This is a genomic window from Natroniella acetigena (genome assembly GCF_023227745.1).
GTDB classification, from domain to species: Bacteria; Bacillota; Halanaerobiia; order Halobacteroidales; family Halobacteroidaceae; genus Natroniella; species Natroniella acetigena.
This window is the reverse complement of the sequence record NZ_JALKBX010000001.1, coordinates 1-110246: the sequence shown is the minus strand read 5'-3', so window position 1 is coordinate 110246 and position 110246 is coordinate 1. Positions and strand designations below refer to the sequence as shown.

At 35.5% G+C, this 110246-nt stretch carries 114 protein-coding genes, 2 pseudogenes, 3 riboswitches and 1 other annotated feature; of the genes and pseudogenes, 111 read left to right on the top strand and 5 right to left on the bottom strand.

The window, feature by feature from the left end:
• The 39 genes from MWH25_RS00580 to amrS all read left to right on the top strand — a co-directional run.
• On the top strand, positions 1 to 87 hold an 87-nt coding region (locus MWH25_RS00580), incomplete at its 5' end, for an EF-Tu C-terminal domain-related protein (RefSeq protein ID WP_248624696.1).
• An 83-nt stretch (positions 88 to 170) separates the two neighbouring features.
• Entirely contained in the window at positions 171 to 488 is a 318-nt protein-coding gene (gene rpsJ, locus MWH25_RS00575) for a 30S ribosomal protein S10 (RefSeq protein WP_248624694.1), read from the top strand.
• 26 nt (positions 489 to 514) lie between these two features.
• On the top strand, positions 515 to 1141 hold the full coding sequence (gene rplC, locus MWH25_RS00570) for a 50S ribosomal protein L3 (protein WP_248624686.1): 627 nt from the start codon (positions 515 to 517) through the stop codon (positions 1139 to 1141).
• A 23-nt stretch (positions 1142 to 1164) separates the two neighbouring features.
• Positions 1165 to 1791, top strand: a complete 627-nt coding sequence (gene rplD, locus MWH25_RS00565) for a 50S ribosomal protein L4 (protein ID WP_248624684.1) — start codon at positions 1165 to 1167, stop codon at positions 1789 to 1791.
• The gene (rplW, locus tag MWH25_RS00560; protein WP_248624681.1) at positions 1791 to 2081 is read left to right on the top strand and encodes a 50S ribosomal protein L23; all 291 of its coding nucleotides are present in this window, start codon (positions 1791 to 1793) and stop codon (positions 2079 to 2081) included. Before rplD ends, rplW begins: the two co-directional genes overlap by 1 nt.
• Positions 2082 to 2106: 25 nt before the next feature.
• Positions 2107 to 2949 carry a 50S ribosomal protein L2 gene (rplB, locus tag MWH25_RS00555; protein ID WP_248624679.1) on the top strand — a complete coding sequence of 281 codons (843 nt, stop codon included), beginning with the start codon at positions 2107 to 2109 and terminating at the stop codon, positions 2947 to 2949.
• A 22-nt stretch (positions 2950 to 2971) separates the two neighbouring features.
• On the top strand, positions 2972 to 3256 hold the full coding sequence (gene rpsS / locus MWH25_RS00550; protein ID WP_248624676.1) for a 30S ribosomal protein S19: 285 nt from the start codon (positions 2972 to 2974) through the stop codon (positions 3254 to 3256).
• A gap of 33 nt (positions 3257 to 3289) precedes the next feature.
• Positions 3290 to 3631, top strand: a complete 342-nt coding sequence (rplV, locus tag MWH25_RS00545; protein WP_248624674.1) for a 50S ribosomal protein L22 — start codon at positions 3290 to 3292, stop codon at positions 3629 to 3631.
• A gap of 4 nt (positions 3632 to 3635) precedes the next feature.
• Positions 3636 to 4283 (top strand): 30S ribosomal protein S3, encoded by a 648-nt coding sequence (gene rpsC, locus MWH25_RS00540; protein WP_248624672.1) that lies wholly within the window; start codon positions 3636 to 3638, stop codon positions 4281 to 4283.
• Positions 4284 to 4302: 19 nt separating this feature from the next.
• Positions 4303 to 4737, top strand: a complete 435-nt coding sequence (gene rplP / locus MWH25_RS00535; protein ID WP_248624670.1) for a 50S ribosomal protein L16 — start codon at positions 4303 to 4305, stop codon at positions 4735 to 4737.
• Entirely contained in the window at positions 4727 to 4930 is a 204-nt protein-coding gene (gene rpmC, locus MWH25_RS00530) for a 50S ribosomal protein L29 (RefSeq protein WP_248624668.1), read from the top strand. The genes rplP and rpmC overlap by 11 nt, the downstream gene beginning before the upstream one ends.
• 17 nt (positions 4931 to 4947) lie before the next feature.
• On the top strand, positions 4948 to 5208 hold the full coding sequence (rpsQ, locus tag MWH25_RS00525) for a 30S ribosomal protein S17 (protein WP_248624666.1): 261 nt from the start codon (positions 4948 to 4950) through the stop codon (positions 5206 to 5208).
• Between the two features lie 25 nt (positions 5209 to 5233).
• Complete coding sequence (gene rplN / locus MWH25_RS00520) at positions 5234 to 5602, top strand: 50S ribosomal protein L14 (RefSeq protein WP_248624663.1); 369 nt, start codon at positions 5234 to 5236, stop codon at positions 5600 to 5602.
• Between the two features lie 31 nt (positions 5603 to 5633).
• Positions 5634 to 5960, top strand: coding sequence for a 50S ribosomal protein L24 (gene rplX / locus MWH25_RS00515; protein ID WP_248624661.1), 327 nt, complete (start codon positions 5634 to 5636; stop codon positions 5958 to 5960).
• A 22-nt stretch (positions 5961 to 5982) separates the two neighbouring features.
• On the top strand, positions 5983 to 6522 hold the full coding sequence (gene rplE / locus MWH25_RS00510; RefSeq protein ID WP_248624659.1) for a 50S ribosomal protein L5: 540 nt from the start codon (positions 5983 to 5985) through the stop codon (positions 6520 to 6522).
• Positions 6523 to 6538: 16 nt separating this feature from the next.
• Positions 6539 to 6724: a type Z 30S ribosomal protein S14 gene (locus MWH25_RS00505; RefSeq protein WP_248624657.1), complete on the top strand. Its 186-nt coding sequence runs from the start codon at positions 6539 to 6541 to the stop codon at positions 6722 to 6724.
• Between the two features lie 35 nt (positions 6725 to 6759).
• A complete protein-coding gene (gene rpsH / locus MWH25_RS00500) occupies positions 6760 to 7152 on the top strand; it encodes a 30S ribosomal protein S8 (protein WP_248624654.1) in 393 nt (130 codons plus the stop codon).
• Positions 7153 to 7182: 30 nt separating this feature from the next.
• Complete coding sequence (rplF, locus tag MWH25_RS00495) at positions 7183 to 7713, top strand: 50S ribosomal protein L6 (protein ID WP_248624652.1); 531 nt, start codon at positions 7183 to 7185, stop codon at positions 7711 to 7713.
• 64 nt (positions 7714 to 7777) lie between these two features.
• Positions 7778 to 8143: a 50S ribosomal protein L18 gene (rplR, locus tag MWH25_RS00490; protein ID WP_248624650.1), complete on the top strand. Its 366-nt coding sequence runs from the start codon at positions 7778 to 7780 to the stop codon at positions 8141 to 8143.
• Positions 8144 to 8171: 28 nt separating this feature from the next.
• On the top strand, positions 8172 to 8675 hold the full coding sequence (gene rpsE, locus MWH25_RS00485; protein ID WP_248624648.1) for a 30S ribosomal protein S5: 504 nt from the start codon (positions 8172 to 8174) through the stop codon (positions 8673 to 8675).
• Between the two features lie 37 nt (positions 8676 to 8712).
• Entirely contained in the window at positions 8713 to 9156 is a 444-nt protein-coding gene (gene rplO, locus MWH25_RS00480) for a 50S ribosomal protein L15 (RefSeq protein WP_248624692.1), read from the top strand.
• A 3-nt stretch (positions 9157 to 9159) separates the two neighbouring features.
• Complete coding sequence (gene secY / locus MWH25_RS00475; RefSeq protein ID WP_248624646.1) at positions 9160 to 10419, top strand: preprotein translocase subunit SecY; 1260 nt, start codon at positions 9160 to 9162, stop codon at positions 10417 to 10419.
• 19 nt (positions 10420 to 10438) lie between these two features.
• Complete coding sequence (locus MWH25_RS00470) at positions 10439 to 11089, top strand: adenylate kinase (protein ID WP_248624644.1); 651 nt, start codon at positions 10439 to 10441, stop codon at positions 11087 to 11089.
• Positions 11090 to 11836: a type I methionyl aminopeptidase gene (gene map, locus MWH25_RS00465; protein ID WP_248624642.1), complete on the top strand. Its 747-nt coding sequence runs from the start codon at positions 11090 to 11092 to the stop codon at positions 11834 to 11836.
• A 92-nt stretch (positions 11837 to 11928) separates the two neighbouring features.
• On the top strand, positions 11929 to 12150 hold the full coding sequence (infA, locus tag MWH25_RS00460; protein WP_248624639.1) for a translation initiation factor IF-1: 222 nt from the start codon (positions 11929 to 11931) through the stop codon (positions 12148 to 12150).
• Positions 12151 to 12184: 34 nt separating this feature from the next.
• Positions 12185 to 12298, top strand: a complete 114-nt coding sequence (gene rpmJ / locus MWH25_RS00455) for a 50S ribosomal protein L36 (RefSeq protein WP_013277182.1) — start codon at positions 12185 to 12187, stop codon at positions 12296 to 12298.
• 33 nt (positions 12299 to 12331) lie between these two features.
• A complete protein-coding gene (rpsM, locus tag MWH25_RS00450; protein WP_248624637.1) occupies positions 12332 to 12703 on the top strand; it encodes a 30S ribosomal protein S13 in 372 nt (123 codons plus the stop codon).
• A 32-nt stretch (positions 12704 to 12735) separates the two neighbouring features.
• Positions 12736 to 13116: a 30S ribosomal protein S11 gene (rpsK, locus tag MWH25_RS00445; RefSeq protein ID WP_248624635.1), complete on the top strand. Its 381-nt coding sequence runs from the start codon at positions 12736 to 12738 to the stop codon at positions 13114 to 13116.
• A 39-nt stretch (positions 13117 to 13155) separates the two neighbouring features.
• Positions 13156 to 13785, top strand: a complete 630-nt coding sequence (gene rpsD, locus MWH25_RS00440; protein ID WP_248624633.1) for a 30S ribosomal protein S4 — start codon at positions 13156 to 13158, stop codon at positions 13783 to 13785.
• 91 nt (positions 13786 to 13876) lie between these two features.
• Positions 13877 to 14818: a DNA-directed RNA polymerase subunit alpha gene (locus MWH25_RS00435; protein ID WP_248624631.1), complete on the top strand. Its 942-nt coding sequence runs from the start codon at positions 13877 to 13879 to the stop codon at positions 14816 to 14818.
• Between the two features lie 28 nt (positions 14819 to 14846).
• The gene (rplQ, locus tag MWH25_RS00430) at positions 14847 to 15188 is read left to right on the top strand and encodes a 50S ribosomal protein L17 (protein WP_248624629.1); all 342 of its coding nucleotides are present in this window, start codon (positions 14847 to 14849) and stop codon (positions 15186 to 15188) included.
• 115 nt (positions 15189 to 15303) lie between these two features.
• A complete protein-coding gene (locus MWH25_RS00425; RefSeq protein ID WP_248624627.1) occupies positions 15304 to 16140 on the top strand; it encodes an energy-coupling factor transporter ATPase in 837 nt (278 codons plus the stop codon).
• The gene (locus MWH25_RS00420; protein ID WP_248624624.1) at positions 16116 to 16964 is read left to right on the top strand and encodes an energy-coupling factor transporter ATPase; all 849 of its coding nucleotides are present in this window, start codon (positions 16116 to 16118) and stop codon (positions 16962 to 16964) included. Before MWH25_RS00425 ends, MWH25_RS00420 begins: the two co-directional genes overlap by 25 nt.
• Before the next feature lie 4 nt (positions 16965 to 16968).
• On the top strand, positions 16969 to 17763 hold the full coding sequence (locus MWH25_RS00415; protein ID WP_248624622.1) for an energy-coupling factor transporter transmembrane component T family protein: 795 nt from the start codon (positions 16969 to 16971) through the stop codon (positions 17761 to 17763).
• Positions 17764 to 17776: 13 nt separating this feature from the next.
• Positions 17777 to 18517, top strand: coding sequence for a tRNA pseudouridine(38-40) synthase TruA (truA, locus tag MWH25_RS00410; RefSeq protein ID WP_248624620.1), 741 nt, complete (start codon positions 17777 to 17779; stop codon positions 18515 to 18517).
• A gap of 130 nt (positions 18518 to 18647) precedes the next feature.
• Positions 18648 to 19076 (top strand): 50S ribosomal protein L13, encoded by a 429-nt coding sequence (rplM, locus tag MWH25_RS00405; protein ID WP_248624618.1) that lies wholly within the window; start codon positions 18648 to 18650, stop codon positions 19074 to 19076.
• A gap of 21 nt (positions 19077 to 19097) precedes the next feature.
• Positions 19098 to 19493, top strand: coding sequence for a 30S ribosomal protein S9 (gene rpsI, locus MWH25_RS00400; RefSeq protein WP_248624616.1), 396 nt, complete (start codon positions 19098 to 19100; stop codon positions 19491 to 19493).
• Between the two features lie 227 nt (positions 19494 to 19720).
• A complete protein-coding gene (gene amrA, locus MWH25_RS00395; RefSeq protein ID WP_248624614.1) occupies positions 19721 to 21130 on the top strand; it encodes an AmmeMemoRadiSam system protein A in 1410 nt (469 codons plus the stop codon).
• A gap of 210 nt (positions 21131 to 21340) precedes the next feature.
• A complete protein-coding gene (amrS, locus tag MWH25_RS00390; protein WP_248624612.1) occupies positions 21341 to 22321 on the top strand; it encodes an AmmeMemoRadiSam system radical SAM enzyme in 981 nt (326 codons plus the stop codon).
• A gap of 1 nt (position 22322) precedes the next feature.
• Here the strand turns inward: amrS and MWH25_RS00385 are convergent, their stop codons facing one another.
• The gene (locus tag MWH25_RS00385) at positions 22323 to 23030 is read right to left on the bottom strand and encodes a CPBP family intramembrane glutamic endopeptidase (protein ID WP_248624610.1); all 708 of its coding nucleotides are present in this window, start codon (positions 23028 to 23030) and stop codon (positions 22323 to 22325) included.
• A 205-nt stretch (positions 23031 to 23235) separates the two neighbouring features.
• On the opposite strand from MWH25_RS00385, the gene ilvD reads away from it, so the two are divergent.
• Positions 23236 to 24894 carry a dihydroxy-acid dehydratase gene (gene ilvD / locus MWH25_RS00380; RefSeq protein WP_248624608.1) on the top strand — a complete coding sequence of 553 codons (1659 nt, stop codon included), beginning with the start codon at positions 23236 to 23238 and terminating at the stop codon, positions 24892 to 24894.
• Positions 24895 to 25007: 113 nt separating this feature from the next.
• On the opposite strand, the gene MWH25_RS00375 is transcribed toward ilvD, so the two are convergent.
• Complete coding sequence (locus tag MWH25_RS00375; protein WP_248624606.1) at positions 25008 to 25550, bottom strand: biotin transporter BioY; 543 nt, start codon at positions 25548 to 25550, stop codon at positions 25008 to 25010.
• 450 nt (positions 25551 to 26000) lie between these two features.
• Positions 26001 to 26295: a binding site (T-box leader), on the top strand.
• A gap of 265 nt (positions 26296 to 26560) precedes the next feature.
• Between MWH25_RS00375 and ilvB the strand changes: the two genes are divergently transcribed.
• The 21 genes from ilvB to glmS all read left to right on the top strand — a co-directional run bounded on the left by ilvB (position 26561) and on the right by glmS (position 54038).
• A complete protein-coding gene (gene ilvB / locus MWH25_RS00370; protein WP_248624604.1) occupies positions 26561 to 28300 on the top strand; it encodes a biosynthetic-type acetolactate synthase large subunit in 1740 nt (579 codons plus the stop codon).
• Complete coding sequence (gene ilvN / locus MWH25_RS00365) at positions 28297 to 28776, top strand: acetolactate synthase small subunit (RefSeq protein ID WP_248624602.1); 480 nt, start codon at positions 28297 to 28299, stop codon at positions 28774 to 28776. The genes ilvB and ilvN overlap by 4 nt, the downstream gene beginning before the upstream one ends.
• Before the next feature lie 228 nt (positions 28777 to 29004).
• Positions 29005 to 29997, top strand: a complete 993-nt coding sequence (ilvC, locus tag MWH25_RS00360; RefSeq protein WP_248624600.1) for a ketol-acid reductoisomerase — start codon at positions 29005 to 29007, stop codon at positions 29995 to 29997.
• 18 nt (positions 29998 to 30015) lie between these two features.
• The gene (locus tag MWH25_RS00355) at positions 30016 to 31521 is read left to right on the top strand and encodes a 2-isopropylmalate synthase (protein ID WP_248624598.1); all 1506 of its coding nucleotides are present in this window, start codon (positions 30016 to 30018) and stop codon (positions 31519 to 31521) included.
• A gap of 77 nt (positions 31522 to 31598) precedes the next feature.
• Positions 31599 to 32861 (top strand): 3-isopropylmalate dehydratase large subunit, encoded by a 1263-nt coding sequence (gene leuC, locus MWH25_RS00350; RefSeq protein WP_248624596.1) that lies wholly within the window; start codon positions 31599 to 31601, stop codon positions 32859 to 32861.
• A gap of 1 nt (position 32862) precedes the next feature.
• On the top strand, positions 32863 to 33363 hold the full coding sequence (gene leuD, locus MWH25_RS00345; protein ID WP_248624594.1) for a 3-isopropylmalate dehydratase small subunit: 501 nt from the start codon (positions 32863 to 32865) through the stop codon (positions 33361 to 33363).
• Complete coding sequence (locus tag MWH25_RS00340) at positions 33356 to 34411, top strand: 3-isopropylmalate dehydrogenase (protein WP_248624592.1); 1056 nt, start codon at positions 33356 to 33358, stop codon at positions 34409 to 34411. The genes leuD and MWH25_RS00340 overlap by 8 nt, the downstream gene beginning before the upstream one ends.
• Positions 34412 to 34427: 16 nt before the next feature.
• Complete coding sequence (gene cimA / locus MWH25_RS00335; protein ID WP_248624590.1) at positions 34428 to 35990, top strand: citramalate synthase; 1563 nt, start codon at positions 34428 to 34430, stop codon at positions 35988 to 35990.
• A 109-nt stretch (positions 35991 to 36099) separates the two neighbouring features.
• Positions 36100 to 36855 carry a fumarylacetoacetate hydrolase family protein gene (locus tag MWH25_RS00330; RefSeq protein ID WP_248624587.1) on the top strand — a complete coding sequence of 252 codons (756 nt, stop codon included), beginning with the start codon at positions 36100 to 36102 and terminating at the stop codon, positions 36853 to 36855.
• A gap of 307 nt (positions 36856 to 37162) precedes the next feature.
• Entirely contained in the window at positions 37163 to 38440 is a 1278-nt protein-coding gene (larA, locus tag MWH25_RS00325; protein WP_248624585.1) for a nickel-dependent lactate racemase, read from the top strand.
• Between the two features lie 641 nt (positions 38441 to 39081).
• Complete coding sequence (locus MWH25_RS00320) at positions 39082 to 40743, top strand: L-lactate permease (RefSeq protein WP_248624583.1); 1662 nt, start codon at positions 39082 to 39084, stop codon at positions 40741 to 40743.
• Positions 40744 to 40764: 21 nt separating this feature from the next.
• Positions 40765 to 42162: an FAD-binding oxidoreductase gene (locus MWH25_RS00315; RefSeq protein WP_248624581.1), complete on the top strand. Its 1398-nt coding sequence runs from the start codon at positions 40765 to 40767 to the stop codon at positions 42160 to 42162.
• The gene (locus MWH25_RS00310; protein ID WP_248624579.1) at positions 42155 to 43444 is read left to right on the top strand and encodes a (Fe-S)-binding protein; all 1290 of its coding nucleotides are present in this window, start codon (positions 42155 to 42157) and stop codon (positions 43442 to 43444) included. The genes MWH25_RS00315 and MWH25_RS00310 overlap by 8 nt, the downstream gene beginning before the upstream one ends.
• A 217-nt stretch (positions 43445 to 43661) precedes the next feature.
• Entirely contained in the window at positions 43662 to 44516 is an 855-nt protein-coding gene (locus tag MWH25_RS12815) for a sugar diacid recognition domain-containing protein (protein WP_282706829.1), read from the top strand.
• Between the two features lie 433 nt (positions 44517 to 44949).
• Positions 44950 to 45666 carry a ubiquinone/menaquinone biosynthesis methyltransferase gene (locus tag MWH25_RS00295; RefSeq protein ID WP_248624577.1) on the top strand — a complete coding sequence of 239 codons (717 nt, stop codon included), beginning with the start codon at positions 44950 to 44952 and terminating at the stop codon, positions 45664 to 45666.
• Between the two features lie 154 nt (positions 45667 to 45820).
• On the top strand, positions 45821 to 46807 hold the full coding sequence (locus MWH25_RS00290; RefSeq protein ID WP_248624575.1) for a polyprenyl synthetase family protein: 987 nt from the start codon (positions 45821 to 45823) through the stop codon (positions 46805 to 46807).
• Between the two features lie 96 nt (positions 46808 to 46903).
• Positions 46904 to 48229 carry an electron transport complex subunit RsxC gene (gene rsxC, locus MWH25_RS00285; RefSeq protein WP_248624573.1) on the top strand — a complete coding sequence of 442 codons (1326 nt, stop codon included), beginning with the start codon at positions 46904 to 46906 and terminating at the stop codon, positions 48227 to 48229.
• Entirely contained in the window at positions 48226 to 49224 is a 999-nt protein-coding gene (locus MWH25_RS00280) for an RnfABCDGE type electron transport complex subunit D (protein ID WP_248624571.1), read from the top strand. The genes rsxC and MWH25_RS00280 overlap by 4 nt, the downstream gene beginning before the upstream one ends.
• Positions 49225 to 49333: 109 nt before the next feature.
• Positions 49334 to 50089, top strand: a complete 756-nt coding sequence (gene cdaA / locus MWH25_RS00275; protein ID WP_248624569.1) for a diadenylate cyclase CdaA — start codon at positions 49334 to 49336, stop codon at positions 50087 to 50089.
• 295 nt (positions 50090 to 50384) lie between these two features.
• Positions 50385 to 51722 carry a phosphoglucosamine mutase gene (gene glmM / locus MWH25_RS00270; protein ID WP_248624567.1) on the top strand — a complete coding sequence of 446 codons (1338 nt, stop codon included), beginning with the start codon at positions 50385 to 50387 and terminating at the stop codon, positions 51720 to 51722.
• Positions 51723 to 52217: 495 nt separating this feature from the next.
• A complete protein-coding gene (gene glmS / locus MWH25_RS00265; protein WP_248624565.1) occupies positions 52218 to 54038 on the top strand; it encodes a glutamine--fructose-6-phosphate transaminase (isomerizing) in 1821 nt (606 codons plus the stop codon).
• 175 nt (positions 54039 to 54213) lie between these two features.
• Here the strand turns inward: glmS and MWH25_RS00260 are convergent, their stop codons facing one another.
• Positions 54214 to 54672, bottom strand: coding sequence for a hypothetical protein (locus MWH25_RS00260; RefSeq protein WP_248624562.1), 459 nt, complete (start codon positions 54670 to 54672; stop codon positions 54214 to 54216).
• A gap of 175 nt (positions 54673 to 54847) precedes the next feature.
• Between MWH25_RS00260 and acpS the strand changes: the two genes are divergently transcribed.
• The 16 genes from acpS to MWH25_RS00185 all read left to right on the top strand — a co-directional run bounded on the left by acpS (position 54848) and on the right by MWH25_RS00185 (position 69304).
• Positions 54848 to 55222 carry a holo-ACP synthase gene (acpS, locus tag MWH25_RS00255; protein ID WP_248624560.1) on the top strand — a complete coding sequence of 125 codons (375 nt, stop codon included), beginning with the start codon at positions 54848 to 54850 and terminating at the stop codon, positions 55220 to 55222.
• A gap of 1 nt (position 55223) precedes the next feature.
• Positions 55224 to 56771 carry an NAD(P)H-hydrate dehydratase gene (locus tag MWH25_RS00250; protein ID WP_248624558.1) on the top strand — a complete coding sequence of 516 codons (1548 nt, stop codon included), beginning with the start codon at positions 55224 to 55226 and terminating at the stop codon, positions 56769 to 56771.
• A 1-nt stretch (position 56772) separates the two neighbouring features.
• Entirely contained in the window at positions 56773 to 57222 is a 450-nt protein-coding gene (locus tag MWH25_RS00245; protein WP_248624556.1) for a CBS domain-containing protein, read from the top strand.
• Between the two features lie 169 nt (positions 57223 to 57391).
• A complete protein-coding gene (locus tag MWH25_RS00240) occupies positions 57392 to 59632 on the top strand; it encodes an IGHMBP2 family helicase (RefSeq protein WP_248624554.1) in 2241 nt (746 codons plus the stop codon).
• A 113-nt stretch (positions 59633 to 59745) separates the two neighbouring features.
• Positions 59746 to 59919: a hypothetical protein gene (locus tag MWH25_RS00235; protein ID WP_248624552.1), complete on the top strand. Its 174-nt coding sequence runs from the start codon at positions 59746 to 59748 to the stop codon at positions 59917 to 59919.
• A gap of 386 nt (positions 59920 to 60305) precedes the next feature.
• Positions 60306 to 60581 (top strand): CopG family ribbon-helix-helix protein, encoded by a 276-nt coding sequence (locus MWH25_RS00230; protein ID WP_248624550.1) that lies wholly within the window; start codon positions 60306 to 60308, stop codon positions 60579 to 60581.
• Between the two features lies 1 nt (position 60582).
• Positions 60583 to 60933, top strand: coding sequence for a type II toxin-antitoxin system PemK/MazF family toxin (locus tag MWH25_RS00225; RefSeq protein WP_248624548.1), 351 nt, complete (start codon positions 60583 to 60585; stop codon positions 60931 to 60933).
• A 284-nt stretch (positions 60934 to 61217) separates the two neighbouring features.
• A complete protein-coding gene (locus MWH25_RS00220) occupies positions 61218 to 62402 on the top strand; it encodes a M20 metallopeptidase family protein (RefSeq protein WP_248624546.1) in 1185 nt (394 codons plus the stop codon).
• 40 nt (positions 62403 to 62442) lie between these two features.
• Positions 62443 to 64767, top strand: coding sequence for a tetratricopeptide repeat protein (locus MWH25_RS00215; protein WP_248624544.1), 2325 nt, complete (start codon positions 62443 to 62445; stop codon positions 64765 to 64767).
• Between the two features lie 27 nt (positions 64768 to 64794).
• Entirely contained in the window at positions 64795 to 64947 is a 153-nt protein-coding gene (locus tag MWH25_RS00210; protein ID WP_248624542.1) for a hypothetical protein, read from the top strand.
• Between the two features lie 18 nt (positions 64948 to 64965).
• The gene (locus MWH25_RS12810) at positions 64966 to 65088 is read left to right on the top strand and encodes a hypothetical protein (protein ID WP_282706828.1); all 123 of its coding nucleotides are present in this window, start codon (positions 64966 to 64968) and stop codon (positions 65086 to 65088) included.
• Positions 65089 to 65154: 66 nt separating this feature from the next.
• Entirely contained in the window at positions 65155 to 65607 is a 453-nt protein-coding gene (gene tsaE, locus MWH25_RS00205) for a tRNA (adenosine(37)-N6)-threonylcarbamoyltransferase complex ATPase subunit type 1 TsaE (RefSeq protein ID WP_248624540.1), read from the top strand.
• A 1-nt stretch (position 65608) separates the two neighbouring features.
• A complete protein-coding gene (gene tsaB, locus MWH25_RS00200) occupies positions 65609 to 66304 on the top strand; it encodes a tRNA (adenosine(37)-N6)-threonylcarbamoyltransferase complex dimerization subunit type 1 TsaB (RefSeq protein WP_248624537.1) in 696 nt (231 codons plus the stop codon).
• A 15-nt stretch (positions 66305 to 66319) separates the two neighbouring features.
• Positions 66320 to 66763 (top strand): ribosomal protein S18-alanine N-acetyltransferase, encoded by a 444-nt coding sequence (gene rimI / locus MWH25_RS00195; protein WP_248624535.1) that lies wholly within the window; start codon positions 66320 to 66322, stop codon positions 66761 to 66763.
• Positions 66764 to 66812: 49 nt separating this feature from the next.
• A complete protein-coding gene (gene tsaD, locus MWH25_RS00190; RefSeq protein ID WP_248624533.1) occupies positions 66813 to 67832 on the top strand; it encodes a tRNA (adenosine(37)-N6)-threonylcarbamoyltransferase complex transferase subunit TsaD in 1020 nt (339 codons plus the stop codon).
• 119 nt (positions 67833 to 67951) lie between these two features.
• Positions 67952 to 69304: a DUF512 domain-containing protein gene (locus tag MWH25_RS00185; protein WP_248624531.1), complete on the top strand. Its 1353-nt coding sequence runs from the start codon at positions 67952 to 67954 to the stop codon at positions 69302 to 69304.
• A gap of 304 nt (positions 69305 to 69608) precedes the next feature.
• Here MWH25_RS00185 and MWH25_RS00180 read toward each other — a convergent pair whose 3' ends face one another.
• Both MWH25_RS00180 and MWH25_RS00175 read right to left on the bottom strand, forming a co-directional pair.
• Positions 69609 to 70970: a PFL family protein gene (locus tag MWH25_RS00180; protein WP_282706827.1), complete on the bottom strand. Its 1362-nt coding sequence runs from the start codon at positions 70968 to 70970 to the stop codon at positions 69609 to 69611.
• Between the two features lie 15 nt (positions 70971 to 70985).
• A complete protein-coding gene (locus tag MWH25_RS00175; RefSeq protein ID WP_345947207.1) occupies positions 70986 to 71282 on the bottom strand; it encodes an ACT domain-containing protein in 297 nt (98 codons plus the stop codon).
• Between the two features lie 516 nt (positions 71283 to 71798).
• On the opposite strand from MWH25_RS00175, the gene groES reads away from it, so the two are divergent.
• The 34 genes and pseudogenes from groES (at position 71799) to MWH25_RS00005 (ending at position 110168) form a co-directional block, all read left to right on the top strand.
• Positions 71799 to 72086, top strand: a complete 288-nt coding sequence (groES, locus tag MWH25_RS00170) for a co-chaperone GroES (protein WP_248624528.1) — start codon at positions 71799 to 71801, stop codon at positions 72084 to 72086.
• Between the two features lie 93 nt (positions 72087 to 72179).
• Positions 72180 to 73838, top strand: a complete 1659-nt coding sequence (groL, locus tag MWH25_RS00165) for a chaperonin GroEL (RefSeq protein ID WP_248624526.1) — start codon at positions 72180 to 72182, stop codon at positions 73836 to 73838.
• Positions 73839 to 74004: 166 nt separating this feature from the next.
• Positions 74005 to 74835: an ATP-dependent sacrificial sulfur transferase LarE gene (gene larE / locus MWH25_RS00160; RefSeq protein WP_248624523.1), complete on the top strand. Its 831-nt coding sequence runs from the start codon at positions 74005 to 74007 to the stop codon at positions 74833 to 74835.
• A gap of 18 nt (positions 74836 to 74853) precedes the next feature.
• Positions 74854 to 75627 carry a nickel pincer cofactor biosynthesis protein LarB gene (larB, locus tag MWH25_RS00155; RefSeq protein WP_248624521.1) on the top strand — a complete coding sequence of 258 codons (774 nt, stop codon included), beginning with the start codon at positions 74854 to 74856 and terminating at the stop codon, positions 75625 to 75627.
• 18 nt (positions 75628 to 75645) lie between these two features.
• Positions 75646 to 76847 (top strand): annotated as a pseudogene (gene larC / locus MWH25_RS12990) (nickel pincer cofactor biosynthesis protein LarC).
• Positions 76848 to 76993: 146 nt separating this feature from the next.
• Positions 76994 to 77095, top strand: a riboswitch (purine riboswitch).
• A 120-nt stretch (positions 77096 to 77215) separates the two neighbouring features.
• A complete protein-coding gene (gene guaA, locus MWH25_RS00145; protein ID WP_248624519.1) occupies positions 77216 to 78760 on the top strand; it encodes a glutamine-hydrolyzing GMP synthase in 1545 nt (514 codons plus the stop codon).
• A 219-nt stretch (positions 78761 to 78979) separates the two neighbouring features.
• Positions 78980 to 79081, top strand: a riboswitch (purine riboswitch).
• 112 nt (positions 79082 to 79193) lie between these two features.
• On the top strand, positions 79194 to 80507 hold the full coding sequence (locus MWH25_RS00140; RefSeq protein WP_248624517.1) for an NCS2 family permease: 1314 nt from the start codon (positions 79194 to 79196) through the stop codon (positions 80505 to 80507).
• A gap of 229 nt (positions 80508 to 80736) precedes the next feature.
• Positions 80737 to 81024, top strand: coding sequence for a YerC/YecD family TrpR-related protein (locus tag MWH25_RS00135; protein ID WP_248624515.1), 288 nt, complete (start codon positions 80737 to 80739; stop codon positions 81022 to 81024).
• Between the two features lie 105 nt (positions 81025 to 81129).
• The gene (locus MWH25_RS00130; protein ID WP_248624512.1) at positions 81130 to 82362 is read left to right on the top strand and encodes a TIGR00341 family protein; all 1233 of its coding nucleotides are present in this window, start codon (positions 81130 to 81132) and stop codon (positions 82360 to 82362) included.
• Positions 82363 to 82452: 90 nt separating this feature from the next.
• Entirely contained in the window at positions 82453 to 83379 is a 927-nt protein-coding gene (gene cysK / locus MWH25_RS00125; protein WP_248624510.1) for a cysteine synthase A, read from the top strand.
• A gap of 87 nt (positions 83380 to 83466) precedes the next feature.
• The gene (locus MWH25_RS00120) at positions 83467 to 84360 is read left to right on the top strand and encodes a selenium metabolism-associated LysR family transcriptional regulator (protein WP_248624508.1); all 894 of its coding nucleotides are present in this window, start codon (positions 83467 to 83469) and stop codon (positions 84358 to 84360) included.
• Positions 84361 to 84631: 271 nt separating this feature from the next.
• Complete coding sequence (locus MWH25_RS00115) at positions 84632 to 85972, top strand: YeiH family protein (protein WP_248624506.1); 1341 nt, start codon at positions 84632 to 84634, stop codon at positions 85970 to 85972.
• Positions 85973 to 86253: 281 nt separating this feature from the next.
• Positions 86254 to 86394 carry a hypothetical protein gene (locus MWH25_RS00110; protein WP_248624504.1) on the top strand — a complete coding sequence of 47 codons (141 nt, stop codon included), beginning with the start codon at positions 86254 to 86256 and terminating at the stop codon, positions 86392 to 86394.
• A 228-nt stretch (positions 86395 to 86622) separates the two neighbouring features.
• Positions 86623 to 86856, top strand: coding sequence for a sulfur carrier protein ThiS (thiS, locus tag MWH25_RS00105; RefSeq protein WP_248624502.1), 234 nt, complete (start codon positions 86623 to 86625; stop codon positions 86854 to 86856).
• On the top strand, positions 86831 to 87637 hold the full coding sequence (locus MWH25_RS00100) for a HesA/MoeB/ThiF family protein (protein ID WP_248624500.1): 807 nt from the start codon (positions 86831 to 86833) through the stop codon (positions 87635 to 87637). Before thiS ends, MWH25_RS00100 begins: the two co-directional genes overlap by 26 nt.
• Positions 87634 to 88044 (top strand): M67 family metallopeptidase, encoded by a 411-nt coding sequence (locus MWH25_RS00095; RefSeq protein ID WP_248624498.1) that lies wholly within the window; start codon positions 87634 to 87636, stop codon positions 88042 to 88044. The genes MWH25_RS00100 and MWH25_RS00095 overlap by 4 nt, the downstream gene beginning before the upstream one ends.
• A gap of 25 nt (positions 88045 to 88069) precedes the next feature.
• Positions 88070 to 90406: a sulfurtransferase TusA family protein gene (locus MWH25_RS00090; protein ID WP_248624496.1), complete on the top strand. Its 2337-nt coding sequence runs from the start codon at positions 88070 to 88072 to the stop codon at positions 90404 to 90406.
• 6 nt (positions 90407 to 90412) lie between these two features.
• Positions 90413 to 90523 (top strand): annotated as a pseudogene (locus MWH25_RS00085) (PLP-dependent transferase); the annotation flags it as partial.
• 72 nt (positions 90524 to 90595) lie between these two features.
• A complete protein-coding gene (gene sat / locus MWH25_RS00080) occupies positions 90596 to 91750 on the top strand; it encodes a sulfate adenylyltransferase (RefSeq protein ID WP_248624494.1) in 1155 nt (384 codons plus the stop codon).
• 269 nt (positions 91751 to 92019) lie between these two features.
• Positions 92020 to 92562 (top strand): adenylyl-sulfate kinase, encoded by a 543-nt coding sequence (gene cysC, locus MWH25_RS00075; RefSeq protein WP_248624492.1) that lies wholly within the window; start codon positions 92020 to 92022, stop codon positions 92560 to 92562.
• A gap of 11 nt (positions 92563 to 92573) precedes the next feature.
• Positions 92574 to 94262 carry an adenylyl-sulfate reductase subunit alpha gene (locus MWH25_RS00070; protein ID WP_248624490.1) on the top strand — a complete coding sequence of 563 codons (1689 nt, stop codon included), beginning with the start codon at positions 92574 to 92576 and terminating at the stop codon, positions 94260 to 94262.
• Positions 94252 to 94569: a 4Fe-4S dicluster domain-containing protein gene (locus MWH25_RS00065; protein WP_248624488.1), complete on the top strand. Its 318-nt coding sequence runs from the start codon at positions 94252 to 94254 to the stop codon at positions 94567 to 94569. Before MWH25_RS00070 ends, MWH25_RS00065 begins: the two co-directional genes overlap by 11 nt.
• A gap of 675 nt (positions 94570 to 95244) precedes the next feature.
• Positions 95245 to 96441: a putative heme d1 biosynthesis radical SAM protein NirJ1 gene (gene nirJ1 / locus MWH25_RS00060; RefSeq protein ID WP_248624486.1), complete on the top strand. Its 1197-nt coding sequence runs from the start codon at positions 95245 to 95247 to the stop codon at positions 96439 to 96441.
• A 463-nt stretch (positions 96442 to 96904) separates the two neighbouring features.
• Positions 96905 to 97918 carry a putative heme d1 biosynthesis radical SAM protein NirJ2 gene (gene nirJ2, locus MWH25_RS00055; RefSeq protein WP_248624484.1) on the top strand — a complete coding sequence of 338 codons (1014 nt, stop codon included), beginning with the start codon at positions 96905 to 96907 and terminating at the stop codon, positions 97916 to 97918.
• Positions 97899 to 98369 carry a siroheme decarboxylase subunit alpha gene (gene ahbA / locus MWH25_RS00050; RefSeq protein WP_248624482.1) on the top strand — a complete coding sequence of 157 codons (471 nt, stop codon included), beginning with the start codon at positions 97899 to 97901 and terminating at the stop codon, positions 98367 to 98369. Before nirJ2 ends, ahbA begins: the two co-directional genes overlap by 20 nt.
• 4 nt (positions 98370 to 98373) lie before the next feature.
• The gene (gene ahbB / locus MWH25_RS00045; protein WP_248624480.1) at positions 98374 to 98856 is read left to right on the top strand and encodes a siroheme decarboxylase subunit beta; all 483 of its coding nucleotides are present in this window, start codon (positions 98374 to 98376) and stop codon (positions 98854 to 98856) included.
• A 561-nt stretch (positions 98857 to 99417) separates the two neighbouring features.
• Positions 99418 to 101187: a TIGR04190 family B12-binding domain/radical SAM domain protein gene (locus tag MWH25_RS00040; protein ID WP_248624478.1), complete on the top strand. Its 1770-nt coding sequence runs from the start codon at positions 99418 to 99420 to the stop codon at positions 101185 to 101187.
• A gap of 243 nt (positions 101188 to 101430) precedes the next feature.
• Positions 101431 to 102801 (top strand): MATE family efflux transporter, encoded by a 1371-nt coding sequence (locus MWH25_RS00035; RefSeq protein WP_248624476.1) that lies wholly within the window; start codon positions 101431 to 101433, stop codon positions 102799 to 102801.
• 375 nt (positions 102802 to 103176) lie between these two features.
• Positions 103177 to 103299, top strand: a riboswitch (molybdenum cofactor riboswitch).
• A 243-nt stretch (positions 103300 to 103542) separates the two neighbouring features.
• On the top strand, positions 103543 to 104142 hold the full coding sequence (gene mobA / locus MWH25_RS00030) for a molybdenum cofactor guanylyltransferase (RefSeq protein WP_248624474.1): 600 nt from the start codon (positions 103543 to 103545) through the stop codon (positions 104140 to 104142).
• A 329-nt stretch (positions 104143 to 104471) separates the two neighbouring features.
• A complete protein-coding gene (locus tag MWH25_RS00025; protein ID WP_248624472.1) occupies positions 104472 to 105707 on the top strand; it encodes a molybdopterin molybdotransferase MoeA in 1236 nt (411 codons plus the stop codon).
• 264 nt (positions 105708 to 105971) lie between these two features.
• Positions 105972 to 107645 carry a molybdopterin-binding protein gene (locus MWH25_RS00020; RefSeq protein WP_248624469.1) on the top strand — a complete coding sequence of 558 codons (1674 nt, stop codon included), beginning with the start codon at positions 105972 to 105974 and terminating at the stop codon, positions 107643 to 107645.
• Between the two features lie 133 nt (positions 107646 to 107778).
• Positions 107779 to 108762, top strand: coding sequence for a GTP 3',8-cyclase MoaA (gene moaA, locus MWH25_RS00015; RefSeq protein WP_248624466.1), 984 nt, complete (start codon positions 107779 to 107781; stop codon positions 108760 to 108762).
• 4 nt (positions 108763 to 108766) lie between these two features.
• Entirely contained in the window at positions 108767 to 109687 is a 921-nt protein-coding gene (moaC, locus tag MWH25_RS12795) for a cyclic pyranopterin monophosphate synthase MoaC (protein ID WP_282706823.1), read from the top strand.
• Positions 109680 to 110168: a MogA/MoaB family molybdenum cofactor biosynthesis protein gene (locus MWH25_RS00005; protein ID WP_248624464.1), complete on the top strand. Its 489-nt coding sequence runs from the start codon at positions 109680 to 109682 to the stop codon at positions 110166 to 110168. The genes moaC and MWH25_RS00005 overlap by 8 nt, the downstream gene beginning before the upstream one ends.
• Positions 110169 to 110246: the final 78 nt, after the last annotated feature.

Sequence of the window (110246 nt, the reverse complement as noted above, 5' to 3'; positions counted from 1 at the left end):
ATTGCGATGGATGAAGGAGTTCGATTTGCAATTAGAGAAGGTGGAAAGACTGTTGGTGCTGGAGTTGTTACTGAAATTATAGAATAAATAAATAGGAAAGGGAATGAGGAGTGACATTTCCTCCTCATCTTTTTTCTGCTTACTAAATGTTATTTGGAGGTGGAATTAATATGGCTGCACAAGCTAGAGAAAAGATTAGAATTAGATTAAAAGCATATGAACATCAATTACTAGATAATTCAGCAAGTAAGATTGTTGAAACTGCTAAGAATACTGGTGCTGAAGTTTCTGGGCCAGTCCCATTGCCTACTAAAAAAGAGGTGTTTACTATTTTGCGTTCACCTCATGTAAATAGTAAATCTAGAGAGCAATTTGAGATGAGAACACATAAACGCTTAATTGATATTAAAGAACCAACACCTAAGACTGTAGACTCTTTAATGAGGTTAGATTTGCCAGCTGGTGTTGATATTGAAATTAAATTATAATTAGATGTTGGGTAAGGAGGTGCAAAATGATGAAAGGTATTTTAGGTAAAAAAGTTGGTATGACTCAAGTGTTTACTGAAGAAGGAGAAATGGTACCAGTTACTGTTGTAGAAGCTGGCCCTTGTGCTATAGTACAAAAGAAGAGTGAAGAGGTTGATGGATATAACTCAGTACAACTTGGATTTGAAGATGCTAAGGAAATAAGAGTGAATAAACCACTCAAAGGACATTTTGAAAAGTATGGAATTAATCCTAAAAGGTATGTAAAAGAGTTCAGGAGCACTGGAGCTAAAGATTTGGAACCAGGAGATGAAGTTACAGTAGATGTATTTTCTGCAGGAGATAAAGTAGATGTAACAGGTACTTCTAAAGGAAAAGGATTTGCTGGAACAGTAAAGCGATGGAATTTTAGAACTGGGCCAAAGACTCACGGTTCACGAAATTATAGATTGCCAGGTGCTATTGGTGCTGGTTCTGATCCAGCACGAGTATTTAAAGGTAAGAAGATGCCAGGTAGAATGGGACGCGAAAAGGTTACTATTCAAAATTTAGATATTGTAAAAGTTGATTCTGAAAAGAACTTATTATTAATTAAAGGTGCTGTACCTGGGCCAAAAAAAGGGTTATTAACTATTAAAGAAACTGTCAAATAAGTTTGTAGGAAGGAGGAAAAAAGATGCCAGAGCTAATGGTGCATAATGTAGAAGGGCAAGAAACAGGTAATGTTGAATTAAATGAACAAATTTTTGATATAGAGATCAATGAGTCTGTAGTTCATCAAGCAGTTACTGCTCAATTAGCTGCTAAGAGAGCTGGAACGGCTAAAACGAAGACACGAGGAGAAGTAAGTGGTGGTGGTCGTAAGCCATGGAGACAGAAAGGAACTGGACGTGCTCGTCATGGAAGTATTCGTTCTCCAATCTGGGTTGGTGGTGGAACTACTTTTGGCCCGCAACCACGTAGCTATAAGAAAAAGATTCCTAAGAAAGTAAAGAAATTAGCAGTTAAATCAGCTTTGACTGCAAAAGTAGCAGAAGATGATTTAATTGTTGTTGATGAATTTGATTTTCCAGTTCCTAAAACTAAGCAGATGGTATCTGTCTTAGATAATTTAGAAGCTAAAGATAAGAAAGTATTGATTGTAATAGAAGGTAGAGATGATAATGTATATAAATCTGCTCGGAATATTCCAGGGGTAAGAGTTGTTACAGCAGATAGGGTAACTGTTTATGATGTTTTAAATAGTGACAAGTTGATAATGACTGAAAAAGCAACTGCCCAAGTTGAGGAGGTGCTGATCTAATGAAAAATCTTAGAGATGTTATTATTGCGCCTCATATTTCTGAAAGAAGTATGATGGATATGGAAGAAAAGAATTGGTATACTTTTAAAGTTCAACTTAAAGCCAATAAGACTGAAGTAAAGAAAGCAATTGAAGAAATTTTTGATGTTAAAGTTGAAAAAGTAACTACTAATCGAATGCCTAGCAAGAAGAGAAGAATGGGTTATCATGAAGGAAGAACAGCTGAATGGAAAAAAGCTAGAGTTAAATTAGCTGAAGATAATAGAATTGATATTTTTGAAGGTATCTAATTTTTAAGAAGAGGAGGGAAATAGAATGGCAATTAAGAAGTTTAAGCCGACTACGCCGGCTCGTAGATATATGACGGTTGATAGTTTTGAAGAAGTTACTACTGATAAACCAGAGAAGTCTTTACTTAAGCCGCTAAAGAAGACTGGTGGGCGAAATGCTAATGGTCGAATTACAGTTCGTCATCGTGGTGGCGGACACAAAAGAATGTATAGAATAATTGATTTCAAAAGAGATAAAGATGGGATTCCAGCAGAGGTAGCTACAATTGAATATGATCCTAATCGTTCTGCCCGAATTGCTTTGTTACATTATGCTGATGGAGAGAAGAAATATATTATTGCTCCGAAAGGTTTAAAAGTAGGAGATCAAGTCCTTTCTGGTTCAGAAGCTGATATTGTAGTAGGGAATGCTTTGCCCTTGGAAAACATTCCAGTTGGTACTGTAGTCCATAATATTGAAATGAAACCTGGAAAAGGAGCTCAGATGGCTCGTTCTGCTGGTGCTCAAGCTCAAATTATGGCTAAAGAAGGTAAGTATGCTCATATTCAACTACCATCAGGAGAAGTAAGATTGATCAATCTTAACTGTAAGGCAACAATTGGTCAAGTAGGAAACATTGAACATGAAAACATTACTATCGGTAAGGCTGGTAGAAGTCGTTGGTTAGGGAGAAGACCTAGTGTTCGAGGTACAGCGATGAACCCACATGACCATCCACACGGTGGTGGAGAAGGTAAAAAACCTGCTGGTCGACAGCCGGTAACGCCTTGGGGACAGCCTACTATTGGTAAGAAGACTCGTAAACCTAAATCATCCGATAAGATGATCATTAAAAGTCGTCATGCTAAGAAGAAAAGGAGAAAGTAATTAGAAAGGGGGACATAATAAATTGGGTCGTTCATTAAAAAAGGGTCCATTCGTAGATAAGAAGTTATTAGCTAAGATTGAGAAGATGAATGAAGCTGGAGAAAAAAAGGTTATTAAGACTTGGTCAAGAAGTTCGACTGTCTTTCCACAGATGTTAGGACACACAATTGCTGTTTATGATGGACGGAAGCATGTTCCGGTATATATTACTGAAGAGATGGTTGGACATAAGTTAGGAGAATTTGCTCCAACAAGGACTTTTAGATCTCATAGCCAACATACTGAGAGATCTACATCGCTTAAGTAGTTAATTAGATTTTAAGATAAAGGGGGTTAAACTATGGAAGCAAGAGCAACTGCTAAACGTGTTCGGATTTCCCCACGAAAAGCTAGATTAGTAGTCGACTTGGTAAGGGGTAAAAAAATTGGTGAAGCAATTGGGATTTTAAGAAATACACCACAGAAAGCATCTAAGATAGTAGAAAAAGTTCTTAATTCTGCTGTTGCTAATGCTGAAAATAATCATGGTATGATTGCTGATGAATTATATATATCTGAAGCATATGTAGATGAAGGACCAACAATGAAGAGATATAAGCCAAGAGCTATGGGACAAGCGAGTCCTATTAATAAGAGAACAAGCCATGTTACACTTAAAGTGGCAGAAAAAAAGGAGGGATAATTAGATGGGACAAAAAATAAATCCACATGGTCTAAGAGTCGGAGTTGTTAAAGACTGGGATGCAAAATGGTATGCAGATAAAGATGAGTATGCTGATTTATTACATGAAGATTTAGAAATTAGAGAACACATTAAGACAAAGATGTATGAAGCTGGGATTGCAAGAATTGTAATAGAAAGAGCTGCTAATAGAATTAAGATAGATGTTCATACTGCTAGACCGGGTATGGTAATTGGAAAAGGTGGTTCTGAAGTAGATCAGCTAAGAGCTGAACTAGAAGATATCACTGGAAAAAAAGTACAAGTTAATGTTGTAGAAGTGAAAAAACCTGATCAAAATGCCCAATTAGTTGCAGAAAATATTGCTCAACAGCTAGAAAATAGAGTTTCTTTTAGAAGAGCAATGAAACAATCAATTAATCGTGGAATGAGACAACGAGGTGTTGAAGGATTTAAAGTTGAGTGTGCTGGAAGATTGGGTGGAGCTGATATGGCTCGAACTGAAGGGTATAGTGAAGGTAGTGTTCCATTGCATACTTTACGTGCTGACATTGATTACGGTTTTACAGAAGCAGATACAACTTATGGACAGATTGGAGTTAAAGTTTGGATCTATAAAGGTGAAATTTTGCCTGAAATTGATGAAGAATAATTAGAAAGGAGGCATTTTGATGTTAATACCAAAGCGTGTTAAGCATAGAAAACAACATCGTGGTCGTTTAAAAGGGAAAGCAAGAAGAGGTAATAAAGTTAATTTTGGAGAATATGGTTTACAAGCTCTAGAGCCAGTTTGGATTACTAATCGTCAAATTGAGGCAGCTAGAATTGCTATTACTCGTTATATTAAACGTGGAGGTAAGGTTTGGGTTAACATTTTCCCCAATAAGCCTGTAACTGCCAAGCCTGCTGAAACTAGAATGGGTAGTGGTAAAGGAGAACCAGAAAAATGGGTTGCTGTTGTAAAACCAGGTCGGGTAATGTTTGAAATTTCTGGTATAGAAGAAGAGGTTGCTCGTGAAGCTATGAGACTAGCGTCACACAAACTGCCTATCGATACTAAATTTGTAAAACGGGAAGAAATGGACGGTGAGGCGAATGAAAGCTAAGGAATTACGAGAGCTGACGGATAAGGAATTGGAGAAAAAACTAGATGAGTCTAAAGAAGAGTTATTTAATTTGAGATTTCAAAATGCTACTGCACAACTTGATAATCCAATTAGAATCCGCAAAGTAAAGAAAACAATTGCTCGAATAAAAACGATTCTAACTGAACGTGAGCTTAAGATTAATCAAGCGTAATTGAGAGGAGGGAGATTATGGCGGAAGAAAAGAGTAACAAAAAGACAAACATTGGAGAAGTAGTTAGTGATAAAATGGATAAGACTATTGTAGTTGCTGTTGAACGAAAGACACAACATTCTTTATATAAACGTGTAATAAAAAGAACTTCTAAATTTAAAGTTCATGATGAAAGCAATGCATGTAATGAAGGAGATATAGTAAAAATCGAAGAAACTCATCCAATTAGTAAACATAAAAGTTGGAAACTAAAAGAAATTATTCGTAAAGCTAAGTAGTTTTTAATTGAAAGGAGGGGTTGGAATGATTCAGTCAGAATCTAGATTAAAGGTAGCAGATAATTCAGGAGCTAGAGAGTTATTATGTGTTAAGGTTTTAGGTGGTTCTAAAAAACGTTATGCTTCTGTAGGAGATATAATTGTTGCTACAGTAAAAGAAGCCATTCCTGATGGTATGGTTAAAAAAGGAGAAGTTGTTAAAGCAGTAATTGTAAGAACTAAACGTGAAGTAAGAAGAGATGATGGTTCTTATATTAGCTTTGATGAAAATGCTGCAGTAATAATTGAGAATGATAATGAGCCAACAGGAACTCGTATTTTTGGGCCAATTGCACGTGAGTTACGGGAAAGAAAATTTACAAGAATTATCTCTTTAGCACCTGAAGTTCTTTAATAGATCGATTGTAGGAAAGGAGGGAATTTAGATGGTTCGAACTAAATTACATGTAAAAAAAGGCGATAAAGTAAAAATTATTAGTGGAAAAGATAGAGGAAAAGAAGGAGAAGTTTTGAAAGTGATTCCCGAAGAAAGTCGTGTTCTTGTTAAAGGGATTAATATAATAAAAAAGCACGCTCAACCGACTCAAGATAATCCGCAAGGAGGAATTGTAGAAAAAGAAGGGCCAATTCATAGCTCTAATGTCCAGTTGGTCTGCCAGTATTGCGGTGAAGCTGCACGAACTGGAAAGAAAGTTTTTGATAATGGAGAAAAAGCACGATATTGTAAAAAATGTGATGAAGTTATTGATTAAAGTGTTAGAAAGGAGGTAAACTATGTCTGTATTACAGAGAGAATATAGAGAAGATATTATACCAGCGTTAATGGAAAAATTCGATTATGATAATGTAATGGAAGTTCCTAAATTAGAAAAAGTTATTATTAATATGGGACTTGGAGAAGCAAGTGAAGATGCTAATTTATTAGATCAAGCTATTGATTCTTTAGAAACTATTACAGGGCAAAAGCCAGTAATTACTCGAGCAAAAAAGTCTGTTGCTAATTTTAAAATTAGAGCAGGTATGCCAGTCGGATGCAAAGTTACTTTACGTGGTGAAGAAATGCATGAGTTTTTATATAAATTACTTAACGTTGCCTTACCACGTGTGCGTGATTTTAGAGGTCTTTCTGCAAAATCATTTGATGGACGGGGAAATTACTCTTTAGGATTGAGCAACAATACTGTTTTTCCAGAAATCAACGTTGATGAAATTGATAAGATTTTAGGGATGGATGTTGTAATTGTAACTACTGCTGAGACAGATGAGGAAGCTAAAGAGTTATTAACCCTAATGAAGTTACCACTTAAAAAATAGTTAAGGAGGGGAAAAAGTGGCTAAAAAGTCAAAAATTGAGAAAGCCAATCGAGAATCTAAGTATTCAACTCGTGAAGAGCAACGCTGTCGTCGCTGTGGAAGACCACATGGAGTACTCAGAAAGTTTGAGTTGTGCCGAATCTGTTTTAGAGAATTGGCCCATGGGGGTAAATTACCTGGTGTTAAAAAAGCTAGTTGGTAAATTAATTGTAAATTTGAAAGGAGGTAAGTAATTTTATGACTGATCCTATTGCTGATATGTTAACGAGAATTAGAAATGCTGTTACTATTACAAATGATCAATTAGATATTCCTGCTTCTAATCTTAAAGAGGAAATTGCACGGGTTTTATCTGAAGAGGGATTTATCAAAGGATATAAAAGAATTAATGCTGGTCCACAAGGTAAATTACGTTTATTCTTAAAGTATGGAGCTAATGGAGAGCAAGTTATTACTGGTTTGAAACGAATTAGTAGACCAGGATTGAGAGTTTATGCTAATAAAGAAGAGGTTCCAAAAGTATTAGGTGGATTAGGTATTGCTGTTATTTCTACTTCTCATGGTGTAATGACTGATAAATCTGCTCGTAAAGAGGGGATTGGCGGAGAAGTAATCTGTTATGTTTGGTAATTTTTAAGAACAAAAGGAGGTGTCAAGAATATGTCTCGGATAGGTCATGTACCAGTAGAGATTCCTGAAGGTGTAGAATTATCTTTAGAAAATAGTGCTTTAACTGTTAAAGGAGCTAAAGCTGAATTAACAGAGAAAATTAGCCCTAGAATGGAAATTAAGATTGAAGAAAAGCAAGTTACTGTAGTAAGATCAACTGATTCTAAATCTGATAAATCATTACATGGATTGACAAGAAGCATGATTATAAATATGATTGAAGGTGTAACAAAAGGGTTCAAAAAAGAATTAGAGTTAAACGGTGTAGGTTATCGAGCAGTCAAAAAGGGTACTAATTTAGAGTTGCAAGTTGGGTATTCTCATCCAGTAACTATTGAACCTAAAGAAGGGATAGCATTTGAGGTTGATGGTAATAAAATCATTGTTAAAGGAAGCGATAAACAGTTAGTTGGACAAGTAGCTTCCAATATTCGAGCAGTTAGAAAACCTGAACCTTATAATGGAAAAGGAATTAAGTATGTTGATGAGCATATTAGAAGAAAAGAAGGTAAAACTGGTTAATAGTTGTTATTGATTTGAGATTAACGCCAGTGCTAGTAATTAGTTGAATAAAGGAGGGGAAATAATGGGGAAGTTAAGCAAGCGTGAAGCTAAAAGAAGACGACATCAGCGAGTGCGTAATAAAGTAAAAGGTAGACCAGATCGACCTCGGTTGAGTGTATATAGAAGTTTGAATAATATCTATGCTCAGGTGATTGATGATTTTGCTGGTGAAACATTAGCTTCTGCCTCCACTGTTGATACTGAAATTAAAGTTGAAATTGAAAATGGTGGTAATAAAGAAGCAGCTAAAATTGTTGGAGAATATATTGCTGAGCGAGCTTTAGATAAAGGAATTAATAAGGTTATTTTTGATCGTGGCGGAAATGATTATCATGGTCGAGTTAAAGCTTTAGCAGAAGCAGCAAGAGAAAACGGACTAAAATTCTAGTAGTCTATGATGAAAAGGAGGGAAAATGATGAATAAAAATATTGATCCTGAAAAATTAGATTTAAGTGAACGTGTTGTTAATATTAGCCGCGTATCTAAAGTAGTTAAAGGTGGGCGCCGATTTAGTTTTAGTGCTTTAGTAGTTGTTGGTGATGGTAATGGACATGTTGGCGCTGCTATTGGAAAAGCAAATGAGGTTCCTGACTCTATTCATAAAGGAATTGATACTGCTAAGAAGAATTTAGTTAAGGTAACTTTAAAAGATACTACAATTCCTCATGAGATCACTGGAGTTTTTGGTGCTGGAAGAGTTTTACTAAAACCAGCAGCAGAAGGTACTGGAGTAATTGCAGGAGGAGCTGTTCGTGCTGTAATTGAATTAGCAGGAATTAAGGATATTTTAACTAAATCATTAGGAACAGATAACCCAATCAATATGGTTAAAGCAACGATTCAAGGGTTAAATAGTTTAAAAGATGCCGAAAAAGTTGCTCAGTTAAGAGGAAAAACTGTAGAAGAATTATTAGGTTAATTAAAAGATAGGAGTTAATGATAAGGGGGTGAAGATGATGAAATTACATGAATTAAAGCCAGCTGAAGGATCTAAAAGTAAGAAAAAGAGAGTAGGAAGAGGTATTGGTTCAGGTAAAGGAAAGACTTCTGGTCGAGGTCATAAAGGACAAAATGCTCGTTCAGGTGGTGGAGTAAGAGTTGCTTTTGAAGGAGGTCAGACTCCTTTATTTAAGAGACTTCCCAAACATGGTTTCTCTAATGCTAAATTCAAGAAGGAATTTGCAATTGTAAATGTTGAGGAACTTAATAAATTTGATGATGGTTCTGAAGTTACAATTGAGAAATTACAGGAAGTAGGACTAATTGACAAGGTAAAAGATGGAGTTAAAATCTTGGGTGGCGGTAAGTTGGAGAAAAGCCTGACTGTTAAAGCTAATAAGTTCAGTAAATCCGCAGTTGAGAAGATAGAGGCTGCTGAAGGAAAGGCAGAGGTGATATAATAAATGTTATCAGCTCTAGGTAGTGCATTTGAAGTTAAAGAATTGAGAGGCAAAATTCTATTTATGTTAGCAATGGTTGCTGTTTATCGAATTGGAGCCCAAATTCCAGTTCCAGGCATTGATCCCCAGGTATTACAAAATTTATTTCGTGGTGAAGGGGTATTAGGATTTCTTGATATGTTTGCTGGAGGGGCTCTATCTAATTTCACTATTTTTGCTTTAAGTATCAGCCCTTATATTACTGCGTCTATCATTATGCAATTATTAACTGTTGTTATTCCTAAGTTAGAAGAGCTTTCTAAGCAAGGTCAAGAAGGTCAAAAGATAATTATGCAATATACGCGATATGCTACCGTTGTATTAGGAATAATCCAGAGTATTGGTATTACATTCATGATTAGAAATGCAGATGCTATAGCTAATCCTAATTTTTTCAATTTATTTACAATAGTTATTACTTTAACAGCCGGAACTGTATTTTTGATGTGGCTTGGAGAACAGATAACAGAGTATGGAATTGGGAATGGGATTTCAATTTTGATTACTGTTTCAATATTATCTAGATTTCCTGGAGGAGTTGCTACTACATTTAGGGAGTTAAGAGCAGGAACGATTAATATTTTCAATCTAGCACTATTTTTAGTGATTGCAGTAATCGTAATTGGAGCGATTGTTTATATTCATGAAGGTCAAAGAAAGATTCCAGTTCAATATTCTAAGCGTGTAGTAGGACGTAAAGTATATGGAGGACAATCAACTCATATCCCAATGAAGATTAATCAAGCTGGGGTAATGCCAGTAATTTTTGCTTCCTCAGTATTACTATTTCCAGCTACTATCGCTCAATTTATTCAACAAGATTGGGCAGGAGCAATAGCAAGGCTTCTAAGTCCAGGTTCTTGGTTATACACTATTATATATGCTGTATTAATTATCTTCTTTACTTACTTTTATACGGCAATCAGTTTTAATCCAATTGAAGTAGCAGATAATATGAAAAAGCGCGGTGGATTTATTCCTGGACGTCGTCCGGGACGACCAACTGCCCAGTATTTAGATAAAGTTTTAACTCGAATTACTTTAGTCGGTGCAATTTTCTTGGCAATAGTTGCTGTCATACCAGATTTCATTATTGTATTAACAGGTATTGAAGCAAGATTTGGTGGAACTGCCTTGTTGATTGTAATTGGTGTTACTCTACAAACAATGAAACAAGTTGAAACTCAGTTGCTAGCAAGGCATTATGAAGGTTTTATGAAATAACTTTAAGGAGTGATAAAGTATGTATTTGTTATTAGTTGGCCCGCCAGGAGCAGGTAAAGGAACACAAGCGAAAAGATTGGCAAAGATGTATTCTATTCCTCATATTGCTACTGGAGACATCTTTCGAGAGGCAATTAAAAATGAAACTCCTTTAGGAAAAAAAGCCAAAGAATATATTGAGCAAGGAAAATTAGTGCCTGATGAAGTAACTATTGGAATGGTTGAAGAAAGACTATCTAGAGATGACTGTCAACAAGGATTTATTCTAGATGGGTTTCCTCGAACTGTAAATCAAGCTAATGCATTGACCGATATTTTAGAGAGTTTAGAACTTGCTTTAGATGCTGCAGTTAACATTGACGTTAGTGATGAAGAAGTTATTAAGCGTTTATCTGGAAGACGAGTTTGTTCTGAATGTGGAGCAAGTTTTCATGTTGAATTTAGCCCACCAGAAGAGGCGGGAGTTTGTGATGAATGTGATGGGGAAGTATATCAACGTGATGATGACAATCCAGAGACGATTAAAGAACGTCTGGTTGTTTATTCAGATCAGACTTCTCCTTTAATTGAATATTATCAAGAACGCGATCTGCTACGTGTAATTGATGGAGAAACAACTCCTGAGCAAGTCTTTGTAAGGATTAAACAAGAGTTAGAGGCAATGGAGTAGATGATTATTAGAAAATCTGCCCGTGAGATAGAAATCATGAGGAAAGCTGGTCAGATTGTAGCTCAAACTCATGCTCTATTGGCTGAAAAGATTGCACCTGGGATTACTACTCAAGAAATTGATCAAATAGCAGAAGAGTTTATTCGTTCTCAAGGAGCTAAACCTGCTTTTAAAGGCTATCAAGGCTTTCCGAGTACTGTTTGTATTGCTATTAATGAACAGGTTGTTCATGGTATTCCAAGTTCACGTGGTCTTGAGACGGGTGATATTATAGGTCTTGATATTGGAGCTATTGTTGATGGATATTATGGGGATGCTGCCCGAACATTGCCAGTTGGTCAAATTTCTGAAGAAGCAGAAAGATTATTGTCTGTAACTGAAGAATCTCTATTTAAGGGAATTGAGCAGGTAAAGGTGGATAATAGAATCTCAGATATTTCTAATGCAGTACAACAGCATGCAGAACAGGCAGGTTATTCTGTAGTACGCAGATTTGTTGGTCATGGGATTGGACGGAACATGCATGAAGATCCTCAAGTTCCTAATTTTGGAAAACCTGGTCGAGGGCCAAGGTTGAAAAAAGGTATGGTTTTAGCAATTGAGCCAATGATTAATGCTGGAGGTTATGAAGTAGAAACTTTAGATGATGGTTGGACTGTTGTAACTTGTGATGGTGAATTATCTGCTCATTTTGAACATACTGTTGCTGTTACTGAGTCAGGGTTTCGAATTTTAACTAAGGCTTAATTGCATAAAATATCTATTGTGTGATATAATAGTATATTGAAGTGATAAAATGAGTTTATGTTAAATTCATTAGAGGGGGTTAAGGATAGTCAATGGCAAAAGAAGAGCCGATTGAAGTAGAAGGTACTGTGGTTGAACCGTTACCTAATGCAAAGTTTAGGGTTGAATTAGAGAATGGTCATAAGGTATTAGCACATGTTTCTGGAAAGATGAGAATGAATTTTATTCGAATTTTACCAGGGGATAAGGTAACAGTTGAGTTATCACCTTATGATTTAAGTCGAGGCCGAATTACTTATCGTCATAAATCTTAAATTATATTTAAGCTAGATAGAAGGAGGGTTAGAATTGAAAGTTCGACCATCAGTAAAACCTATTTGTGATAAATGTAAAGTTGTTCGTCGTAAAGGAAGGGTTTATGTTATTTGTGAAAATCCTAAGCACAAACAACGACAAGGATAAATTATTAATAACTAATTAGGAGGTGTTATAGTTATGGCACGGATTGAAGGTGTTGATTTACCGCGGAATAAACGGGTTGAAATTGGATTGACCTATATTTATGGTATTGGCAGATCAACGGCCCAAAAGATTTTAGATACAGCTGGTATTGATTCTGATACAAGAGTACGTGACTTGACTGAAGGTGAAGTAGCTAAGTTACGTAAAGTGATTGATGAAGAGTATCTTGTAGAGGGAGAATTACGTCGTGAAGTAAGAGGCAATATTAAGCGTTTAAAAGATATCGGTTCTTATAGAGGGTTAAGGCATAAGCGTGGTCTTCCAGTTAGAGGACAAAGAACTCAGACTAATGCACGGACTAGAAAAGGACCTAAAAAGACTGTAGGAGTAAGTAAAGCTAAGTAATTTAGAATTTAATTTATGCAAGGGGGGATAATATGGCACGTCGAAAGAATAAGAAGAAGAAATTAAGAGTAGAAAAAGGTCAAGCACATATTAGATCTACTTTTAATAATACAATTGTTACCTTGACTGATAGAAAAGGAAATACAATTGCATGGTCAAGTGCAGGTAACTTAGGATTTGAAGGTTCAAGAAAGAGTACTCCTTATGCTGCTCAAATGGCTGCTGATAATGCAGCAAAAGAAGCACAAGGATATGGTTTAAAAGAAGTTGAAGTATTTGTTAAAGGGCCTGGTGCTGGTCGTGAAGCGGCTATTCGTGCTTTACAAGCAACTGGAATAGAAGTAACTTTGATTAAAGATGTAACTCCTATTCCGCATAATGGTTGTCGACCACCAAAACGTCGTAGAGTATAATTTATAGTTTTAAATATAATTGTGGAGGTGTATATAAATATGGCAAGATATACTGGTCCAGTTTGTCGACAGTGTCGACAACAAGGGGAAAAGTTATTCTTGAAAGGTGAAAGGTGCTATTCTGACAAATGTGCAATTGAACGTCGTTCTTATGCACCTGGTGAACATGGTAAGAAGCGTCGTAGAAAACCGTCTGAATTTGGTTTGCAATTGCGAGAGAAGCAGAAAGTAAGAAGGGTTTATGGAGTATTAGAAAATCAATTTAATAGATATTTTGAAACTGCAGAGAGAAAACCAGGAATTACTGGTGAAAATTTCTTGAAAATATTAGAGCGTAGATTAGATAATGCTGTATATAGATTAGGGTTTGCTGCTTCAAGAAATGAAGCAAGACAACTTGTAAGGCATGGACATATTGAAGTTAATGGTAGTCGGGTTGATATTCCTTCTTATCAAGTAGAAGAAGGAGATCAAATTGGAGTTAAAGAAGCTAGCAAAGATATGAAACGAATTAAAGAAAATATCGAAATGAATGCTAACTTGGAAACTCCTTCTTGGTTACAAGTTAACTTTGAGAAAAAAGAAGGAAAAGTTTTAACTGAGCCTGTTCGAGAAGAGATTGATATTCCAATTCAAGAACAGTTGATTGTAGAGTTTTATTCTAGATAATAGTTTGAATTTTTATGTTTGCTGCCCAAAAGTTATCACCCTCAGCTAATTGTAGTAAATTTAGTTTATTATAAGGGAGGGTTAAAAATTAATGATTGAAATTCAGAAACCATCAATTGAACGTATTGAATCTACAGATGAGTATGGTAAATTTGTTGTTTCTCCTTTAGAGAGAGGGTATGGTATTACCTTAGGTAATTCTTTAAGGAGAATTATGTTATCATCTTTACCAGGTGTTGCAATAACTTCTATTAAGATAGAAGGTGTTCGTCATGAATTTTCTACTGTTCCAGGAGTTGTAGAAGATGTAACAGATATTATTTTAAATTTAAAAGAAGTAATTATCGATATGGATGAAGAGGAACCTCAGACTCTGCGAGTAGAAGCAAGTGGTGAAGGAGAAGTTATTGCTGGGGATTTTCAAGTAAGTGGTAATTTAGAAGTTTTAAATCCAGAACTTCATATTGCTACTCTATCAGATGAGGCGGATTTCAGGTTAGAAGCTACTGTGGAGCAGGGTCGAGGGTATGTTACTGCAGAAGAAAATAAGGATGATGAACATGTAATAGGAGTAATACCTATTGATTCTTCTTTTTCACCTGTTGAAAGAGTTAATTTTAAAGTAGAGGATGCTCGTGTAGGTAACAGAAGTGACTTTGATAGATTAATGTTGGAAGTTAAAACTGACGGAAGTATCGATCCAGAAGAATCTATTAGTTTAGCTGCTAAAGTTATTGAGGAACATCTAGATCTATTCATTAATTTAAGTGAGGAAATTAATGATACAGATATTATGGTAGAAAAGGAAGAAGAAGAGAAAGATAAAATCTTAGAAACTACAATTGAAGAATTAGAATTATCAGTTCGTTCTTCTAATTGTTTAAAACGAGCTGGAATTAATACTGTTGAGGAATTAACTGATATAACAGAAGATGATTTGATGAAGGTTAGAAATTTAGGTAAAAAATCATTGCAGGAGATAAAGGCTAAATTAGCTGAATTAGATTTATCTTTAAAGCAGCCTGAGTTATAAAATTGAATTGAAGAAGGAGGAATGAGTTATGGCTCAAAGAAAATTAAGTCGTAAAAGTTCATCGCGTAAAGCTCTACTAGTTTCACTAGCGACTGCTTTATTTAAAAATGAACGGATTGAAACTACTGAGCCCAAAGCTAAGGAAGCAAGAAAATTTGCTGAAAAGTTAGTTACTAAAGCTAAAAAGGGTACTCAACATGCTCGTAGACAAGTAATGGGCCAACTTCAGGATAGAGAGGCAGTAGAAGCTTTATTTGATGAAATTGCACCACGATTTGCTGATCGTCAAGGGGGATATACTCGAATTATGAAATTAGGATCAAGAAGAGGCGATGCAGCATCAATGGTTATTTTAGAATTAGTAGAATAAGTTTAATTATTATTAAGCAGCCATCTAAATTGAATAATACTGGACGTTAAGTTCTTCTTTTTTATTCGTCCGGTATCATCAATGGCTGTTTTTCCTATATTAGGTTGGTGAGAAGATGCCATTAATTGAGATTGCGGATCTATGTTATCGTTATAATCAAGATCAGGATTGGATACTAAAAGGAGTCGATTTAAAAGTTGATTCTGGAGAGTTTGTTGTTATTGTAGGTCATAATGGTTCAGGAAAATCTACTTTAGCTAAAATGTTAAATGGACTGTTAGTACCAGATGAGGGAGAAGTTTTAGTCAATGGTAAAGCTACTTCTAGAGAAGAAAATATTTGGGAGATTAGGCGACAGATAGGAATGGTTTTTCAAAATCCTGATAATCAGCTAGTAGCTAATATTGTAGAAGAAGATATAGCTTTTGGCCCAGAAAACCTAGGATTAGAATCAGCAGTGATTAAAAAAAGAGTTGAAGAAGCACTAGAAGTAGTTGGGATGGATAAATTTAGGCGTAATGCTCCACATAATTTATCGGGCGGACAAAAACAGAGGATAGCTATTGCCGGTATCTTAGCAATGCATCCTAAATGTTTAGTACTAGATGAACCAACTGCTATGCTAGATCCAGTTGGTAGAAAAGATGTAATGACAACCGTACAAGAGTTGAATCAAGAGTTAGGGATGGCAGTCGTTCATATTACTCATTTTATGACGGAAGCATTATTAGCAGATAGAATTATTGTGATGGATCAAGGGAAGATTGTTTTAGAAGGTACTCCTCAAGAAATATTTAGCCAAGTAGATGAGATTAAAAAATACCATCTAGATGTTCCGCAATTAACTGAATTGGCTTTTCGGTTATCTCAGGCAGGCTTAGATGTCTCTCCTGATATTTTTAATGTAGATGAGTTGGTGGAAAAGTTATGTTACTTGAAGTCAAAAATTTAAGTCATAATTATGATTTAGAGTCAAGCGTTACTGATTATTCTTTACAGGATATAAATTTCATGATTGAACGTGGGCAATTTGTTGGTTTGATAGGACATACTGGTTCAGGTAAATCGACTCTTGTTCAAACCTTAAATGGCTTGATTAAGCCTACTACAGGTCAAATTATTATTGATGATCAGGATATTACAAAAACCAAGAACTTAAAAGAGGTCAGGCAAAAAGTGGGTCTTGTTTTTCAGTATCCTGAACATCAGTTATTTGAAGAAACAGTCTTTGCTGATATAGCTTTTGGTCCTAAAAATTTAGGGTTAACTGAACAAGAAGTTGAACAGCGGGTAAAAAATGCTTTAGAGGTAGTAAACTTAGATTATGAAACTTTTAAAGATAGATCTCCTTTTAAGTTATCTGGTGGACAACAAAGGAGAGTAGCTATTGCTGGTGTATTAGCTATGGAGCCAGAAGTTTTAATTTTAGATGAACCAACAGCTGGATTGGATCCCAAAACCAGGCAGGAAATAATAGCTGAAATTGTTAATTTACAACAAAAAACTTCGTTGACGATTATTTTAATTTCCCATAGAATGGAAGAGGTTGCACGTTTAGCCGATAGAATTTTAGTTTTAGATGAAGGGAAGTTAGTCCTAGATGGAACGTCAGCAGAAGTATTTCAGCAGCAAGAATTTTTACAAGAGATTGGCTTGGGAGTACCACAAATTACAGAAGTATTAATGAAATTAAAAAATAAAGATAATATGATAGCTACTGATATCTTTACTATTGAAGAAGCTAAACAAGAAATATTAAAGTTAATGCGAGGGTAAAATAATGTTAGATGAGATTATGATTGGTCAGTATATTGAAAGAGATTCAGTAGTTCATAAATCTGATCCAAGAACTAAAATTTTAGTTGTAATGTTCTTTATTACTACGGTATTTTTAATTAATACTTTTAGTGGTTATTTTATTTTGGCTGGTTTTATTTACTTAGCAACTATGATGGCTAAAATTAATTTGAAACGAATTATAAAGAGTATCAAACCTTTGACATTTATTATTTTATTTACCTTAGTAATCCACTTGTTTATGACTAGGGGTGGAGATGTATTATGGCAGTGGAGATTTTTAAGGATTGAAGAAGAAGGGTTGAGGTTGGGATTATTTATGGCCTTACGTTTAATCTTTTTAATTACATTTACTTCATTACTGACTTTAACGACTTCTCCTTTAGAATTAACTGATGGATTGGAAAGGTTATTAAACCCTTTTAAAAGAATTGGAGTGCCTGCTCATGAATTAGCAATGATGATGACTATTGCTTTGAGATTTATTCCTACTTTATTAGAGGAAGCACAAAAAATAATGAATGCTCAAAAAGCTAGAGGAGCTGATTTTGAAAGTGGTAATTTAATTAAAAAGGCTAAAAGTTTAATTCCACTACTTGTTCCTTTATTTATTAATGCTTTTCGAAGGGCTGATGATTTAGCTTTAGCTATGGAATCAAGATGTTATCGTGGGGGAGAAAATAGAACAAGGATGAATGTATTAATGTTAGCTACAAGAGATTATTTGATAATGGCAACCAGCTTGATTTATTTAGGGTTAGTAGCAATCTTATTATAATGGAGTGGAAGGTATGCGAAATTTAAAATGTACTGTTGCTTATGATGGTACAAGTTATCATGGGTTTCAGCGCCAAGATAATGCAGTAACTATTCAAGGAGAGATAGAGAAGGCATTACAACAGTTGATTAAAAAAGAAGTTGAGATTATTGGTGCTAGTAGGACTGATGCTAAAGTTCATGCTCAAAGCCAAGTGTTTAATTGTCAAATTGAATCTTCAATTCCAACTGATCGCTTTGCTTTGGCATTAAATACTAAATTACCTGCTGATATTGTAGTAATCAATGCTCATGAGGTTGGTTCTAAATTTCATGCTAGATATGATAGTATAGGAAAATTATATCATTATCAAATTTATAATCGAGAGTTTCCTTCTCCATTTTTACGGAATTATACCTATCATATTAGTCATAAATTGGATTTAAAGGCAATGAGAGAAGGGGCACAGTACTTAGTAGGGGAATATGATTTTTCTTCTTTTCAAGCTGCAGGCTGTAGTGCTAGAAGTTCAGTTCGTCAAATTTATGAGTTAGAGATTAGTGTTAATTCAACTGAGCCTTTAATAACTATAGCTATTAAAGGAAGTGGATTTTTATATAATATGGTAAGGATTATTGTTGGTACTTTAGTTGAAGTTGCTAAGGGTAAAAAGAAATCAACCTGGGTAGAAGAAGTATTATTAGCTCAAGATCGTAGTTTTGCGGGTCCTACTGCTCCTGCTTGTGGACTATCATTAATTAAAGTAAATTATTAACTATTAAAAATTCTTGACAGTAATCGTTTGGTGTAATAAAATAGATGTGTATATGTCTGAGATTTACCACTGACGCCCCGGTCAGTTCTTAATAATAGATAAATAAATTAAGTTGTAAGGAGGGAAATTTATGAGCACATATATGGCAAAACCAGAAGAAATTGATAGAGAATGGCATATTGTAGATCTTAAGGGTAAGACTTTAGGTCGAGCTGCTTCAGAAATTGCAAAAGTTTTACGAGGGAAGCATAAGCCAATTTATACACCACATGTTGATACTGGAGATTATGTAATTGTAATCAATGCTGAGCAAGTTCATTTGACTGGTAATAAACTAGAACAAAAATTATATCATAAGCATTCTAGATATCCTGGTGGATTGAAGTCTACACCATATGGTGAATTATTAAAAAAGAAACCAGAATTGGTAATAGAGCATGCTGTAAAAGGAATGTTACCTAAAAATAGACTAGGACGTAAAATGTTAAAGAAATTAAAAGTTTATGCTGGAACTGAACATCCACATCAAGCTCAACAACCTAAAGAATTAGAAATATAATACTGGAAGGAGGAATTTTTTATGGCAGCAGAGGTTGAATATTTAGGAACTGGACGAAGAAAGACTTCAACTGCACGTGTTAGATTGATCCCTGGTGATGGTAAAATTATTGTTAACAATAAACCTTTATCTGAATACTTTGGTAGAGATGTATTAGAGCAAATTGTAAAGCAACCATTAGAAGCAACTGGAACTTTAGGTGATTTTGATATAATTGTTAAAGCTGAAGGTGGCGGAACTTCAGGTCAGGCTGGAGCTATTCGTCATGGAATTGCTCGTGCATTGTTAGAAACTGAAGGTGACTATCGTGATGCACTTAAAAAGCATGGTTTCTTAACTAGAGATCCAAGAATGAAAGAACGTAAAAAGTATGGACGTAAGAAAGCACGTAAATCACCACAATTCTCAAAAAGATAATTTTAGTTATATAAGGAAGGGGTCTGCTCTTCCTTTTTCTTATGCCTAGATATATTGGTAGTTAATAAGAGTATTGAATAATGAATAATTAAAAAAAAGGGAAAAATAATAGATGCTAATTTAAGGTGAGAATTAAAATTTTTAAAGTAGTGGTACTCCTCTGTGTTCACCGAAAAACGAATAGGAAGTAATATTAAAGTAATAATTATTAAAGAAGGAGTGATAAGATGACTGGGACTGTTTTGGCTGGATTGGCACCCCATCCTCCAATTTTAGTGCCTGAAATAGGTCTTAATAGTTTAGAAGAGATTGAAGAAACAAAAGAAAGTATGCAGCAATTTGCTCAGCAGGTTAAAGAGTCAGATCCAGATTTGATTATCACTATTAGTCCTCATGGACCAGTTTTTAGGGATGCAATCAGTATCTTGAGTGATCAAGACTTAATAGGTGACTTTGCACAATTTGGTCATCGGGATTTGAAGTTTAATTATTTTTTAGAGGAAGAATTCACAACAGAAATCATTAAAGCAACTAAGAAGACAGGTATTACAGTAGCTAGAATCGATCAGGCTACTGCTGAGAAGCTTGATGTTGATCTAAAGTTAGATCATGGAGTATTAGTTCCGCTCTATTATTTAGAAGAAGCTGGAATTGAATTGCCTTTAGTACCAATTACGATGGGGATGTTATCGTATGAAGAGCTATATAAATTTGGGAAGATAATTCAGATTGTTGCCCAAAAATCTGGTTATAAAGTAGCTGTAATTGCTAGTGGTGATCTATCTCATAGATTAACAGCGGATGCCCCGGCAGGATTTAATCCACATGGCAGAGAATTCGATGAAGCAGTAGTTGAGTACTTAGATGATTTGGAAGTTGAGGAAGTATTTAATCTTGATTCTTCTTTGATTGAAAAAGCAGGGGAATGTGGCTTAAGACCATTAATTATGATGTTAGGTACTATTGATGGATTGAATGTAGAGGGAGGAGTGTTGTCCTATCAAGGGCCCTTTGGGGTTGGCTATGCAGTAGCTAGCTATCGCGTGCAAGGAAAAGAAGAAGGGGGTAGTCTGCTAGAGCAGATTTTTGCTAATAAAAAGGCAAAATTAGACGAAATTAGAGAAAATGAAAGTGAAGTAGTCAGGTTGGCCCGGCAAGCGGTACAAGAGTATGCTAAAAATAAAGAAGTGATTGATCCACCAGTTGATTTAGATCCAAGGTTAGCCAAACAAGCAGGTGTTTTTGTATCAATTAAAAAAGATGGGCAACTGCGGGGATGTATAGGAACTACCAAACCAACTCAAGCTAATATAGCAGAAGAAGTTATTAAAAATGCTTTAAGTGCTGCTTTTAAAGATCCGCGTTTTGAAGTTGTCAATTTAAATGAATTAGAGGAATTGACTTATTCAGTAGATATATTAGGAGAACCAGAAAAGGTAGAGAGTATCCAACAGCTTGACCCTAAAAAGTATGGGGTGATTGTGAAGCAAGGCAATCAAACTGGTCTATTATTGCCTGATTTAGAAGGGGTTGATACTGCTACTAAACAGGTTGAGATTGCTAAGCGAAAGGCTGGAATTTCTCTTAATGAAACTGATATTGAATTGATGCGTTTTACAGTAACAAGAAACACTTAAAGGGCAATTAATAGTAAATAGTGAATAACTAATAGTTAAAAAACTAAAACTTAAAGAATTATAATTTTGAAATTTTGGTTAACAATTATTAATTATGAGGCGGCTATTTTTGAAAAGTTTTGATTTTGAATTATAATTCATTTGTTTTTAAAGTTTTTGGTTTTGGAATTTAACTGTCAATTGTAAATTTTTAAAGGGTGGTGGGCCAAAGTGAAAGAAGCATTATATTATCAGCAGGAAGATGATGAATTTAGGTGCCAACTTTGTCCTCATGCTTGCTTGTTAACAGAAGGGGAACATGGGAAGTGTCAGGTCAGAGAAGTCAAGGAAGGTAAACTAAGAGCCACTACTTATCAGCAGGTTAGTGCTGTGGCTATGGATCCGATTGAGAAAAAGCCATTATTTCATTTTTACCCTGGGAGCCAGATTCTTTCTTTAGGGATGGTAGGTTGTAATTTGAAATGTAAATTTTGTCAAAATTATAGAATTGCACACCAGCCCAATACACCAACTGAACAACTTTCTCCTCGTCAAGCTGTTGAATTGGCTATAGCTAAAGATTCAATCGGGCTGGCTTACACTTATTCAGAGCCATTGGTCTGGTATGAATATGTTCTAGAAACGGCAAAGTTGGCCCATGAAGAAGGGTTAATGAATGTTTTAATTACTAATGGAATGATCAACCCACAGCCTTTACAAAAACTTTTGCCATATATTGATGCTATTAATCTCGATTTAAAGTCTTTTACTGATGAATTTTATCAGCAAATCTGTGCAGGAAAATTAACTCCAATTAAAAAAACAATTGAGTTAGCCTACCAAACTACGTTATTAGAGCTTACTACTTTGTTAATTCCTGAATTAAATGATTCTGAAGAGGAAATTAAGCAATTAGTTGACTGGATAGCAAGCTTTGATCATCAGATTCCTATTCACTTTGCTCGTTATTTTCCTCGTTATCAATTAAATAAGGAACCTACTTCACTAGAAAAACTATTACAAGCAAAAAATATAGCAGAAGAGCAGTTAAATTATGTTTACTTAGGAAATATTTCTAATAATAATTATCAGACTACTTATTGTCCTGACTGCGAATATCCAGTTATTAAACGAAGCTACAGTCAAGTAAAGCTTGATTTAGTAGATAAAGCTTGCCCAAAATGTGAAACAAAAATTAAAATCAAGTTATAGTTCAAAATTGCCAGTTGGAGAATGAAAACAAGTAAAGGGTTAAGCTGGCTTGATATGTAGAGCGAAAGATTACTGCTGCTATTAAAGAATCTGTTTTGTGGCAGAGGTAAGTAGTAATTACTCCCATTATAAAATGGAGTAATAAACTGCTTAATCTAAAATCCAAATAGCTGATTGTATAGTAAATTAGACTAATTATGAAACCCAATCTAAGACCATAAGCCCTTTTAAGTTGATAATAAATAAAACCTCTATAAAATAACTCCTTACTAAAGGCAGGAAATAAATAACCAATAAAAAGCACTAAAAAATAAAGCATACTTAAAGCTAGTTGATCTAAATCGGTGACTATAATTAAGGGAGTAATCTGTTCTGTAGTTAAGATTAAATGAATAATAATTATTCCAATTAAAAATGGATGGCTTACCTTTAATCCAAGTTTTAGGTTGGTCAAAAAGTTTTCAAAGTTAATGCCTAGTTCCATAAAGGATAATTCATAAATCATTGTAGCCCAGTATAATAAACAAGAGACAAATAAACTTTGTCCAATGATGCTAAAGAGCAAAAAATATATTTCTTCCATATAGGGTAATTGATCAGGGGAACTGTAAGTGTGGAAGAATATAATTAAAAAATTAATTAAATACCAGATCGATTGTGCTTTGACTAAGTCTATTAAGGTTAAATTATTACTTTCTATTTTTTGCATAATAAACCTCCATATTATGAGTACTATAATTATTTATTAAACAAATGTAATAAATTTCCTGTATATTTTTAGAAATACTTCTCTTAAAAAAGAATATTGCTTATTAGTTTGATTTTTGTTAGAATATATTTAAAATTAATAACAACTGGACAGTATTAGTTTTATGATTTTATAAATTATAAAGTAGTTACAGAGGAGGAGAAAAATGAGAAGTGAGAAGGTAACTAAAAAAGTTGATAGTGCACCACAGAGATCATTATTTAAAGCAATGGGATTGACAGATGGAGAGTTAGAAAAGCCATTGATTGGAGTCTGTAACTCAGTTAATGAGTTGATTCCTGGTCATGTTCATTTAGATAAGATTGCTCAAGGTGTTAAGGATGGAATTAGGATTGCCGGAGGAACCCCTTTAGAATTTGGTTCGATTGGTGTCTGTGATGGCATAGCGATGGGACATCAAGGGATGCATTATTCATTAGCTAGTAGAGAGTTGATTGCTGATTCTGTAGAAACTATGACCAAAGCTCATGCATTAGATGGATTAGTATTAATTCCTAATTGTGATAAGATTGTGCCAGGTATGTTGATGGCAGCAGCTAGATTGAATATCCCTACAGTAGTTGTTAGTGGCGGGCCAATGCTAGCAGGCTATCATCAAGGAGAAAATATAGATTTAAAGACTGTCTTTGAAGGGGTAGCAGCAGTTAAAACAGATCAAATGTCTGACGAAGAATTATTAGAGATTGAAAATAGTGCCTGTCCAAGCTGTGGATCTTGTGCAGGAATGTTTACTGCTAACTCAATGAACTGTCTAACAGAAGTCTTAGGAATGGGTTTACCAGGTAATGGGACAATCCCTGCTGTCTATGCAGAGCGAGTACGATTAGCTAAACAGGCGGGTCAACAGGTGATGGAACTTTTTGAAAAGAAGATTAAGCCGTTAGATATTTTAACTGAATCAGCTTTTGATAATGCTTTAAAGGTTGATATGGCTTTAGGTTGTTCTACTAATACAGCATTACACCTGCCAGCTATTGCATATGAAGTAGGAATTGATTTAGATATAGAGTTGATTAATCAATTCAAGGAAGAAGTACCACATTTATGTAGTTTGAGCCCAGCTGGGAAGCATCATATTCAAGATTTGGATCGAGCAGGGGGAATTCCAGCTGTAATGAAGGTGTTAAGTGATAATGGCTTGCTTAAGGAAGATTTAATCACAGCTACTGGACAAACAATTGAAGAGAATTTAGCAGGGGTAGAAGTCTTAAATGATGATGTGATTAGAGACTTTACTACTGCTTATCATCAAACAGGTGGCTTAGCTGTGTTGTCTGGAAATATTGCTCCTGATGGAGCTGTTGTTAAGCAGGCAGCAGTAGCAGAGGAGATGTTAGTCCATCAAGGACCAGCTCGAGTCTTCAGTTCTGAAGAAGAATCAGTAGCAGCAATCCATGCAGGTGAGATCAAAGCTGGGGATGTAGTAGTGATCAAGTATGAAGGGCCAAAAGGTGGTCCAGGAATGCGAGAGATGTTAACTCCAACATCTGCTGTAGCAGGTGTTGGCTTAGATAAAGAAGTAGCATTAATTACTGATGGTCGTTTCTCTGGAGCGACACGAGGTGCTTCAATTGGTCATATTTCACCAGAAGCAATGGAAGGTGGGCCAATTGCTGCTGTTGAAGAAGGAGATATCATTGAGATCGATATTCCTCATGGAAAATTGAATGTTAAACTAAGTGCTGCAGAGATTGAAGAGCGATTAGCAAACTGGGAAGCACCAGAACCAAAGATTAAGACTGGTTACTTATCTCGCTATGCCAAATTAGTCAGTTCAGCTAGTACAGGGGCTGTTCTTGAATAATAGTGATTAGTAACTAGTTATTAATTAATTATTAAAGAAAGGAAGGGGTTTAATTAAACCCCTTCCTTTCTTTGGTGTGCTTAACCTTAACCTAAAGTTATCTTTAGAGAATTTTATTTTCTAGCTGCTAAGTGATTATTAATTTTGCGACTGAGCGGAGTAGCCACTGCTGCTTTAATTAGATCTCCAGGAATAAAAGGAAGACTACCAGCAATAACAGCTTCTGTTAAGTTCATCTCTGTAACAAAACTCATCCAAATTACTCCAAACAGATGAATGACTACAACTCCTCCTAAGACCATAGCTAAAGCAGTCTGATAGTAACTATCTTTTTTAGCTAATAAATTAATAAGGATTGCTCCTAAGGGATAGGCAACTAAATAACCACCTGTAGGCTCTGCTAAAACTCCAATTCCTGCACTACCTCCTGAAAAGACTGGTGCGCCACTAAAGCCTATTAATAAAAAGATAAGTATACTTAATCCAGCTTGTTTAGTTGATAGTATAGCTCCAGCCAACATCACAACAAGCGTTTGTAATGTGATCGGAGTAGGACTAAAAGGTAACGGAATGACTAAGTATGCTACACTAGCCAGTAAAGCAGCAAATAGCGCTGAGTAAGTTAAATCTTGAATAGTTAATTTACTATTTTTCATTTAAATTCCTCCTTTATAATTAATTTGAAATAGGTTTGTTGTTTGTTAGGCTTAACTTGTCTCAATCTTTTGGGGTAAGAGTTTAAGTTGTCTTAACTGACAGTGAACAATTTCACAGATTGTTTATTATGATTAGTATTATAATAAATAACCCGGTGATTGTCAATGGGTTTATTTTAAGGTTAACAATAAAACTGCTTAAAATAAAAAAATAATCCTTGACATTGCTTTAAATATTTCGTATACTATTATAAATATAAATAAAGCGAAAAGTGATGATAGGGACTGAAATAATCTGATTGGATTACAGAGAATCGGAATAGCTGAGAACCGAGATCCAGATCCGTTATTTCTCTCACCCTTAAACTGTGTAACCGAAGGAGTCTTTAAAAAGTTCTTGACAAAGTATAGAATATGTTCTATACTTAATAACAGGAATTAAAGATTTATTTAAAGGCGAAGAAAGGGAAGAGTAAATAATTCAATTTTATCAACAGCGAGCTGGAGATGGTGAAAGCCAGCGATGAAATTAATTATTGAAGATCTCCTTAGAGCTGCAGGCTGAAGTTCAAGTAGGTTATGCCGGTCTCCTAAGTGAAGAGCTTAGGAAAATAGCATCCGTTATCATGTGCTAGAGTATAGAGCATACTTTATCTAGGTATGTGAGTACTTAATGAGGCTATTACTGTGAGGTAATAGCAAAAACTAGGGTGGTACCACGTGAGGAAGACCTCTCGTCCCAATTAATGGAGTTAGTCTGTTGATTGAGATGAGAGGTTTTTTTATATTAATTTAATAAGTTAATAATAAAATAATGAGTAGTTGATAAAAGCAGAAGCATAATAGTAAGAGTAGATTAATAGTGGGGAGTAAATAAAATAATGCTCTCAGGATAAGTTATATTTGTTTTGCTGAATCTTAAGGTTTCTTTATTTTAACTCTGAGCTATTATATTTGGAGTTTTTTTATCGCCTAAGTAGTAGAGAAGTAAAGAGAGAGGAGTGATTTAGATGGCAATATTGAGTGGTGCTGAAATTTTTGTGGAGTCACTTTATTGTGAAGATGTTGAAGTTGTTTTTGGTTATCCTGGAGGAGCAGTTTTACCTATTTATGATATATTATATGATGCTGAATTTGAACATATAATGCCACATCATGAACAAGGTGGAATTCATGCTGCTGATGGTTATGCTCGTTCTACTGGAAAGGTTGGAGTTTGTATTGCAACTTCTGGTCCTGGGGGAACGAATTTAGTAACTGGTTTAGCTACAGCATATATGGATTCTGTTCCAGTTATTGCTTTTACAGGGCAAGTTCCAAGGGCGATGCTTGGTACAGATGCTTTTCAAGAGGCAGATATTACCGGCATAACAACACCAATTACTAAACATAATTACTTAGTTCAGGATGTTAAAGATTTACCAAGAATTATTAAAGAAGCTTTTCATATTGCTAAAACAGGTAGACCAGGTCCTGTTTTAATTGATATTCCTAAAGATGTTCTAACTGATAAAACTGAATTTAGTTATCCTAAAGAAGTGAATTTGCCAGGTTATAAACCGAACTATGATGGACACCCTTGTCAAATAAAAGAAGCAGCAAGAGATATTAATAATGCTAAAAAACCTTTGATTTATGCAGGTGGAGGAGTAATTATTTCAGGAGCAAGTAATGAGTTACGCCAATTAGCTAAGGGTGCTACTATTCCTGTAACAACTACCTTAACAGGCTTAGGCTCCTTTGATGAAAGAGATGAGTTAGGTCTAGGAATGTTAGGAATGCATGGAACTACTGAAGCTAATTTAGCAATTTCTAATGCAGATTTAATTATAGCTATTGGAGCTAGATTTGATGATCGCGTTACTGGCAAGTTAGAAAAGTTTGCTCCTAATGCTAAAGTTATACACATTGATATTGATCCTGCTGAAGTTGGTAAGAGAGTAAATGTTGATGTTCCAATTGTAGGTGATGTTAAGAGGATATTAGTTAAATTAAACAAAGTGGTAGAAAAAAATAATCGTGAAGCTTGGTTAAATCAGATTAAAGAATGGAAGTTATTAGATTCTAAGCAAGAAGAGTCGAGGGAAGATAAAAAATTATCTGCTAAGCCAATTATAGAAGAGATATTTAACTTAACTAATGGAGAAGCTTTAATTACTACTGAAGTAGGCCAACATCAAATGTGGGCAGCTCAATTTTATAAATATACTAAGCCTCGCAGTTTTATGACCTCTGGTGGTTTGGGAACAATGGGTTATGGTTTTCCTGCTTCTATAGGGGTTCAAGTTGGAAATAAGGATAGTGCAGTTTTTGCTTTAGCAGGGGATGGTAGCTTCCAAATGAATATTCAAGAATTTGCTACTATAGCTAAAAATAAGATCCCTGTTAATATAGTTATCTTAAATAATCAATATCTAGGAATGGTACGACAATGGCAGGAGATGTTTTATGACAAGAGATATTCCTCAACTTGTTTAAGAAAACGTGAAGAATGTCCTCCTGACTGTTCATCACCAAGCTCAAATTGTCCTGAGATGATTCCTGATTTTGTTAAGGTAGCAGAAGGTTATGGAATTAAAGCAGTTAGAGTAACTGAAGTAGAAGAGGTTAGACCTGCTTTAGAAGAGGCTATTAATAGTTCAGAACCATTCTTGATAGATTGCATCATTGAAGAAGAAGAGAATGTATTTCCAATGGTTCCACCTGGAGGAAGTTTAGATAAGATGATTTTAAAGGGGGATCAATCATGAGGCATACTGTTTCAGTTTTAGTTGCTAATGAAGCTGGAGTATTGGCTAGAATTGCTAGTCTGTTCAGTAGGCGTGGTTTTAATATAGATAGTTTATCTGTTAGTAAGACAGAAAGAGATGATATTTCTCGAATTACGTTAGTTGTAGAAGGAGATAATAAAGTCTTAGAGCAACTTACTAAACAGTTGAATAAATTAATTGTTGTTCATAAAACCAGTAATTTAACTAACGATCCTATTGTTGGTAGAGATCTAGCTTTAATTAAAGTAACATCAACTCAAAATACACGCTCTGAGATTATGCAAATAGTTGATATCTTTAGAGGTAAGATTGTTGATGTAGCGAGTAATTCTATTATGGTTGAGGTTACTGGTGATGAGGATAAGATTAATGCTATTGAAAAACTGCTTGAACCATTTGGGATTAAAGAACTAGTTAGAACAGGTAAAGTTGCTATGGTAAGAGGGCAAAAATAAAATCAATGAATATTTAATATTGAATAATGAATAGAAAAAATCTAAGAGCAGATTTTTTCATCACGAAGGGTTCGAAGAACCTAGAGGAATAGAGAATATTAAAAGTAGTAAATCATTTAAAATAAAAGCTATTGATAATTTACTAATTTAGAATTAAGCAGGGTTTATTTTTTGAAGTTTCTAGTTGTAAATTGTCAATTGTAAATTAAAAAGAGGAGTTGAATACAAATGGTAAAAATGTACTATAATGGAGATGCAGATTTAAATTACTTAGAAGGAAAGAAGATTGCAATTGTTGGTTATGGTAGTCAAGGGCATGCTCAAGCGCAGAATATGAGAGAAGCAGGACTAGATGTTATTGTAGCAGAGTTAGAGGGAACTTCTAATTATGAGCAGGCTGTATCGGATGAATTTGAGCCAGTTACAGCTGCTGAAGCTGCTAAGGAAGCTGATGTAATTCAAATTCTACTTCCTGATGAAGTGCAAAAGAAGGTTTATTATAATGAGATTGAGCCGAATTTGGAAGCAGGAAATGCATTGGTATTTTCTCATGGATTTAATATTCACTATGGTCAAATTGTTCCTCCAGCAGATGTAGATGTTTATATGGTAGCACCAAAAGGGCCAGGGCATCTAGTAAGAAGAGTCTATACTGAAGGAGCAGGAGTACCAGCTTTAATTGCAATTTATCAAGATGCAACTGGAAACGCTAAGGAGATGGCTTTAGCTCATGCTAAAGGTGTGGGTGGAACGAGAGCTGGAGTACTTGAGACTACATTTAAAGAAGAGACTGAAACTGATCTATTTGGAGAACAAGCTGTTTTATGTGGTGGTGCTACAGAGTTAGTGAGAGCTGGTTTTGATATATTAGTAGAGGCAGGTTATAAGCCTGAGATAGCTTACTTTGAATGTCTACATGAGTTAAAATTAATTGTTGATTTGATGTATGAAGGTGGAATTGCTACGATGAGGAATTCTATTTCTGATACTGCAGAGTATGGAGATTTAATTGCAGGTAAAAAAGTTATCAATGATGAGTCAAGAGAAGCAATGAAGGAATTATTAGAGAATGTCCAAAATGGTGAATTTGCTAAGAGTTGGTTATTAGAAAATCAAGTTGGTCGTCCAGCTTACTTGAAGCGAAAAGAGATAGATGCTAATCATCAGATTGAAAAGGTTGGTAAGAAGTTAAGAGATATGATGCAGTGGATTGAGGACTAAGAAAGGAAGGTGAAGTAAATGGGAGTTAGAATTTTTGATACTACCTTGCGTGATGGAGAGCAATCACCAGGAGTCAGTTTGAATATTAAGGAAAAATTGGAGATTGCTAAGCAATTAGCAAAGTTAAATGTTGATGTGATTGAAGCAGGTTTTCCCATTGCTTCCCCAGGCGATTTTGCAGCTGTAAAAAAGATAGCCCAAGAAGTAGTTGGCCCAGCGATTGCTGGGTTGGCTCGGGCTACAAAAGAAGATATTGATCGGGCTTGGGAAGCTGTTCAGGAAGCTGAAAAACCGATGATTCACACCTTTTTAGCAACATCTGAGGTTCATATGAAGCATAAATTACAGCAATCCCCTCAGGAAGTGTTAGAAAGTGCAGTTGAAGCTGTTGCTTATGCTAAAGATTATACAGATAATGTTGAATTTTCTGCTGAGGATGCTTTTCGTAGTGATCCAGACTTTTTATGTCAGATTTTTGAAGGGGTAATTGAAGCTGGGGCAACGACGATTAATATTCCTGATACTGTTGGTTATGCTACTCCAGCTGAGTTTGGTGGACTTATAAAATATATTAAAGATAATGTTCCTAATATAGATCAAGCTGTAATCAGTGTTCATTGTCATAATGATCTGGGGTTGGCTGCCGCTAATTCTTTAGCGGCTATTCAAAATGGGGCAGAGCAAGTTGAGTGTACAATTAATGGTATTGGTGAACGAGCTGGAAATACCGCTTTAGAAGAAGTTGCCTTAACATTTAATACTAGATATAATTATTATGGTTTGAAGACTGATATTAATTTAAAAGAGATTTCCCGGACTAGTAAATTAGTCAGTCGCTTAACGGGGATGGAGATTCAGCCTAACAAAGCGATTGTTGGTAAGAATGCTTTTGCTCATGAATCTGGGATTCATCAGGATGGAGTAATTAAAGAGCGAACAACTTATGAAATTATGGATGCTAGAACGATTGGGCTAGAGGAGAATAAGATTGTTTTGGGTAAGCATTCTGGTCGGCATGCTTTTAAGGATAGATTGGAACAGTTGGGTTATCAGTTAGAACAAGAAGAGCTTAATTCTGCTTTCAGACGGTTTAAAGAATTAGCAGATAAGAAGCAAAAGATTACTAATCTTGATTTAGAAGCAATTATTGAAGATGAGATCAGTCAGGTTCCTGAAGTTTATGAGATCAGCTTATTGCAGGTTACAAGTACTTCTGGATTGGCAACTGCCACTGTCCAAATGGAACGAGATGGTGAAAAGATCAATGAATCGGCTTGTTCTGAAGGCGGGCCAATCGATGCAGTCTACGACGCTATGAATCGAATTACTGATCTAGATTGTAAATTGGTTGAGTATAAGATTGATGCTGTAACGAGTGGGAAAGATGCATTAGGAGAAGTAGTTGTTAAATTAGCATATAATGAAAAAGTTTATATTGGTCGAGGAGTCAGCACAGATGTAATAGAGGCTAGTGCTAAGGCCTATAATAATGCGTTGAATAAGATATTGGTCGTTAGGGATTAGTCACTAGTGATTAGAAAAAACCGAAAAACATTGTTTGAGTAGTGATTTTAATCTAAGATACAGAGAGGGGAATAACGATGGGAATGACGATGGTCGAGAAGATACTAGCAGCTCATGCAGGAGAAGAAGAAGTAAAGCCAGGTCAACTGGTAAATGCTAAGTTAGATTTGGTACTAGGAAATGATGTAACAACACCAGTAGCAATTAAAGAATTTAATAAAATTGGGGTTGAGCAAGTCTTCGATCAGGATCGAATAGCAATTGTACCTGATCATTTTGCTCCTAATAAGGATATTAATTCGGCTGAACAGTGTAAGATGATTAGAGAGTTTGCTCATGATAAGGAGATCACTAACTATTTTGAAATAGGAGAGATGGGGATTGAACATTGTCTATTACCGGAGAAAGGTTTAGTCTTACCTGGAGATATTGTTATCGGAGCTGACTCCCATACTTGTACCTATGGAGCATTAGGAGCTTTGGCAACTGGAGTCGGTAGTACGGATATGGCAGCAGGAATGGCAACCGGTGAAGCTTGGTTTAAAGTACCGGAAACGATTAAGTTTGTGTATAATGGTCAGTTACAAGAGTGGGTCAGCGGTAAAGACTTGATTTTATATACTATCGGAGATATTGGTGTTGATGGTGCTTTATATAAAGCAATGGAATTCACAGGAGAGGTAATTGAGGACTTCTCAATGGCTAATCGAATGACGATGTCTAATATGGCAATTGAGGCAGGAGGAAAGTGTGGTTTGATTGAGCCAGATGAGACTACTTTGGAGTATGTTAAGGATAGAGCACAGAGAGATTATACAGTCTATAAGAGTGATGTAGATGCAGAGTATGCTGAGGTAATTGAATATGATGTCAGTGAGATTGAACCTCAAGTTGCTTTTCCTCACTTACCAGAGAATACAAAAGGGATTAGTGAAGTTGGAGAGATTAAGATAGATCAAGCAGTAATTGGTTCTTGTACTAATGGGCGTTTGGAGGACTTAAGGATAGCAGCTAAGGTTTTAGAAGGACAGAAGAAGGCTGACCATATCCGTTTAATTATCTTCCCTGGAACACAAGAAATTTATCGGCAAGCAATGCATGAAGGATTAATTGATATCTTCTTAGATGCTGGAGCAGCAGTTAGTACTCCTACTTGTGGGCCATGTCTAGGAGGACATATGGGTATCTTGGCTAAAGGTGAAAGAGCAATAGCTACTACTAATCGTAACTTTGTAGGGCGAATGGGGCATCCTGAAAGTGAAGTTTATTTATCCAATCCAGCTGTAGCAGCAGCATCTGCGATTAAAGGTCAGATTGTTGGCCCAAGGGAGGTAAGATAAGATGGAGATTAAAGGTCAAGTATGGAAGTATGGCGATGATGTAGATACAGATGTAATAATTCCAGCTCGTTATTTAAACACATCTAATCCTAAAGAGTTAGCAAAGCATTGTATGGAAGATATAGATGAGAATTTTGTTGATAAGATGAGTAATGGAGATTTAATTGTAGCTGAAGATAACTTTGGTTGTGGAAGTTCACGTGAACATGCTCCATTAGCAATTAAAGCAGCAGGGGTTTCTTGTGTAATTGCTAATTCCTTTGCGAGAATCTTTTATCGAAACTCAATCAATATCGGTTTGCCGATTTTGGAATGTCCAGAAGCGGTAGCAGGAATTGCAGAAGGAGATCAAGTTGAGGTTGATGTCGATTCAGGACTGATTAAGAATTTAACTAAAGAAGAAGAGTATCAAGCAGCAGCCTTTCCAGAGTTTATGCAGGAGTTGATCGATGCTGGTGGGCTGGTAAACTATGTGAGAAGAAGGGTGAAAAATAATGAGTAAGCAAAAGATTGCAATTGTCGGTGGCGATGGAATTGGTCCAGAAGTAACTAAGCAAGGGGTTAAAGTACTAGAGAAGCTGATCCAAATCAGTAACTTGGATTTTGAATTTGAAGAGTTTTCTTTAGGGGCTGACCATTATTTAGATACAGGTGAGTTGGTAACTGATGAAGTTAAAGCAGATTTACAAGAATTTGATGCGATTTATTTAGGAGCTGTAGGTGATCCTCGAGTTAAGCCTGGAGTTTTAGAGCATGGGATCTTGTTAGATTTACGATTTTCTTTTGATCAATATATTAATTTAAGACCGATTAAGTTATTAGATGCTAAATTTACACCATTAAAGAATAAAGGACCACAGGATATTGATTTGATGATTGTACGGGAGAATACAGAAGGTCTATATGCTGGAGTAGGAGGTTTCTTAAAGCAAGGGACTAAAGATGAAGTAGCAACCCAAGAGATGATCAATACCTATAAGGGAGTAGAGCGGGTTACTCGTTATGCTTATGAGTATGCTCAAAAAAGAGATCAAGAAAAGAAGTTAACCTTATGTGATAAGAGTAATGTCTTAACTTATGCCCATGATCTATGGCAGAGAGTTTTTGCTGAGGTTGGTCAAGATTTTGCTGATGTAAAACAGGCTCATATGCTAGTCGATGCAATTACAATGAAGATGGTTAGAAATCCAGAAGTATTTGATGTAGTTGTAACTTGTAATATGTTTGGGGATATTATTACTGATTTAGGTGCTGAAATTCAAGGTGGAATGGGTCTTGCTGTCTCCGGTAATATCAATCCAAAAGGTGTTTCAATGTTTGAACCTGTTCATGGTTCTGCTCCAGATATTGCAGGAGAGAATAAAGCCAATCCAATTGCAGCATTATTAGCAGCAGCAATGATGGTTGAAGTATTAGGGCATCCAGAAGAAGCTGATAAGATTGAGCAGGCAATTAAGTTATCATTAGCAGAAGATCAAACGACTCTAGATATGGGTGGTAATTTAACTACAGATCAAGTTGGAGATTATATTTGTAGTGTTTTAGAATAGGAGGGAGAAGGGACAGATGGTACAAATTTATGATACAACTTTACGTGATGGAACTCAACGAGAAGGAATCTCCTATTCAACGGAAGATAAGTTGAAGATTACTAAAAAGTTAGATCAATTAGGGGTTGATTATATTGAAGGTGGTTGGCCCGGTTCCAATCCTAAAGATATTGAATACTTTAAAAGTGTCAAAGAATTAAACTTGAAATCAGCTAAGATAACTGCTTTTGGTAGTACTCGTCGATCTAAGATCAAACCTGAGGACGATCAGAATTTACAGGCGATCTTGGATTCAGGGGTTGAAGTAGCTACGATATTCGGTAAAACTTGGGATTTACATGTGACTGATGCTTTAAACACTACTTTAGAAGAGAATTTAGAGATGATTGAAAGTTCGGTTAGATATTTAAAAGAGCATGGGTTAGAAGTTCATTTTGATGCAGAACATTTCTTTGACGGTTATCAAGCGAATCCTAAATATGCTCTTAAAGTTTTACAAGCTGCTGAAAAAGGTGGAGCAGATACTTTAGTCTTATGTGATACTAATGGGGGGACTATGCCCTTTGAGGTTGAAGAGATTATTGTCGAGATAAAAGATAAGCTAAAAACTTCTTTAGGAATTCACGCCCATAATGATGCAGGGGTAGCAGTAGCTAATTCTTTAATTGCTTATGAATCAGGAGCAGAGCATATCCAAGGAACGATCAATGGTTTTGGTGAGCGTTGTGGGAATGCTAACTTGTCTTCCACTTTGCCTAATTTGAAGTTGAAATATGGAGTTGACTTTATAAGTGATGGAGAGTTGAAGAGGTTGACTGAAACATCTCGCTATATTAGTGAAGTGGCCAATTTAACTCCTCCTACTCATAAACCTTATGTTGGTGATAGTTCTTTTGCTCATAAGGGTGGAATCCATGTCAGTGCTATTTTAAGAGAACCAAAGACTTATGAACATATTGATCCAGAGTTAGTAGGGAATAAACGGAGAGTTCTGGTATCTGAATTATCTGGTAAGAGTAATTTGATCTATAAAGCTCAGGAGTTAGGGATTGATATTAAAGAAGGTAGTATTGATTTACACCAGGTTTTAAGTAAGATTAAGGAATTAGAACATCAGGGTTATTACTTTGAAGGTGCTGAAGCTTCTTTTAAGTTATTATTAGAGAAGGCAACTGGGAAGTATAACAAGCTATTTGACTTAGAAGGGGTCAGAATTATTACTGAAAAGACTGAGGAGTTAAACCCTAATTCAGAAGCGACTATTAAGGTAAGGGTTAATGGGAAACGGGTTCACACAGCTGCTGAAGGAGAAGGACCAGTTAATGCTTTAGATTATGCTTTAAGAAAGGCACTATGTGAGTTTTATCCTGAATTAGAAGAGATTCACTTGATTGATTATAAGGTAAGGGTCTTAGAAGGAAATGATGGTACAGCAGCAAAGGTTCGAGTTTTGATTGAATCATCTGATGGTCAAGAAACTTGGGGAACTGTTGGTGTTTCTACCAATATAATTGAAGCTAGCTGGCAGGCTTTAGTGGACAGTATTGAATATGGAATAAAGCTAAAAAGGGACAGTTAAGAGGAAGTAATAACATTTGAATAGTTATTTTCATAAAATCTAATAAAATTAATTCTAGTCAGATGCAGAATTGTATCTGACTTTTAATCTATCAAAAAATGGGGTGGCTATGATGAATTACGTTCGATTTAGGAGAGAAGGTCAAGTTAATTATGGGATTTTAAAGGAAGATAAAGTAAGCTTAATTAAGGGAGATGTTTACGGAGATTATAGTATAGTAGATAAGGTTTATGACTTGACAGAGGTTGATCTACTGCCCCCTTGCCAACCCAGTAAGATAGTTTGTGTAGGTTTGAATTATCTAGATCATGCTCAAGAATTGGGAATGGAAATCCCTAAAAAGCCAATCATCTTTTTGAAACCAACTAGTGCATTAGTTGGCCCTGAAGATAAGATCAAACACCCTAGGATGAGCCAGCAGGTAGATTATGAAGCCGAATTGGCTATCGTTATTAAGGAGCGAACTAAAGATGTTTCCTCTGAAGAAGCAAAAGAGCATATTTTAGGTTATACTTGTTTTAATGATGTAACAGCTAGAGATTTGCAAGCTGAGGATGGACAGTGGACCCGAGCTAAATCTTTCGATACTTTTGCTCCTGTTGGCCCGAGTATTGTTAGTGATATTGAAGGTAATAATCTTAAAATTGAGTTACTAAAGAATGGAGAGGTTAAACAGGACTCTAATACAGATCAGATGATCTTCACTGTAGAAGAGATTGTCAGTTTTGTATCACAGATTATGACCTTAGAAGCTGGTGATTTAATTACAACTGGTACTCCACCAGGTGTTGGCCCGGTGGAGAAGGGGGATGAAGTAGTAGTTGAAATTGAGAAGGTTGGTTCTTTAAAGAATATAATTATTTGAAAGTTGGTCTGTAATTAATCCTAACTTTATTACTGAGACTAGGGTTAATTGATTTCAAAGTGGTAATTTTCACAAGTGAGTTTATTAATACTCAGAAAAATTATTGATACACGAATAGATAATTTTTAAATTTTCTGATATAATATTTATGAGACTGAGTTTATTCATTTTTGATTTTTCGGAGGTTAAAAGAAGGATGTTTAAATTTTTGTCTTGAAATAAGTATAGTATGGTTTGGATATCAGATGATAAGACTATAAGAGTTAGATAAGAATAAACTTAATAAATAAACAAGGGGGAGATGTTAGTGTCTAAAATTGAATTGCCTTATGGACATAAGAAATTGAGTCTTGAGGTTCCAGAAGAGAGATTGGAAGGGGTTCTTGTGTCTAAAGCTCATGATTATGTAGCGGATATGTCAGAAGAAGAGTTGGTTAAAGAATCACTAGAAAATCCTATTAATAGCTCTCAATTAAGAGAATTGGCAGCAGGAAAAGATGATATAGTTATAATTTCTAGCGATCATACACGACCTGTACCTAGTCATGTGACGATGCCGATTATCTTAGATGAGATTAGGGCAGGTAATCCAAATGCAGATATTACTATTTTAGTAGCAACAGGTTTTCATCGTGCTTCAACTGAAGAAGAATTACGTGATAAATATGGAGATGAAATTGTAGATAATGAAAGAATAATTAATCATGATTGCCGAGATGAGGATAATCTGGTTCATTTAGGAACTTTGCCTTCTGGAGGAGATTTAATTATAAATAAATTAGCTGTAGAAGCAGATCTGTTAATTGCCGAAGGCTTTATTGAGCCACACTTTTTTGCTGGGTTTTCTGGAGGAAGAAAAAGTGTTTTACCAGGTATAGCAAGTAAAATGACAGTTTTGGCCAATCACTGTGCTGAGTTTGTTGGTCATGAAAAAGCACGAACTGGTATTTTAGATGGTAATCCATTGCATAAAGATATGTTATACGCAGCTGAGCAGGCTGGCGTTGAGTTTATTCTCAATGTAGTTATTAATGAACACAAAGAAGTGATTAATGCTTTTGCTGGTCATCTAGAGGATGCTCACAAAGAAGGTTGCGAATTTGTGGCAGAGTTATCAGGAGTAGAAGCTAACCCTGCTGATATAGCAATTACAACAAATGGAGGTTATCCACTAGATCAGAATATTTATCAGGCCGTCAAGGGAATGACTGCGGCTGAAGCTACTTGTAAGGAAGGTGGAGTAATTATAATTGCCGCTGAATGTTCAGATGGTCATGGTGGAGAAGCTTTCTATAAGACCTTTGCTGAAGCAGATTCTGTTGAACAAATCATGGATGATATAGAAGCAAGAGATCGTAAAGAAACTGTTCCTGATCAGTGGGAATCACAGGTTTTAGCTAGGATACTATTACAGTTTGAAGTAATTATGGTGACTGATGCTCCAAAAGAGATGGTTGAAGATATGTATATGCATTGGGCTTCAGATTTAGACGAAGCATTAGAAATGGCAGAAAAGATGCTTGATGATCCTGAAGCTGAAATCACTGTTGTTCCTGATGGTGTTTCTGTAACGGTTTTGAAATAGATAATTAAAAGAAGGGATCTGCCGTAGTAGACTTTAAGGTAATACGTGGACATCAAACATTTAGTAAATTACCAGTTAATCTTGAGAGTTAAAGAAGATTTTCTAAATCTGAGAGTGAATGTTCCTAGTATAAGAATAGGAAGAAGAATGGGATTAGTTAGAGTATTAAAGCTAATTATATAACTAAATAATATAATTAGCTTTAGATGTTTGCTTATAGAAGTTTAATCTTATAATTTTTTAGTATTGACAATTTTCAATTAGTATTGACAATTTTCAAATGATTTAGTATAATTAGCTTAGCTAATGGTCAGACCACCTGTATTAAATCCAATTAGGCATAGGGTGGGATGTTGGTTTTTATTTAATAAGAAAGTAGCTAGCTATTGAATTAGTAAAGATGAGCAATTAAATTGAAGAATCAGAAATGAATAATTTGGTTACTATAACTTAATAATACAAGTAGAATAACTGTTATAAGATTTTAAGCTAAAAATTAAGTAATTAATGTTACTACTAATGAACTAGTAAATTTAGGCTACTATTCTCTAGCAGTTGCTGAATAATGACCAATATTAGTCATGGTCAATTTGTGTCAAAATAAAGAGTTTTTAGTAGAAATTAGAAAGGAGGATTTATTGGTGAATTTAGCAGTGGCAGCATTTTTGGCTAGTGTACCTATTATAGTAGTTGGGGTTTTGATGGTAGGATTTATGTGGTCTTCAACTAAAGCAATGCCTTTTGGCTATTTAAGTGCAGCTTTGGTTGGGTTGTTTTTTTGGCAGATGCCTTTACGTTGGGTGGGTGCAGCTACGCTCCAGGGAATTATATCTGCAATCTCAATCTTGTTTATCGTTTTTGGAGCAATTTTGATCTTAAAGATTTTGCAGAAGAGTGGTGCAGTGGATGCAATTTCAGCTAGTTTGACAAATGTTACTGATGATCGACGGGTTCAAGTATTAATACTTGCTTTTTTATTAGGAGCTTTCTTTGAAGGAGCTGCTGGTTTTGGAACTCCTGCTGCGGTAGCTGCTCCATTATTGGTAGGTTTGGGTTTTCCGCCGTTGGTAGCAGCAATAGTGGCTTTAGTATCGAATAGTACACCAGTAAGTTTTGGTGCAGTAGGAATCCCTGTTTGGGGTGGACTTGCTCCTTTGGAAGGAGTTGCTCAATTGCCAGGAGCGATGGCATTTGGGGAGTTTGTGCAGAGTGTTGGTTTTTATGCTGCTTTAAATCAAACTATTGTAGGAAGTTTTATTCCTTTAGTTGCTGTTTGTTTAACAACTGCGATTACTAAAGGTTCAATTAAAGATGGGCTTAAACTTTGGCCTCTAGCTTTATTTACTGGATTTATTTTTACAATACCTCATTTATTGATTGCTTACTTTGTAGGTCCAGAATTACCTTCGTTATTAGGTTCTTTAATTGCTATTCCAGCAGTAGTTTTTGTCGTTTCAAAAGGATGGTTAGTTCCTAAGGATAGTTGGGATTTTCCTTCTAGAAAAAGCTGGCCTAAGCATTGGGTTGGTGACATAGAGCCTGGTAGTGGAGAAGAAGTTGAGTTGAAAGTTTCAACCTTCAAAGCTTGGTTACCTTATACTTTAGTTGGCTTAATTTTGTTAGTTACTCGATTGGAGTTCTTTGGATTAACTCCTATACTTCAAGGCTTTGAGATTGGCTGGGATGGGATCTTAGGTACTAGTCTCGGTGATAGTATTGCTGTTTTCTATAATCCAGGTATTTTTCCGTTTATCTTTGTTGCATTGTTAATGCCTTATATTTACGGAATGAGAGGGAGTGAAGTTAAGGGAGCCTGGAATGATGCTATAAAAACTGTTGCTCCAGCCGCTGTTGCTTTGATATTTACGCTAGGTATGGTAGATATTATGATTGAATCTGGGACTGCGGCAGGTATTGATTCTATGTTAGTAACTATGGCTATAGCTGCAGCAGAAGCTGTTGGTCAGTTTTGGATACTATCTGCTTCCTTTATTGGAATTTTAGGTTCCTTTATCTCTGGTAGTGCTACTGTTTCTACTATTATGTTTAGTGGATTTCAATACGCTACGGCTGAACAAGTAGAATTATCACGGACTATAGTATTGTCTCTGCAAGTTTTAGGGGCTGCGGCTGGAAATATGGTCTGTATTCACAATGTGGTAGCTGCTTGTGCTACTGTAGGGATTGTAGGTAAGGAAGGATTAGTTATCAGGAAAAATGCAATTGTGGCTATGGTGTATGGTTTATTAGGAGGAATTGTTAGCTGGATATTAGTGAGTTTCTTTGGATTAGGCTTATTCTAAATTTGAACTAGGGGTGATAATATGTTTAAGCAATCGTTAATCAATCGTTTTAAAGATATTTTGGGTGAGGATAATGTTCTGACTAGTAAAGAGGATTTGTTAAGTTATTCATTTGATTCTACGCCTGATTTCGAGTCAATAGTACCAGAATTAGTAGTTATGCCAGAAAGTACTGAACAAGTATCTGAGGTAGTAAAGATTGCCAACGAAAAGGAGATTAATATTATTCCTAGGGGAGCAGGTACTAATCTTTGTGGTGGAACTATTCCTGTAGAAAATAGTATAGTAGTGGTTTTAACTAAGATGAATAAAATTTTGGAAATTGATGAAGAGAATTTGACAGTAACAGTAGAAGCTGGAGTTATTACTCAGGCTATTAATGAGGCAGTAGAAGCTAGAGAGCTATTTTTCCCACCTGATCCTGGTACTGTAGCTGTCTCTACTATTGGTGGTAATATTGCTGAATGTGCTGGTGGTTTGCGTGGTTTGAAGTATGGAGTAACCAAGGACTATGTTATGGGCGTAGAGGTTGTATTGCCTACTGGTAAAGTCATTAATGCAGGTGGTAAGACTGTTAAGAATGTAACAGGATATGATCTTCCTAGTCTTTATTCAGGCTCAGAAGGAACATTGGGAATTATAACTCAGGCTACCTTAAAGCTACTTCCTCTACCAGATACAAAGAAGAGTATGATGGCAATTTTTGATAAATTGGATGGTGCTGCAGAGACTATTTCTAGCATCATACGTAATAAGGTGATTCCAGTTACTCTAGAGATTATGGACCAAGTAACTATTCAGTCAGTAGAGGAGTTTGCTAATATTGGTTTACCAACTGAAGCAGCGGCTATCTTATTGATAGAGGTGGATGGAATTGAAGAGGTTGTAGAAAGAGATGCTAAGAAAGTAGTTAAGATCTGTAAGGAAAATGGTGCAAGAGAAGTTAAGCTAGCTAAAAACGAGGAAGAGCGGTTTGAGATTTGGGAGGCAAGAAGAGCGTCATTATCGGCTTTAGGGCGGATGAGACCAACGACTATTTTGGAAGATGCTACTGTTCCTAGGAGTAATATTCCAGATATGATCAGAGGAGTGAATAAGATAGCAGAAAAGTATGATCTTCACATTGGAACCTTCGGTCATGCTGGAGATGGGAATTTACACCCAACAATTCTGGCTGATGAACGTAATGAAGAGGAGATGAAAAGAGTTCATAAGGCTGTAGAAGAAATCTTTGATCTTGCTTTGGGGTTAGATGGTACACTGTCAGGAGAACACGGTATTGGGATTGCTAAAGCTAAGTATATGACAAAAGAATTGGGGGAAGATGGTTTACAGGCCTTAAGAGATATTAAGTTTTCATTGGATCCTAAGGGGATTTTAAACCCACACAAAGTGATTGGAGCTGGTGATAATGAGTAATAAAATACTCGCTGAAATTGAAGAAGAAGCCGCTAATTGTATGAAGTGTGGTCTTTGTAGAAAGATTTGCCCTATATTTGATGAATTAGAGAATGAGGCTACTGTTGCTAGAGGCAAAGTAAATTTGATTCAAAATGTAATTGAAGGTAATATAGAGTTGACAGATAAATATGAAAAGCTTATGGAACTCTGTCTTTTATGTAAGGCTTGTGTTGATAACTGCCCAGTAGGGATAGAGGTTGACAAGATGGTTTTCAAAGCTAGAGAGCACCTAGCTAAAGAAAAAGGATTGTCTTGGATGAAGAAAGGCATCTTTAGCTTTGTTAAGAACAAGGGGCTATTTCCACTAGGTATGAAGTTAGGAGCTACATTCCAGGGTTTAGCTTTTTGTAAGAATAAAGGGTCACAACAAGGAAACAACATTAGGGTTGGTATTGGTATGGACCCAAATAGAGTCCTACCTGATTTAGCTAAAGAGCCTTTTCGTGACAGATATCCGGAAATAGTAAAGTTGAATAATTCAGCAGGAAGAGTTGCTTTCTTTACTGGTTGTTCAATTAATTATATGCAACCTGATTTTGGAGAATCAGTGGTTAATGTTTTGCTGGAGAATGATATTGAAGTAGTAATTCCTAAAGAACAGCACTGTTGTGGATTGGCTATAGGAAGTTATGGTGATATTGAGAAGTCTAGAGAATTGGCTGAGCATAATTTAGATGTATTTAGCAAATATGATGTTGATGCTGTAGTGACTGCATGTGCTTCCTGTGGTTCGACTTTAAAAGAGGAGTACGAAGAGTGGTTAGATGATGACTCCTTTAGCTCAAAGGTCTATGATATTAGTGAGTATTTAGTAGATGTAATCGATTTTGATCGTGAAGATCTGGGTAAGCTAAGAAGAAAGGTAACTTATCATGATCCTTGTCACTTAGTTAGAGGAATGAAAGTTTCTGAGCAACCAAGGGAGATAATGAAATCTATCCCAGGGCTTTATTTTGAAGATATGAAGAAGCCAGATCGTTGTTGTGGAGCGGCTGGAACCTTTAATATTAAGAATTATGATTTATCAATGAAGATTAATCGTCATAAGATAGATGATATTAAGCAGACAGGAGCTGGTACCGTAGCTACTGGCTGTGCCGGTTGTAAGATCCAGATTACAGATGGATTAAATCAGGCGGGTATGAGTCAAGAGGTCGTGCATACTGTACAACTTCTGGATGAAGCTTATCAAAAACGGAGGGAAGAAAGGGAAGAAGAAGAAGTTAAAGTCATATCTTAAAATTTGGGTATAGATATAATAAAAATTTGAGAACAGGTATAATAGTAATAGAAAAATTTTAATGAGCCATTGTTTGACTCCAGCGGATGTTATCTTCCCTATCTGCTGGAGATTTTTTTTGATAGATTAAAAGGAAGTGGAAATCATATTTTAAAATTATAGTATAAATATAAAGGAGGTGAACTCTGGTTATAAGTTAACTTATAACCACAGTCCTATGGATTGGAAACATAAAGTTTCGCAAGAGTTGGCTGAAAAAATAGTTGATATTTTGCATAATATAACTAATGGTGATATTCAATTTATGGGGAAAGAAGGAGAAATTATAGCTACTACTCAACCCCATAGGTTGGGAACTATCCACGAAGGTGCTAGAAAAATTATGTTGGGTACTATTGAATATGCATCTATTACAAAGGAAGATGCTGAAGAAATAGAAGGGGTTCTGCCTGGATATAGTGGTCCTATAGAGTATCAAGGGGAAATAATTGCGTGTATTGGAATTACTGGTGATCCTGAAATCGTAAGACCGCTTCAAAAAATGGCTGCTCTGGTGGTTAAAGACGAAATTGAAAAAGAGGAAGAAAGACAGAAAAAGCAGGAGGTAACTAATAAGGTATTTAAGCGACTGCAGGAGGTATCAGCTTTGGCACAAGAACTTTCGGCTGGGAGTCAGGAGATTGCCAGCGGTTGTAAAGAGATGGAAAATGTAACTATACAGGCTAATGAAATTGTTGATGAAATTGAAGAAATGCTAAATACTATTATTAATATAGCACATAAGACTAATTTATTGGGATTGAATGCAAGTATTGAGGCAGCCAGAGCTGGAGAGTATGGGCGGGGGTTTTCTGTTGTAGCTGAAGAAATACAGAAACTAGCTGATAATTCAAAAAAATCTATTACCCATGTCAATAATACTCTTCAGGAAATTTGTGATTTTACAAAAGAAATTACAGAAATGACTTACAGAACAAGTGAGGTTACAGAGCAGCAGGCTCAAGCTTTGGAGGATTTAACTGAAAGTATAGTTAGGATTGAGGAAACGATGGGGTCACTGGTTACTCCTTAAATGTGAAAAGCTATAAGCTCTTTAAAATAACTCGGGGCAATTTTGGTAAAAAATCAAAATAGCTTTTCCTCCTTTTGACAAAGTGTTTATAGTTACACAACAGATTCAAAAGGGGGAATTTCTTATAAAGATAATTAAGATATATATATCTTAATTTGCAATTTATAAAATTCAATATTTTTTAAAAACAATTGACACTCATATCTCATTTATGATAATATGTTAATGAAATCAAGGAGTTATAGTGGTTTAATTTAATGTTAAAATATTCAATGGATTGCTTTTAGTAGTTGCACTTTTTTGAGGATTATTATTTTTATATTATGGAAAAAAGCCTGATGATTACTATTAATCTGGCTGTTTGATTATGTTAATTTTATTTCCAATTAAAAAAATCAAGCATTAACTATAATTATAGAAAAGGTGACAAAATTTGGATAAAAAAGATAATGAATTAGGAACAAAGGGGAAATATGTTAGAGATGTATTTAGTAAATTGGCCCCAAAGTATGAATTAGTTAATAAGATTATTTCTTTTGGTTTAATTTCTAGGTGGAGGAAGAAGCTAGTAAAAATTGTTGATCCTTCAGCTGATGATCTAATATTAGACTTATGTGCTGGAAATGGGAAACTAACTAAAATCCTTGCTGAAAAAACGCCCGAAGGTAAAGTAATTGGAGTAGATTTTTGTCCAGAGATGATTGCTAAAGCTGATGAGAATCTTAAAGAAAAGCACTTAAAAAGAGTTGAATTCCGCTTAGGTGATGCAACAAGTTTAGATTTTCCTGCTAATTATTTTGATTGTGTAACGATAGCTTTTGGGTTGCGTAATACAGAAGATATTCCCCAAGTTATTCGAGAGATGAGAAGGGTAGTTAAGCCTGGGGGGCAGATATTATGCTTGGATTTAGCTAAAAGTCGAATACCGATTTATAAAAGCTTGTTCTATGCCTATTTTAATTACATTCTACCTTTAATTGGAAAATTAGTTTCTGGTCAGAAAGAACCTTATCTATACTTTGCTGAATCTTTACGGGCTTTTCCTAACCAGGAGAAATTGCGTCAGATGTTTATTGAAAATGATCTAAAAAATGTAGAGTATTTTGAGTTTGCAGGTGGAGCAGTTGCTGTTCATAGGGGTATAAAATAGCTAGGAAGTCAATGAATCTAGATTAGCAATATTATAGGGAAGAGGTTGGTTTAGATGGGGGCTTTTAAAAGTTATCAGTACAGAGAGAGGATTACTTTAGTAAGTATGTAGTTAGGGTAGACTTAATAGTTTTTATTATTTTGTTTTTATTATTTTGAAAGTAAAAGGAGTTGAAATTGTGTTTGCCATGGAAACTGAATTCAATGCTTTAATAGAGCAAGTAGATGATTTTATAATTGAATATGCTAATTCCAGGCAGAAATTAATTAATGTGGCAGTTGCTGATTTAGTTAAAGCCGGTGGAAAAAGGTTGCGACCGATAGTGATGATTCTGGCTAGCAAATTCGGTGATTATCAATCTGACAAGTTAATTAAGATTGCTGCTGGCTTAGAATTACTTCATATGGCTACTTTAGTTCATGATGATATAATAGATGAAGCAACTATGCGTCGGGGTGAATTAACTACCCAAAAGAGATTTGGAAAAGATGTTGCAGTCTTTGTAGGAGATTTTTTACTGACAAAAGCTTATAATCTATTTTTAGAGCATTTATCACGTAACTCTGTATTGAAATTTAATAAAGTCGTAAAGTTGATTTGTGAAGGAGAGGTTGATCAATATCAGAGTAAATTTGCTCCTGATTTAACGATTAATGATTATCTACGTCGTATCAGGCGAAAAACAGCTTTGTTATTTGCTTTTAGCACTTATGTTGGTGCCTATGAAAGTGGAATTCGCAATACTACTTTATCTAATCTATATAACTTAGGTTTAGAGATGGGAATGGCCTTTCAAATCCGAGATGATATTTTGGATTTTGTTGGGAAAAAGAGCAAGGTAGGAAAAGCTGTCGGGCAAGATTTACTTGCAGGAATCTATACTCTTCCTATTGTTTATCTTTTAGATTCGAAAGAGGATAGTAAGCAGGTTAAAGAGATTTTAACTAAAGAATCTATTACAGAAGATGATGTTATTTTAATTTCTGAGTTGGTAAAGGATAAGCAAGCTTTTGCAAAAAGTCAGCAATTAGAAGAGAGATTTTTAGATAGAGCACATTATCATTTAGCTCAGCTACCCAAAAATGAAGCTAAGCAGCACTTGAATTATATTTTAGGATATCAGGTAAGTAGAGAAAAATAGGGTTTAAAACTAATTTGGTTTTTAAGAATCAATTTATAGTTCATGATGATTGTTCAGTCAAGTGATTCATAAAATATCAAAAGGGGAGGTTAAAAAATGGCTAAATGCGGTGATTTTCAAGGAGGCGTTCATCTACCTTATAATAAGGAGTTAGCTAAAGGTAAACCTATTACTGAGGTTAGTCTACCACAGGAGATTGTTATCCCGTTGTCACAGCATATCGGTGCACCATGTGAACCTTTGGTAGAGGTTGGTGATAAGGTTAAAGCTGGTCAAAAGATCGGTGATAGTTCTCAGTTTGTAAGTGCACCTGTTCATGCTAGTCTTGCAGGTACTGTGGAGGCCATTGAACCAAGACCAACTTCAAGTGGCAAGGTTGAAAGTATTGTTATTAAAGTTGAGCAAAATCAAGAAGGTATTTCTTATCAACAAAAGAGGGATGTAACTAAGGTAAATAAGGGAGAAATTATTAAGGCTGTTAAAGAAGCAGGAATTGTGGGTATGGGAGGAGCAAGTTTCCCTACTTCTGTAAAGTTAAGCCCACCTGAGGATAAGCCAATTGATACTATACTAATTAATGGTTGCGAATGTGAGCCTTATCTTACCTGTGACCATCGAATGATGCTGGAACAAGGTGAAGAATTAATTGCTGGAGTTAAATTATTATTAAAGGTGGTTGGGGCTAAAAAGTGTTGTATTGGTATTGAGGATAATAAGCCTGATGCTATTAATCACTTAAAAAAGTTAGCTGATGATTCTCGAATTGAGGTTCAAGCAGTACCAACTGAATATCCTCAAGGTTCAGAAAAACAATTGATTAAAACTGCTTTTGATAAGGAAGTACCATCTGGAGCTTTACCTTTTGAAGTTGGAGTTTTAGTTCAGAATATAGGTACTGCAATTGCTGTTTATGAAGCTGTTGCTTATGATAAACCTCTAATGGAAAGAGTGGTAACTGTAACTGGTCAAAACATTAAGAACCCGGCTAATTTGCTGGTGAAAGTCGGAACTTCAGTTCGGCATCTTATTAAAGAGTGTGGAGGTTTTATTGAAAACGAGACTAAGGTTGTTCTTGGTGGGCCAATGACTGGTACTGCTTTGTCTAACTTAAGTGCTCCTATTACTAAAGGTGGTAATGGGGTTATAGCATTGCCTTCAAGAATGGTAAAAGGTAGTGGAGATCTGCCTTGTATGAGATGTGGTTCTTGTGTTGAGAAATGTCCTATGCAACTTTATCCAAATAAGCTTAGTATCTTAGTTGAAGAGAATGATTATAATCAAGTTGAGAACTTAGGTCCTTTAGACTGTGTAGAGTGTGGTATATGTTCTTATGTCTGTCCATCTAAACGACCTGTCGTTCAGCAGATTAAAAAAGCAAAAGTAAAAATTACAGAAAAAAAACGTGAGGCGGGTGATAAATGATGAATACTAAATTATTAGTTGAAGATGGCCCACATTTACATCGAGGTGTTTCAGTTAAGAGTGCTATGTGGGATGTAATTGTTGCTTTGATTCCTATAACTTTAACTTCACTTATTATTTTTGATTTTGAAGCAGTTTTGATTATTGTTTCATGTATAGTTGGTGCATTATTAGGCGAAGTTGTAGCTAGAGTTGTGAAAGGAGAGCAACCTAGATTAAGTGATGGCTCCGCTATGCTTACTGGACTTATACTAGCTCTTACTTTACCTCCGACAGCTTGGTGGATGGCTATTCCAAGTTATTTTATGGGAGGATTTGTTGCTACTGCAATTTTTAGGGAGTTAATGGGGGGGCTAGGTAAAAATCCTCTTAACCCCGCTATTGCGAGCCGTATCTTTTTACTAATATGTCGTATGGCTTCTGTTTATGCAGCTCCATTTTTGGTTGGAATAAGTCCTGCTTTTAAACCTTATTTATATGATATAGGTTCTCTAGATGCTTTTTCTAAGGCGACACCTTTAATGATAATGGCAGGAAAAGTAGAAGAGGCAATGCCTAGTTATAGGGATCTCTTCTTGCTTAACGAAGGGGGTTCCTTGGCAGAAACTTCCATTTTAGCTGTTCTAATAGGTTGTGCTTATTTGGTTTATAAAGGTCATATTAAATTGCATATTCCTTTAACAGCTATTGGTACAACTTTTGTAGTGACGGCTATTTTTGGAGCCGATCCTATCTATCACATCTTATCTGGAGGGCTTATTTTTGGTGCTATTTTTATGGCTACAGATTGGGCTACTAGTCCTATTACCAATAAAGGTAAAGTTATCTTTGGAATTGGAATTGGACTTTTGGTTGCTATCTTGCGGTTGATCTTCTTTAACCAAACTCTCTGGGTTGGTGTTGGAGCAGTTGCTTTTGCTATTTTGATTATGAATGCTTTTGTGCCATTTATTGATCGAGTTACTGCTAGAACGAAATTTGGAGAAAGAGCATAATTGAAAATTCACCCTAGTCAATTTCAAAGTTGGCTAGGGTTTTTACTTATAGGAAATTATTAAAGAAATAAAATTAGGTATACTATAAGTAAAGAGGGGAAGAAGTAAAATGACAGAGCTTAATTTATTGATTATTGTTGACATTGTAGTAACTGGTTTGATTTGTTATAAATTTTTTACCTTAATTAAGGAAACTAGAGCAATTCAACTTTTAAAAGGTGTTTTAGTTTTATTTTTGATTAGTTACATAAGTAGACAGTTAGGGTTACAGATTTTTAATATGCTATTGGAGCAGTTAAGGACAGTTGTCTTGATTGCTTTACCTATTGTTTTTCAACCAGAATTGAGGAGAGCTTTAGAACAAATAGGTAGAGGGAAATTATTTAAGTATTGGACTAATCGTGATGAATTTAAGATTAAAATTGATAAACTAGTGGCTGCTGTAATGAGATTAAGCCAAAATCAAATCGGAGGGTTGATTGTTCTTGAAAGAAGGACAGGCTTAAAAGAAGTTATTGATACAGGAGTTAAGTTAGATGCTATTTTATCGACGGAATTATTAGTAAATATCTTTATTCCTAAAAGTCCTTTACATGATGGAGCAGTTGTTATTGATGAGGGCAGGATTGTAGCAGCTAATTGCTTATTACCTTTAACTAATAATAAAAAGCTAAGTCAAAGTCTGGGGACCAGACATCGAGCAGCAGCTGGGATTAGCGAAGAAACTGATGCTTTAGTGATTATTGTATCAGAAGAAACTGGGGTTATTTCAACTGCATTCGCAGGAAGATTGAAGTATAATCTAGATGAGTTTGATCTAAAGGAGGAAGTATTTGTTAAATTTAGTGAAGATACGGATAATTAATTGACAATTTAGAGTCTAATAACATATAATTAAATGAGTATTAATTATATTTAATTCTAAGGTTGGAGGTAATTAGACTACTCTTAGTTAAAAGGAAATACTGGAAAAGTGAATATTTAGTTTCAGGATGCTTTGCCAATATTGAATCAATTGTTAATTAGATAGGGGTGCAGAGAAACTTAGTTATCTGCGAAGCACTGTAGTGATAGGCTTAAATTTAGTAAATGGTTTTTATTACGGAAAGTCTAATAAGACTTGTAGGGAGAGCACTAAATTAATTACAAGGGGTGAAAAGATGGGAGGATTATTTGGTACTGATGGTGTACGTGGCGAAGTAAATCAATTTTTGACTGCTGAGATGGCATTTAAGTTAGGCAAGGCAGGTGCTGATTATCTGACCCAAGATTGTAGTGAAGCTAAGATATTAGTTGGGAAGGATACTCGTGTTTCTGGTGATCTACTTGAGGCTGCTTTAATAGCAGGAATTAGCTCATTAGGAGTTGATGTACTCAAAGTAGGAGTCGTTCCAACTCCAGCTGTTGCCTATTTGACTGCTCAAGAAGATGTTGTAGCAGGAGTCATGATTTCAGCTTCCCATAATCCTGTCCAAGATAATGGGATTAAATTCTTTAATCAAGCTGGATTTAAATTAACTGATCAGCAAGAAGATGAGATTGAAGAGATTTATTTTAATCAAGTCGATCAGTTGCCATTGGCTGCTGGTGACCAGGTTGGACAAGTAACAGAAGGTGATCATCTTGTAGATAGTTATCTTAATCACTTAAAAGGAACTGTTAACTCTGATTTTTCTAAGTTAAAGGTTGTAGTTGATTGTGCTAATGGAGCAGCTTATCAACTGACACCCCAAGTATTATCTGATTTAGGGGCAGAAGTGATTGCGATTAATGATCAGCCAAGTGGTTATAATATTAATCAAGACTGTGGCTCTACCTATCCTGAGGTAATTAAGGAAGCAGTTATTAAGCATGAAGCAGATTTAGGGATTGCTCATGATGGTGATGCTGATCGCTTAATTGCTGTTGATGAAGAAGGAAAATTGGTTGATGGTGACTATATTTTGACTATCTGTGGGCGGTATTTGTTAGCCCAAGGAGAATTGGCCCATAATACAATAGTAGTTACTAGATATAGTAATCTAGGGTTACATCAAGCAATCAAAGAAGATGATGGTCAAGTTGAAGTGACTAAGAATGGTGATCGTTATGTTCTAGCAAAGATGAGAGAAGCGGGATATAATTTAGGTGGAGAAAAGTCAGGTCATATTATCTTTGCAGATTATAATACTACTGGTGATGGGCTGTTAACAGCATTACAGTTGATTGAGGTGATTGTAGAGAGTGGAAAATCGTTGGCTAAGTTAAGAGAACAGATGACCGCTTTCCCACAGTTATTGGTCAATGTTGAAGTTGAGAATAAAGTTTGGGAAGAGAATCAAAAAATAAAAGAAGCAATTGCAGGGGCTGAGAAAGTTCTAGGCACTGCTGGTAGAATCTTTGTGCGGGCTTCAGGAACTGAATCAGTAATTAGAGTGATGGTCGAAGGACAAGATGAAGAAGAATTAGAAAGACTGGCTAACCAAGTAGTAGAGGTGATAGAGGGAGAGCTTAATTAATGTACAATTGATAATTGATAATTGACAATTAAGATCAACAAATAAAGTGCTCTTGTTTTTAAAAATTTTAATTGTCCATTGTAAATTGTACATTATTAATTATAATTATAGCGCCTGAACTCATGATTGGTAACTAGTAAATAACCAAGAATAAATGATTGAACTGCAAAAACTAACTTTTTAGATTAAGCCCTGCAATATACAGTGGTTGACTAGGTGGCCAAACGCACTATGTTGTGGTGTTTAAGGTGACGATAATCTTTTTGCAGTAGAATCATAAATAGGTAGTGGATCTTCTTTCTTGATTATTATTTATTCTTGAGTTAATCGTGAGTTGACGAGGAAGGGGGAGAATCGAGATGATCGGCGGATGCCCCTGAGGTTATTCTAGCTATAGCCTCATTAAACTAAACCTTTAAACAATCTGAGTGATCAGAGCTACAAAGAGGTTTAGTATAGCTAACTAAATTTAAATTTGATGGAGGTTTAATATATATGTGTGGAATTGTAGGGTATATTGGAACTGAAGAAGCTACACCTATTTTACTGGAAGGATTAAAGAAGTTAGAGTACCGTGGTTATGATTCAGCTGGAATTTCTTTATATGATCAGGGCCAAATTGAAACGGTCAAGACTGTAGGTAAATTAGCTGAATTAGAAGAGTTAGTGCAACAAGAGAAACCAAGTGGTCAACTAGGTATTGGTCATACTAGATGGGCTACTCATGGTAAACCATCTACTCCTAACTCTCATCCTCATACTAGCTCTGATGATCAATTTGTGGTGGTTCATAATGGTATTATAGAAAATTATTCGACTTTAAAATCTGAGTTGAAGGAAAAAGGCTATCAGTTTACTTCTCAAACTGATACTGAAGTCATTCCCCATTTATTAACGGAATATTATGATGGGAATTTAGAACAGACAGTTAGAAAAGTAATTGAGAAATTAGAAGGAGCTTATGCTTTATTGATTTTATCTAAGGGTGAACCTGATAAATTGATTGCTGTCCGTGAAGATAGTCCGTTGATTGTGGGATTAGCTGATGGTGAATATTTTGTGGCATCTGATATCCCAGCTATTTTAAGCCATACCGACCAAATTTATATTTTAGAAGATGGAGAGATGGCCGCAATTAATAGAGATGGTGTTGAACTATCAACTGTAGATGGTAAGCCTGTTGATAAAGAGATCTTTACGGTTGATTGGGATCCTGGTATGGCAGAGAAGGCTGGTTTTGAGCACTTTATGTTAAAAGAGATTCACGAGCAACCAGAAGCATTGCGCAGAGCAGTTGCAGGTAGGTTGAATCAAGCTGATATTCATCTTGATGAAGTAGGATTAACTGCTCAGGAGATTAAAGATTATAACAAGATTTATATTGTTGCGTGTGGAACCGCTTATCATTCGGGATTGGTTGGTAAGTATGCTATAGAAAGCTTGGCTGAAATTCCAGTGGAAGTTGATATTGCTTCTGAATTTAGATATCGAGATCCGTTAGTTGATCAGGATACTTTAGTAATCGTGGTCAGCCAATCTGGTGAAACTGCTGATACTTTAGCAGCTTTACGAGAGGCTCAGAATAAAGGGGCTAGAGTAATTGCAATCTGTAATACTGTAGGCAGTACTATTCCGCGGGAAGCAGATGATGTCGTTTATATTCACGCTGGTCCAGAGATTGCTGTTGCTTCTACGAAGGCGTATTTAACAATGTTGATTGCTTTTTATATGCTAGCGATCTATTTTGCGCGGGCCAAGGATTTGTTAGCTACTGAGCGAAGTGAAGAGTTGATTTCTGCTTTAAAAGAGCTACCAGATCAGGTAGCAGAAATTATCGAAGAGAGTGAAGAGCAGATAGCTCAGCTAGCTAAAGAATATCTAAAGCAAGAAAATGCGTTCTTTATCGGGCGAAGTATCGACTATGCTGTAGCTTTAGAAGGCTCATTAAAATTAAAAGAGATCTCTTATATCCATGCTGAAGCCTATCCAGCAGGGGAATTAAAGCATGGAACCTTGGCGTTGATTGAAGAAGGAATTCCAGTCATTGCTTTAGTCACTCAAGAATCAGTAATCGAGAAGACTTTAAGTAATATTAAAGAGGTTAAAGCTCGCGGAGGAGTTATAACGGGAATTACTGCTAATGGGGTTGATGAGAAGGAATTTGATTATTCAATTAAAATTCCTCAAACTGATCAGTTGTTGACTTCGATATTGACTGCGATACCTTTACAGTTGTTAGCCTACTATGTAGCTGTAGAAAGAGGTTGTGATGTTGATCAACCGAGAAACTTAGCTAAGAGTGTAACGGTAGAGTAAAAGCTTTAGGCTAAGTTTAAGGTTGAGGATAAGTAAAGAATGATTAACAAGCACCCCTAGGGGTGCTTGTTGTTTTTATCATTAATGAACTTATGCTTTTTAGAGGTTGTGGATAATTTTTACTAGTTTGTATTTGTTGGTTTTACTTAAATTTAATCTTAAACTTAGCCTTAACCTAAAGTTGATTAATATCAATTACTAACCATTGATCAACTTCAGAATCAAAGGTCAAGATATATTCTACTTGTTCTTCCCGTTCAAAACTCAATCCGTTAGTATATTCAGTATAGTTTTCTAATTTAGCTGTATAAGTTGCCTTCTCTTCTTTAAGCTCAACTGTAGCTTCTTTTATTTCAATTCTGATCTTTTTTATTCTTTCTGGGTTAGGAAATCTCCCTTCTAGATCATCATAAGTCTCTACAATTTCAGTGTTATGTTCATTAGTTTTCTTGTTTTTATAGTCTTGAGAAAAGAGCTTTAAGTAACTCTCTAGATCACTATTTTCTATAGTTGAAAATAAGTGATTCATTCTTTCTTTAATTTTTTGTTGAGAAGAAATACTATTAGCCAAAGCTATTGAATAAGTATTTACAATAATTATAATAACTAATATTATATATATGATTTTCTTCACTTATATTCACTCCTTTTTAATTCTGTTCTATTATACATTAACTTCTATCTTCTTTTTGAAACTCCTTGTTATTGACTAAAATTGATTATAAAAAAAGATAAGTTAAAAACAGGATTAAAAAGAATTTTATAGAATTTAATAAATATACAAAAGATAAAAGGTAAGGAGAATTAGTATGCAAGGATTAGGGATTGATATAGTAGAGATTGAACGAATTGAGGAGGCAATTAAGAAGAGGGAACGATTCAAGCAGAGAATATTTACCAATGGTGAGATTAATTATTGTGAACAATATAAAGAGTCTTGGGCATATTATGCAGCACGTTTTGCTGCTAAAGAAGCTATCGTTAAGGCTTTAGGAACTGGATTTAGAGGATTTGAATGGAAGGATATAGAGATAGTTAAAGATGAGCTAGGAAAACCTGCAGTTAAGCTTCATAATCAGGCTCACAAGATAGCTGAAGAACGAGAGATTAAAGAATTTTTAATTAGTATCTCTCATAGTCGTGACTATGCAGTTGCTCAAGCAATTGCTATTGGGAGGGATTAGTATGAAGATAGTTACTGGAGTAGAGATGAAAGAGATTGATGGGCAGGCTATTGAGGATGTTGGCATTCCAGGTGTTGTTTTAATGGAACGAGCTGGAATGAAAGTAGTTGCTGAAGTGATTGATCTGTTAGAGCAAGTTGTAGAACCAGAAGTTATCATTTTAGCTGGCTGTGGTAATAATGGTGGAGATGGTTTTGTAGTTAGCCGTCTGTTAGCAGACGAAGGAATCCAAGTTAAGACTAGCGTATTAGGTCAGCGGGAAGAGATTAGTGGAGATGCTAAGGTTAACCTTGATATTTTAGAAAATTTGAACTTATCTGTAACAGAAATAAAAACTGAAGAATTAAGTACTTTAAAAGAGGATTTAGAGCAAGCTGATCTGATAATTGATGCTTTATTAGGAACAGGGATTACAGGAGAGTTGAGAGGATTGTATCCTGAGCTGATTGAATTAATTAATCAAGTAACTACCCCAGTACTTGCAGTTGATATTCCTTCAGGGGTTGAAGCAGGAACTGCTAAGGTTAGGAGTGTAGCAGTTAAAGCTGAGCGAACAGTTACTTTTGGCTTGCCTAAAATAGGGACTCTTTTATATCCTGGTAGGGAGTATGTGGGTGATTTAAAGGTGGTTGATATTGGATTACCTGAGCAAGTAATTGCTGAGCAAGAGTTGACTACTGAGTTAATTACTGCAGAATTAGTTAAGCAAAATTTAGTTTCTCGTAAGCAGAATACCCATAAAGGGGATTATGGAAGGTTATTGATTGTGGCAGGTTCACAAGGAATGACAGGGGCTGCTATGTTGGTTGCTCAAGCTAGTTTGAGGGTAGGAGCAGGATTGGTTACAGTTGGGATTCCAAGTAGTTTGAATCATATTTTAGAGTCGAAGCTAGTAGAAGCAATGACTTATCCATTGGCTGAGACTGAGCAGGTTACTTTGGCTTTAGAAGCAGAGCAACAAATTGAAGAATTGTTAGATGGTAAAGATTTATTGGCAATTGGCCCTGGGTTGGGCCAAGGTGAGCAGTTGACTACTTTGATTTATAACTTATTAAATACTGTAAATATTCCACTAGTGATTGATGCTGATGGTTTAAATGCAATTCAGGATTTAGAGTTACTTGCCCAGCGAGAAGCACCGACTGTTTTGACACCTCATCCAGGAGAGTTGGCTAGACTAGTTGGTTTGACTGTTGAGCAGATAGAAGAAGATAGGATTGGATTGGCCAGTAAGTTGGCCCGACAATATCAGGTGGTTTTAGTTTTGAAAGGGGCTCAAACTATAGTGGCTACTCCTACTGGTCAAGTTTATCTCAATTTGACCGGTAATGCTGGATTGGCTACAGGTGGCAGTGGTGATCTATTAACAGGAATGATCGCCGGCTTGGCTGTGCAAGGTTTAGAGCTAGTAACTGCTACACTGATAGCAGTTTACTTACATGGTTTTGCTGGTGATTTAGCTAAGGATAAGTTAACAGAATATAGTTTAATCCCTAGTGATTTGTTAGATTATTTACCACAGGCAATAAAAAAAATAAGGAGAGGTTAAGGTGACAAAAGCTGCTGATATTATGACTGAAGATTTAATTGTTGTTTCTCCACAGATGACGATTAAGGAAGCTTCCAAGCTGTTTATTGAAGAAGGAATAAGTGGTGCTCCAGTAATAGAAGATGATGAATTAATAGGAATAGTAAGTGGTGGAGATTTAATAGTTAAAAAGCAAAAGGTTAAATTTCCAAACTATGTTTATTTTTTAGATAGTGTTTTTTATTTAGATAGTTTTAAAGAGTTCGAGGATGGCTTCAAGAAGGTTGTGAAGATGAAGATTGAAGATGTGATGACTACTGATGTTATTACGGTTGAACCTGATGATAGTATTGAAATAGTAGCTGATTTATTTGTTAATAAAGGGATTAAAAGAGTACTTGTAACCAAGGGGGAGCAACTTATTGGAATTATTACTAGAACAGATATTATTCGGTATCTGAGTCAAGATTAATAGAATTATTTTATTAAGTATCAGTGTCTGCAAAAAATTAAAGCTCAAAACTCTATGTTCAGTGGATTAAAGGGTCTGATTTTGACTAATTAAATTTATTTTGATATAATTTATTAATGAAAATACACCCTATATAGGGTGTATTTTTTGGATTGAAGGAGGCGATAGAATGATTGATTTAATTGTTAAGAACTTATCTGATCATATTGGCCCAGGAGATATTGTGGGGGCTTTTACTAATGAAGCTAATATTGACGGGGGCCAAATCGGTAAGATTGAATTTAAAGGTAATAATGCAATTGTTGAAATAGAAGATGAAGTAGCTGAACATGTAATGAAGGTGATGAATAGTAATCAAATTGCTGGAGTTGATGTTGGAGTAGAGATTGATAATAATTTTAAAGAAGAGCTAGAGACAGTTGAAAATTATATTAATAAATATAAATTTTTAGTTCAATTGGAACGGGAAGAAGAAATGAAGTATCATGAAGCAGAAATTAAAAACTTATCAGGACAAGAGCGTGAAAAAAAAGGAAGGGCTTTCTTAAATTTACGGGGGCGAGATCAAGGACAAGCCTTTGCTGGTAAATTTGTAGTTAAGTTTATGAAACAACAGCAAGGAAGATCATTGCCAGATACTGAAATTAATATTGGTGATTTAATAATGATCAGCAAAAACGAACCATTAAATCCTGATAATCCTACTGGAACTGTAGTAGAAAAGACGAATTATTCAATTACAGCTGTTTTTGATAATCAACCACCTGGTTTTGTGTATGGTAAAAATCTTCGTTTAGATTTGTATGTTAATGACATTACTTTTCAAAGAATGTTAGATGCTTTAGGAAGATTAGAATCTACTTCAGGGCGATTAAAATCATTAAGAAGTAAGTTGTTAGGGATAGAGGATTTAACATTTGATGCTAAGGAAAATGTTGAATTTAGTAATTTGGCTTTAAATCAATCTCAACGAGAGGCAGTTGAGACAGCTTTAGCTGCTAAAGATTTCTTTTTGATTCATGGACCACCTGGAACAGGAAAGACTGTGACTGCAATTGAGATTTTAGAGCAGGCAGTCCAACGCCAAAAAAAGATTTTGGCAACAGCTGACTCTAATACAGCAGTTGATAATTTAGTAGAGAGATTAATTAAGCGAGGGTTAAATGTTCTCAGGATTGGTCATCCAGTTAGAGTAAATCCTGTTTTAAGGCAACATACTTTAGATTATTTAATAGAGGAACAACCAGAATATAAGAAGGCTGAACAGGTAAGGGAGCAAGCATATAAATTATTAGAGCAACAAAAAGAAAATATTCATCCAAGTGGACGTTGGAGAAGAGGATTGAGCAACAAGCAGATTAAAAAGTTAGCTAATCAAGGAAAAGGTAGCCGAGGCATCTCTAGTAATAAGATCAAAGAAATGGCTGATTGGTTGGAATTACAAGATGAAATAGAGCGATTATTTGCTCAAGTGGAGCATTTAGAAGACGAGACAGTCAAAAGATTAATTAAGGAAGCTGATGTGATCTGTACAACTAACTCTACTGCTGGTTCTGAAGTTTTAGCAGGAGAAGAGTTTGACTTATTAGTATTAGATGAAGCCACTCAAGCAACTGAGCCTTCTGCCTTAATTCCACTAGTTAAAGCGGATAAGGTTGTTTTAGCTGGAGATCATAAACAGCTCCCCCCAACAATCTTAAATAAAGAAGCAGAAAAAGAGGGGCTTTCCAAATCATTGTTCGAGAGGTTATTAGAAGTTCATAGTACTGAAGTTAAACAGATGTTGAAGGTACAGTATCGAATGAATCAACAAATAATGAATTTTATTAACCAGGAGTTTTATGAAGGAGAATTGATCGCAGCAACTGAAGTTAAAGATTGGGATTTAACTGAGCTTGATTTTGAAATTTTCCAAGGTAATTCACCAGCAGAACGAGCTTTAAATTGTAAAGAGGCAATTGCTTTTTTTGATACAGCAGGAATGAATGCTTCTGAACATTTCAAACAAAATTCTACTTCATTACAGAATCGGGTTGAAGCTGAATTATGTACAGAGATAGTCAGTTATGCTATTAATGGTGGAATTAAAGAAGAGCAAATAGCAGTGATTACTCCTTATTATGATCAGGTCGATTTAATTAAGAATTTACTTAAGTTTGATCGTGTTGAAGTCAATACTGTAGATGGTTTTCAAGGGAGAGAGAAAGAAGTAATCGTTCTTTCTTTGGTTAGAAGTAATTCCAAAGGGAATATTGGTTTTTTAAGGGATGTTAGACGATTGAATGTTTCATTATCACGAGCGAAAAAGAAGTTAATTGTTATTGGTGATTCTTCTACTATAGGAGGAGAGCAGATTTATTATCGTTTGATAAGTTATATTCAATCAGTTGGATATTATTATAATTTGTAAATGGTGACTGGTATAAATTGCTTTTTTGAAATTAGTTTATTTGATTGACATGAATAATAAAAATAGTATATAATTAACTAGTAATCATCAATTGTTATGAGGTGATAAAGGCTATGAATCAAGGGCAGTCTTTAAAAAAGAGTATTAATAATTATTATTACTTTGAAGAGAAGAAAGAATTAAAAGAGAAGCTAAAAAAAGGCTATTCTCAAATGGCAGAGTTGAATTTAGAATTGGCCCAAGAGAGTTTTAAAGCTGATAAAAACACTTTGCAGAAATTGTTTTAATAAGTTAGAGACGTTAATAGCGTCTCTTTTGTTCTATTTATTTCACATGTATATTTTGAATGAAATTGCAGAAAATACTATATAGACTATAGGTTATTAAATGAACAGAGTTTAAATTTGAAGCATAAATATATAATAAATTAAACCTTAGCTATAAGAGTCTTCTCAGCTAAAATAAAATATTGGAAAAGTGAATATTTAGTCTCAGGATGTTTTGCAACTATTGATGGTCTAAGGGTTTGTGGTTTTATGATTTTGAATTTCAATTATCACTTGTACATTGTACACTAAAATAGGGGTGCAGAGAAATTTAGTTATCTGCGAACACTGTAGTGATAGGCTTAAATTCAGCTGAGAGTACTGTATAATAAAGTGGGGGTGTTTTTTTGACTAATTTAAAAGAAGTCATAGTTAGCTTACCTAATAATTTATTGAATGAGATTGATGGGTTTATTAATGAAGAATATCAAGATCGGAATGAATTTATAAGCGAGGCCATGGAAGTTTATATTGAACAGTTGAGAAAAAATAGATTTAGAAAGGAAATGAAAGAAGGCTATTTAAAGATGGCTCAAGTGAATATTTATTTGGCTACAGAGAGTTTTTTAGCAGAAAATAAAGCTTTCTTTAACTATGAGGGCCGATTAGCGGAGTGTGATTAAAGTGGAAATTAAAAGAGGTGATATTTATTATGCCGACTTGAATCCGGTTGTTGGTTCAGAACAAGGGGGGGTAAGACCTGTTTTAGTGATTCAAAATGATATTGGCAATAAATATAGCCCTACGGTTATTATAGCAGCTATTACATCTCGAATAGATAAAGCTAAATTACCAACCCATGTAGAGATTGATTCCAACAAATGTAATTTGGAACGGGATTCGGTAATTTTACTAGAACAGATCAGGACTATTGATAAAAAAAGATTACAACGTCGTGTTACTTATCTTGATCAAAAGGTAGTTAAAAAAGTTAATAAAGCATTAGAGATCAGTTTAGGGCTGGTTGATTTATAATCAAGGATACTTTTAGTTAAGTAATTTTAGGCTTAGCTAAGAGTATTTTTTATTATATTTACTATAAATATAAGTATAACTTTAATTAGTAAATAAAGAGAGATAAAGGATATTTTTAGCCAAAGGAAATGTTGGAAGACAAAATATTTAGTCGTAGGATGTTTTGTAAATATTGATGGGTTTAGTGTTTTGTGATAGGCTTGAATTTAGCAAATTGTTTTTATTACGGAGGTCTGATAAGACCTGTAGAGAGAATACTATAAAACTTTTAAAGGGGGATGAGTATGAAACAAGTAGTTGAGCAGATTGAGTTAATAGAAGAAGAGGTTATCGAACTGAGAAGAGAATTTCATCAATATCCTGAGTTAGGATTTGAAGAGGAACGTACTTCACGGCGGGTTAGTGACTATTTATCAAATTTAAACTTGGAAGTAGAACGACTTAGTGGGACTGGAGTAGTAGGATTATTGGATTGTGGAGTAGGGCCAACGATTGGTTTAAGGGCTGATATGGATGCGTTGCCAATTACAGAACAGACAGAAGTTAGTTATAGTTCTAAAATAGATGGTGTAATGCACGCTTGTGGACATGATGGGCATACTGCGATTTTGTTGGGTGTTGCTAAGGTGTTAACCAAGTTACAAGATAAGATTAGAGGTAAGATTAAATTTGTTTTTCAACCTGCAGAAGAAGGTCCAGGAGGAGCTTTACCTCTAATTGAAGCAGGAGCTTTAATTAAACCTCAAGTTGATAATATCTTTGCTTTACATATCACTAATAAATTACCAACTGGAGTAGTAGGATTACAAAAGAAGGTTGTATCGGCAGCAGCAGATGAAATTGATTTAATAGTTAAAGGTAAGAGTGGTCATGCATCTACTCCCCAGGATGGGATAGATGCAATTGTAACTGCTAGCCAAGTAATTAATGCTTTGCAGACAATCAATAGTAGAAAAATTAGTCCGTATCAAAAAGCTGTAATTAATTTAGGAACGATCAAAGGTGGTTATCGTAGAAATGTGATAGCTGATAAAGTTAAAGTTACAGGAACTATACGAACGACAGACCCTGAGTTAAGAGACTCTTTACCAACTATGATCGAACGGATTGTTAGTGGGGTTACTGCTAGCCAGGGAGGAGATTATCAATTGGATTATCGAAAAGGTTATCCAGTTTTAATTAATTCTACCAAATTAGTAGAGGATTTAGAGAATACAATTAGTCAAATCCCTTATTTAGAACAACTAAAATTTTTAGAGCTACCTTCAATGGGAGCAGAAGATTTTGCTTATTATTTACAGCAGGTACCCGGTCTCTTTTTTAGATTAGGAGCAGCTGATATAAATTCTAATTATTATCCAGCTCATCATCCTAAATTCAATTTTGATGAAGATGCTCTTAAAATTGGAGTGGCTCTTTTTATTTATATAACTTTGCAGAGAATAAAGGATAACCCGACAGTTTTCTAGAATATAAAATTAGGTAGTTGAAAGGAGGAATTTTAGAAAGGTGAAAAAAGTTATTGGAATAATAGTTTTACTTATTTGTTTAATATCTAATCAAGTATTAGCAGCTGAAACCTCTGCTTTTGATTTATTAGATGGAATTGTAAATCAAATAGATCAAATTGAAGATTTTAGAGGAACAGTTGTTTCTAGAATTTTTGAAGATGATCAGAGTAAGGATTTTCGGGTTCAAATTATGAAATCGGATACTAGATTAATGACTCAACAGACCCAACAAGATGATTTAACTGGATTAGAAAATATTAGGTCATTGAACTCAATCCCTTGGCTTTATTTGCCTCCTGATTATTCAATCATTAAGAACAGTCTTCCTCTAGAAGGACAACTAGACTATGACCAACCATTAAAGAATTTAGATTCATTATATGAAGTGGAGTTGTTAGGTGAAGCAATTTATGATGAACGAGAAGTTTACATAGTTAATTTGAAAAATTATTTTTCAGTCCAAAGGATATTTATCGATCAAGAGTGGAATACTATTCTAAGAATTGAAATCTTTAATGGGAGTAATATCAAAATAGCTAATATTATTTATGGTCAGTTTGAGCAGGTTGAATTTGAAACTTCTAAGATCTGGATGCCAACTGAGATTAGAGTAGAAGATAATTATGGAAATAAATTATTAGAAATAATCTATCAAGAATGGGAAATGAATATTGGTTTGACTGATTTTGATTTTGCTGAAGGATTTCCTCCTGATTATCAGACTCAAATTGATCAATTGTATGCTCAGTTAGAAGAGAATTCAGAAGATGATTCTTTATACTTTGAAATCAGTAATTTGTATTATAAGAGTGATTATTTAGATGAAGCAATCGAGAATTTACATCAGGCAATTGAGCTTAGTGATCGAACTAGATATCGTAAAAGACTAGCTGAATTTTATCAAGATGTGCGAGATTATGAAGCAGCATTGTCTCAAGTAAGGACTGCTTTACAGGGAGATTATGATAATGCTAGTTTGCATTTTTTAGAAGGAGAAATTAGGTTGCAGTTGGGTGAAACTGATAGAGCACGGCGTTCATTAGAAAGAGCTGTAGAGCGAGATTCACAAAATCAAGCTTATTTAGAGCGGTTATTTAGAATTTATTATAATTTGGCTGATCAGGATAACAATATGCTGGCAAGGGCCAGGAGAATTGCAGAAGATTTAGTCAAATTAGATGATAATAATAAAAATCATAAAATTCATTTAGGCGATATTTATCGAGAAAAAGGAAGGGTAGCTGAAGCATTTGAAATTTATAGTCAAGCTATCGAATTAGCTCCTTATGATACATGGGGTTATATTAAATTAGCTAGGTTACATAAAAAGATGGAGAGATATGAAAGAGCGGAAGAGTTATATCGCTATATTCTTTATTTAGAAGATACAATTGAAAATCATAAACGATTAGCTGGTTTTTATTTTGAGCAAGGTAAATATAATTTGGCTTTACAAGAATATAAATTAATCAATGATAGAGTTGCAGATGATCTAGATTTAGAATTGAAGCTAGCGGAAACTTATTTAGTAACTGGTGATAAAGAAACAGGGATGAAAATTTTTGAAGAGATCTTAGCTACTGAAGAAGAAGGATTACTTTATTTAGAGATAGCAGAGATTATAAGTTATTATCAACTAGATGTTGCTATTGATCTTTATCGCCAAGCTTTAGATACGGAAGGGTTATTAACTACTGAACAGCAGGAAGAAGTTTATAGTAGATTAGGCTATATTTATTTTGAAAGAGAAAAAGAGCGACAGTTCTCTCAAATTCAAGAGCTTTTAAATTTAGATTCACAAGCTAAAGTTTATCGTTTGTTGGGGGAGTATAAGTTTAGAGCAGGTAAGTTAGATCAAGCATTATCCTATTTTAAAGTAGCTAGTGAACGTCAACAAAATATTATAAATCATTATAATTTAGCAGTTAGCTATTTATTAGTAGATCACTTTGAGCTTGCTAGAGCAGAAGGGGAAAAATTAAAAAAAATAGGTTCTGCTAAAGGCGAAGAAATAATTAGGTTAGTAACGGCTTTAAAAGAGTTAGAAGCAGATTACAAGGATAAATATGTCCCAGGTCGAATAAATCGTATCCAAGGTGATAGATTGCGGAGACAAGGGAAATTAAATGAAGCATTAATTAATTATCAACAAGCTATTTTAGAAAATCATGGTTATGGATTACCTTATTTTTATACAGGGGTAATCTATGCTGTGCAGGATAATCACTTTAAGTTAAGGTTAGCTAAAAGTGGTTTGGACCGAGAAGAGAAAGGACTATTAAAGGAGTTAACTTCTCTTTTGCAACAGGTGAATCAATTTTGAATTTATTAGTAATGGAGGAACTAGACAATGTTAGCAATTATAAATGGTCGTATTTTAAACATGACCAATCGAGTTATTGAAGAAGGGACAGTCTTAGTTGAGTCAGGGAAGATTGTTAAAGTTGGCTCTAAAGTTGAAATTCCAGCTGATGCTGATATAATTGATGTTGAGATAAGATAGTAATGCCTGGCTTGATTGATGGTCTTAAATGGAGAAAGTATGGCTCTAAAGACTTATGGTCATATGGCTTTGGAGAGTAGAGTTGAAAAGGTCTTACTTAATGGTTCAGTAGTTGTTGATAATGGCAAAGTAATTGATTAATATCAAGCAAGAGTCAACAGATTATTATTAATCAAAAACAATGAAATTGAGAGGTGGAATCTAATAATGTTAAAGGTGGAGACAAATAATCCAGAAGAGACTTTTGATCTAGGTAAAAAGATCGGAGAAAGTTTAACTCATGGAGGAATTGTTTGTTTGCAAGGGGATTTAGGAGCAGGCAAGACGGTTTTAGCTAAAGGAATCTGCAGAGGACTAGGTGTTGAAGAAGAAATTACAAGTCCTACATATACAGTAGCTAATGAATATCGTGGCAAATTAAAGGTTTATCATATGGATTTATATCGGATTAGAGATGAAGAAGAATTATATGATATAGGTTTTGAAGATTATTTATATCGTGGTGAAGGAGTAACTATTATTGAGTGGCCAGATAAAGCAGGTGCCTTAATGCCTGATAATTATTTAGATATTAATTTAAGAGGAGAAGGAAATTGGCGGGAAATTAGAATTATACCTCAAGCCAATAAGTTTATTGAATTAGTTGCGGAGTTGAAGTGAAATGTTAGTTTTAGCAGTTGATAGTTCAACTAAAGTAGGAAGTGTCAGTTTGGTTTCTACAGAAAGGTTAGTAGCAGAAAGTTTATTACATTTAGACCAGACTCATTCCCAAAGATTGATGCCTCAACTAATTGATTTAGTAGATAGATCTGGTTATGAGTTAGATGATTTGGATGGGATTGCAGTTGCTTTAGGGCCAGGTTCTTTTACTGGAACCCGTATTGGAGTAGTAACGGCTAAGACGTTGGCCCAAAGTTTAGGATTGTCGATTGTCGGTATTTCTACATTGAAGGCTATGGCTTATAGTTTAAAGTATACTTCAGGTTATATTTGTCCTGTAATAGATGCAAGACGCAAACGGGTATTTACTGGTTTATATCGTACAAGCGATGAACAGTTGAGAGCAGAAACAGAAGAGGCATTATTAGCTATTGATGATTTAATAACAGAATTAAGTTCAGTACAAGAAGAAATTTATTTTGTAGGAGAAATAATCCAAGAATATCGAGCTCAAATTAGCGAGCAGATTGAAGGAACTCACTTTATTACTAATAAATTCAGTCTGCCGCAAGCTGGAGCTGTTGGAGAGTTGGGTATAGAGCGATTAGTAGCTGGAGATGAGGATCAATTATTTGAATTGACTCCTAATTATCTAAAACGTTCTCAAGCTGAGATTCAATGGGAAAAGAATAATTAGTGAGGGTGTCTAAACTTGAGACAGCTTGAAATTATTACAATGGAGGAAAAGCATCTGGAGCAGATTTTAAAGATTGAGCGAGAAACATTTACAGTTCCTTGGTCGAAAGCAGCTTTTAAGAGCGAGTTAAATACTAATTATGGTTATTACATAGTAGGAATGTTAGCTGAGCAGGTGATTGCTTATCTTGGAGCATGGGTGATTGCAAATAGAGCCCATCTAACGACTTTAGCAATTAGTAAGAATTATCGACATCGTAAGATAGCTACTGAGTTATTACGGTTCTTATATACTAAACTTGAACAAAGAAAAATTAAGATGATCACATTAGAAGTTAGGATGTCTAATCAAATAGCTCAAAAATTGTATCGTAAAGAGGGATTTGTTAGTATTGGAGTTAGGGAAAATTATTATAGCGATAATCAAGAAGATGCTTTAATTATGTGGAAAAAAATATAAGAGTAATTTAATTTTCACTAATTACTGAACTTATGGGAGGTGATTATTTATGGCGAAGGAATTTTTAGTACTGGGAATTGAGACTTCCTGTGATGAGACTTCAGTAGCAGTTATTAAGGAGGGGACTCAAGTTTTGTCTAACATAATTGCTTCTCAAATCGACTGGCACCGTAAGTTTGGGGGGGTTGTTCCTGAAATTGCTTCTCGCAAGCATGTAGAATTGATCAATCCTGTGATCAGTGAAGCTTTAGCAGAAGCGGGAGTCAGTTATCAAGATTTATCAGCTGTAGCAGTGACTTATGGGCCAGGCTTAGTGGGGGGATTACTGGTTGGTATTTCTGCTGCGAAAGCGATAGCCTATGCTCATAATTTACCCTTAATTGCTGTTAATCATATTGAAGGGCATATCTATGCTAATTTTATCTCTTATCCAAGGTTAGAACCTCCATTAATTTGTTTAACTGTGTCAGGAGGACATACTGATTTGTTGTATTTTGAGCGGCTAGGAAGTTATCAGATTTTAGGGAGGACTAAAGATGATGCTGCAGGAGAAGCTTTTGATAAGGTAGCTCGGGTAATGGAGTTAGGTTATCCAGGTGGTCCAGCAATTGATAAGTTGGCTAAAGAAGGAGATCCAACAGGAGTTGATTTACCACGCCCAATGATTGATAGCCCAGATTATGATTTTAGCTTCAGTGGATTAAAAACGGCTGTCTTAAATTATATTAATCATAAAAAGCAGAAGCAAGAAGAGATTCCTAAAGCTGATTTAGCAGCCAGTTTTCAACAATCTGTCGTTGATATCTTAGTTACTAAGGTAATTAAGGCAGCTAAAGATAAAGAGATTAAGACTGTATTGCTTTCAGGAGGAGTTGCTTCTAATAAACAGTTAAGGAAAGAATTAACGATTAAAGTAGAAGAATTAGGGTTAGAATTGTACTACCCTGAATCACAATTGTGTACAGATAATGCTGCGATGATTGGGAGTGCTGCTTATTTCAAGTGGCAATTAGACCAACAATCAGCCCCTTATTCTTTGAATGCAGAACCTAATTTAAGATTAGGCTAGTTAGATTAAATGAGATCTCCTAATTAGGGGATCTTTGTTATTTTTCTAAGAATTTATGATTAGTTTTTTAAAAGAAATTATTATAAACTGTAAATTGTATTATAAAATGGAGGATTATTATGGAATATACTGAACAGCAGTTAGCTATTTTATCAGCCCAAAAGGAAAATATCTTACCAGTCACATCAGTCTGTAACCTCAGTTGTCTATTTTGTAGCCACCAAGGTAACCCAGCTAATGTAGAAGTTTTTTCTTCTGGACATCGTTCTCTTGCTGAAATTAAGGAGTTGATTTCTTTTTTAAATGCTGAAAGTAAGATTGTGATTGGGGAATCTGCTACTAGAATCTGTGAAGGAGAGCCATTTACTCATCCTCAAATAATAGAGATACTCAATTTAGTACGGAATCAATTTCCTGATACTGTATTACAGTTGACGACTAATGGGATTAATTTAACTGCTGAAGTTTTAACTGAATTGGCTCGATTAGAGTCACTTGAGCTGAATCTGTCAGTTAATAGTATTGGTTCTACAAGCAGAAAGGAATTAATGAATCAACATCAAGAGCAGTCAATTTTAGAGGTAATGAAAGGATTACAAAAATTAGAGATTACTTATCATGGTAGTATAGTGGCTCTGCCGACAGTAACTGGATGGTCAGATTTAGAAGAAACTATTGCTGCCTTGGGCTCTTATGGAGCTCAAACAGTCAGAGTCTTTATGCCAGGTTATACAAGATTAAGTCCTAGTCAAATGGAGTTTAAGCCTAGCTTATGGGAGCAGTTAGTTGATTTTATTAGTGACTGTCGGGCCAAATATCAAATTCCAATTATGTTAGAACCGTTGAAATTATCAAATTTAGAAGCTGAGGTAGTAGGGATAATTAATAATTCTCCAGCCAGTCTCAGTAAAATTGAAGTTGGGGATAGAATTATTGAGGTTGGTGGAGTAGAGGTTATCTCTCGGGTTGATGCTTTTCAGCAATTATTGCAGATAGAAAGCCCTCGGGTTAGGCTAGAAAGGCGAGGAGAAATCAAGGAAGTTGTAATTGATAAATTAGCAGGTGAAAAGTCTGGGTTGGTTTTCAGTTATGATTTGGCCCCTCAATTATTGGATAACTTAGAGCGAGTGATTAATTATCAACAAGCTGAGCAGGTTCTAATTTTGACCTCTGTGCTAGCTACGGAAATTATTAGAGAAGGTTTGCAACTAGTACTTAATAATAATCCGACCTGGCAGATAGAGATAGCCACTGTCAGTAATAATTTCTTTGGTGGTTCTATTTTATGTGCGGGGTTATTAGTTGTAGAGGATTTTAGAAAAATATTGTTAAGTTACAAGGAGCAGTTAGCTGAGTTTGATCTGTTCTTATTGCCAGGGATTGCTTTTGATAATTGGGGGCGGGATTTGACAGGAGAAGAATACCAGAAATTAGAGGAAGAGTTTGGAATAAGAGTGGAGGTAGTCGATTAAGCCTAAGTTTAAGTTTGAGTAAACAATAAAGAGACTTATAATCATTAAAATGAGAAGTATAAAAGATGAAGCCACAGGTTTTAACCTGTGGCAGGATTTTGCTTCAAGCTATCGGGCTACAGGTTAAAACCACCCCAAGAGTACTTCTTCGTTCAGAAAAAGTACTTCACTCAGGGCGCTGTAGCTTGGATTTAATAAAAAATGTTCTTTTAGAATTACTTAAGTGGCGGAATTTAAGATTAGGATTTTACTTAAACTTAAACTCAGTCTTAACCTAAATTTATTTGAGCTTGCTCAAATAAATTTAATTAGTCAGTGCTTGAATAGGCGCAGGGATTCTACCACCGCGTTGTACAAATTTATCAGAGTTGAATTTACTTACCTTCATAATTGGTGTTTCCCCTAATAGACCACCGAATTCAACCTTATCGCCAATCTCTTTATTAGGAGCAGGAATAATTCTGACAGCGGTTGTCTTCTTATTAATCATCCCAATTGCCATTTCATCAGAGATGATAGCTGCAATTGTCTCACCGGATGTAGTTCCTGGAACAGCGATCATATCTAATCCTACTGAACAGACTGAAGTCATTGCTTCTAATTTTTCTAAATTTAATGAACCTACTTCAGCTGCTTTAATCATTCCTTGATCTTCACTGACAGGAATAAAAGCTCCACTTAGACCTCCTACTGATGAGGAAGCCATTGCCCCTCCTTTTTTGACTGCATCATTCAATAAAGCTAAAGCAGCAGTTGTACCATGAGTTCCACAAGATTCTAATCCCATACTTTCCAAGATATTAGCAACACTATCTCCGATTGCAGGAGTAGGTGCTAGTGATAGATCAACGATTCCAAAAGGTACTTTTAACATCTTAGAAGCGGTTTGACCGACCAATTCTCCTACTCGAGTAATTTTAAAGGCTGTTCGTTTAATTGTATCTGCTAAAGTATTAAAATCAACATCTGGAATTTGATCAACTACATTTTTGACTACGCCAGGGCCGCTAATTCCAATATTAATTACTGTTTCAGGTTCACCTGTACCATGGAAGGCTCCAGCCATAAAGGGGTTATCTTCTGGAACATTACAGAATACAACAAGTTTAGCTGCACCTAGTCCGTCTTTATCTGCAGTTAATTGGGCTGTTTTTTTAATGGTTGTCCCCATTTTTAGTACAGCATCCATATTAATTCCAGCCTTAGTAGAGGCAACATTGATAGAAGAGCAGACTTTGTCTGTAGTAGCTAGAGCTTGAGGAATTGAATTGATTAAATTTTTTTCTCCTTTAGTGTAACCTTTATGTACTAGACCAGAAAATCCTCCTATAAAATCAACTCCTACTTGCTTAGCAGCTTTGTCCAAAGTTTGAGCAATAATAGTATAATTAGTTTCATGGCAAGCATCAGCAATGATTGAGATAGGAGTAACAGAAATTCTTTTATTGACGATAGGAACCCCGAATTTTCGTTCTATTTTATTAGCTGCTGTTACTAAATTTTGAGCTTGAGTAGTTACCTTATCATAAATATTAGTCGTTAACTCTTCAATTTTGGGATGAGCACAATCTCGCAAATTAATTCCCATAGTAATTGTCCGAATATCAAAGTTTTCTGTTTTAACCATCTGGATTGTTTCTAAAATTTCTTGATTATCAAATAGCAATTTAGTCACCTCCTATTAGACTCGATGCATATATTTAAAGATGTTTTCATGTTGTAGTTTTATTTCAACATTTATTTCTTCTTCTAACTCGGTCAATTTTTTGTTTAAAGTTTCAAAATCAGTTTTTAATTCACTAATTTCAACCAACATAATCATTGAGAAGATCTCTTCTAATAATGTTTGACTAATATCAACTATGTTAGCATTATGATTGGCCAATACCGTTGTTACTTTAGCGACTATTCCAACTTTATCTGCTCCAAGAACTGTGACTACAGCCCGTTCTCCTGATTTATTAATTTGTTGATTCATCATTTATGATACCTCCTTTGAATTTTTAGATTTACATAGTTAAGTAGATATTTAAATAACATCTTATATTATTTCTTTAATAATGTCAACCGCTAAAGGATTATAATATTGTGGCACTTTTGTGCCACAGGAATCAGGAATCGGGAATGAGGAATCAGTAAAACCATAAGTTCAAGTTCTTTAAGGGCTCTTGAATTAAATGATTTTGAACTTACTGATTACTGGTCACTGATTCCTGATTGCCATTGATATTAAGTGGTTGAAGAATAAAAAAATGGAACTTGGATACAATACAATACTGGTAGTAGGGGAAATAAGATAGTTTATTTGAGAAAATTTGAGTTTTCAGGATATAATAACCTCTAATTGAACTTAATTAAGATTCATAAGTTGAGAAACGATTTGATTTTAAGGGCAGATTTAGTTATTATTAGTTACGTAATCATTAGCACTCGTTAATGGTGAGTGCTAATAAAGGAGTTTATAATAAAAATTATATTATAAGGAGGGTCTTCAATGGGAATTAAACCTTTAGGTGACAGAGTAGTGATTCAAACTGTAGAAAGAGAAGAAAAGACTGAAAGTGGAATTGTATTACCGGATAGTGCTAAAGAGAAGCCACAGGAAGGTAAGGTTGTAGCAGTTGGTGAAGGAAGAACAGCAGATAGTGGAGAGGTTATTGCTCCGCAGGTAGCTGAAGGAGATATCGTTATTTATAGTAAGTTTGCTGGAACAGAAGTTAAGCATCAAGGAGAGGAATACTTGATTGTGAATGAAAAAGATATCTTAGCAATCGTTGAGTAATCAATATAGTTTTATTGTTAAAGTTTGAGAAAAGGTTTAGTGATTTTAAAATAAATTTTGTGATCAAAAATAATTCAAGGAGGTTGACTACATATGGCAAAAGAAATTAAGTTTGGTGAAGAAGCAAGACGTAAATTAGAAGCTGGAGTTGATACTTTAGCTGATGCTGTAAAAGTAACATTAGGGCCAAAAGGGCGCAATGTAGTATTTGAGCAAGGTTTTGGAGCACCAATGATTACTAATGATGGTGTGACAATTGCTAAAGAGATTGAATTGAAGGATGCTTATGAAGATATGGGAGCACAGACAGTAAAAGAGGTTGCAACTAATACTAATGATATTGCAGGGGACGGAACTACTACTGCAACTGTGTTGGCCCAAGCTATTGTTAATGAAGGAATGAAGAATGTAGCTGCTGGTGCTAATCCAATGATCCTTCGTAAGGGAATTCAAAAGGCGGTTGAAGCTGCTGTAGAAGAGATCGGAACTATTAGTAAGCCAATTGAAGATAGAGAATCTATCGCTCAAGTAGCTGCTATTTCTGCTGCAGATGAAGCGGTTGGTGAATTAATTGCTGATGCTATGGAAGAAGTAGGGCAAGATGGTGTTATTTCCGTTGAAGAATCTAAGACAATGGGAACTGATCTTGAAGTTGTAGAAGGAATGCAATTTGATCGTGGTTATCTATCACCATATATGGTAACTGATGATGAGCAGATGGTAGCTAACTTAGAAGATCCATATATCTTATTAACTGATCAAAAGATCAGCTCTATCCAAGATATCCTACCATTGTTAGAGCAAGTTGCTCAACAGAATAAACCATTGTTGATTGTTGCTGAAGATGTTGAAGGTGAAGCATTAGCTACATTGGTAGTTAATAAGTTACGAGGTACGTTTGAATGTGTAGCTGTTAAAGCACCTGGATTTGGTGATAGAAGAAAAGCAATGTTAGAAGATATTGCTGCTTTAACAGGTGGTCAGGTAGTGACTGAAGATTTAGGTTTAGACTTAGAAAGTGTTGATGTCTCTATGTTAGGAAGTGCTCGTAATGTAAAGATTACTAAAGATGATACTACTATCGTTGATGGAGCTGGAGATGAAAAGAATATTGAACAAAAGGTATCTCAAATCCGTCAGCAAATTAAAAATACAACTTCTGACTTTGATCGTGACAAGTTAGAAGAAAGATTAGCTAAGTTAGCAGGAGGAGTAGCGGTAATTAAAGTTGGTGCTGCTACAGAGACTGAATTGAAAGAGAAGAAATTAAGAATCGAAGATGCATTAAGTGCTACTAGAGCTGCTGTTGAAGAAGGTATAGTATCAGGTGGTGGAACAGTCTTGCTTGATATCCTAGCTGCTGTAGAGGGGTTAGGTTTAGAAGGGGATGAATTGACTGGTGCTGATATTGTAAGGAAATCTTTAGAAGCTCCAGTACGATTGATTGCTGATAATGCAGGATATGAAGGAGCAGTTATTGCTGAGAAGGTTAAAGAACAAGAAATGGGAGTAGGGTTTAACGCTGTTACTGGTGAATTTGTAAATATGATTGAAGCTGGTATTGTTGATCCAGCTAAAGTAACTCGTTCTGCTTTACAGAATGCTGCTAGTGCAGCTGCTATATTGTTGACAACTGAAACTGCTATTGCTGAAAGAGATGATGATGATAGCAATGGTGGTGGCGGAATGCCAGCTGGAATGGGTGGCGGAATGCCAGGTGGAATGGGCGGAGGAATGCCGGGAATGATGTAATTCCTTTGACCCAATATTAAGAAGGTCTTCTTAGAAATTTCTAAGAAGACCTTCTTTTTTTATAAAAAATTGAAAGCAGGAAAAAATAGATTTATCATGAATATTAAACTAGTGGTCTAATGGAATGTTGAGTTGGTGGTTAATCATTATTATAGGAGGTAATAAAATGAATTTAGAGCAAAAATATAAAAAGTTACAGGATATTATCAAAGGTCTAGGAAGTGTAGCTATCGCTTTTTCTGGAGGTGTAGATAGTACTTTTTTAAGTAAAGTTTGTAAAGATGTGTTAGGTGATAATGCAGTGGCAGTTACAGCTCGATCATCTACATATCCAGAAAGGGAATTCAAAGAAGCAGAGCAATTAGCAGAAGAAATAGGAATTGAACAGGTAGTCATTGTTTCAGAGGAGACAGAAGTAGATGGTTTTGCTAACAATCCACCTGACAGGTGTTATTATTGTAAACATGAACTCTTTTCTAAAGTGGAGGAGGTAGCTCGAGAACGTAATATAAAGTATGTACTTGATGGTTCTAATTATGATGATTTGCAAGATTTTCGACCAGGAATGAAGGCAGCTGAGGAGCTAGAGGTAGTTAGTCCTCTTAAAGAGGCTGAATTGACTAAAGATGATATTAGAGCATTATCAAAGAGATTGGGACTTCCTACCTGGGATAAACCGGCTTTTGCTTGCTTATCTTCTCGTTTTCCTTATGGGGAAGAGATAAATGTAAAGAAATTATCTATGGTTGAGCAGGCAGAAGACTATTTAATAGAGCTTGGTTTTGAACAGTTTAGGGTTAGACATCATGAAGAGATTGCTAGAATTGAAGTTGCTCCTGAAGAAAGGAAGAAATTCTTTGAGTTAGAAGCAATGGATCAAATTTCAGCTAAGTTAAGAGAAGTGGGTTTTACTTATGTAACATTAGACTTGACTGGTTATCGCTCTGGAAGTATGAACGAGGTACTAGATGAATCAGATAAAGTGGTGAAAAATTAACAGAAAGAGGGATAAATTGTGAAGAATGAAGTTATTAGAGAAGCACTAGAGCAGGTGAAGAATGGAGAATTGGATGTAGAATCCGCTATGAAACAGTTGAAAGATCTACCGTTTGAAGATTTAGGATATGCAAAAGTTGATCATCATCGTGGTTTGAGAAATGGTTATCCAGAGGTTATTTATTGTGAGGGGAAGTCGGTAGATCATATTAAAGGGATAGTCGTCAAGATGTTAGAGAGGAATAATAATATTTTAGCAACTAGGGCCAACCCTGAAATTTATGAGGCGTTGCAAGATATAACAGACGAGATAGATTATAATGAGTTAGCAAAGACAGTTGTGATTAAAAAAAGAGAACTAGAAACAACAACCAGTAAAATTTTAGTTGTAACCGGTGGAACTTCAGATATTCCAGTAGCTGAAGAAGCAGTAGTAACTGCTCAAGTCTTAGGAAATACTGTTGAGAGGTTATATGATGTAGGGGTTGCTGGAATTCATCGTTTATTATCAAATAAAAATAAATTAGATGAAGCTAACATCATCATTACTGTAGCAGGAATGGAAGGTGCTTTAGCCAGTGTAGTTGGGGGATTAGTAGATAAGCCAGTAATAGCTGTTCCAACTAGTATTGGTTATGGTGCTAATTTTGAAGGAGTATCAGCTTTATTGACAATGTTGAACAGTTGTTCTAGTGGAATTGGAGTGGTCAATATCGATAATGGTTTTGGTGCTGCTTATCTAGCTAGTACTATTAATCGTCAAATTGAAATTGCAATGAAGGAAAAATCTTAATCAGAGAGGATATATGCTATGGAGAAGATACTCTATTTTGATTGTTTAGCAGGAATTAGTGGAGATATGACAATTGGAGCATTGCTTGATTTGGGAATAGATCAGGAAGAGTTTTTAAAAGAATTAAAAAAAATAGAACTGACTGGTTATCAATTAGAGATCGATTGTGGACAGAAAAAAGGGATTACAGGGACTGATTTTAATGTGATTGTCGAGCAGGAACATGATCATCACCATCGTAGCTTACAGAATATTAAAAGTTTAATTAGTGCTAGTGACTTAACTACTAATGTTAAAGAATTAAGTTGTCAAATTTTTGAGCTAATAGCTCAAGCAGAAGCTAAAATCCATAATCAGCCGCTAGATGAAGTACACTTTCATGAGGTAGGTGCTATTGATTCGATTATCGATATTGTAGGGGTTGCTATTTGTATAGATAAATTAGGAGTTGAGCGAATCTACTCATCTCCTCTGCATTTAGGAAGAGGCTTTGTCAATTGTGCTCATGGTAATTTACCTGTTCCTGCTCCTGCTACTTTAGAGATTTTACAGGATGTTCCTGTTTATTCTAAAGGGGTAGAGAGTGAGCTAGTCACCCCTACAGGAGCAGCAATAATTAAAGTATTAGCGACAGATTTTATTCCTTATCCAGAAATGGTAATCGAGCAAGTAGGTTATGGATTAGGTACTAGGGAGCTAGAGATTAGTAATCTATTGCGGGTGACAGTGGGTAAAAAAAAAGTCAAGAAACTTTAGTGATGTTAGAGACAAATATTGATGATATGAACTCAGAGATCTATTCTTACTTAGTCCCTAAGTTATTTGAGATTGGTGCTTTAGATGTTTACCTAACAAATATAATGATGAAGAAGAATCGACCAGGGGTTAAAGTTAATGTACTAGCCACTAAAGAGATAACTGAACAGGTTGAGGAGGTATTATTTACAGAAACGACAACACTAGGAATCAGAAAGTATGAGGTGACTAGAGAAAAACTGAAGAGAAAGTTTTTGGAAATAGACACCTCTTTTGGTAGAATAACTGTCAAGGTTGCGTTTAAAGCGGGAGCAGTTTTGAAGTATGCTCCAGAGTATGAAGAATGTAAACTAGCAGCAGAGAATTTTGGGGTTCCACTGCAAGATGTTTACCAAGAAGTATTGGCTATAACGAAAAAGTATTTAGAAAATAATGATTTAAAGTTAGAACTTGACAATGATTAAGATCTGATTTATACTAACAGCATAACTGGATAATAGACTAACTTAAGTTTAAGACTGAGGAAATGGTTTTTATTACGAAGGGTTTTTATAAACCCGAAGTTGAGGTTAAGTCAATCGTTAAGAACATAAGGACTTAGCTTTTACTTAAACTTAGGCTTAAGTTTTCTCGTATAATTTCGACAATAAGGGTCGAAGGTTTCTACTAACTAGCCGTAAACTGGTTGACTACGGGATAGTAATATAGCTATACCTATATCTATATATACCTATATATATCTATCTTTCAAATTTGGCCCTTAATAATTCAATAAGGGCTTATAATTTGGGATTTTTTTATTTATAATAGAGTTGAGAAGGGGGTTTAAGTAGTGAATCAAAAAGAAGTAGTGTTAGTATTAGATTTTGGAGCACAATATAGCAAATTAATTGCTAGAAGGATTAGAGAGTGTAATGTTTATTCAGAAGTCTTACCTTATAATGTTGACTTAGAGAAGATCAAAAAATTGGAGCCAGCGGGGATTATCTTTTCAGGCGGGCCAGCAAGTGTCTATGCTGAAGATGCTCCGTATATAGATCAAGAAATTTTTGAACTGGGGATCCCTATTTTGGGGATCTGTTATGGGATGCAATTGATGAGCCATCTGCTGGCTGGAGGTAAGGTTGTAGCAACAGAGAATAGAGAATATGGACGAGCAATGATCGAAGTCAAACAAGAAATGGATTTATTTACTGGTTTACCTCAACAATTAGAGTGCTGGATGAGTCATGGAGATGCTGTTGCTGAATTACCTGATGGTTTTGAAATAATTGGTGTTACAGAGGATACGCCAATAGCTGCAATTGGCAATCAAGCCAAAGGGTTTTATGGAGTTCAATTTCACCCTGAAGTAGTACATACACCACAGGGAACAGAAATGATTGAGAACTTCTTATATCAAGCCTGTAACTGTCAAGGAGATTGGACAACCAGTAATTTTATTGAGCAGACAGTAACAGAAATTAGAGAAAAAGTGGGAGATACTAAACAAGTAATTTGTGGTTTGTCTGGAGGAGTAGATTCTTCAGTAGCAGCTGCTTTAGTAGATAAAGCAATTGGAGATCAGTTAACTTGTATCTTTGTTGATCATGGTCTATTACGTAAGAATGAAGCAGCAGAGGTAAAAAAGACATTTGGTGAAGAGTTTGAGATGAATTTAGTTGCTGTAGAAGCACAGGATAGATTTTTAGAGCAATTGACTGGTATTGCAGATCCAGAAGAGAAGAGAAAGATAATCGGTAATCAATTTATTAGGGTTTTTGAAGATGAAGCAGCTAAAGTTGGAGATGCTAGTTATTTAGTACAAGGTACCATTTATTCTGATGTAATAGAGAGTGGGGAAGGCGATGATTCTTCTACAATTAAGAGCCATCATAATGTAGGTGGCTTGCCTGAAGATATGGAGTTTAAATTAATTGAACCTTTAAGAGAGTTGTTTAAGGATGAAGTACGGGAAGTAGGAGAAGAATTAGGATTACCAGCTAAGATAGTTTGGCGCCAACCTTTTCCTGGGCCAGGCTTAGGAATTAGAGTTTTAAGAGAGGTTACTGAAGAAAAGTTAGAAGTTTTAAGAGAAGCTGATGCTATCTTTAGAGAGGAGATTAGCAAAGCAGAATTGGAGCAAGAGATCTGGCAGTATTTTGCTGTTTTACCTCCAATGCGTAGTGTAGGGGTTATGGGGGATGAAAGAACTTATGCTTATACGATTGCCTTACGAGCTGTTAAGAGTAAAGATGCAATGACTGCTGACTGGGCCAAGATTCCTCATCAAGTCTTGGAGCAAATCTCGACTAAGATTACCAATCAGGTACCAAAGGTCAATCGGGTTGTTTATGATATAACTTCCAAACCACCAGCAACTATTGAGTGGGAATAAAAATAATCTTAAGATTATTTTTATTCCACGGAGAGTTTTTGTAAAAAACTCGTAGGGGCTGTTAGAGAGTATTGACTAGGGTAAAACACGAACTATATCTTAAAAAAGCAACAGAAATATTAGCTTAAACTTAAACGATATTGAAATTCATGATATTATTATACTATAAAAGATATAATTTCCTAGTTTGAGTTTAATAAATTAGCAACTAATTTTAAATTTAAAAGAGAACACAACCTCCGTATAATATCAGGGATATGGCCTGAAAGTTTCTACCGACTAGCCGTAAATTAGTCGACTACGGGAAGAGATGTAGTTTGATATATGCTACATTTCATCCCAAAGTCTTAATTTCCTCTGGAATTTATACTTTGGGATTTTTATTTTTTGAGGCTTAAGTTAAATAAAATATCTAAATTAGGAGGGGCTTTTGATGAACGAGATTTTGGAGAAGTTTTTTAAGTTGAAGGAACATGGAACCAACCTTAAGACGGAAGTTATAGCTGGCTTGACTACATTTATGACAATGGCTTATATTATTATTGTTAATCCTATAATTTTGAGTGATGCGGGAATGCCATTTGAAGCGGTTATGGCGGCGACAGTTATATCTGCAGCAATTTCTACTTTAATTATGGGTCTTTATGCTAATTATCCTTTTGCTTTAGCACCAGGGATGGGTTTGAATGCATTTTTTGCTTATACTGTGGTAATTGGAATGGGGCTTAGTTGGCAAGCTGCTTTAGCAGCAGTCTTTATTTCAGGTATCTTTTTTATTATAATTACGATAACCGGTCTTAGAACGGTCTTAGTTAATGCGATTCCTTTGTCCTTAAAAAAAGCAGTTAGTGCAGGAATTGGTCTCTTTATAGCTTTGATTGGTTTAAAAAATGCTCACATTGTAGTATCAGATGAGGCTACTTTAGTAACATTAACAGATACTCTAACTCAACCGAATACTCTTTTGGCTTTGATTGGTCTAATTATTACGGCTATTTTAATGGCTAAGAATATTAAAGGGTCGATCTTACTTGGAATTATTCTGACTACTATTATTGGAATCCCAATGGGTGTTGTGGAGATTGGAGAAGGATTTTCACCTTTTTCATTACAAGTAAGCTTTGAGGCTTTTGGTTCATTTGTAGATGGATTTCCTGAGTTATTTAATTTTGGAATTTTGAATGTGATTTTGGCCCTTACCTTTGTGGACTTATTTGATACGATTGGGACTTTAGTCGGAACTGGAGCTCGAGCAGGAATGCTAGATGAAGACGGTAATTTACCACGAGCTGGTAAGGCATTGATGGCTGATTCTATTGGAACGACTGCAGGAGCAATTCTTGGAACTAGTACAGTAACTACATTTGTTGAAAGTACAGCAGGGGTGGTCGAAGGTGGAAAGACAGGTTTAACTGCAGTTGTAGTAGCTATTTTATTCCTTCTGACATTATTAATTTCTCCTTTAGTACTGTTAGTACCAGCAGAAGCTACAGCTCCAGCCTTAATTATTGTGGGAGTCTTAATGATGGGAGCTATTAAGGGAGTTGACTTTGAAGACTTTACAGAAGCTTTTCCAGCTTTTATGACTATCGCAATGATGCCTTTTACTTTTAGTATTGCTGAGGGAATTGCAGCTGGAATTATCTTTTATCCAATTATGAAGCTGGTTTCTGGCAGAATTGAAGAGACTAATATGGTAATTAATATTTTAGCGTTATTATTTATAATAAAGTATTTATTTATGTAATAGTAATTTGGTCTGCTAACTAAAAGTATAAACTACCTTCTTTTTAAGAAGGTAGTTTATACTTTTTTATTGTTTAGGAAATTATATTTTTTAAATGGGTTACTTGGATTCAGACTTAACCTTAATCTAAAATGTATTACCTGCCTCTTTGGCTTTAATGTATTAAAGCACTGGTAATAAACTCTAAAATATATTATAATAATATTATGAAACTTAGGAGGTGGGATAGTTGAACTCTAAATTAAAAGATGAATTTACAGATCAATTATTTGAAGCGATCTTATTATTAGAGGATAAAGAAGAATGTTATAAGTTTTTTGAGGATATATGTACAGTTAATGAAATAAAATCTTTGGCCCAGCGTTTGGAAGTAGCTAAGATGTTAAAAAAAGGTTCTACTTATGACGAAATTGCTCAGGATACAGGAGCAAGTACTGCTACTATTAGTAGAGTAAAGAGATGTTTAAATTATGGAGCTGATGGTTATCAGTTGATTTTAGAAAGAATGGATGACTAAAATATAAAAGTTGTATTGCTCAAGAGACTACTAAATTTGGTGGTCTCTTATATTTTTTTTAACTAGTGGCACAATAAAGAGTAGTTAGAGAAGAGGAGGCGAGCAATGCAGATAGTTCATGCCACTTTTGAATCTGGTGAAGGAGCAGAAGCAGTTAATTTATTAAAGAGATTAGGGGTTGATATTGAAAATTATAAATTGATTGAATCTGAAACTGGGGATTTATTGATTATAAATTTATTATATGGTAATGAAGATAAATTATTGGATGGATTAAAAGAGAGGTTTAATTTCTCAGAAAATACAGAACGAAGTTTAGTTATATTTACTCCTGATACAGTTATTCCGCGCGATAAAGATAAGGCTAAAGAGTATAATTATCGGGCAGCAAGAGAGACGATTGTGACTTATGCTAAGGATAATAGTAAAGTGGATAGTCAGTTTTTAATTCTGGCTGTAGTAGCTGCTATTATAGCTTCATTAGGACTAATTATTGATAATACTGCAGTAATTGTAGGTTCAATGGTGATTGCTCCAGTCTTTGGACCAATTATTGCGATAGCAGTGGGGATAGTGTTAGGTGATTTGAAATTATTAGTCCAAGGTTTGATTGCCGAATTAGTAGTCGTTTTAGTAGCGATTGTGATTGGTGTTTTAGCGGGATTGAGTATTCCAAATGTAACGATCAATAGGGCTTTACAAGTTAGAATGTTGCCAACGTTAGCTGATTTGTTGATTGCTTTTGCTGCTGGAGGTGCAGGAGCTTATTCATTAGTAACTAACGTTAAGCAACAGTTGGTAGGCGTAGTAATTGCTGCTGCTTTAATTCCTGTAATGGCGACTATTGGGATAGGGATTGCACTGTGGAGTTGGCCCTTGTTTTCTGGTGCAACATTATTATTGCTGGTTAACTTTTTTGCATTACTATTAGCGATTGTAATTACTTTTTATTTTAAAGGTTTAAAGCCACAGTTGTGGTATGATTTAACGGCTAAAAAGCTAATTAAAAAGAGTTTGATTGTTTTGATTATATCTTTAATCTTACTAGCGGTACCATTATGGGTGATTACATACCAACAGATGGTTAAAGAACAGCCTGAAGATGTTGTACGTCAAACTTATCGAGAATATTTTAAGGATCAATTTGAGAGTAGGTTAATTAGAGTCGAGATTCAAGAAGAGCGAATTGAATTGGTCTTTTATAGCCCACAAAGAAAGGAAAAGGAAGAACTTGATAGTTTAGCTGGACAGATTCAGCAGCAATTGGAACGGGATTATACAATTGAATTTGAAATTATTCCAACGCAAAGGTTTAAAGTAGGTGCTAATTCTTCTTGACAGAGGGTGGTTTTTTTTGTAAACTATAACTGGATGAAAACAAAGTGATTTACTTGGATATGAAAATTAGTACAGAGGAGGTTTTTTAAGATGAAAGTTGTTGATAACATAACAGAGTTAGTAGGGAAGACCCCAATCGTTAAATTAGATAGAGTTGTACCAGAAGATGTGGGTGAAGTTTATGTCAAGCTAGAATCCTTTAATCCAGGTGGTAGTATTAAGGATAGAATAGCTTTAAATATGATTGAAACTGCTGAAAAAGAGGGAGATTTAAAATCAGGAGGAACGATTGTTGAGCCAACAAGTGGTAATACGGGAATTGGCTTAGCATTTATTGGAGCTGCTAAAGGCTATAATGTAATTTTAGTTATGCCTAATACGATGAGTATTGAACGAAGAAAGATTTTAAAAGCTTATGGGGCTGAATTGATCTTGACTCCTGGGGAAGATGGAATGCCTGGAGCAATTGAAAAAGCTAAAGAATTGGCTGAGGAGAATGAAGATTACTTTATGCCTCAACAATTTTTGAATCCTGCTAATCCAGATATCCATCGACAGACGACAGTTAAAGAGATCATTGAAGCTACTGGAGGAGAATTGAATGCTTTTGTAGCTGGAGTAGGAACGGGTGGTACGGTGACTGGAGTTGGTGAGGTATTAAAGGATGAGATTGAAGGAGTTAAAGTTGTAGCGGTAGAACCTACTGATTCGGCAGTAATTAGTGGGGGAGAGCCTGGTCCACATATGATTCAAGGAATTGGAGCTGGTTTTATTCCTGAGGTCTTTAATATAGATACAGTAGATGATGTATTACAAATAGAAAATAATGAAGCAATGGAGATGTCACGCCAATTAGCAGCACAAGAAGGGATTTTGGTTGGAATTTCTTCAGGAGCAGCAGTTGCAGCAGCTATTAAAGTTGCTCAAAAATTAGGAGTTGGAAAGAAGGTAGTAACAGTAGTTCCTGATACTGGAGAGAGATATTTGAGTACACCTTTATTTAAAGCTAAAGAGTAGTAGCTAAGAAAAGAGTCTAACGGGAAATCTTATAGGCTCTTTTTTATTTTCCAAAAGGCTTGAATTGTAATATAGAGGGGGTTTTTGATGAAGTTAAAAACTTTAAAGATGTTAGTTAAATTAATAGAAAAGGCAAACTTTTCAGCAGTAGCTGATGAATTAGGGTTGACCCAGCCTGCTGTTAGTATGCAAATTAAGTCATTGGAAGAGTTTTTCGATGCTGAATTAGTGATTAGACAAGATGGAGAATTAAGACCAACTCCAGCCGGCAAAGTAGTTTATCGGCAGGCAAAAGATATTTTAGCTAATTGGGAAGAGACTAAACTGGGGGTGGCTAGGGTCAAGGGAGAAAATTTTGGCCAATTAGTCATAGGGGCCAGTACAATCCCTTCAGAATATTTATTACCTGATTTATTAGCTCAACTTTATAATGAATTTCCTAAAATAGAGACGATTATGAAGGTAGGAGATAGCAAGGAAGTTATTGATCAACTACAACAAAGGGAAGTAGATTTAGCAGTAGTTGGTTTTAGACCGAAGAGGAAAGAGTTTAAAGTTAAAACATTAGTAGAAGATCGGTTAATGTTAATTGTTCCTAAAGGACATCGACTAACTAAACAAGATAAGGTTACTATTAGTGATTTAGAACGAGAAAGAATTTTAATTAGGGAAGAAGGCTCAGGAACAAGAAGGGCTATGCTAACTGGTTTGGCAAAAAGAGGAGTTAGTGAAAATGATCTGGAGCTAGTTGCTAGCTTGGGGAGCACTGAAGCTATTATTGCAGCGGTGGAAGTTGGATTAGGGCTCTCGTTTGTGTCAAAGCTGGCTGCCCAAAAAGCTGCCCAAGTTGATCGCATAGAGCAAGTGGAAGTTAGTGATATGTTAATTAACCGTAAATTATATTTAGCTTATCATCAGACAAGAGCAGAAGAATTATTAATTAAGGGATTTGAGGGTTTAATAAAAAGATTTCAAGCCTAAAAATTATTAGTTATTCTTTAAACTATAATTAGCAATATTTCTATTTGAATTAAATAATGAAGTTTAGTTGCCAATTGGCAACTTTATTTTTTTGTTATAATAAAATTATATCTTTTAAAATATAATAGAATAGTTAAAGACTTAGTTTGAGTTAAATTTTAAAGTAGACCAATTAAATGGTAGAATTAATCCCGACTATTCCTATTTACATTACACAGATAATGTGGTAAAGTTTATAGTAACAAAGTTTTAATAGGAGGTTAGTTAGAAAATGGGTGAGGCTAATTTGGATAAAAAAGAGAACATAAAGAGTAAGTTTGATTTATCTAGTTTATGGTGTCGAGAAGAATGGTGGACTGTCTGGTTAGGTATAGTATTAATTGTTGCTGCAGTTGGTAATATCATTACTAAACCTGTCTTACCAGCACGATGGGGAGTGGAAGGTGCTGAATCAATTTTAGCAGCTATCCCGAGTGAAATTATTATAGGAATGTTGACAACTGGATTAATAACTTTAATTATTTTTGCTGTAGCAGTATTCTTTAGTAACTGTCAAGAACTTAGTGATTTTCTTAAGGGTTATCCAGTTATATTCTTATTATCGATTTTAGCTTATGTACTTGGAAATTATGCTCCATTGAGACATTATGGTTTTAATGATGTGATTTGGGCTTTAGTAATTGGATTAGTAATCAGTAATTTAATTAAAGTACCTCAATTTTTACAAGGAGCTGTCCGAACAGGTTTATATATCAAGACCGGTTTAGTCTTATTAGGGGCTTCTATCTTATTTGATCGGATGTTAGCATTAGGAGCAATGGGATTAGGAGTAGCTTGGGTAGTAACACCGGTAGTCTTAATAGTGATGTATTGGTATTCACAAAAGGTTTTAAAGATGCATGAGAATAAAGGGTTAGCAATTACAATTGCTACTGCAACATCAGTCTGTGGAGTATCGGCAGCTATTGCTTCAGGTACAGCTTCTAAAGCTAAACAAGAAGAGATCACTTTGGCTGTTTCAATAACTTTAATCTTTACTGTTTTGATGATGGTCGGAATGCCAGCAATGGTTCAGCTATTAGGAATAGATCCGATAGTTGGTGGTGCATGGCTGGGAGGGACAATTGATGCTACAGGGGCTGTAGTTGCTTCTTCTGCATTGTTAGGTTCAGAGGCAATGGAAGTAGCTTCTGTAATTAAGATGGTTCAAAATATTTTAATTGGAATTATTGCTTTTGGAATAGCAGTTTTTTGGGTGACAAAATATGAAAATAAATCTACTGAAGAGGTTAATATCAACTTTACAGAAATATTTACGAGAATACCTAAATTTATCTTTGGTTTTGTAGGGGCTTCCTTGCTCTTTTCTTTCTTATTGTCTGAACCAATTGTAGCAAGTAGTTTGCCGGTATTGAATGGTTTTAGAGGATTCTTCTTTACATTAGCATTTATTAGTATCGGTCTTGATTCTAATTTCAAAGAGATGGCTCAGATGGTTAAGGGAGGAAAGGCAATCCAGCTTTACATAGGGGGACAATTACTTAATATAGTATTAACCTTACTTGCTGCTTATATCTTCTTTAGTGGTCAATTTTTTAATTTACCATTTTAAGGTCAGAACTCAAAAAATACTTTTGATGGAAAATTGATATGATTGAGTACTTTCAGCTAAAAGAAATTATTGGAGATGAGAACATTCAATTATATGATGTCTTGTAAACATTGATGGTTTTAGTGTTTTGATTGTGTGGTTTTGAATTTAATTGTCAATTATAAACTGTAAATTGTAAATTAAAACGGGAGTGGAGAAGGATTTAAATATTTGCTAAGTGGTGTCATAATAGGCTTTAATTTAACTGAAAGAGTACATGATTAGGAGAAGAGGTGGTTCAGTTGAAAAAGGTATTGCTGTTACTTATAGTATTGATTGCTGTAGGAATTATCTTATTTGACGTTGGAAACTCTGGAACTCACTCCAGTGGAGCTGGTGAAATATGGTGGACAGAAGTGGAAGAGATTGAACAGAATTTTTAATAAGCTGATAATGCTGTACAATAATTAATAAAATTATTGTAAAAAAGGGGTTGATTTGGGATTTAAATTAAAATGACCTTAGGTCATTTTATTCTTTGCTCTAATCCCAACTAATCTCATTGACATAATCACCTTATTGACATGGCTAGAATAATATGATAAAGTCTATAATAACAAAATTAATTTAATGAATTCAGATAAAAAAACTCGGTATTAGGAGGATGAAAGATGAAAATTAAAGTGAATGGTGAAGAAGTTGAATTTGAAACTGAATTGACAGTTAGTGAATTATTGGAAAAAGAGGATGTTGAGATGCCTGATATGGTATCTGTAGAGCTAAATGGTGAAATTTTAGATAGAAAAGATTTTGCTACTCAAGTAGTAGAAGATGGAGGTCAAGTAGAATTTTTATACTTCATGGGTGGTGGCACTGGTCATGAACTTTACCGAAGAACAGCTTGAACGATATTCACGCCATATTATTTTACAGGATGTAGGGGTAGAAGGTCAAATAAAGTTATTAGAATCATCTATTTTAATTATTGGAACAGGAGGATTAGGTACGCCTGCAGCTCAGTTTTTGGCAGCAGTAGGGGTAGGTAAGATAGGGTTGGTCGATGCAGATCAAGTTGAACTGTCTAATTTACAACGGCAGGTATTGCATCATACTCCTGATGTAGGGAAGTTGAAGGTTCAATCAGCTAAAGAGAAGATAAATTCTATGAATCCAGATGTAGAAGTTAAAACATATGATTATTACTTAATGTCACATAATATTAAAGAAGTTATTAGAGAGTATGATTTTGTAATCGATGGAACTGATAATTTTCCAGCTAAGTTCTTAATCAATGATGCTTGTGTAATGGAAGGAAAGCCCCTTTCTCATGCAGGAATTATCAAGTTTACGGGCCAAACGATGACTATTGTACCTGAAGATGATGAGACACCATGTTATCGTTGTGTTTTTCCTGAACCTCCTGAGCCTGGTGTTGTACCTTCTTGCAAGGAAGCTGGTATTTTAGGAGTAATGGGTGGAGTAATTGGAACAATTCAGGCTACTGAAGCAATTAAGTATTTATTAGACAAAGGTGAATTATTGACCGGTACATTATTAAGTTATGATGCTTTAGATATGGAATTTAGAAAGATAAATTTAAATTGTAATGATAACTGTGGTGTCTGCAGTGATGATCCTGAAATTACTGAGTTAATAGATTATGAACAAGGAGCTTGTGAACTATGATCATTGAGTTAACAACAGAAGATTATCAAAAATTATTAGAGGATGCTCAAGAGCGATTCCCTACAGAAGCTTGTGGATTGGTAGCAGGTTTGAAGGAAGATGATAAGATCGAGGTTAAGGCTGTATATCCAATGGCTAATCTGGATGAATCTGCTGAGCATTTTACATTAGATCCGAAGGAGCAATTTAAAGTAGTCAAGGAGATTAGAACAGAAGGTTATCAATTAATTGGTAACTATCATTCGCATCCAGCTACTCCAGCTCGTCCTTCGGCAGAGGATAAGAAGCTGGCATATGATCAGGATGCTCTTTATTTTATCTTTTCTTTGCAAGATGAGCCTGTATTGAAGGCATTTGAAATTGAAGACCATAAGGAAGTAACTGAATTAAAAATAGAGTTAGTTTAACGAAGAGAAGAGGAGGATTAAAATTATGAAAAGAGAGCCGGTTTTTAAGATACCAGAGACGGTCAAAGAAGATACTAACAAGTATCAACAAGAAGTAGAACGTTTTCTTGCTGGAGAGATTGATCCTGTTAGGTTTAAAGGTTATCGGGTACCAATGGGGATTTATGGTCAACGAGGTGCGGAAGAGAAAGAACAATATATGGTACGTGTTAGAGCACCTGGTGGAGTAATTACTACAAAGCAATTGGAGAGATTAAATCAATTAAGTAAAGAATACGGTTCAGATTATCTACATCTAACTACGAGACAGGATGTTCAGATTCATCAAGTAGATATAGAGGATACTCCTCAGATATTATTTGATTTATTAGAAGTCGGCTTAAGCCCACGAGGTGGAGGAGGAAATACTGTCAGAAATATTGCTAATGCTTCGCGAGCAGGGGTTGTTGCTGATGAAGTATTTGATACGACACCTCATGCTTTAGCATTGACTGAGTATTTGATCAAGACTAGATCCTCTTTTAATTTACCGAGAAAGTATAAGATTGCCTTCTCTTCTACTCCAGAGGATGAAGGTTTGGCTACAATTAATGATTTAGGGTTTATTGCTCAAGAAAAAGACGGCAAGAAAGGCTTTAAGGTTTATGCTGCAGGAGGAATGGGTACTGCTTCTGAAGTTGCATTCGTAATTGAAGAGTTTATTCCAGAGGATAAGATCTTTCATGTAGCAGAAGCAATTAAACGTTTCTTTGATCAGTATGGTGATCGAAGCAATAAGCATCGAGCTAGATTACGATTTGTTAAAAAGCGATTAGGAGAAGAAGAATTTAAGGCTAAATATAAAGAATATTTAACAGATGTTTTAGCAGAGAATATTGAAACACATCAAATTAATTATTATCAACTACCGAGAGAAGAAGTTAGTACTAAGTTAGATCTAACTGCTGATTATTTAGAGAAAGAAAAAGTAACTGGTTATTATTCAGTCGAATTAAGACCTGAAAATGGAGACTTAAAGACTGAAGAATTAGACCAATTATTAGAGTTAGAAGTATTATCTGCTGAGGAGGTTGATCTGCGAACTACCAATCGACAAAGTCTATTGCTTAGAGGGGTTAGAGCTGATCAAGTTGAGCAGTTGGTTGAAGAGATAAGAGCGATTAATCCTGATCTATTATCTGATAATCACTCTACAATACCAATTGCCTGTAAAGGAGCTTTAACTTGTCGGTTAGGTCTATGTTTGTCACCAAATTTGGCTAAAGAGATTAGGAAGGAACTTACTTCTTTAGCTGGTGATTTACAGGATTTATTACCACAAATTTATATCAGTGGTTGTCCAAATGCCTGTGGACAACATTTGATTGGTAAGATTGGATTTGAAGGTAAAGCAAAACGATTTAATGGTAAGTTGGCCCCTCACTATTCTCTCTTATTAGGAGGAAATATAGCTGATGGTAATAGTAAGTATGGGGAGCGAGTAATTGATCTACCAGCGAAAAGAATTCCTGATTTCTTAGTTAGCTTGGCTGAAGAGCTGGCTACAGAAGAAGATTATAATTCTGCGCAATTCAATCAGTACTTAGAAGCTGGTGGGGAAGAGAAGATTAAAGAGTTAGCTGCTGAATTTATAGATGTTCCAGCTTATGAGGAAGAGCCTGATCTATATCGAGATTGGGGCCAAGATGAAGACTTCTCCTTAGCAGGAAGAGGGTCAGGTGAATGTGGAGTAGGTGTTATGGATATTATTAAGTTAGATTTAGATACTGCCCAAGAAAATTACGAGCAAGCAGTTGCCGAAGATGATGCAGATCAACTTTATCAAGCAATCGTCAATGCTGCTAGGGCATTATTGATTGTTAAAGGGGTCGACGCGCAGAAGGATCGAGTAATTATTAAAGAGTTTAAAGATAAGTTCATTAATGATCGATTAGTAGCTATAGATTATGAAAAAGTAGTTGATGCTGCCATTGATTATAAGTTAGGTGATATTAGTGATTTATTTGCTTACCAAGAAGAAGTAAAAGGATTGATTGCTCGGATTGAGAAGTTATTTAATTCCTTAAATGCTAAATTAGAATTTACAATTGAAACGGATGAAGCTGCAGAAAATAGTGATTATACTGTGGATGCAGATAGAGAAGTAGCTGACTTAAGAGGGGTTCAATGTCCAATGAACTTTGTTAAAGCAAAGGTGGCTATTGCTCCTTTAAGTCCAGGAGATATAATTGATATTTATTTAGATGAAGGAGAGCCGATTGCTAATGTACCACAGAGTTTAAGTTCTGAAGGGCATGAGATTTTGGCTAAAGAGCAGGCAGAAGAAGGGTATTATATCTTAACAGTTAAGAAGGCGATTTAAAATGAAGAAGAACAGCGAACACTTGGTGTCTATGATGATTTGATTCGGGTCAGTGTAGGGATTGAGGATATTAGAGATCTGAAAGAAGATTTTGCAACTGCATTAAAAGAAATTTAAATTTACTTATAAATCTTGCTGGGAAGAAATATATATTTTATTGTTGTACAGGAAAACTAAGGAGGAGTTAGGATGTTAATTGAGCCTCATGGTGGTAAATTGGTCGATCGAATTGTGACAGGGAAAGAGAGAGCAGAGTGGTTGTCTAAGGCAGATGACTTATCTAAGATTGAGTTATCTAGAGAGATGTTGACTGAAACAGAAAATATAGCAACTGGTCTGTATAGTCCATTAGAGGGCTTTATGCTTGAAGCAGACTATAAGTCAGTCGTAGAAGAGATGTATTTAAAGAATGGTCTACCATGGACGATTCCTATTGTCTTAGATGTTACTACGGAGAAAGCTGCTCAGTTGGCAGTTGGAGAAGATGTAGCTTTAACAGATCAAACAGGTCAAGTTTATGCTATCTTACATTTAGCAGATAAATATACTTATGACAAAGAGAAAGAAGCAGAATTAGTCTATCAGACAACAGAGACTGAACATCCAGGTGTAGCTAAGCTGTATCAAAATGGAGATGTTCTATTAGGAGGAAAGATCTCTTTATTAAGAAGGGTAGGGCATGAGCAATTCAATCAATATCGCTTAGATCCTAAGGATGCTAGAGAGTTAATCGAAGAAAAAGGGTGGAATCGTGTGGTAGGCTTTCAGACTAGAAATCCAATTCATCGGGCCCATGAATATATTCAAAAGTGTGCTTTAGAGATCTGTGATGGTCTGTTATTGACTCCCTTAGTAGGTAAGACTAAAAGCAGTGATGTACCAGTAGAATATCGAATTGAAAGTTATGAGGTTGTAATGGATAAGATTTATCCTCAGAATCGAACTGTTTTAACAGTCTTTCCAGCAGCAATGAGATATGCAGGGCCAAGAGAGGCAGTCTTTCATGCTTTATGCCGTAAGAATTATGGTTGTACACACTTTATAGTAGGGCGTGATCATGCTGGGGTAGGAGATTACTATGGTACTTATGATTCTCAAGAGATCTTTAAAGAATTTAAATGGTGTGGAGATCTAGGAATTGAACCATTATGCTTTGATTATGCTTTTTATTGTAAGAAGTGTACTTCAATGGCTACCTCTAAAACTTGTCCTCATGATGAAAAATATCATGTCTCATTAAGTGGTACTCGAGTTAGAGGATTATTAAGAAATGGTAAACGACCTCCTGAGGAGTTGACTAGACCAGAAGTAGCAGAAGTATTGATCCAAGGAATGGCGCGGTAAAAAGCAGTGAATAATTAATATTGAATATTTAATAATTATAAAACATTAAATAATTAAAAGCGTTAAATATTGAACAGTGAAAACCAATGAATAATGAATATTGAATACTTAAAGAGCATTGAATAATGAATATTGAATAATTAATAGTTGAAGATCAAAAGCATAAATAATAGTTCAAATCAAGTTCGAAATTAAGAAATTAATTTTTTGATCTTAAATTATTCAATATTAAATATTAAATATTAAATGATTTTAAAGGTGGGGGTAGTATGTGTCAAACTAATCGTGGTGTGACTGTCTGGTTTACTGGTTTAAGTGGAGCAGGTAAGACGACTGTAGCTAAGGAAGTGGAAAGAAAGTTAAAAGCTCGTAATGCTAGAGTACAGCGGTTGGATGGAGATATTGTTCGTAAATCCTTAACTAAGGATTTAGGATTCAGCAAGAAAGATCGTAATGAAAATATCAAAAGAAATACTTTGGTTGCTAAGTTATTGACTAAGCATGATGTAGTTACTTTATGTTCGTTTATCTCTCCTTATCGTTCCGCACGGGAGTATGCACGCCAAGAGATTCAGGAGGTAGGGGAGTTTGTTGAAGTCTTTGTCAATCCTCCATTAGAAGTTTGTGAGGAGCGAGATGTTAAAGGGTTCTATCAACAAGCTAGAGATGGTAAGCTAGATAACTTTACTGGAATTTCTGATCCCTATCAGGTTCCAGAGAATCCTGATTTAGAATTGAGAACTGATCAAGAGACATTAGAAGAGAGTGCTCAAAAGGTAATTGATTACTTAACAGAACAGAATTATATTTAAGGATGATAAAGATGGAGCAATTTAAAGTAGTTGAACTGACAACTGATATCTTAATCATTGGTGGTGGAGCTGCTGGCTGTTATGCTGGAGTAAGGGCCAAAGAACAAGATCCAGAAGTTGATGTTTTGATTGTTGATAAGGCTCATATTGAGCGGAGTGGCTGTTTAGCAGCAGGAATCAATGCCATCAATGCTTATTTGAACCCTGGTGTTGGCCCTAAGGACTTCTTAGATTATATTAAGCAGGATTCAGAAGGGTTAGTTAGGGATGATCTGATTTATACCTTGGCTCAAGGTCTGAATCGGGCTGCTGATAAGTTAGAACAATGGGGTTTACCCTTTTTGAAGGATGAGGAAGGTAACTTTATTCCTCGAGGTAGAAGAAGTGTCCAGATTAAAGGGGAGAATATTAAGCCGATTATGGCTCAAGCTGTTAGGAATAGTGGGGTAGATGTTTTAAATCGAGTCAATATTACTAATTATCTAGTAGAAGATGATCAAGTTAAGGGAGCTTATGGTTTTTCTGTTCGTGATAATAAGTTTTATTTGCTCAAGGCTAAAGCGGTGATCTGTGCTACTGGTGGAGCTGCCGGAATCTATCGATCTAATAACCCTGGTCAGGCTCGTCATAAAATGTGGTATCCACCATTTAATACTGGAGCAGGTTACGCTATGGGCCTAAGAGCTGGAGCTGAGATGACAACCTTTGAGATGAGATTTATCGCTTTGCGGGTTAAGGATGTCATTTCTCCAACAGGAACGATTGCCCAAGGTTTTAATGCTCCACAGATCAATGCTTTAGGAGAAGAATATCAGGATAGTTATGAGAAGAATACTACTCCATTACGTTTATATGCTACTATAGAAGAGAATAAAGCAGGTCGAGGGCCATGTTATTTAGATCTTACTCATTTAGATGATGAGCAAAATCAAAGAATTAAAGAGAACTTCTTGAATATGTCTCCAGGAATCGTCTTAAAGTGGGCTGATCGAGAAATAGAACCACAGGATGAACCGGTTGAAATCTGTGGAACGGAACCTTATATAGTTGGTGGCCATGCTCAATCTGGCTATTGGATTGATACTAAACGACAAACTACTTTAAAAGGGTTATATGCGGCAGGTGATGTTGCTGGAGGAGCCCCTAAGAAGTATGTGACTGGTGCTATGGCTGAAGGTGAGATTGCAGTATTGGATGTTTTAGAATATATTGAAGGGGTTGATTTTGAATCCTTTGATAGTGTTAAAGTAGAAGAAGAGTTCAATCGTGTCTATAGTCCTTTGCAGCGGAAGGAAGGCTTTGGCCCTCAAGAGCTTGAAGAGAGGCTACAAAAGATAATGGATGAATATGCAGGTGGTTTAAGTACCAATTATCAACTACATGAAGAGAAGTTATTACAAGCTAGAAGTTTTTTAAAGGTTTTAGATCAAGATTTAGCTTCTGGAAAGGCTGAGAGCTTACATCAATTAATGAATTTACATGAGGTAATAGATCGCGTTATTGTAGCTAGGGCTCTTGTAGAACATCTACTATATAGAAAAGAGACTAGATGGAAGTCTTACCAACAGCGTCTTGATTATCCTGATCAGGATGATCAAAATTGGTTTAAATTTGTTAATTCTGTTTATGACCAAGAAGAAGATCAGATCAAGATAATTGAACGAGAACATATTAAGCTGGGTGATTTAGATGGCAGTTAAGATAAATCATAAGTTATGTAATGGTTGTGGTCAGCGGGAAAAGTCATTATGTGTTAGAGTTTGTCCTGGGAATTTATTATATAAAAATGAAGATAATAAAGCAGAGATTAGAGAAAAGAGGGATTGTTGGGATTGTGCTGCTTGTGTTAAAGAATGTTTACAGCAAGCAATCGAGCTCTATTTACCAGCCGAAATAGGTGGCAGAGGTTCTACACTACAGGCTGAACAGAAGAAGGATAAGATCATCTGGCAGTTGAAGAAAGTAGATGGTTTTTGTGAAGAGTTTGAAATTAAAACTGAAGAATAACTAAAGTAAAGGCGCGGGCCAACCGCGTTTTTTTTTATGTAGTAAAGCTTGATTACAATTATGTGTCACTTTTGTGCCACATAATTGAGTTGACAGTGTACAGTGAACAGTTTACAGTTAAGATCAAAATCTTAAGATCCTAAAACCTATGAAAAGACTTAGAATTATAGGTTTAGAGTGGTTTTGATCTTAAGGTTTTAAGGTCTTTAACTGTCAACCGTCAACTGTAAACTGTACACTGATATAAAGTGGCAAAGTGCCACTTTATATCAATAAATAAATTCTCTTAAGTTAGGTTATGTTATTAACAGCTTTATTTTTGGGAAGGAAAGAGAAATTTAGCTATAATTTTTTTGGTTTTAGCAGTGTAATGAGGAACAATCGAATTTAACTAATCAATCACTAGTTTATAAGCAGGGATTTTAAATCTCTCTTTTTAAGAATATAAATTATTAAGAGAATATCAAGAAAATGTTGGGAGAATGAATACTTAGTGTTTTGATTGTGTGGATTTGAATTTTAACTGTACATTGTAAATTGTACACTAAAACGGGAGTGCATAATGATTTGAATATCTGCTGAGTAGTGTCATAGTAGACTTTGATTTAGTTGAGAATCGAAAGGCTATGTCTTGAATTGAGAGCACTAATTTTCGACAAAGGGGTGGAGCTAATTATGATTGGAGTATCTAAGTTATTAGGCGGCAAGGATAAATTTGGTGATAAATTACGTTATAGTAAAAAATCAAAAGGGCAACGGTATGGGACTAAGGAGAATAGAGGACCAGTCGTAGTTTGGAATATGACCAGGACCTGTAATTTGAGTTGTACTCATTGTTATTCTGATTCTGATTACAAGGGTTATAGTGGTGAATTAACGACTGCTGAAGCAAAAAAATTTATTGATGATTTAGTAGAATTTAATGTACCGGTCTTATTATTTTCAGGAGGAGAACCATTAATAAGAAAGGATATTTTTGAACTGGCTGATTATACTGCTCAAAAAGGGATTAGACCAACGATTTCAACCAATGGAACCCTAATCACTAAAGATGTTGCTCGTAGATTAAAGGATATAGGAGTAGGGTATGTCGGAATCAGTCTAGATGGGATGGAAGCGACTAATGATCGGTTCCGAGGCAAAAAAGGAGCTTTTAAAGAGGCATTACAAGGAATTCATAACTGTTTAGAGATTGATCAGAAGGTAGGTCTGCGTTTTACTATTAATCGGCATAATTATCAAGAGGTAGGGCAAATCTTTGATCTACTAGAAGAAGAGAATATTCCTCGGGCCTGTTTTTACCATTTAGTCTATTCTGGTCGGGGGAGTGAAATGGTTCAAGAAGATATTTCATTACAACAATCACGAGAAGTAATGGATTTAATTATAGAGCGAACCCTAGACTTTCAAAGAAGGGGTCTTGATAAAGAGATCTTGACGGTCGATAATCATGCCGATGGAATTTATACTTACTTAAAGATGAAGGAAGAGGCTCCGGCGAAGGCAGAGAAAATCTTGAAGTTGCTACAGAGAAATGGTGGAAATCGAACAGGAATTGCAATTGCCAATGTTGATTGGCAGGGCAATGTTCATCCTGATCAGTTTACTCAAAATCATACCTTCGGTAATATTAGGGAAAGAAAGTTCAGTGAAATTTGGACTGACAGCTCTCAGAACAATATTTTAGCCGGATTGAAGGAGCGCAAGAAGTTGTTGAAGGGACGTTGTAGTAGCTGTAAGTGGTTAGAAGTCTGTAACGGTAACTTTAGAGCCCGTGCTGAAGCAATTCATGGGGATTTTTGGCATGAGGATCCAGCCTGTTATCTGACTGATGAAGAGGTTGGCTTGAGTGAAAGAGCAATGAATATTTAATAATGAATAGTTAAAACAAATGTACAATTTACAATGTACAATGTACAGTTAAAATTCAAGTAATAAATAGTAACAAAAAATCTAAAGAAGAGCAGAGAATAGAGAAGAGTCACTAGTTAGGAAATTACAATTTTAAAGTGATGACTTATCAGTGGCTAACGGAGGGTTTTTTGGTTTATAAAACTCGGAGGTAGCGAACAGTAAACAATGAACAGAGAATAGAGAGTAGCTGCTAATAGAAATTACAGTTTTAAAGCAGTGGTTATCAGCAGCATAAGGAAAGTTTTTAAGCTTATAAAATGTGGAGATAGATAAGAAAGCAATCGGCAATTAGAAAAGTAGCTATAGTGAAATAGATTAGTGTTTGCTACTAAATGATTTTGAACTTATAAATGATTTTGAACTTAACTATTCACTATTAGTTATTCATTATTAATTGTTTTTACTAGGGGGGGAAATATTAGTGATTATTTCTTGGAATACTACTAAAGAATGTAACTTATATTGTAAGCATTGTTATCGTGATTCAGGGCCAAAAGAGAAACAGGCAGATGAATTGACTACCAGCGAAGGAAAAGAGTTATTAACAGAGATAGCTAAGGCTGGATTTAAGATTATGATCTTCAGTGGTGGTGAGCCTTTACTAAGAGATGATATCTATCAGCTAGTTGAACATGCAGCCAGTTTAGGTATGCGTCCAGTCTTTGGGACTAATGGAATGTATATCACTGAAGAGGTTGCCTATAAATTAAAAGAGGCTGGAGCAGCAGGAATGGGAATCAGTTTGGATAGTGTTAAGCCTGAAGTGCATGATCACTTTAGGCAGCTAGAAGGTGCTTGGGAGCAAGCTGTAACTGGGATTAAGAATTGTATTGAGGCTGGCTTGCCTGTTCAGATCAATACTACGATCAGTGATTTAAACTATGATGAATTTGAAGAGATTACTGATTTTGCAATTGAGTTGGGGGCTAAAGCTCATCATCCATTCTTTTTGGTACCGACAGGAAGAGGAAAAGAGATCGAACGTGATTCAGTCCGGGCCAACAGATATCATCAGATGATTGAGCGGATTATGGAGAAGCAAAAGGAGGTTGAGATTGAACTGAAACCGACTTGTGCTCCACAGTTTATGGCAGTAGCCAAAGAGAAGGAAATGAATATGAGATTTACTCGAGGCTGTTTAGCAGGGACTGATTACTGTTGTATCTTACCCAATGGAGATGTACATATCTGCCCTTATTTGCCGGTCAAGGTGGGCAATGTTAAGGAAACAGTTTTTTCTAAATTGTGGGCTGAAGCTAAGATATTTGAAGAATTAAGAACAATGGATTATAAAGGTAGTTGTGGGAGTTGCCAACATATTGAGATTTGTGGAGGTTGTCGAGCTCGGGCTTACTATTATTCAGATGGTGACTATATGGCTGGGGAGCCGTGGTGCCATCGGGGGGGGATGTTAGATGGTAAAGCAATTAGATGAATTAGATAAGAAATTATTGACTTTGGCCCAGCGAGAATTCCCTTTAGACTCTAGGCCATATCAGAGATTAGGAGAAGAATTAGGGTTGAGTGGGCAAGAAGTAATTGAGCGAATTAAAGAATTAAAAGAAGCTGGTTATATTCGTCGGTTGGGTGGTATTTTTAGCTCCAAAAAACTAGGTTATGTCAGTACTTTAGCTGCTGCTAAGGTAGCTGAAGAGCAGTTTTATCAGGTGGTTGAAGAAGTTAATCAATATCAAGGGGTGACCCATAATTATCGACGTAATCATGACTTCAATCTCTGGTTTACCTTAATTGCTCCTGACCAAGCTAGTTTAGAAGAGCAGTTAGCTGAGATTGAGGTTTTAGTAGGAGTTAAAGTATTGCACAATTTACCTGCCGAGCGATTTTATAAATTAGGAGTTAAGCTTAATTTGGAAAAGGAGGGCTAATAAGATGAACATAAGGATTAGTCAGCTGGATAAGGAGATTATTAGGGCAGTCCAAGGGGAGCTACCTTTAGTTGAACGTCCTTATCAGAAGATCGCAGATGAGTTAGAAATTAGCAAAGAAGAGTTATTGGCCCGATTAAAGCAATTAAAAGAAGAAGGCAGACTACGTCGGATGGGGGTTATTCTCTATCATCGCCAAGCTGGTTATCAATTTAATGGAATGGGAGCTTGGTTAGTATCACCTGAACGGCGTGAAGAGGTAGGAAAGCTAATGACCAGTTATGAAGAGATTAGCCATGTCTATCAACGACCAACCTATCCTGATTGGCCTTATAGCCTCTTTTCGATGATCCATGGGCAGAGTCAGTCAGAGGTTGAAGAGATTGCTCAGGAAATTTCAGAAAAGACAGGGATTGCGGAATATAAGATACTATATAGTACAGAAGAATTGAAAAAGACGAGTATGAAGTATTTTTGTGAAGAGTAATGGTCCTTTAATATTGAAAATAGAACAGGAATCAGAGGCACTGCTGCTTGTATGGAGTATTCACCTGTAGCTGCAGAGCATGAAATTACCTTCAATAACTCCTAGTTCTAACTGATTAGTTGTTACTTCCTTTAAAATATTTTGACTATAATCTATCTTTAGGTTAATATTAAATTGAGGATGTTTTTCTTTAAATGACTAGAGCGTACAAATAAGTAAGTATTTTATAGGTATAATTCTAGTTCTCAATCATGTAACTTTTGATATGTAGAAAAGTAAGGTTGCCTTTCCTTTTTTTATTAGTAGTTAATTTTTTAAGTCTATCTAACTTCAAATGTTTTTATTAATATGATATAATGATATCGCTTGAAGAGGGAAGATTGTTTAGCTATATTAAGTAAGAGTACTCTCAGCTAAAAGAAAATATAGGATGCTTTGCAAATATTGAGTAAATTGTACACTAAGACGGGGGTGCAGAGAAACTTAGTTATCTGCGAAGCACTGTAGTGATAGACATAAATTTAGCTGAGAAGACTAATTAAATTAAGGAGGGTTTATTTAATGTTTGATAAAGATATGATCTTTTTCCATCCACCTAGTGTATATGATTTTCGTGAACGACCTGAGGTTTTTGGCCCGATCAGTGATGTAATTCCCTCCTCTTCTATTTTTGAAATGTATCCAATCGGAATTACTAGTTTAGCTGAGTATTTAGAACGGTATGGCTATAATGCTCAGATAATTAATCTAGCCTATCGAATGCTCCAGTCCTCTAGCTATAATCCAGAGAAGGTTATTCGTTGTTCTCAGGCTCGTTATTTTGGAGTTGATCTCCACTGGCTCCCTCATGCCCATGGAAGCTTGGAAGTTGCCAAATTGATAAAGAAATATCATCCTGACAAACCAGTTATTTTTGGAGGATACAGTTCTTCATATTATCACGAAGAGTTGATCGATTATCCTGAAGTTGATTTTGTAATTAGAGGAGATTCAACTGAAGAACCATTATTGCAGTTAATAGAGACTTTAGACAATGGTGGTGATCTAAGTCGTGTTCCAAATTTGACCTGGAAATCTGGGGGGGAAACGGTGGTCAATGATTTTGATTTTATCCCTCAGGATTTAGATTATGCCTCTTTACCTGCTTATGATTATGTTTTTAAGTCAGTTTTGAAGTATGGTAGTATGAAGAATGTTGTTCCTTATCAAGGTTGGTTTGATTATCCTACAACTATGCTACTGATTTCGCGGGGCTGTTCCGTTAATTGTCCTATCTGTGGAGGCTGTGGCTCTGCAATTAAAGATGTATCTAATAGGGAGAAGGGACCAGCTTTTCGTTCTCCTAGTAAGCTGATTGAGGATGTTAAGTTTATCTCTTCTTTCTCTAAGGCACCTATTTTTGTAGTCCATGATCCACGTATGGGAGGAGAAGATTATGCTAATCAATTTTTTGATCTGTTAGAGAAGGAAGATATTGACAATGAATTTGTCTTTGAACTCTTTGCTCCAGCTTCTGAAGATTATCTTAAGCGGTTAGATGATGCAACTTCTCGTTACAGTTTACAGATAAGTGTAGAATCTCATCTAGAGCGAATTAGAAAAGGGAAAGGTGGTAAGTTTCCTGTTTCTAATGCTAAATTTGAAGAGACTTTAGTGACTGCATTACAGCATGGCTGTCGTAAAATTGATATTTTCTTCATGGTTGGACTGCCAGAACAGACTTACGAGGACGCTGTTGATGTTGTTGATTACTGTCGTGAACTGTTACCAGAGATAGGAGCAGGTAAGATTGTGCCTTTTGTAGCTCCTTTAGCTCCGTTTCTTGATCCTGCGTCCCCTGCTTTTGAGAATCCAGAGGAGTATGGTTACCATAAACTCTGTCATTCTTTAGAAGATCACCGTCAGGCTTTGTTAGAGCCTAGTTGGAAGCATATGTTAAGCTATGAGACTGATTGGATGACGAGGGATGACATTGCTAATGCTACCTATGATTCTGCTCTAGGATTGAATGAATTAAAGTATGAACTGGATCTATTAGAGGAAGAAGTCTATTTTCAAGTCAAGGAACGAATTACTGAATCTCGTCAGATTTTAGAAGAGATCGATGATATTTATGAACTTCCTTCTGAGCAGCAGGATGCTAAGTTGGAAAGTTTACAGAAGCGGTTGAGTGATTTTGGAAAGTATAGTATCTGTGATCAAGATGAGATGAAATGGCCTAACAGTAGTGGGTTGCGGAATATATTTGCATTAGGTCGTTTGACTGCTAGTCTTTTTTGGCAGGAGTTGAAAGGAAAGTTTGTCTCTAATAGTGGTGTCTATAGAGAATAAAATAATTTATGAAAAAAGTGCTGTTTTATTAGGAGGAAACTTAAAAACCAAACATCTTTCAAACTAACCTAGTAATGTAGATTGAATTTTAATCTATATGAAGCAGTTAGAAGCCACCTCTAACTCTTGTTTTTGATTTGGGGGTGGAGGTTCACTAAGTTAATTAGAAAAACATGTATTAAGTTGAGGTACATGAACTATTAATACAAAATTATTTTAGAAATTTTAAAAGGAGAATTTGAAGTGGCAGTCAATAGTAATTCAGAACGATTAGGAGAAGAAAAAATTTTAAAGTTATTATTTAAATTATCGGTGCCTTCAATTATTGGAATGAGTACTCAAGCCTTATATAATGTGGTAGATAGTATTTATGTTGGGCGTAGTAGTCAAGAGGCTTTGGCAGCTTTATCTTTGGCTTTTCCTATTCAGATAGTCTTGATTGCAATTGCAGTTGGAACAGGAGTTGGAACTAGCTCTTTAATTTCAAGATTACTAGGGGAAGGGAAGGTAAGCAGGGCCAACGAAGTAGCAGAGCATACACTGGTTATTATTTTAGTCTATAGTGTAATCGTTGGTTTGATAGGTTATTTTTATTCTGATAATTTAATTCGGTTATTTACTTCTGAGCAGGTATTGATTGAGATGGGAGTACGCTATATTAGAATTATGTTGATCGGCTCGATTGCTCTTTTCTATCCTATGATAGCAAATAATATATTGAGGGGAGAAGGGAATACCTTTGTTCCAATGTTAGGTTTGGTAGTAGGGGGGATCTTAAATATTATTATAGATCCTTTTTTAATTTTTGGGATTGGTATCTTTCCCGAATTAGGAATAGAGGGAGCTGCTATTGCCAGTATCTTTTCTAAATTTGTTGGTGGGGTCTTAATTAGTTTGATCCTCTTCAGTCCCAAAACTCAAGTTAAATTTAATTTTAAAGAGTTTGAATTTGAGTTTCAAATTATCAAAGAAATTTATGAAGTTGGTTTACCAGCAATGATTATGCAATTATTATCAAGTATTATGATTGCTGTAATGAATATTATTGTTGGAGGATTCAGTACTGTAGCGATTGCAGTAGCAGGGATCTATTTTAGATTACAGTCTTTCTTTTTTATGCCGATCTTTGGATTAGGACAAGCTTATATGCCGATTCTTGGCTATAATTATGGTCATGAAAAGCCAGAGCGAATGAAAGAAACAATCAAGTATGGTCTATTGCTCAGTTCAATCTTTACAGGGGCTGGTTTTGTTATCTTTCAGTTGTTTCCAAGGGAGTTAATTCTACTATTTAATGATACTCCAGAGCTACTAGAGATCGGGGAGGTTGCTTTACGAAGGATCAGTTTAGCATTTCCGGTCATTGGCCCGGCAATTATTGCTTCGACTACCTTTCAAGCATTAGGAAAAGGGATTCCTAGTTTGGTACTTTCTTTTTTGCGCCAGATAATTCTATTATTACCGATTATGTATTTATTAGGGCAGTTGTATGGCTTAGATGTTTTATGGTTTGCTTTTCCTATTTCTGAAGTAATTGCTGCTATCTTGATTCTGTTTTGGTTGACGAGCACATTGCGAAGAATTTTTACAGAGATGAAGCTTGAACTAAAATGATCATAGATTATTCTAGTTCAGGTTATAGATTTTGTACGTAAAACCTGATGGGCTTGTTCTCGGGATGTAAGTGCTATTTAAAAAAAATTAGATATTATCTTTAAAATATGATATACTAAAAATAGTTAAGGTAAATCTTCTTACAGGCAAAGCCTGACGTGATAAATCCACAACTATAAGGGTTCATGGTTTTAAAATTCAAAAACCACTGCAACGGGAATTAAAGCGAAAATCAAGCTCCTCTGTTGCGAATTTATTACGAAGTGTCTGTTAAATCGTTTCTAGAATGAGGAATCGACGTGAACTTGCTCCGTGGAGCGTCAATAGTGCTGTTGAAACCGCTTTAGCAGAGGCTGAATAAGAATTGAATAGAAATTAAATAAGTGTCTTCGAGCTTATTATACCTGTTAATTAAGTTCTATGGTATTTTAGCCGATAGGGGTTTAGGAGAAATCTTAGGTCCTCCCAGAATTGGAAAGGAGACAGTTAAGCTAATATATTTCCTTTCCAAATCAAATGGGAATATATTAGCTTTTTTTATTATTATGGAATTACAATAAAGCTTCAGTTTATAGTTGAGGTAAGGCTAAGCCAACCGTTAAAAGCATAAGGGCTTAGGTCTTACTTAAACTTAGACTTAACCTTAAACTTAAACTTAATATCAATTAAGTTGCATATAGTAACTAAATATTAATTTGAATTTTGGTTTAAAATATAGATGAATATAAGGGTGTCTAAATTATGAATGCAATCTTATTAGCTGGAGGTAAAAGTTCCCGTTTTGGTAAGAATAAAGCATTGGCTAAATTGGATGGAGAAAGATTAATTGAAAGGGTTAGTAGTAGGTTACAAGAAGTATTTGATGAGGTATATGTGGTTGTTAATGATAAATCGATTTATTCTTTTTTAACAGGCATTAAACTTGTAAAGGATATTATCCCTCATCAAGGACCATTAGGTGGTTTATATACTGGATTAACTTATTCTGATGCTCAGTATAATTTTTTGATGGCTTGTGATATGCCGTGTATAGATCTTAATTATCTAAATTTTTTGAAACAAGAGGAGAAGAATTATGATGTCCTAATTCCTAAAACAAAAGAAGGGTACTTAGAACCATTAGCTGGAGTTTATAGTCAAGACTGTTTAGAGCCGGTTAAGAGAAAATTAGATAAACAGCAGTTAAAACTGATCAGTTTTTTTCCAGAAGTTACAGTGAGGACTATCAGTGAAGAGAAGATTAAAGAAGTTACTGATCCTGAGAGAAATTTTTATAATATTAACTACCAAACTGATTTGAAGGAGTTAACTAAAAAGATTAATTGTTATTATCCGCATTAAATTAAGACAATTTTGATATTATAGAGGTTGGAAGTGAAGCTTTATTGCAATATTGTGGCACTTTTATGCCACAATATTGAGTTAACAGTGTACAGTGAACAGTTTACAGTTAAGCTCAAAACTTTAAAAAATTAAGACCTTTGAAATGCCTTATGTTTGCAGGTTTAGAGTGGTTTTGATTTAAGATTTTAATGGTTTTAACTGTCAATTGTCAATTGTACATTGTACAATAAGACGGGGGAGCAGAGGAACTTAGTTATCTGCGAAGTACTGTAGTGATAGACTTAAATTTAACTGAGAGCACTAGAACGGATATAAGGAGTGGTTAGATGTCAAATTTATTTAATTTAATTAACCCAAAAGAAGTTAATCAGATTTTTATTAGTAAGTTAGAGCAAGAATTGGTTTCAGAAAAAGTCTCTTTAAAAGAGGCTACAGGTAGAATTTTGAGTCAAGACATTGAATCTCCAACCAACTTACCTCCTTTTACCAGGGCGACAATGGATGGTTATGCAGTTAAGGCTGCAGATACTTTTGGTGCTTCTGAGACTAAAACTGTTTATCTTAATCTTGTTGGTGAAGTATTGATGGGGGAAGAGGCTACTCAACGGCTTGAGAGTGGACAGACAATCAAGATCAGTACAGGAGGGATGTTACCAGAGGGAGCTGACGCTGTTTTAATGGTTGAATATACCGAGCAACTGGGTAGTGATCTAGTAGAGATCAGTCGAGCAGTAGCTAGCGGTGAAAATGTTGTCCAGCAAGGTGAAGATATAGCGGAAGGTGAGGTATTATTGACGGCAGGTTCTCAGCTTAGAGCTCAGGATATAGGTGCTTTAGCTGGTTTAGGGATTATTGAAGTTGAAGTTTTCAGCCAACCTAAAGTTACTATTTTTGCAACCGGGAATGAATTGATTTCTCCTAGTCAAACTCCACAATTAGGTCAGATCAGAGATATTAATTCTTATTCAATTGCTAGCTTTAGTCAAGATTTAGCAGTGGTCAATTATGGTGGGATTATTAGGGATAATAAGCAGGAGTTAAAGGATAAATTAGAAGGAGCTTTAGCAGAGAGTGACTTAATAATCTTATCGGGAGGTAGTTCGGTCGGCACTAAGGATTTAACCTTAGAAGTAGTAGATGAACTGGGAGAGCCTGGGGTTTTGGTTCATGGAATTTCGATTAAGCCAGGTAAACCAACAGTTTTAGCTTTGGTTGATGGTACGCCAATCATTGGCTTGCCAGGGCATCCTACTTCAGCAATGACTGTTTTTAAGATTGTTGTTCAACCGGTAGTTAAGATATTGGCTGGTTTAGAAGATAAGCTCGGTAAGGAAGATAATTATTTGACCGCTAAGTTGAGTCGGAATGTTGCTTCTGATAAGGGAAGAGAGGAGTATATTCGAGTTAAGTTAGAAGAGCAAGATGGTTTTTTAGAGGCGGTACCAGTGCTTGGAAAGTCAAGTTTAGCAACGACAATGGTTGAGGCTGATGGTTTGGTTAAGATTGATTTAGGGACGGAAGGGTTAGAGCAAGGGACGGAGGTTCGAGTTTTGATGTTTTAAGATTAATTTTAACTTAGTTAAAACTAGGTGTCAGTGTCAGTAAAGATCTTAATTTCAAAAACCATGCTTAATTAAAGGGGTTAAAGGTGTTGGTCTTAACAGGCACAGACACAGATTACTGACACTAAGTATCAATATTAAGGTTTTAATGTTTTTAACTGTCAACTGTACCTACGGGTCTTTATCAAGACCCTTCGTGAAACTCATAAAAACCATATCCACCGTAAACTGTACACTGATTTAAACCTGGGAGGTAGTCATGTTATGAAACGAAATATTTATTTAGATAATTTACCACTTGATCAAGCTCAATCTAAATGGTACTCTCAATTAAATTTAGAACCTAAGATTGAGAAGATAGATATTAGGGAAGCATTAGGTCGTAGGCTAGCTGAGAAGGTAGTGGCCAATATTTCATCTCCTCATTATCCTGCTTCAGCGATGGATGGGATTGCTGTTAAGGCAGAGCTGACTGCGGGAGCTTCGGAGAAGAATCCAATTAAATTGATTAAAGAAGAGGAGTATCAGTTGATTGATACTGGTGATCCAGTTGCTGAGCAGTTTGATGCTGTGATTATGATTGAGGATGTCAATATCTTGGAAGATGGATCAGTTCAGATTGAAAAACCTGCTGCTCCGGGCCAACATATCAGAAAGGTCGGTGAAAGCTTAATTGCAAGAGAGGTAGTGTTGACTGCAGAAGAAGAGATTACCCCTTATGCGATTGGACTTACCTTAGAAGCGAATGTTAAGCAAGTAGCAGTCTATGCTCAGCCTGAAGTAGAGATTATTCCAACTGGAACTGAGTTGGTTGAAGATAAGCAAGAGTTAGAAGTAGGGGATATTATTGAATTTAACTCTTATGTCTTGGGTGGTTTAGCTAAGAAATGGCGGGGCAAGCCTATCCGTGAAGGGATTGTAGCCGATGATTATCAACAGATAAAAAAGAAGGTTAAGCAAGCAGTTGCTGAGCGGGATTTTGTGGTGATTATTGCTGGTTCTTCTGCTGGAAGAGAGGACTATACGGCACAGATTATTGATGAATTAGGTGAAGTGATAGTCCATGGGGTTAGTATCAGACCAGGTGGGCCAACAATTCTAGGAGTGATAGATGATACTCCTGTGATGGGGGTGCCAGGTTATCCAGTAGCAGCAGCATTGACCTTTAGATTATTTGCCCGTAATGTAATCTATCAACTGGCGGGAAGGAAAGTACCAGCAGTTAAGAAAAAGAAGGCTAAATTGAGTAAGAAGTTGGTCTCTTCTTTAGGTTATAGAGAATTTGTTCGGGTCAAGTTAGCTGAGCTTGATGGTCAGCTTGTAGCCAGCCCTTTATCTAGAGCGGCTGGGGTATTAGGTTCAGTTGTAGAAGCGGATGGATTAGTAGCCATTTCAGAGTATAGTGAAGGGTTAGAAAGAGGGGAAGAAGTAGAGGTTGAACTGTTAACAGAAGCTAATGGTGCTGATTGTTTACTGGTTACTGGTAGTGATGATTTGAGTTTGGATTTATTAAAAAATCAACTACAGGCTAGAGGAGTTACCCTCACTACACAACATGTCGGTAGTAGGGGTGGTCTGACTGCTTTGAGAAGGGATGAGGTTCATTTAGCTGGGGTTCATCTACCAGTTGGATCTGATTATTCTCACGTAGAGAAATTCTTAGGAAGACGAGAGTTTGTAGCAGTTAATTTGGCTATTCGTGAGGCTGAGATAGGGGGACAAAGCAAGCGGAAAGAGCTGAATTCATTGGCTTCAGATGATTTATTAACTACTAGTGAAGAAGGGGTAGCTAAAGTTAGATATGATCTAATTATTCCTCAAGAATATCTGTCAGATGAGAGGGTAAAGAAGCTGTTAGAGCAATTAAAGGAAGAAGGATTTAAAGCAGAGATCAATAATTTGGCTGGTTATCAAATGGGGAAGGGTACTCTCAGCTAAAAGAAAATATTGGAAGACAAAATATTTAGCTGTAGGATACTTTGTAAATATTGATCTGTTTAGTGTTTCGAATGTATGCTTTTGAATTTAATTGTAAATTGTAAATTGTAAATTAAAATGGAGGTGACAGAAGATGGTTGAATTAATTGATCAATTAGGACGGAGGATAGATTATTTACGAATTTCAATAACTGATAGATGTAATTTACGTTGTCAGTACTGTATGCCTGAGACTGGAGTAGATAATTTGACCCATCAGCAGCTCTTAAGTTATGAGGAGTTGATTAAGGTAGTTCGGGTTGCTGCTCGCTTAGGGATTAAAAAGATCAGGCTGACTGGTGGTGATCCATTGGTCAGAAGAGGGATTGTAGATTTTGTGCGAATGTTAAAAGAGATACAAGGAATTGAAGAGGTTTCATTGACGACTAATGGGATTTTATTGCAAGAAAAAGGTGCTGATTTGGTTGAAGCAGGATTGGATCGGGTCAATATTAGCCTTGATACTTTACAACGGGATAAATTTAGAGAGATTACTAGGATTGGAGAGTTTGAGCAGGTATGGAGAGGAATTGAGGAGGCATTATGGTTAGAGTTGGCCCCGATCAAGATCAATACAGTATTGATGAAGGGGATTAATGATGATGAGATCTTTGATTTTATCGATTTGACACGGAAATATCCACTCCATGTTAGATTTATTGAATTTATGCCGATGGGTGGACAGAAACTGGAACAGGAAGAGAAATATTTGAGTATAGAAGAATTGAAGAAAAAAATCAAAGAGAAAGAACAGTTATTACCAAGTCAATTTGCTACGGGTAATGGACCAGCCTATTATTATCAAGTTGCTGAGGGCTTGGGATCAGTTGGTTTCATCAGTCCGATCAGTAATCATTTCTGTAGTAGCTGTAATCGGATTAGATTAACGGCAACTGGCTGGTTACGACCTTGTCTCTGTAGTGATGATGAAATTAATTTAAAAGAGCTAATTAGGAATAATAGTAGTGAGGATAAGTTAGAAGAGAGATTTTTGGAAGCAATTGGTCATAAGCCTGATCAGCACCAATTAGGTCAAGAAGATAATTTGGTTAAGCATATGTCGCAGATAGGGGGATAAAGCAATGAATAAATTTAGTCATTTTGATCAAGAAGGACGGTCAAGAATGGTTGATGTAACAGACAAGCAGAAGACTAAACGAGTAGCTATTGCTCAAGGTAAGGTTAAGGTTAGTTCTAAGACTTTAGACTTGATCAAGGATCAAGAGATAGAAAAAGGGGATGTTTTGGAAGTAGCACGAGTAGCTGGGATTATGGGAGTTAAAAGAACACCTGATCTGATTCCGATGTGTCATCCGTTATTGATCAGCGGGGTTGATTTGAAGTTTAATATTATTGAAGAAGAAGCAACGATTGAAATTCTTGCGACTACTAAGATTGCAGGGAAGACAGGGGTAGAGATGGAGGCATTGACTGCTGTTTCGGTTGCAGGATTGACGATTTATGATATGTGTAAGGCAGTTGATAAAGGGATTGAGATAGGGGGGATTAAATTGTTAAAGAAGACTGGTGGTAAGAGTGGAGTCTATTTAGCTCAAGATTTAGTAGGGGAAGCGATTGCTTTTTGTAGCAGTCCAGAGAAGGGAATTGCTAAAGAAGAGATAGCTGAGGCAACTTTTAAGGAGGATTATGGTTTGGCAGGGGATGCTCATGCTGGAGATTGGCATCGTCAGGTCAGTTTATTAGCTATTGAGGATATTAATTTGATGCGAGAGCAAGGGTTAGATTTAGAATTGGGTGCTTTTGGAGAAAATATAGTGACTCAAGGATTGAAATTGCCAGAGTTACCAATTGGAAGGAAGTTAAAATTAGGTGAGGAGATAATCTTAGAAGTGACTCAGATTGGTAAGGAGTGCCATGATCGCTGCAAGATTTATCATCAAGTAGGCGATTGTATTATGCCAAAACGTGGTATCTTTGCTAAGGTGATTCAAGGTGGAACGGTTAAATCAGGAGTTAAGTTGGAGGTGTTGATCAATGATTAAGGTAGGAGTTTTAACTTTGAGTGATAAAGGTGCTGCTGGAAAGCGGGAAGACAAAAGCGGGCCAACGATCGAGAAGATTGTAGAGGAGATCGATGGAGTAGTTGAGTATTATGAGGTGATTCCTGATGATAAGAAGCTAATCATTGAAGAATTAAAGAAGCAAGCCGATGATCTAGAGCTTAATCTGATCTTGACCACAGGAGGGACAGGTTTAGCACCACGAGATTTCACTCCTGATGCTACTTTAGAGGTGATTGATAAGGAGGTGCCAGGTTTAGCTGAAGCAATGCGAGCTGAAAGTATCAAAAAGACCCACCATGCGATGTTATCAAGAGCAGTCTGTGGAATTAGAAATAAGTCATTGATTGTTAACTTACCAGGCAGTCCAATAGCAGTTGAGGAGTGTTTAGAAGTCATCTTGCCAGCGATTCCTCACGCTGTTCGATTGTTACAGGATCAAGTAGAAGACTGTGCAAGATAGAAAAAAATCTAAGAGCGGATTTTTTTCATCACGGAGGGTTCGCAGAACCTGGAGAGAAAGAGCATTGAATAGTGAATA

Bases quoted from the DNA above. Each gene is read 5' to 3' on its own strand.
- ahbA (WP_248624482.1), top strand. From the start codon at position 97,899: ATGGTAAAGCAATTAGATGAATTAGATAAGAAATTATTGACTTTGGCC.
- cdaA (WP_248624569.1), top strand. From the start codon at position 49,334: ATGACAGAGCTTAATTTATTGATTATTGTTGACATTGTAGTAACTGGT.
- rpsK (WP_248624635.1), top strand. From the start codon at position 12,736: ATGGCACGTCGAAAGAATAAGAAGAAGAAATTAAGAGTAGAAAAAGGT.
- rplW (WP_248624681.1), top strand. From the start codon at position 1,791: ATGAAAAATCTTAGAGATGTTATTATTGCGCCTCATATTTCTGAAAGA.
- tsaB (WP_248624537.1), top strand. From the start codon at position 65,609: ATGTTAGTTTTAGCAGTTGATAGTTCAACTAAAGTAGGAAGTGTCAGT.
- MWH25_RS00020 (WP_248624469.1), top strand. From the start codon at position 105,972: ATGAAACGAAATATTTATTTAGATAATTTACCACTTGATCAAGCTCAA.
- MWH25_RS00385 (WP_248624610.1), bottom strand. From the start codon at position 23,030: ATGCAAAAAATAGAAAGTAATAATTTAACCTTAATAGACTTAGTCAAA.
- cysK (WP_248624510.1), top strand. From the start codon at position 82,453: ATGAAAGTTGTTGATAACATAACAGAGTTAGTAGGGAAGACCCCAATC.
- ilvN (WP_248624602.1), top strand. From the start codon at position 28,297: ATGAGGCATACTGTTTCAGTTTTAGTTGCTAATGAAGCTGGAGTATTG.
- MWH25_RS12815 (WP_282706829.1), top strand. From the start codon at position 43,662: ATGGATTGGAAACATAAAGTTTCGCAAGAGTTGGCTGAAAAAATAGTT.
- MWH25_RS00100 (WP_248624500.1), top strand. From the start codon at position 86,831: ATGAACTTTACCGAAGAACAGCTTGAACGATATTCACGCCATATTATT.
- MWH25_RS00425 (WP_248624627.1), top strand. From the start codon at position 15,304: ATGCCATTAATTGAGATTGCGGATCTATGTTATCGTTATAATCAAGAT.
- rplQ (WP_248624629.1), top strand. From the start codon at position 14,847: ATGGCTCAAAGAAAATTAAGTCGTAAAAGTTCATCGCGTAAAGCTCTA.
- MWH25_RS00025 (WP_248624472.1), top strand. From the start codon at position 104,472: ATGTCAAATTTATTTAATTTAATTAACCCAAAAGAAGTTAATCAGATT.
- tsaD (WP_248624533.1), top strand. From the start codon at position 66,813: ATGGCGAAGGAATTTTTAGTACTGGGAATTGAGACTTCCTGTGATGAG.
- moaC (WP_282706823.1), top strand. From the start codon at position 108,767: ATGAATAAATTTAGTCATTTTGATCAAGAAGGACGGTCAAGAATGGTT.
- leuD (WP_248624594.1), top strand. From the start codon at position 32,863: ATGGAGATTAAAGGTCAAGTATGGAAGTATGGCGATGATGTAGATACA.
- rplV (WP_248624674.1), top strand. From the start codon at position 3,290: ATGGAAGCAAGAGCAACTGCTAAACGTGTTCGGATTTCCCCACGAAAA.
- MWH25_RS00375 (WP_248624606.1), bottom strand. From the start codon at position 25,550: ATGAAAAATAGTAAATTAACTATTCAAGATTTAACTTACTCAGCGCTA.
- acpS (WP_248624560.1), top strand. From the start codon at position 54,848: ATGCAAGGATTAGGGATTGATATAGTAGAGATTGAACGAATTGAGGAG.
- rpsM (WP_248624637.1), top strand. From the start codon at position 12,332: ATGGCACGGATTGAAGGTGTTGATTTACCGCGGAATAAACGGGTTGAA.
- MWH25_RS00435 (WP_248624631.1), top strand. From the start codon at position 13,877: ATGATTGAAATTCAGAAACCATCAATTGAACGTATTGAATCTACAGAT.
- groL (WP_248624526.1), top strand. From the start codon at position 72,180: ATGGCAAAAGAAATTAAGTTTGGTGAAGAAGCAAGACGTAAATTAGAA.
- sat (WP_248624494.1), top strand. From the start codon at position 90,596: ATGTTAATTGAGCCTCATGGTGGTAAATTGGTCGATCGAATTGTGACA.
- nirJ1 (WP_248624486.1), top strand. From the start codon at position 95,245: ATGATTGGAGTATCTAAGTTATTAGGCGGCAAGGATAAATTTGGTGAT.
- rplF (WP_248624652.1), top strand. From the start codon at position 7,183: ATGTCTCGGATAGGTCATGTACCAGTAGAGATTCCTGAAGGTGTAGAA.
- glmM (WP_248624567.1), top strand. From the start codon at position 50,385: ATGGGAGGATTATTTGGTACTGATGGTGTACGTGGCGAAGTAAATCAA.
- rpsI (WP_248624616.1), top strand. From the start codon at position 19,098: ATGGCAGCAGAGGTTGAATATTTAGGAACTGGACGAAGAAAGACTTCA.
- MWH25_RS00340 (WP_248624592.1), top strand. From the start codon at position 33,356: ATGAGTAAGCAAAAGATTGCAATTGTCGGTGGCGATGGAATTGGTCCA.
- rplC (WP_248624686.1), top strand. From the start codon at position 515: ATGATGAAAGGTATTTTAGGTAAAAAAGTTGGTATGACTCAAGTGTTT.
- infA (WP_248624639.1), top strand. From the start codon at position 11,929: ATGGCAAAAGAAGAGCCGATTGAAGTAGAAGGTACTGTGGTTGAACCG.
- thiS (WP_248624502.1), top strand. From the start codon at position 86,623: ATGAAAATTAAAGTGAATGGTGAAGAAGTTGAATTTGAAACTGAATTG.
- MWH25_RS00185 (WP_248624531.1), top strand. From the start codon at position 67,952: ATGGAATATACTGAACAGCAGTTAGCTATTTTATCAGCCCAAAAGGAA.
- mobA (WP_248624474.1), top strand. From the start codon at position 103,543: ATGAATGCAATCTTATTAGCTGGAGGTAAAAGTTCCCGTTTTGGTAAG.
- MWH25_RS00355 (WP_248624598.1), top strand. From the start codon at position 30,016: ATGGGAGTTAGAATTTTTGATACTACCTTGCGTGATGGAGAGCAATCA.
- rplO (WP_248624692.1), top strand. From the start codon at position 8,713: ATGAAATTACATGAATTAAAGCCAGCTGAAGGATCTAAAAGTAAGAAA.
- MWH25_RS00240 (WP_248624554.1), top strand. From the start codon at position 57,392: ATGATTGATTTAATTGTTAAGAACTTATCTGATCATATTGGCCCAGGA.
- MWH25_RS00115 (WP_248624506.1), top strand. From the start codon at position 84,632: ATGGGTGAGGCTAATTTGGATAAAAAAGAGAACATAAAGAGTAAGTTT.
- map (WP_248624642.1), top strand. From the start codon at position 11,090: ATGATTATTAGAAAATCTGCCCGTGAGATAGAAATCATGAGGAAAGCT.
- ilvC (WP_248624600.1), top strand. From the start codon at position 29,005: ATGGTAAAAATGTACTATAATGGAGATGCAGATTTAAATTACTTAGAA.
- rpsQ (WP_248624666.1), top strand. From the start codon at position 4,948: ATGGCGGAAGAAAAGAGTAACAAAAAGACAAACATTGGAGAAGTAGTT.
- MWH25_RS00280 (WP_248624571.1), top strand. From the start codon at position 48,226: ATGATGAATACTAAATTATTAGTTGAAGATGGCCCACATTTACATCGA.
- MWH25_RS00070 (WP_248624490.1), top strand. From the start codon at position 92,574: ATGGAGCAATTTAAAGTAGTTGAACTGACAACTGATATCTTAATCATT.
- MWH25_RS00005 (WP_248624464.1), top strand. From the start codon at position 109,680: ATGATTAAGGTAGGAGTTTTAACTTTGAGTGATAAAGGTGCTGCTGGA.
- rplD (WP_248624684.1), top strand. From the start codon at position 1,165: ATGCCAGAGCTAATGGTGCATAATGTAGAAGGGCAAGAAACAGGTAAT.
- MWH25_RS00065 (WP_248624488.1), top strand. From the start codon at position 94,252: ATGGCAGTTAAGATAAATCATAAGTTATGTAATGGTTGTGGTCAGCGG.
- rplB (WP_248624679.1), top strand. From the start codon at position 2,107: ATGGCAATTAAGAAGTTTAAGCCGACTACGCCGGCTCGTAGATATATG.
- rplR (WP_248624650.1), top strand. From the start codon at position 7,778: ATGGGGAAGTTAAGCAAGCGTGAAGCTAAAAGAAGACGACATCAGCGA.
- tsaE (WP_248624540.1), top strand. From the start codon at position 65,155: ATGTTAAAGGTGGAGACAAATAATCCAGAAGAGACTTTTGATCTAGGT.
- truA (WP_248624620.1), top strand. From the start codon at position 17,777: ATGCGAAATTTAAAATGTACTGTTGCTTATGATGGTACAAGTTATCAT.
- glmS (WP_248624565.1), top strand. From the start codon at position 52,218: ATGTGTGGAATTGTAGGGTATATTGGAACTGAAGAAGCTACACCTATT.
- MWH25_RS00420 (WP_248624624.1), top strand. From the start codon at position 16,116: ATGTTACTTGAAGTCAAAAATTTAAGTCATAATTATGATTTAGAGTCA.
- MWH25_RS00330 (WP_248624587.1), top strand. From the start codon at position 36,100: ATGATGAATTACGTTCGATTTAGGAGAGAAGGTCAAGTTAATTATGGG.
- rpsD (WP_248624633.1), top strand. From the start codon at position 13,156: ATGGCAAGATATACTGGTCCAGTTTGTCGACAGTGTCGACAACAAGGG.
- rplE (WP_248624659.1), top strand. From the start codon at position 5,983: ATGTCTGTATTACAGAGAGAATATAGAGAAGATATTATACCAGCGTTA.
- rpsH (WP_248624654.1), top strand. From the start codon at position 6,760: ATGACTGATCCTATTGCTGATATGTTAACGAGAATTAGAAATGCTGTT.
- MWH25_RS00095 (WP_248624498.1), top strand. From the start codon at position 87,634: ATGATCATTGAGTTAACAACAGAAGATTATCAAAAATTATTAGAGGAT.
- rpsE (WP_248624648.1), top strand. From the start codon at position 8,172: ATGAATAAAAATATTGATCCTGAAAAATTAGATTTAAGTGAACGTGTT.
- rpsC (WP_248624672.1), top strand. From the start codon at position 3,636: ATGGGACAAAAAATAAATCCACATGGTCTAAGAGTCGGAGTTGTTAAA.
- MWH25_RS00310 (WP_248624579.1), top strand. From the start codon at position 42,155: ATGAGTAATAAAATACTCGCTGAAATTGAAGAAGAAGCCGCTAATTGT.
- secY (WP_248624646.1), top strand. From the start codon at position 9,160: ATGTTATCAGCTCTAGGTAGTGCATTTGAAGTTAAAGAATTGAGAGGC.
- ilvB (WP_248624604.1), top strand. From the start codon at position 26,561: ATGGCAATATTGAGTGGTGCTGAAATTTTTGTGGAGTCACTTTATTGT.
- moaA (WP_248624466.1), top strand. From the start codon at position 107,779: ATGGTTGAATTAATTGATCAATTAGGACGGAGGATAGATTATTTACGA.
- rplM (WP_248624618.1), top strand. From the start codon at position 18,648: ATGAGCACATATATGGCAAAACCAGAAGAAATTGATAGAGAATGGCAT.
- cimA (WP_248624590.1), top strand. From the start codon at position 34,428: ATGGTACAAATTTATGATACAACTTTACGTGATGGAACTCAACGAGAA.
- MWH25_RS00470 (WP_248624644.1), top strand. From the start codon at position 10,439: ATGTATTTGTTATTAGTTGGCCCGCCAGGAGCAGGTAAAGGAACACAA.
- amrA (WP_248624614.1), top strand. From the start codon at position 19,721: ATGACTGGGACTGTTTTGGCTGGATTGGCACCCCATCCTCCAATTTTA.
- MWH25_RS00090 (WP_248624496.1), top strand. From the start codon at position 88,070: ATGAAAAGAGAGCCGGTTTTTAAGATACCAGAGACGGTCAAAGAAGAT.
- larE (WP_248624523.1), top strand. From the start codon at position 74,005: ATGAATTTAGAGCAAAAATATAAAAAGTTACAGGATATTATCAAAGGT.
- rplN (WP_248624663.1), top strand. From the start codon at position 5,234: ATGATTCAGTCAGAATCTAGATTAAAGGTAGCAGATAATTCAGGAGCT.
- rpsJ (WP_248624694.1), top strand. From the start codon at position 171: ATGGCTGCACAAGCTAGAGAAAAGATTAGAATTAGATTAAAAGCATAT.
- MWH25_RS00210 (WP_248624542.1), top strand. From the start codon at position 64,795: ATGTTAGCAATTATAAATGGTCGTATTTTAAACATGACCAATCGAGTT.
- MWH25_RS00250 (WP_248624558.1), top strand. From the start codon at position 55,224: ATGAAGATAGTTACTGGAGTAGAGATGAAAGAGATTGATGGGCAGGCT.
- ilvD (WP_248624608.1), top strand. From the start codon at position 23,236: ATGAGAAGTGAGAAGGTAACTAAAAAAGTTGATAGTGCACCACAGAGA.
- groES (WP_248624528.1), top strand. From the start codon at position 71,799: ATGGGAATTAAACCTTTAGGTGACAGAGTAGTGATTCAAACTGTAGAA.
- MWH25_RS00220 (WP_248624546.1), top strand. From the start codon at position 61,218: ATGAAACAAGTAGTTGAGCAGATTGAGTTAATAGAAGAAGAGGTTATC.
- rsxC (WP_248624573.1), top strand. From the start codon at position 46,904: ATGGCTAAATGCGGTGATTTTCAAGGAGGCGTTCATCTACCTTATAAT.
- MWH25_RS00175 (WP_345947207.1), bottom strand. From the start codon at position 71,282: ATGAATCAACAAATTAATAAATCAGGAGAACGGGCTGTAGTCACAGTT.
- MWH25_RS12810 (WP_282706828.1), top strand. From the start codon at position 64,966: ATGGTCTTAAATGGAGAAAGTATGGCTCTAAAGACTTATGGTCATATG.
- rplP (WP_248624670.1), top strand. From the start codon at position 4,303: ATGTTAATACCAAAGCGTGTTAAGCATAGAAAACAACATCGTGGTCGT.
- ahbB (WP_248624480.1), top strand. From the start codon at position 98,374: ATGAACATAAGGATTAGTCAGCTGGATAAGGAGATTATTAGGGCAGTC.
- MWH25_RS00235 (WP_248624552.1), top strand. From the start codon at position 59,746: ATGAATCAAGGGCAGTCTTTAAAAAAGAGTATTAATAATTATTATTAC.
- rplX (WP_248624661.1), top strand. From the start codon at position 5,634: ATGGTTCGAACTAAATTACATGTAAAAAAAGGCGATAAAGTAAAAATT.
- MWH25_RS00415 (WP_248624622.1), top strand. From the start codon at position 16,969: ATGTTAGATGAGATTATGATTGGTCAGTATATTGAAAGAGATTCAGTA.
- MWH25_RS00040 (WP_248624478.1), top strand. From the start codon at position 99,418: ATGTTTGATAAAGATATGATCTTTTTCCATCCACCTAGTGTATATGAT.
- MWH25_RS00140 (WP_248624517.1), top strand. From the start codon at position 79,194: ATGAACGAGATTTTGGAGAAGTTTTTTAAGTTGAAGGAACATGGAACC.
- cysC (WP_248624492.1), top strand. From the start codon at position 92,020: ATGTGTCAAACTAATCGTGGTGTGACTGTCTGGTTTACTGGTTTAAGT.
- MWH25_RS00130 (WP_248624512.1), top strand. From the start codon at position 81,130: ATGCAGATAGTTCATGCCACTTTTGAATCTGGTGAAGGAGCAGAAGCA.
- leuC (WP_248624596.1), top strand. From the start codon at position 31,599: ATGGGAATGACGATGGTCGAGAAGATACTAGCAGCTCATGCAGGAGAA.
- MWH25_RS00315 (WP_248624581.1), top strand. From the start codon at position 40,765: ATGTTTAAGCAATCGTTAATCAATCGTTTTAAAGATATTTTGGGTGAG.
- MWH25_RS00120 (WP_248624508.1), top strand. From the start codon at position 83,467: ATGAAGTTAAAAACTTTAAAGATGTTAGTTAAATTAATAGAAAAGGCA.
- rpmC (WP_248624668.1), top strand. From the start codon at position 4,727: ATGAAAGCTAAGGAATTACGAGAGCTGACGGATAAGGAATTGGAGAAA.